This window comes from Streptomyces uncialis (genome assembly GCF_036250755.1).
Taxonomy (GTDB): domain Bacteria; phylum Actinomycetota; class Actinomycetes; order Streptomycetales; family Streptomycetaceae; genus Streptomyces; species Streptomyces uncialis.
Genome location: NZ_CP109583.1, coordinates 3,966,003 through 4,081,345 on the forward strand (window position 1 = coordinate 3,966,003; position 115,343 = coordinate 4,081,345).

The window sequence follows — 115,343 nt, forward strand, 5'->3', positions numbered from 1 at the left end:
GATGGCCAAGGATCGCGGCCATGTCTGCGCGCGCCCCCTCGGGTCACAGAAGTCCCTCCGGTTCCTCCCGCGGTTCCGGTCGTGCCGTGCTGACGTGGCTGGGGCGGGCGGCGATGGGGCTGGTGGCGCTGGTGCTGCTGGTGGCCGGGGTGTGGGGGTCGTGGGGGTCGGCGCAGCATGTGCTGTTCACGAAGGGCCGTGAGCGGGGCGAGATGACGGTGTCGCGGTGTGGTGGTGAGGAGTGCGTGGGGGCGTTCACGCCGTTGTCGCCGGGGGCGCGGGCGCGGGAGCGGGTGGTGCTGGACCAGTCGGTGGGGGCGGGTGCCGGGGACCGGTTGGCGGTGGTGGTGAAGCCGGACACGGACGAGGTGGTCCGGGCGGGGATGCCGGGGCTGGTGCGGTCGTGGGTGCCGCTGGGTGGTGCGTTGCTGCTGGCGGCGGTGGTGCTGGCGGGGGGTGTGCGGTTGTGGCGTACGGCATGGGCGACGGCCGCCGCGGGGTTGTTGTTGCTGGCGGCGGCCGTCGTCACGGTGTAGGGGATGCGGGGCGGGTGCCGGCCGTGAGGGCCGGCACCCGCCTTTGGTTTCGGCCGGTGTGAGGCCGGCACCCGCTCGGGGTTCCGGCCGTGTGGTGGCCGGAACCCGTCCCGGTGGTCAGCCGGTGTTGCGCAGTCCGGCGGCGACGCCGTTGACGGTGAGCAGGAGGGCTCGGGCGAGCAGGGGGTCCGGGTCCTCCCCGCGTTCGGCGGCGGCGCGCTGGCGGGCGAGGAGGGAGACCTGGAGGTAGGAGATGGGGTCGAGGTAGGCGTCGCGGATGGCGAAGGTCTGCTGGAGCACGGGGTGGGTGTCGAGGAGGCGTTCGCCGCCGGTGATGGTCATGACCTCACGGCAGGTGAGGGCGTGTTCGGCCTCGATGGCGGTGAAGACGTGCTTGAGGTGGTCGGGGACGAGGGTGTCGACGTAGTGGCGGGCGATCCGCAGGTCGGTCTTGGCGAGGGTCATCTCGACGTTGGACACGAAGTTGCGGAAGAAGTGCCAGTGTTCGTGCATCTCGGCGAGGACGGTGTCGAGTCCCGCTTCGCGCAGGGCCTTGAGTCCTGAGCCGACGCCGTACCAGCCGGGGACGATCTGGCGGGACTGGGTCCAGCCGAAGACCCAGGGGATGGCGCGCAGTCCGTCGAGTCCGGCGCCGGAGTCGGGGCGGCGGGACGGGCGGGAGCCGAGGTGGAGGTCGGCGAGCTGGTCGACGGGGGTGGCGGCGAAGAAGTACGACGGGAGGTCGGGGTCCTCGACGAGGGCGCGGTAGGCGCCGTGGGCGGCGTCGGAGACGACGTCCATGGCGGCGTCCCAGCGGGCGAGGGATTCGGAGGACTGGCGGGGCGCGGTGTGCAGGGCGGATGCCTGGAGGGTCGCGGCGACGGTCAGTTCGAGGTTCTCGCGGGCGAGGGAGGGGACGAGGTACTTGTCGGAGATGACCTCGCCCTGTTCGGTGACCTTGATCTCGCCTTCGAGGGTGCCCCAGGGCTGGGACAGGATCGCGTCGTGGGAGGGGCCGCCGCCGCGGCCGACGGTGCCGCCGCGGCCGTGGAAGAGGCGCAGCCGGACGCCGTAGCGGTGGGCAACGTCGCGCAGCCGCCGCTGGGCGCGGTGGATCTCCCACTGGCTGGTGGTGATGCCGCCGAACTTGGAGGAGTCGGAGTAGCCGAGCATGACCTCCTGGACGTCGCCGCGCAGGGCGACGAGGCGGCGGTAGGAGGGGTCGGCGAGCATGCCGTCGAGGATGATGTCGGCGGCGCGGAGTTCGTCGGTGGTCTCCAGCAGGGGGACGATGCCGATCTTGGCCCAGCCCGCGTGGAGGTCGAGGAGTCCGGCCTCGCGGGCGAGGACGGTCGCGGCGAACACGTCGTCGGCGCCCTGGCACATGGAGATGATGTAGGACTCGATGACCTCGGGTCCGAAGACCTCCAGGGCGCGCCTGACGGTTTCGAAGACGCCGAGGGTCTTGTGTCCGGCGGCGTCGAGGGGCGCGGGGGTGGGGGCCAGCGGGCGCCGGGAGCGGAGTTCCTTGGCGAGGAGCTTGGTGCGGTACTCGCGGGGCATGTCGGCGTAGCGCCAGGATTCCTCGCCGAGCCGGTCGAAGAGCTGGCCGAGGGCGTGGTGGTGGGCGTCGGCGTGTTCGCGGACGTCCATGGTGGCGAGTTGCAGGCCGAAGGCGGCGAGGGTGCGGATGGTGCGGTTCATCCGGCCGTCGGCGATGAGGGCGCCGCGGTGTTCGCGCAGCGAGGTCTGGACGAGGGTGAGGTCGCGCAGGAGTTCGGCGGTGCCGAGGTAGTCGCGGCCGTTCTCGTGGGGGGTGCCCGCGGCGAGGCGGGTCTTGGTGTTCTCCAGCTTCTGACGGATGCAGGTGGCCTTGAGCCGGTAGGGCTCCTCGGCGTTGAGCCGCTTGTAGCGGGGGCTGATCTCGGGGAGGCGTTCGAGGTCGGCCTGGAGGGAGGTGAGGAGTTCCTCGGTGGCTCCGGTGTAGCGGATGGAGTTGGAGAGGAAGCCGCGGAGTTCGTCGACGAGGTCGAGGGCGTCGTTGATGCCGTGTTCGTGCTGGAGGATCAGGACGTCCCAGGTGACCTGGGGGGTGACGTTGGGGTTGCCGTCGCGGTCGCCGCCGATCCAGGTGCCGAAGGTGAGGGGGCGGCTGTCGTCGGGGAGCCTGACGCCGACCCGTTCGAGTTCGGCGGTGAGGTCCTCCAGGACGTCGCCGACGGCTCCGGCGTGGAGTTCGTCGAGGTAGTAGATGGCGTTGCGGGCCTCGTCGGCGGGTTCGGGGCGCACGACGCGGAGTTCGTCGGTCTGCCAGACGAGGTCGATGTTCTCGGCGAGGCGGGTGTCGTGGCGGCGGCGGTCCGCCTCGATGACGGGGGTTTCGAGCAGGGTGGCGATCCGGCGGAGCTTGTTGAGGACGCTGCGCCGGGCGGCCTCGGTGGGGTGGGCGGTGAAGACCGGCCGGACGTTGAGGTTCTTGACGGTGTCGCGGAGGTGGTCGGGGTCGGCGTCCTTGAGGCGGTCGGCGGTGCGGGCGAGGAGGCTGCCCTCGGCGGCGCGCCTGGCGCGCAGTTCGCGGCCGCGGTGGACCTGCTCGGTGACGTTCGCGAGGTGGAAGTAGGTGGAGAAGGCGCGGACGAGCTTCGCCGCGGTCTCCAGTTCCGTGCCGCCGAGGAGTGCGGCGGCTGCTTCGCCGTCCTCGCGGGTGAGGCTGCGGACGCGTTCGACGAGTTCGAGGAGCTCGGGACCCTCCTGGCGGACCAGGGTCTCGCCGAGGAGGTCACCCAGTCGGCGGATGTCGGCGCGCAGTTCGGCGCTCGTGGTCGTGGTGCGGTCGTCGGCACTGCTCACAGGTGCGGCTCCTTGCAGTGTTGAGGCGCTTCTGGAGGGGAACCCGGGGGTAGGTGCGGCTGCTGGCGCCGCTCGGGGGCCCGGGGCGAACACAGAGCGGACGACGCTGTCCGACCGTGTCCAGGATAGGTGTCCGGGTGGACGCGCGGTCCAAGGGCCTCTTGCCGGGGGCCGCCGCACTGCCATACTTACGATGCCGTAGGTTACGGGACCGTAGGGTGCCGTGGCCGTACGTGCCTCCGCTCGTGACCCTCGATCCCCAGAGGACTCCCCATGACCACCCGCTCCGATGTGCTGGACGACGCCCAGGAGGCGCCGGAACAGCCTGATCAGCCGATTCCGCCAGCGACGCTGGGAGGGGAGAAGAAGGGCTCGGTCGAGCAGCTGGCGCTGATGCTGTTCATCGTGGTCCCGTTCCTGGCGCTCGCCGTCGCCGTCCCGCTGGCCTGGGGCTGGGGGGTGAGCTGGCTGGACGTGGGGCTGCTCGTCTTCTTCTACTTCCTGGGCTGTCACGGCATCACGATCGGTTTCCACCGGTACTTCACGCACGGTTCGTTCAAGGCGAGGCGTCCGCTGCGCATCGCGCTGGCGGTCATGGGTTCGCTGGCGGTGGAGGGGCCGCTGGTGCGCTGGGTGGCCGATCACCGCAAGCACCACAAGTTCTCCGACGCGGAGGGCGACCCGCACTCGCCGTGGCGGTTCGGTGAGACGGTCCCGGCGCTGATGAAGGGCCTGTGGTGGGCGCACATCGGATGGATGTTCGACGAGGAGCGGACCCCGCAGGAGAAGTACGCCCCTGACCTGGTGAAGGACCCGGCCATCCGGCGGATCTCGCGGATGTTCATCCCGCTCACGGTGGTGTCGCTGGCGCTGCCCCCGCTGATCGGCGGGCTGGCCACGATGTCGTGGTGGGGCGCGTTCACGGCGTTCTTCTGGGGCTCCCTGGTACGGGTGGGGCTGCTGCACCATGTGACCTGGTCGATCAACTCGATCTGCCACGCGGTCGGCAAGCGGCCGTTCAAGTCGCGGGACCGGTCGGGCAATGTGTGGTGGCTGGCGGTGCTGTCGTGCGGCGAGTCCTGGCACAACCTGCACCACGCGGACCCGACCTCGGCGCGGCACGGGGTGATGCGGGGGCAGGTCGACTCGTCCGCGCGGTTCATCCGCTGGTTCGAGATGCTGGGCTGGGCGTACGACGTGCGGTGGCCGTCCGCGTCACGGATCGACTCCCGGCGCAGGCAAGAAGCCACCGACCCGGCATGATGGACGACGTGGCGACCGACTCCAGCACATCGAGCAGCGAGAAGCCGCGGCGCACGCGCCGTACCCGGATGACCGGTGCCGAGCGCCGCCAGCAGTTGCTGGAGATCGGTCGCACCCTGTTCGCGGCGAAGGGGTTCGAGGGCACGTCGGTGGAGGAGATCGCGGCGAAGGCCGGGGTGTCCAAGCCGGTGGTGTACGAGCACTTCGGCGGCAAGGAGGGGCTGTACGCGGTGGTGGTCGACCGTGAGATGCGGCGGCTGCTGGACGGGGTGACGGGTTCGCTGACCGCGGGGCATCCGCGGGAACTGCTCGAACAGGCCGCGTTCGCGCTGCTCGACTACATCGAGGAGTACACCGACGGGTTCCGCATCCTGGTGCGGGACTCACCGGTCGCGCAGTCGACGGGTTCGTTCGCGTCGTTGATCTCGGACATCGCGACACAGGTCGAGGACATCCTGGCGGGCGAGTTCAAGAGCCGGGGGTTCGACCCGAAGCTGGCGCCGCTGTACGCGCAGGCGCTGGTGGGGATGGTCGCGCTGACGGGCCAGTGGTGGCTGGACGTGCGCAAGCCGAAGAAGTCCGAGGTGGCGGCGCATCTGGTGAATCTGGCGTGGCACGGGTTGGACGGGCTGGAGCCGCGTCCGGGCCTGATAGGCCGAAGGAAGTCCTGACGGGGTCCGTGGGTCCACCCCCTTGGCGTCCCGCACCTGTCCCCGTGCGGGGTGCATCGGGTTCTTCCACCTGGGCGCACCTGTCCCCGTGCGGGTCGCCGTCCGGCGGGGGGCGGGTTCTCTCAGCTGGGCCCGCTTGCCCCGGTGCGGGTCGCCGTCCGGCGGGGGCGGGTTCTCTCACCTGGGCCCGCTTGCCCCGGTGCGGGCGGTTCGGGGGTGCGCAGTTCCCCGCGCCCCTTCGGGCGCGACCCTGGATGTTGCTGTGCCCCTGCGGGTCGCGTCCGGCGGGGGCCGGGTTCCCGCACCTGAGCCCGCTTGCCCCGGTGCGGGCGGTTCGGGGGTGCGCAGTTCCCCGCGCCCCTTCGGGCGCGGTCCTGGATGTTGCTGTGCCCCTGCGGGTCGCGTCCGGCGGGGGCCAGGTTCCCGCACCTGGGCCCGCTTGCCCCCGTGCGGGGTGATCGGGCTACGGCTTGTGGGCGGTGGCGAAGATCCTGCGGAAGGGGAGGACCGTGCCGTGGGGGCCGGTGGGGTACGCGGTCCGCAGGGCCGCGCGGTACTCGTCCAGGAACGCCTCCCGGCCCTCCGGGTCGTCCGCGAGCGCGGTCAGCACGGGCCTCAGCCCCGTCCCCTTGACCCAGTCGAGCACGGGATCGTCCCCGTGCAGCACATGCAGATACGTGCTCTCCCACACATCCGTCTCGCACCCCAGCGAGGCAAGCGCGTCCAGGTACTCCGCAGGCTCCCGTACGGCCTCGGCGTGCCGCAGCACCCCGTCCAGCCGCTCCCGCCACCGCGCCCCCTCGGCGACCTCCCGCAGCAGCGTGTGGCTCGGCGCGCCGAAGTTCCCGGGCACCTGGAACGCGAACGTTCCCCCGGGGGCGAGCCCCGCGACCCAGCCGGGGAACCGGTCGAGGTGTCCGGGGACCCACTGGAGCAGCGCGTTGCTGATGATCACGTCGTACGGCTCCGCGGGGTCCGGGTCCCAGGTCGCGGCGTCGGCGTACGCGAAGCCGAGGTGTCCCCCGCCCCCGGTGGGTCCGGCGAGCGGCCGGGCCCGGTCGAGCATGTCGGTGGAGTTGTCGTAGCCGGTGATCCGCGCGGTGGGCCAGCGCCGGGCGAGCAGCGTGGTGACGTTGCCGGGTCCGCATCCGAGGTCCGCGATCCGGGGCGGGCGGCCCGTGGGCGGCTCGGGGACACGGGCCAGCAGGTCCGCGAAGGGGCGCCCGCGGTGGTCGGCGTGGCGCAGGTACTGGTGCGGGTCCCAGACGGGTACGGCTGCGGGCACGGCGGTCTCCTCCCGGAGCGGAGGACCGTCCTCCACCCCCACCATCTATCTTGACATCAAGAGACTTCACATCGACAGACCTACTACACTGATCGCCATGGAGGACGAGGTCGATCGGCTGGTCGCGGCATGGCGCCGGGAGCGCCCTGACCTCGACGTGGAGCCCCTTGAGGTGCTCAGTCGGGTCAGCAGGCTGGCGCGGCATCTCGACCGCGCGCGCCGGCTCGCGTTCTCCGAGCACCAGCTGGAGCCCTGGGAGTTCGACGTCCTGACCTCGCTGCGGCGGGCGGGGGCGCCCTATCAGCTCTCACCGGGTCAGTTGCTGACCCAGACACTGGTCACCTCGGGGACGATGACGAACCGGATCGACCGGCTGGCGAAGAAGGGCCTGGTCGAGCGGTTGCCCGATCCCACGGACCGGCGGGGTGTGCTGGTGCGGCTCACGCCGGAGGGGCGGGACCGGGCGGACCAGGCGCTGGCCGGGCTCCTGGACCAGGAGCGGGCCATCCTCTCCGAGCTGTCCTCGGCGCAGCGGGGCGCGCTGGCCGCGCTGCTCAGGCAGCTCACGGCACCGTTCGACAACATCCCCGGCTGATCGCCTTCGCTTGCGCTTCCGAGGTTTCCTGTGCTGGGCGTACTTGTCCCGGTGCGGGTCGCTCGTGGGGTGCGCAGTTCCCCGCGCCCCTGGATGCTGCCCCATTACGGTCGCTCGCCGGGTGCGGGTCGGTCCTCGTCTTCGCGCAGTTCCCCGCGCCCCTTTGGGGGCGCCCCCTGGGGCTGCCGTCCGTCTGCGGGCTGTCATCAGGCCGGGGCGGGGTTCAACCCCCCTCCTCGCGGACTCGCGCTGCTGCGGGAGGGGGTGGGCGGGAATCTCTGCCCGCAGACTCCGATGCTCTTCAGTCCGACCACAGGAACGTCCGACCGAGCGCGTTGGAGCGAGGACGGAGAATCCCGACCGGCCCCGACCCGAAGAACCAACCGGGAGCGCCCCGAAGGGGCGCGGGGAACTGCGCGAAAACGACGAGCGACAGCACAGGAACAGGTGGGCCCGGCACCGAAAACCTAGGGGCGCGGGGAACCGCGCGACAGCGGCCGACACCCGCACGGGGACGGGAGGTGCTCGGGTGAGTCGCTACGGACCGCCCCCGTCAGGACGCCGCCTCCAGGTCGACCGGGCCCACCCCCGCCCGCCGGGCCAGCGCCACCGCGGCCAGCGTGGAGTGGACGCCCAGCTTCCCGAGCACGTTCTGCATATGCGTCCGCACGGTATGCGGGGAGAGGAACAACCGCTCGGCGACCGCCTTGCGCCCCAGCCCCGCGACCATGCAGCGCAGCACCTCCCGCTCGCGCGGGGTGAGCGACTCCACGAGCCGCTCGCTCTCCGTCCGGTGCTTGCGCGCCGCGGTCAGCTCCCGCAGCACCCCGGTGAGCAGCGCCGGCGGGAGATGCGTCTCGTCCCGCAGCACCCCCCGGATCACGGTGAGCAGCCGCGACAGCGAGCAGTCCTTGGCCACCCACCCGGACGCCCCCGCCTGGAGGGCGAGTGCCGCCCGCCTCGGGTCGTCTTTCTCGGCGAGCACCACCGTCCGCACGGACGGCTGCGACTGCCGTACCGCGGAGACGAGCGAGATGCCGTCGACGACGCCGTCGCCCCCGTGCTCGGAGGCGACGGCGACGGCGGGCCGCGCGCCGGGCAGCACGCCCAGCGGCGCGCCGCCCAGATCGGCGTCGGCGAGCAGGACGTCGAACCTGCGGCCGTCGGCCGCCGCGCGGTCCAGGCAGCGCAGGGCCGCCGGGCCACTGCCTGCGGCCGACACGTCGACGTCGGGCTCGGCGGCGAGTGCCGCCGCGAGCGACTCGGCGAAGATGCGGTGGTCGTCGACGACCAGGACACGGATACGAACCACTGAAACCCCCTTTGGGGGACGACCTGAGCGGACACAGCGCCCTGCGTGGATTCCCGGACCAGGGAGGTCCGGGGACGGGCCGCCGCAGCCGCACGGCCGCCGCCGTGCTCGGACTGCTACCCCCACTACGGGTGCCGTACCCGGATGTCTCGCCCCCTGATCCACACCGGCCCCCACCGGCGCTGCCCCTCAGAGTAAGGCCGCTGGGCAGCGGCGGAAGCCGAATTGCAGAACTGTTCGGACCCGCCGTTTAGGGTGAGTCGTATGTTTCGTATGGAGACAGAAGTCGACAAACGCCGGGTTGGTCTGCTGCGTTCCCGGCTGAGGGACACCAATACGAGGGCGTCGCCGGCGCTCCGGGCGCTGCGGGAGACCGTCGCGGACCGGGAGATACCCGTGCAGGTCTGGGCGTTCGGCGAGGACGACGAGCTGGCGGGGGGCTGCGACGCGCACGCCTGGGGCGGCTGGCTGCATGTGAATCTGCTGTGGGTGGACGAGCGTCACCGCGGCACGGGGCTCGGTTCGCGGCTGCTCGCGGACACCGAGCGGCGGGCCCGCGAGGAGCACGGCTGTGCCCGTTCGCGGGTGTGGACCTGGGACTTCCAGGCGCCGGACTTCTACCGCCGGTACGGGTACGAGGTCATATGCGCCCTGCCGGACTATCCGCCGGGCATCACCGAGTACACCCTGGTCAAGACGCTGGTCTGAGGCGCCGGGCACCGGCCGACGGCCGCGCCCCGAACACCCGGGGCGCCGTGAACGCGGCGTCGGCGAAGGCGTCGTGCACCGCCGCGGCGATCCGCTCCGCGTCCGCGGCCTCCGTCAGGACGACGGCGGAGCCGCCGAAACCGCCGCCGGTCATCCGCGCCCCGTGCGCGCCCGCCGCGGTGGCCGCGCTGACGACGAGGTCCAGTTCCGGGCAGGAGATGCGCAGGTCGTCCCGCAGGGACGCGTGCCCTTCGGTGAGGACGGGGCCGATCGCGCGGAGGTCCCCGGGGGTACCGGAGGCCAGCAGGGCGACGACCCGTGCGACCCGGTGGTCGTCGGACACCACATGCCGTACATAGCGGCGCAGGCGCTCGTCGTCGAGGCGCGCGAGGGCGTGCGGGAGCGCGTTGTACGGAAGGTCGCGCAGATGGGGCACACCGAGCTGGCGCGCGCCCTCCTCGCACCCCGCGCGCCGTTCGGCGTACGCCCCGTCGCCGAGGGCGTGCTGGACCCGGGTGTCGACGACGAGCAGGGTGAGGCCGTGGGCGGTGAGGTCGAAGGGGATCTGCCGGACGGTCAGGTCGCGGCAGTCGAGGTGGAGGGCGTGGCCGGGGACGCAAACCGCCGACGCCATCTGGTCCATGATCCCGCAGGGCACACCGACGAAGTCGTTCTCGGCGCGCTGGGCGTACCGGGCGAGCGCGGGGCGGTCGAGCCCGAGGCCGTGGAGTTCGTCCAGGGCGACGGCGGTGACGACCTCCAGGGCGGCGGAGGACGAGAGTCCGGCGCCGGTGGGGACGGTCGAGGCGAGATGGAGGTCGGCGCCGCCGAGGACGGCGGTGTGCCCGGCGCGGGCCAGGGCCCACAGGACGCCCGCCGGGTAGGCGGCCCAGCCGCCGCCGGAGCGGGGTTCCAGCGCGGTGGCGTCCAGTTCGGCCACCGGGCCGGGGATGTCCGCCGAGTGCAGCCGCAGTACGCCGTCGGTGCGCCTGCGCACCGCGGCGACGACGGTGTGCGGCAGGGCGAGCGGCATCACGAAGCCCTCGTTGAAGTCGGTGTACTCACCGATGAGGTTGACCCGGCCGGGCGCCGCCCACACCCCTTCGGGCGGGGCCCCGTACAGCGCGGTGAAGTCCCGGGCCACGGTCCGCGCGGCACCGTCCAGGTCCGCGGGCTCCGGTTCCAGGGGGCGGGGTCCTCCGGTACGGCTCGCGGGGGCGTTCACGCGCTGTACCGGCGGGCGAACGCCCAGGCGTCCGCGACGATGTCGGTGAGGGCGGCGCGGGCGGGCCGCCAGCCGAGCCGGTCACGGGCGGTGGCGGCGGAGGCGACGAGGACGGCGGGGTCACCGGGGCGGCGGGGAGCGGGGCTCTCGGGCACGGGCAGACCGGTGACCTCGCGGACCGCGGCGACGACCTCCCGCACGGAGAAGCCGTTGCCGTTGCCGAGGTTGCAGATCAGATGCTCGCCGGGGGCGGCGGCGGTCAGCGCGAGGAGATGGGCGGCGGCGAGGTCCGCGACATGGATGTAGTCGCGTACGCAGGTGCCGTCGGGGGTGGGGTAGTCGTCGCCGTACACCTGGACGGCGTCCCGCCGGCCGAGCGCGGTCTGGAGGACGAGCGGGATCAGATGCGACTCGGGGTCGTGCCGCTCCCCGTACAGGGTGCCGTCGGGGGCCCGGTGGGCGCCCGCGACGTTGAAGTACCGCAGGGACACCGCCGCGAGGCCGTGGGCCGCCGCCTCGCCGCCGATCATATGGTCGACGGCGAGCTTCGACGCGCCGTACGGGCTGGTGGGCGCCGTCGGGTCGGTCTCCCGGACGGGGGTGCGCGACGGTTCGCCGTAGGTGGCGGCGGTGGAGGAGAAGACGAGCTTGCGCACCCCCGCGCCGCGCATCGCGGCGAGCAGCGCCATCGTGCCGCCGACGTTGTTGTCCCAGTACTTCTCGGGCCGTGCGACGGACTCGGCGACCTGTGAGGACGCGGCGAAGTGCAGTACGGCGTCGTAACCGCCGCCGAGGTGGCGGGCCGCGTCCTGGACCCGGCCCTCGATGAACCGGGCGCCGCGCGGGACACCCTCCCGGAAGCCCGTCGACAGGTCGTCGAGGACGGTCACCGCGTGGCCCGCCGCCAGCAGATGCGCCGCGACGACCCCGCCGACGTATCCGGCGCCCCCGGTGACCAGGTACGTACCGCTGGTCAACTCGCCACCTCCCGCAGTCTGCGCGCCGCGTCCTCCGGCGGCACGTCGTTGATGAACACGCTCATACCGGATTCCGAACCCGCGAGGAACTTCAGCTTGCCGGGGGTCCGCCGGACGGTGAAGAGTTCCAGATGCAGCCCGAACCCGGCGCGTTCGGCGGGCCGGGTGAACGGCGCCTGGTGCCAGGCGGAGATGTACGGGGTGGGGGGCGCGCCGGGGCCGAAGATCCGGTCGAAGCGGCGCAGCAGTTCCAGGTACACGGCCGGGAACCCGGCCCGCGCGGCGTCGTCGAGGGCGAGCAGATCGGGTACGCGGCGCTTGGGGTAAAGGTGCACCTCGTACGGCCAGTGGGCGGCGTAGGGGACGAACGCGGCCCAGTCGTCGGTCTCCAGGACGGTCCGCGTGCCGTCGCCGAGCTCGTCGGCGAGGACGTCGTCGAAGAGGTTGCGGCCGGTGGCCGTGTGGTGCCGGGCGACGGAGTCGAGCATCCGTGTGGTGCGCGGGGTGGTGAAGGGGAACGCGTAGATCTGGCCGTGGGGGTGGCCGAGGGTCACGCCGATCTCCACCCCCCGGTTCTCGAAGCAGTAGACCTGTTCCACGGACGGCAGATGGGACAGTTCCGCAGTCCGGTCGGTCCAGGCGTCGAGGACGAGGGCGGTGTGCTCCTCGGTGAGGTCGGCGAACGACGTGTCGTGGTCGGCGGTGAAGCAGACGACCTCGCAGCGGCCGGAGCCGCCCGCGAGGGACGGGAACCGGTTCTCGAACACGGCGACGTCGTACGAGGAGTCGGGGATCTCGGTGTGCCGGCCGTCCCGGGAGGGGCACAGGGGGCACTCGTCAGCCGGGGGCAGATAGGTACGGGCCTGCCGGTGCGAGGCGATGGCCACGTCGTCGCCGAGCAGGCGGTCGTGGCGGATCTCCGAGGTGGTGGCGACGGGCGGCAGGGGACGGGGGTCGGCCGCGGTGCGGACCGTGTCGTCGCGGATGTCGTAGTAGATGAGCTCGCGGCCGTCGGCCAGCCGGGTCGACGTCTTCTTCACTCCGGGGCTCCTCGTCAGATACGGGGCGGTTCCCGCAAGACCTCCAGGATTCCAACAGAATCGAACACAACAAACCATAGCCCGCCCCCACCGTCAATGGACCCCGGCCCCAACCCGGCCGACCAACAACGGACCGGGGCACCCCCCAGGGGCGCGGGGAACCGCGCACCCACCGAGCGACGGCACGGAACAAGCCCGCCCACCCGGACATACCCACGGACGCCCGGGCACCCCGCACCCGACCGGGGCGCAAAGGACGAAGGCGCCCCGCACCCGAAGAGCGACCGAAATTGGGCAGCATCCAGGGGCGCGAGGAACTGCGCACCCACCAAGCGACGGCACAGGAACAACCCCGCCCACCCGGACAGCCCCACGGACGCCCGGGCCGCCCACAGCCGACCAACGACGGTCAGAGGGCACCACCAGGGGCGCGGGGAACTGCGCACCCACGAACGCCCCGCACAGGAACAAGTACGCCCACCCGGACAGCCCCAGAAGCGCAAGCGAAGGCGAAACGCACAACAGCGCCGCACCGGCAAGGAACCCGGTACGGCGCTACAGGCCCGGCGAGGGGCGCGGCCTCAGGACGGCAGGGGCGACGGCGGAACGGGCCCCGCCCGGTCCAGCAGCCCCGTACGCGCGGCCAACGCGGCAGCCTCCAGCCGCGACCCCACCCCCAGCTTCATCAGCACCCGCTGCACATGCGTACGCGCCGTGGAGGGCGCGATACCCATCCCCGCGGCGATCAGCCGCGTGTCCTCCCCGTCCGCGACCCGCACCAGTACCTCGACCTCACGGGGCGTCAGCATCTGCAACAGCCGCTGCCCCTCGTCGTCGGGCTGGGCCGCGGGGTTCAGCAACTCCCCGAACGCCCCCTGGAGGAGCTGCGGGGCGACCGCCGCCTCCCCCGCGCGGGCCTTCATGATGGCCCGCTCCACCCCTTCGATCCGCTCGTCGTGCCGTACGTACCCGGAGGCCCCCGCGGCGAACGCCGCGGCGATCCCCCGCGGTGACGGCACCGGACCCAGCACCACGACCGCGACCTGCGGACGGTCCCGTTTGATCCGTACCACCGGGTCGAACGCGCCCGGCTCCGCCGGGGTCGCCGTACCCAGCAGACAGACTTCGGGCGCGCGTGTGATCACCAACTCCGCGGCGCCCGCGGCCGGAGCCGCCGCCGCGAGCACTCTGTGCCCGCGCAATTTCAGGGCCGAGGCCAATGCCTCGGCCAGCAACCTGTGATCGTCGACCACCATGAGCCGCACACCCATAGTGTCACCCCCCACTTTCCCGCCCGGCCCCCCACAGACCCGGACGCCCTGCCCTAGTCCCCCGGAAGTTACACGCTTGTTCGACGGGCCGCTGCCCTTACGGAAGAGAAGCCAACCGGAATACCGAAATCGTCGACCTTTCCGACCGATGGGGCGTATCCGTACGCGTCGCGCCCGGAAAGTGTGCGACGACCGGGAATCCCCCGGGGCGCGCCGCAACGCTCCTGCCCACACCGGCCGCCGGGGCGCGCTTCCACGCGCCCCCCGCCCGCGCTGATGAGCCGCTCCTCCGCGCCGCGCGGGAACACGGCGGCGCCCCCGTCCCCGGCACGGGACCGTACAACCGGAGGAAGGAGCCCGGAGGACGGTGCCGGTGAGGAGGCGGGGGCGCGGCGGACGCGGACCGGCCGGCGGGTGCCGGTCAGCCGGTGCCGGTCAGCCGGTGCCGAAGGCGACCGCCAGATACTCCTTGTCGCCGTCGCTCAGTGCCTTGGACGCGTAGATCTCGCTCATGAAGAGCCGCCCGTCGCCGTAGTCGTACTCCGAGTACTCCGGCATGAAGGCGGTCTCCATGTCCCGGGTGGACTCCGTCGACGGGGTCTCCAGCAGGACCGTCGCCTTCAGGGTGGCGCCGTCCAGACTGACGACCTGACCGCCCTTGTCGTACGGCGGGCGCTTGTAGGCGATGACGTTGGTGCCGTCCATCCGGATCGGGCTGATGGTGTAGCCGTCGCCCGCGTCGGCGCGGGCGCCCACCAGCTTGCCGGTGGCGAGGTCGAACGCGACGATCTCGTTGGTGTCGCTGAACTCCGCGGTGCCCGGGTGCTCCTCGGTCGGCAGATACAGCCGGTCGCCCCCGACGGCGAGGAGCTTGCACTGCTCGACCCGCGTCGCGTCGCACCTCGCCGCGTACTTGTCGCCCTCGGCGGTGAACTTGGAGCGCAGCTTGCCGGTCTTCTCGTCGATCGCGAAGAAGTCGGAGATCCCGCTGCCGTCCCCGGCGGAGTCACCGATGTCGGCGGCGACGACCAGCGGTGTGGTGGAGACGACGCTCGCGTAGTCCACTCCGGTCGCCATCTTGTACGTGGACAGCGGCTTGCCGGTCTTCGGGTCGAGGTTCTGGATCTCCAGGCGCCGGTTGTCGAGGTCGCCGCAGCGGCGGACCGCGACCAGCGCGCTGCCGCCCGCGTAGCCGGAGTCGTAGCAGGGCTCCCCCAGCTTCGGCTCCCACAGGGACGAGCCGTCGGCGGCGCTCCAGGCCGCGCCGCCCGCCGTACCGCCCGCGGCGACGGTACCGCCGCCGATGGTGACCTCGTCGAAGGAGACGAGCCGGTCACCGGACTTCGCGGTCTTGGTCCACAGCAGCTTGCCGGTGGTCAGGTCGAGCATGGAGACCTGGGTGCAGCCCTGGTACGGCTTGGCCTTGGTGGGCGTCGCGGGCTGGGCGATCAGCGCGGTCCGGTTGTCGGCGGTGACGTGCCGCGAGGCCGCGCACACCGGGCCGGTCAGCTTGGCCGTCCACAGCTCCGCGCCGGTCGCCGGGTCGTACCCGCCGACCACACCGATCCCGGCCTTGGCGTACACCTTGTCGGTCAGCCAGGAACCGGCGACCTGGGTGGTGTTGTCGTCCTTGATGACCGGTGAGGGCACCTGGAACAGCGGCTTCGCCTTGGTGTTGGCGGGCGCCTTCTCCTGGGGCGTGGTGGCCTCGGGAGCGACGCCGCCGGACGTGCCGCCGGTGTCGTTCCCGCCCGCGGTGCCCTCGCCGCCCTTCTCCTTGGTGTCCTTGCCGTCCTTGCCGCCGTCGGCGGAGCTGTTCTTGCTGTCGTCGTCCTTGCCCATGGACGAGTAGACGATCCCGCCGCCGACGATCAGCGCGATGACGAGGACCGCCGCGCCGATGATCAGCGCGATCGGGTTGCGCGAGCGGGACGGACCGCCGCCGGGCTGCTGCGGAGGCATCGCGACGGTCGGGACGGAGTACTGGGCGTACGGCTGCTGCTGGCCGGGGTAGCCGCCGGGCTGCTGGCCCTGCGGACCGGGGTAGCCGTACCCGGGCGCGGACTGCTGGCCCGGGGCGCCGGGATAGCCGTACCCCGGGGGCTGGGCCTGCGGCGGCTGTCCGGGCGGGCCGCCGGGGTAGCCGTACCCCGGGGCGGACTGCTGGGGCGGGGCCCCGTAACCACCGGCGGGCGGCGCCGCGTGGGGCGCGCCGTAACCGGGCGGCGGACCCTGCGGGGCGCCGTAACCGGGTGTCGGCGTCTGCGGGGCGCCGTAACCGCCCGGCGGGGGCGTCTGCGGGGCACCGAAGCCGCCGGGGGGCGGGTCCTGCGGGGCACCGAAGCCGCCGGGCGGCGGGTCCTGGGGCGCGCCGAAACCACCGGGCTGGGCGCCCGGCGGGTCCTGCTGCTTGCCGAAGCCGACGGGCGGCTGGGCGGGCGGCGGGCCCGCGGGTGCCGGGGGCGGACCCTGGGGCGGGACCTGGTCGGCGGGGACCCGGTCCGACGGGGGCTCGCCGGCGGGCGGCTCGGGGGGCTGGGGCGGCTGGCTCATGGCGTGTCTACCTCGGGGAAACGGTTCGGAGCCCGGCGTGGGGCCACGGGGGACCCGGGCACCTGGACAAGGGCCCGGGTCCGGGACGGACGGGGACGGCGGACGGACGTCGGCCTGGGACCGGGGTCGTCAGGGACCGAAGACCATCATCAGCTTCTGCTCCGAGTCGGCCTTCGTGTTCGTCAGCCGGGTGCTGGAGAGGTAGAAACGGCCACCGGCCCAGGCCATCTCCTTGGCGAAGAAGGTGTTCTCCAGCGCCGCGGCGCCCGCCGGGTTCTGGAGGAGCTTCTTCGGGGTCCCGCCGCCGACCGGGGTGGCGGTGATGGTACCGCCCGTGTCGTACGTGGGCTCCTCGTACGAGATGACGTTGCCGTCCTCGACCCGCAGCGGGAGCACGGAGCGGGCGCCGGTGGACTTGGCGCGCCATTTCTCCTTGCCGGTGTTCAGGTTGACGGCGATGAGTTCGTTGACGCCGTTCTTCGCCTTGGACGGCAGGTACAGGGTGTTGGCGTCGGTGGCGACCCCGTCACAGCTCTGGAGGGCTTCGCCGCCGAGGACCAGACCGCAGTCGGGTTCGGGCGCCTCCTCCATGGCGACCTGCGAACGGACCTCACCGGAGCCGTTCCTCAGGGTGCTGATGTTCCACTGCTTCTTGTCGTCGTTGGTGAGGTAGAGCACGACCGGGTCGAGGGAGTAGACCCGGCTGATGCGCCACTTCTTCGGGAACTTCTTCGTCCAGCGGACCTTGCCGGTGGCGGGGTCGAGTTCCCTGAGCTGCTCGTGCTGGTTCTCGCCGCCCGCGCCGCAGGAGGCGACCGTGAGCAGTTTGCTGCCGCTGGTGAAGCCGGACGGGTAGCAGTTGGTCCCGTACTTGTCCGCGGTGAAGAGTTCCTTGCCGGTGTTCGCCTGGTAGGCGACACCGGACATCGAGCGGCCCACCACCAGGGTGTCGCCGACGAGGTGGAGTTCGAGGCCGATGGTGCTGTCGAAGAGATCGCCGTCGGGGATCTTCTTGGTCCAGCCCTTCTTGCCGGTGGCCAGGTCGATCTGCTGGAGCTGGTTGCACTTGGCGCGGTCGCTGACGCCGCTCATATAGGCGACGACGACCTTCAGGCCGGGCGTCGGCTGCGGGGTCGCCGCGCAGACCGCCTGCGGCAGCTCCACCGGGTCCCACGCGGGCGCGCCGCTCTTCGCGTCGAAACCGAGTACCTGCTTGTACGCGGCCTTGGCGACCGTGGTGCCGGTGACCCACATCTCCGGGGCGTCCGCGCCGGAGCCGGGGACCTTCGGGGCCTGCTTGTACCAGAGGACCTTGGACTCACCGGGCTTGCGGTCCGCGTTCAGGTCCTCCTCGGCCGCGTCGCCGTCACCGCTGCCGTCGCCCTGGTCGACGGAGGGGGACGCGTCGGCGCTGGGCTTCGGGTCGGCCGTGGCGCTCGCGACGGGGTCCTTGGTGGCCTGCTCCTTCTTGTCGTCCTGACCGTCACGGTTCAGGGCGAAGACGGTGGCGCCCACGACGAGCACGACCGCGACGGCCGCGGCGATCACCATCGCGGGCCTCCCCTTGAACGGCCCCCGCCCGCCCCCGGACCCCGCCCCGCCGGACCCCTGCGGCCCCCCGGGATACCCCTGCTGCCCGAACCCCTGCCGGCCGTACGGCTGCTGCCCGTAGGGCGCCTGGCCGGGCTGCTGCCCGTACGGAGACTGGCCGTACGGCTGTTGCGGGGCATAGGGGCCGGGCTGGGCCGCGTACGGGCCCGGCTGACCGTACGGCCCCGGCTGCGGCGGGCCGTACGGGCCGGGCTGCTGCGGGGCGCTGTACGGTCCCGGCTGCGACTGGCCGTACGGTCCCGCCTGCGGGGCGTACGGGCCGGACTGCGGGGCGGTGTACGGGCCGGACTGCGCGTAAGGGTCGGCGTCACCGGACGGCGGACCCGGGGGGTGGGCCGGCTGGCCGGAATCCTGCGGTGCTCCGTCCCCGTCGCGGGGCGTACGGTCATCGGGCGGCTGACTCATCAGCGCTCCCCCTCTTCACTGATTCTCGGCGCCCGGGGTACGGGAAGGTGCGTACGCGAACTGGTCTCGGTCGCCCTTTCTATCACCACGGGGCAAGGGGGTTACGGGGCGCCCGAGTGCTGTGCCCAAGGCCGGACGCCCTTGTGATAGCTCTGTTACGCCCCCTTCACGCCCCCTCCCCAAGGGCCCCCGAGGTCAGCACCACAGTGGCTTGTTCCCGTCCCCCCGACCCACCCTGACAGGTCGCCTTCGCTTGCGCTTCCCAGGTCTGTCCGGCTGGACGTACGTGTCCCGGTACGGGCCGTTCGTGGGGTGCGCAGTTCCCCGCGCCCCTGGATGCTGCCCCCTTGCGGTCGCTCTTCGGGTGCGGGCCGGTCCTCGTCTTTTGCGCAGTTCCCCGCGCCCCTGAAGGGGCACTCCCCTCCTCGCGCGGTCGCAGGACTCACGTAAGGGGGTGGGCGGGAATCTCTGCCCGCAGACTCCGATGCTCTTCAGCAGGACACGAGGGACGTCCGACCGAGCGCGTTGGAGCGAGGACGGAGAATCCCGACCGGCACCGACCCGAAGAACCGGCCGGATGCGCCCCAAAGGGGCGCGGGGAACTGCGCGAAACCACCGAGCGACGGCACAGGAACGGAGTACGCCCAGCCGGACAGACCTGGGACGACCCGCACAGGAAAAATGCGCGTCCCGCCGGACAGACCTGGGAAGCGCAAGCGAAGGCGACCCGCGGACGAAGAGGCGACAGCAGGAGGCAGCACACCACGCGGCCCCCGAGGAATCACGCCTCGTCCGCCAGCTCCATCCACCGAAGCTCCAGCTCGTCCCGGTCCGCGACCAGCGCCCTCAGCTCCGCGTCCAGCGAGGCCACCTTCTCGAAGTCCGTCGCGTTCTCCGCGATCCGCGCGTGCAGCCCCGTCTCCCGGTCGGACAGCTTGTCCAGCTGCCGCTCGATCCGCTGGAGTTCCTTCTTCGCGGCCCGCGTCTCCGCCGAGGACGGCCCCTTCGCGACGGGCGCCGCGACGACCGGCGCCACCGACGCGACGGCCCGCGCGGCCATCCGCTCCCGCCGCTCCAGGTACTCGTCGATCCCCCGCGGCAGCATCCGCAGCGCGGAGTCGCCGAGCAGCGCGAACACCCGGTCGGTGGTCCGCTCCAGGAAGAACCGGTCGTGGGAGATCACGATCATCGACCCGGGCCACCCGTCCAGCAGGTCCTCCAGCTGGTTCAGCGTCTCGATGTCGAGGTCGTTCGTGGGCTCGTCGAGGAACAGGACGTTCGGCTCGTCCATCAGCAGCCGCAGCAGTTGCAGCCGGCGCCGCTCACCGCCGGACAGGTCCCCGACGGGGGTCCACTGCTTCTCCTTGCCGAAGCCGAACATCTCGCAGAGCTGTCCGGCGGTCATCTCCCGACCCTTGCCCAGGTCGACCCGCTCCCGTACCTGCTGCACCGCTTCCAGCACCCGCAGCCGCGGGGCGAGTTCGGACACCTCCTGGGAGAGGTACGCGAGCTTGACGGTGCGGCCCACGACGACCCGCCCGGCGGCGGGCTGCGTCTCGCCGCCGCTGCGCTGCGCGTCCGCGAGCGCCCGCAGCAGGGACGTCTTGCCCGCGCCGTTGACCCCGACGAGCCCGATCCGGTCGCCGGGACCCAGCTGCCAGGTCACATGCTGGAGGAGGGTCTTGGGACCGGCCGTGACGGTGATGTCCTCGACCTCGAACACGGTCTTGCCGAGCCGCGAGCTGGCGAACTTCATCAGCTCGGAGGTGTCCCGGGGCGGCGGTACGTCCTTGATCAGCTCATTGGCCGCCTCGACCCGGAACCGGGGCTTCGACGTACGCGCGGGGGCGCCGCGCCGCAGCCAGGCCAGCTCCTTGCGGACCAGGTTCTGCCGCTTGACCTCCTCGGTCGCGGCGATGCGCTCCCGCTCGGCGCGGGCGAAGACGTAGTCCGAGTAGCCGCCCTCGTACTCGTAGACCGTGCCCTTCTGCACATCCCACATGCGGGTGCAGACCTGGTCCAGGAACCACCGGTCGTGGGTCACGCAGACGAGCGCGGAGCGGCGGTTGCGCAGATGGGCGGCGAGCCAGGCGATGCCCTCGACGTCGAGGTGGTTCGTCGGCTCGTCGAGGACGACGAGGTCCTGGTCCTCGATGAGGAGCTTGGCGAGCGCGATCCGGCGGCGCTCACCGCCGGACAGCGGACCGATCACCGTGTCGAGTCCGTGCTCGAAGCCGGGCAGGTCCAGCCCGCCGAAGAGTCCGGTGAGGACATCGCGGATCCTGGCGTCACCGGCCCACTCGTGGTCGGCCATGTCGCGGATCACCTCGTGCCGCACGGTGGCCGTGGAGTCGAGGGAGTCGTGCTGGGTGAGGACCCCGAGCCGCAGCCCGCCGCTGTGGGTGACCCGGCCGGTGTCCGCGTCCTCCAGCTTCGCAAGCATCCGGATCAGGGTGGTCTTCCCGTCCCCGTTCCGGCCCACGACACCGATGCGGTCGCCCTCGGAGACGCCGAGCGACACCCCGTCGAGCAGGGCACGGGTGCCGTACACCTTGCCTACGGACTCGACATTGACGAGGTTGACTGCCATTTCGCTCCTGCCAGGGGGATGAACCGACTCTCCAGCGTAGTCGGCTCCCCGGAACCCGGACGCCGCCGTCCACAGGCGGTACCCACCGGGCGGCGGGCGGCCCCGCGGTGACCCCCGGCGCACGGAACGTGAGCGGCGGACCCTATGCGGTGGACCGTGGGCGCCGGGAGGTGTGCGGCGGGCCGGGTTCAGCGCAGCGCGCGCGGGCGGGCGGCCGGGGTGCGGGACCGGACGCCCGCGGAGGTGCCCGCGCGTTCCACCAGGTACCAGCCCGCGAGGGCCGTCACGACGGCCGCCGGGGCGGTGACGCGGACCGCGACGAGCAGGGCGCTGCGGCCTTCGAGGAGGTCGGCGAGGCCGACCGTCGACAGGCCGAGGACGCCGAACAGGGCGAGGGTGACGCCGATCGCGGCGAGCGGGCCCGTCCAGCGGCGGGGCGCGGCGGGTGCCGCCGGGGTGCCGGGGCGTTCGAAGCGGCGGAACAGCAGGGCGAGGAGCGCGGTCAGGGTCGCCGCGACGGCGAGCCGGAGCGGTACCTGGGCCCACCAGACGGCCGTGGCGGGTTCGGGCAGCGGGACGTCGAGGGCGAGCAGCGCCCCGTAGACGCCGAGCATGGCGGTGAGGTGCCACAGGAACGCGGTCATGGCGAAGCCGCTCGCGACGACGACCCCGCGCCAGACCCGGGGCCGGGCCAGCAGCCGGGTCGCGGGGGCGCGCAGGAGTTCCACCGCGCCGACGAGCCACAGGCCGTGGCACAGCAGGGCCAGGGTGGGCGGGGCCATGTTGGAGACCTTCTCGCCGGGCATCCCGACCATGGACAGCGGGTAGGGGCCGACGGCGACGAGCAGTGCCGCGCCGACGAGTCCGGCGCCCGCGAGCAGGCGGGGCGCGGTCAGCCGGCCGTCGGCGCGCAGGAAGCCGAGCTGGTGGACGGCGAGCCAGACGAAGGCGAAGTTGAGGAACTCGGCGTACGGGACGCCCAGCGCGAAGCGCAGTACGTCGACGGTGGCGGCGGCGCCCGCGAGCGTGGCGAAGGCGGCCCAGCCCCAGCGTTCGTGGGCGCGCAGCAGTGCCGGGGTGAGGGCGACCATCGCGAGGTAGACGCCGATGAACCACAGGGGCTGGGTGACGAGCCGCAGGGCCGCGTCGAGCAGCGCGCTGTCCACCCGCGCGAGTTGCAGGACGAGCGCGGCGGCACCCCAGACGAGGACGAAGGCCATGGTCGGACGCAGCAGCCGGTGCAGCCGGGTGCGCAGGAACACCGCGTAGACGGAGGGCGCGTCCGGGTTGCGGCGGGACAGGGAGCGGTACGAGAGGGCGTGCGCGAAGCCGCCGACGTAGAAGAAGACGGGCATCACCTGGAACAGCCAGGTCAGGGACTGGGCCTCGGGGAGATGGGTGAGGAGGTTGCCGATGTGCGCGGTGCCGTCGGGGCGCGGCGCGACGGCGGCCATGAGCCAGTGTCCGAGGATCACGGTCGCGAGCGAGGCGACCCGCAGGAGGTCCATGTACCGGTCCCGCCCGGACGGTGTCGCACCGGCCGGCCGTTCCGCTTCCCGAAGACTTGTTCCCATTCCGGTACGGTCTCCCGGCCGGGCGCCCGGGAGGGAGGGCGCCGGTACTCAGATCAGGTCTGAGTACGTGTACCTGTGAGGGGCTTGCGGTAGCGGAGCTCGGGCAGGACGGCGCCGCCGGTGGTCTCCTCGGCGGTGGCGCCGTCGAACCGCCAGCCCGCGGCCTCGTAGAAGCGGCGCGCGCGGGTGTTGTCCGCGAGGACCCAGAGCGTGCCGTCCCGGTACCCGGCCGCCGCGAGGGCGGTGGTCGTGGCCACCATCAGGGCACGGCCGACCCCGGTGCCCCAGTGGTCGGGGTGGGCGTACATGGTGTGGATCTCACCGTCCTCGGGGGCGTCCGCCGGTGCGGGCTCGGTGGTGGCCTCGGTGACGGGCTCGGCGGGCCGGAATCCGGCGAAGGCGACGATCCGGTCGGCGGAGTCGGCCACGGCCACCAGGATGCGGGCCCGTGGCGCTTCGCTCGCGGCGAGCCGTTCGGCCCAGACCTCGGCAGCCGCGACGGGGTCCAGCGCGTCGAGGTGTTCGCGCGGGACGATACCCGCGTAGGCGGCCTGCCAGGCCCGTACATGGACGAGTGCGATGCCTTCGGCGTCGGCGGGGTGTGCGGGGCGGATCTCCATCCCCGGATGGTCGCCCGCGCGCGGGGGCGACGGCCACCGGTTTTCCCCCTCCGCGGGTCGCCTTCGCTCGCGCTACCCGGGTTCCCCACCTGGACGTACCTGTTCCCGTGCGGGTACGTCCGTGGGTGCGCAGTTCCCCGCGCCCCTGGATGCTGCCCCTTCGGGCTTGTTCGCCGGGTGCGGGTCGCCCTCGTCTCTTGCGCAGTTCCCCGCGCCCCTGAGGTTGCGCCCCTTGCGGTTCCCGTTCGGGTGCGGGTGGCCCTTGGTTGCTCGCGCAGTTCCCCGCGCCCCTGGATGCTGCCCCGTTGCGGTCGTTCATCGGGTGCGGGGCCGACCTCGTTTTTGCGCAGTTCCCCGCGCCCCTTCGGGGGCGCCCAACTGGGGCTGCCGATCAGTCTGCGGGCTGTCAGCGACCGGGGCCGGGGTTGAACCACCCTCCTCGCGGACTCGCTCTGCTGCCGAAGGGGGTGGGCGGGAATCTCTGCCCGCAGACTCCGATGCTCTTCAGCAGGACAAGAGGGACGTCCGACCGAGCGCGTTGGAGCGAGGACGGAGAATCCCGACCGGCACCGACCCAAAGAACCGGCCGGACGCGCCCCAAAGGGGCGCGGGGAACTGCGCAAAGGACGAGAACCGGCCCGCACCCGAAGAGCACGAACAGGGGCAGCATCCAGGGGCGCGGGGAACTGCGCGAAACCACCGAGCGACGGCACAGAAACGAAGTACGCCCCGCCGGACAGACCTGGGAAGCGCAAGCGAAGGCGACCCGCGGGGAACTGCGCACCCACCGAGCGACGGCACAGGAACGAGTACGCCCCGCCGGACGGACCTCGGGGGCGCGAGCGAAGGCGGCCTGTCAGGACTCCGCGGGCCGGGGGAGGACGGTCGCGCCGGGGACGGGGGACGTCGCCGTACGGACGGTGCGGCAGCGGCCGGTCGCGCGCAGCGCCTCGGTCACCACCCCCGCGGACTCCTCGTCCTTGACGAGGAACGCCGTCGTGGGCCCGGACCCGGAGACGAGCGCGGCCAGCGCCCCCGCCTCCCGCCCCACCGCGAGCGTGTCCGCCAGCGACGGCATCAGCGACAGCGCCGCGGGCTGGAGATCGTTCTCCAGATGCGCCGCGAGAGCGACCGCGTCACCCGTGTACAGGGCGTCGAGGAGCTCGGGCACGGCATGCGGCAGCGGGATGTCCGTACCGGCGGTGAGCCGGTCGAACTCGCGGTACACGGCGGGCGTCGACAGCCCGCCGTCGGCCGCGGCGAACACCCAGGTGAACGTCCCGCCGACCTCCAGGTGGCGCAGCCGTTCGCCCCGGCCGGTGCCGAGCGCGGCCCCGCCGAGCAGACTGAACGGCACATCGCTGCCGAGCTCGGCGCACAGCGCGAGGAGTTCCGCGCGGCTCGCCCCCGTACCCCACAGGGTGTCGCAGGCGACGAGTGCCGCCGCCGCGTCCGCGCTGCCTCCGGCCATTCCCCCGGCGACGGGGATGTCCTTGGCGATATGGAGGTGGACGGCGGGTTCCCGGCCGTACCGCGCGGCGAGGAGTTCCGCGGCGCGGGCGGCGAGGTTGGTGCGGTCCAGGGGGACCTGGGCGGCGTCGGGTCCCTCGCAGGTGACGCGGAGCGCGTCGGCGGGGGTGGCGGTGACCTCGTCGTACAGGCCGACGGCGAGGAACACGTTGGCGAGGTCGTGGAAGCCGTCCGGGCGGACCTCTCCCACCGCGAGCTGGACGTTCACCTTGGCGGGGACGCGTACGGTCACCGCCGTGCGCGGGCTGGTCGCGGTCATCCTGCCGCTTCCTCCTCGTCGTGCCCGGTGGGCCGGGCCTGATCGGTTTACTGGTTCTCGGCGGTCTGCTGGTTCTCGGCGGTCTGCTGGTCGTCGGCGGCCGACGGGGGCCGCGCGGCCGGTCCGTCCGCCGCGGCGCCCTTGTTCTCGGCGATGCGGGCGAACTCCTCGACGGTGAGGGCCTCGCCGCGGGCCTGCGGGGAGATCCCGGCGGCGCGCAGGGCGGCCTCCGCCGCGGGGGCGGAACCGGCCCAGCCGGAGAGTGCGGCCCGCAGGGTCTTGCGGCGCTGGGCGAACGCCGCGTCGACGACCGTGAAGACCTCGCGGCGGGTCGCGGTCGTCCGCACGGGTTCGGTGCGGCGGACCAGGGCGACCAGTCCGCTGTCGACGTTCGGCGCGGGCCAGAAGACGGTGCGGCCGATGGACCCGGCGCGCTTGACCTCCGCGTACCAGTTGGCCTTCACCGACGGGACGCCGTACACCTTGGAGCCGGGCGGCGCGGCGAGCCGGTCGGCCACCTCCGCCTGGACCATCACCAGGGTGCGTTCGATGGTGGGGAACGTCTCCAGCATGTGCAGCAGCACGGGCACGGCGACGTTGTACGGGAGGTTCGCGACGAGGGCCGTCGGCGCGGGGCCCGGCAGTTCGGTGACCCGCATCGCGTCGCTGTGCACGAGGTCGAAGCGGGCGGCCCGCTCCGGCATCCGGGCGGCGATCGTCGCGGGGAGGGCCGCCGCGAGGGTGTCGTCGATCTCGACGGCGGTGACGTGCTCGGCGGCTTCCAGGAGCGCGAGGGTCAGGGAGCCGAGACCGGGTCCCACCTCGACCACCCGGTCCTCGGGACGCACGGCGGCGGTGCGGACGATCCGGCGCACGGTGTTGGCGTCGATGACGAAGTTCTGACCGCGCTGTTTGGTCGGCTTCACGCCGAGCGCGGCCGCGAGCTCGCGGATGTCTGCGGGGCCCAGGAGCGGGCCGGGGTCGGTGCTGCTCACCGGTCAAGGGTAAGGGCCGGTGACGGGGCCCCTGACCGTGTCCCGCCGCGCGGGGCGCCGCCCGGCCCTACAGCCGGGTGCCGCAGTGCGGCCAGGGGCTCGCGCCGCGGGCGATGTACAGCTTCTTCGCGCGGCGTGTCTGCTCGGCGGGCGGGGCGTCCTGGGGGCGGCCGGTGCCGCCGAGGCTGCGCCAGGTCTGGGTGTCGAACTGGTACAGCCCGCCGTAGGTGCCGGAGGGGTCGACCGCGCCCGCCCGGCCGCCGGACTCGCAGGCGGCGAGCGCGGACCAGTCGAGGCGGTCGGTGCCGCGCGCGGCCACGGGCCGGGGCTTCGTCCCGGTCCGGACGACCCGCTGGCGGGGGGCGCGCAGCACCTCGCTGCCGAGCTTGCGGGGCCGCTGCCGTACGCCGTTCACCGTCCGTACGGCGTAGGTGGTGCGCCGCAGGCCCGCGCGGCCCGGGTCGTCCACGACGGTGGTGCCGGTCAGCAGGTCCGGGTCGGAGACGGTGCGGGTGGTGAACGGCAGCGACCGGTCGCGGGTCTCCCGGCCGTCGGTGATCCGCAGCACGGTCACCGTCTGTCCGTCGCGGGGGAAACTGCCGGCGGGTACGGAGGTGGTGTCCTGGTCGCGCAGTTCCACCCCGGCCTGGTCGACGGCCTCGCGGACGGTCGCCGCGTTGGTGCGGATGACGCGTTCCCGGCCGTCGGCGAGGATCGTGACGGTCCGCTCGGTGCGCACGGCGAGGGCGAGTCCGGCGCGGTCGATGCGGCGGGAGCGCGAGGTGGACAGGAACGCGCCCTCCGCGCGGACGCCGAGCTGGTCGAGGGCGCCCGAGACGGTGTCGGCCGTGGTCCAGAACTCGCGCAGCTGTCCGTCGATGGTGAGCCGGACGGGCCGTCCGTAGTGGACGGTGATCTCGTCGCCGTGGGCGAGGGCGGCGGTGGGCGCGGGGGCGACGACGTCCCGGGTGCCGACCCTGACGCCCTCCTCGGCGAGGAGCTCCGCCACGTCGTCGGCGAAGGTGTGCAGGGTCCGGGGGCGGCCGTCGACGGTGAGCTCGACCGTCTTGTCGTCGGCGCAGTACGCGGCGGTGCCGCCCGCGAGGAACGCGACGACGAGGGCCTGCGGGAGCAGGCGGCGGCGCCGCGCGGCCTCGGAGGGGTCGGCGGGGCGGCGGCGCGAGCGGCGGGCGGACCGGCCGGGTCCGGTGGCGAGCGGGTCGGCGGGCGGGGCGGCGGGGGTCCATCCGGCCGCGCTGCCGGTCCCCGGTCCGTGTCCCGGCCCCGGTCCCGGGGCGGCGGGGGCGGCCGGGGGTGCGGGGGTCGCGGGGGTCGCGGGGTACGGCGCGGGGTGGTGGGCGGGCCCCACGCCGTAGGGCAGGGTCGGCGGGTCCTGGTAAGGGAGGCCCGCGGCGAGGGTGGGCGCCCCGTGCCAGGTGAAGGGCTCGTACGCGTCCTGCGCGTCGGACGCGTCGTCGCGCGGCGCTTCGTGCGGGGCTCGGCTCACTGCGGCTCCAGCGGGTGGCTTCCGGGGCGGGGCCCACAGAACCTAACCGAGCCGCCGTCACTCTCCAACGCGCCACCACTACCCAGGGTTATCGTTGCTGCCCATGGGTCCGGGTCAGTACCCGAAAGCGCGAGCCGTGTTCGCGGCGACGGCGGTCGCGAGGGTGTCCTCGTGCACGCCCTTGACCTCCGCCATCGCGCGGAGCGTGACCGGGATCAGATACGGGGCGTTCGGCCGGCCGCGGTAGGGGGCCGGGGTGAGGAACGGGGCGTCGGTCTCCACCAGGACCAGCTCCGGCGGGGCCACGGCGAGCGCGTCGCGCAGGGGCTGGGCGTTCTTGAACGTGACGTTCCCGGCGAACGACATGAACCAGCCGTGCCGGGCGCACACCTCGGCCATCTCCGCGTCACCGGAGTAGCAGTGGAAGACGGTGCGCTCCGGGGCGCCCTCCTCCTTCAGCACGCGCAGCACGTCGTCGTGGGCGTCGCGGTCGTGGATGACGAGCGCCTTGCCGTGGCGCTTGGCGATCTCGATGTGCGCGCGGAACGAGCGCTCCTGGGCGGCCCTGCCCTCCGGGCCGGTGCGGAAGTGGTCCAGGCCGGTCTCGCCGACGCCCTTCACCTGCGGCAGGGCGGCGAGCCGGTCGATCTCGGCCAGCGCGTCGTCCAGGGCGGTGTCACCGCCGGGGGTACGGGCGCCCTGGCGGGACCAGCCGTCCGGGTCGCCCAGGACGATACGGGGGGCCTCGTTGGGGTGCAGGGCCACGGTGGCGTGGACGGAGGGGTGGGCGGCGGCGGTGTCGGCGGCCCAGCGGGAGCCCGCCAGGTCGCAGCCGACCTGGACGACCGTGGTGACGCCCACGGAGGCCGCCTTCGCGAGGATCTCCTCGACGGGGGCGTGCTGCATGTCCAGGTGGGTGTGGGAGTCGGCGACCTCCACGGAGAGCCGCGGGGGCGGCGGGGGTGGGGTGTCCTTGTTGTTCTCGGGCATGGCCCGATCCTACGAACCGCCCGGCCCCCGCTCGCGGCCCCCAGGTCCGTCCGGGTGCGCGCACTCGTCCCTGTGCCGTCGCTCGTGGGTTTCGCGCGGTTCCCCGCGGGTCGCCTTCGCTTGCGCCTCCCAGGTCCGTCCGGCGGGGCGTACTCGTTCCTGTGCCGTCGCTCGTGGGGTGCGCAGTTCCCCGCGGGTCGCCTTTGCTTGCGCTTCCCAGGTCCGTCCGGCGGGGCGCGCTTGTTCCTGTGCCGTCGCGCGGTGGTTTCGCGCAGTTCCCCGCGCCCCTATCGGGGCGCCATCTGCCGGTTCTTCGGGTCGGTGCCGGTCGGGATTCTCCGTCCTCGATCCGACACGCTCGGTAAGACGTCCATCGGAGCTACTGAAGAGCATCGGAGTCTGCGGGCAGAGATTCCCGCCCACCCCCTCCCGCAGCCCCGCGACTGCGCGAGGAGGAGGGTGAACAACAACAGCAAGGGGCTGAGGCGCCCCCGAAGGGGCGCGGGGAACTGCGCGAAAGACGAGGGCGGACCCGCACCCGAAGAGCGACCGCAAGGGGGCAGCATCCAGGGGCGCGGGGAACTGCGCACCCCACGAGCGACGGCACGGGGACAAGTACGTCCACCCGGACGAACCTTGGAAGCCCAAGCGAAGGCGGCCCCGCGGGGGAACTGCGCACCCCACGAGCGACCTGTGCGGGGGCAAGTACGCCCGGCACAGGAAACCTCGGAGGCGCGAGCGAAGGCGACCCGCTACTTCGAAGGAGTGCGGTGGAAGGCGTGGAGGAGGTCCGAGAACCGCCAGTGGTGGTGGGGCCGCTGCTCGGGCGGCGGCGCGGCGTCACCCCCGGCCTCCTTGGGCGGCTTCACCGGCGGCCGCAGCAACCGCTGCACGGACGACACCTGCCCGGCCCGCATGATCCGCACCACATGCCCCCCGCACCGAAGGCACGTGGGCCTGCTCAGCGGCGACGGAACCCGCTGCCCGTCCGCCAGGTACGTGACGTACGCGTGCTCCTCCCCGTCCACATGGTGCTCGATCTCGTACGACTGCTCCCAGCCGTGCCCGCACCGCATGCACGCGAACGAGTACGACTCATGAACGACGGCGGTCGCCGATGCGCGGTGGCCGGTCCCGGTGATCTCACTCATGCCAGCTCCTCTTGCCCTGCGGGACAAGCGCCGCCGGAGGCGCCGAATGCGACCTCGGCGGCGGCAGGGGGACGATGCGTCCTCCTCACCCCAGTGGACGCCTCCGCCCGCGCCGACGCATCAAGCCTGTCGAGTGTTGGCGGCGATTTGGGGAAGTGCTGCCCGAAGCGGCCGGAGCACGGGTGCGGCTTTACCTTCCACGGTAGTCCTTTACCCGTCGTTGGTGCTCATCGAGCCGCGTTCTTTGCCGCCACGACCGCGTCGAACACCGCACGCTTGGGAACGCCCGCCTCCGCGGCGACCGCCGCGATCGCCTCCTTGCGCCGCTCGCCCGCCTCCTCCCGGACCTGGACCCTGCGCACCAGCTCCGCCGGGTCCAGCTCCGCGGCCCGCTCGGGCGCGCCCTCGACGACGACGGTGATCTCCCCGCGCACCCCCTCCGCGGCCCACGCCGCGAGGTCCGCGAGGGGGCCCCGCTTGATCTCCTCGTACGTCTTGGTCAGCTCGCGGCACACCGCGGCCCGGCGGTCCGCGCCGAAGACCTCCGCCATCGCCGTGAGGGTGTCCGCGAGGCGGTGCGGGGACTCGAAGTACACCAGGGTGCGGCGTTCCTCGGCGACGTCCCGCAGCCGGGACAGCCGCTCGCCCTGCTTGCGGGGCGGGAAACCCTCGAAGCAGAAGCGGTCCACCGGCAGCCCCGACAGGGCGAGGGCCGTCAGCACGGCGGACGGGCCGGGCACGGCGGTGACCCGGATGCCGTGCTCCACCGCGGCGGCGACCAGCCGGTAGCCCGGGTCGGAGACCGACGGCATGCCCGCGTCCGTCACCAGCAGGACCCGGGAGCCGCCCGTGAGCGCCTCCACGAGTTCCTTGGTGCGCGCGGACTCGTTGCCCTCGAAGTACGACACGACCCGCGCCGTCACGGGGGTGTCCAGGCCCTGCGCCAGTCTGCGCAGCCGCCGGGTGTCCTCCGCGGCGATCAGGTCCGCCGCGCGCAGCTCCGCCGCGAGGCGCGGCGGGGCGTCCGCGAGGTCCCCGATAGGGGTTCCGGCCAGTACGAGAGTCCCACCCACATCTGTCACGGTTCCATCCTCCCAGGGCGCGGCGGACCGTGTCGCCGAGGGCGGCGGGCAGCCCCGGGAGGGGGCCGCGCGGGTGTCCGGGGCCCGTACCGTACGGCGCCCGCGGGGGCGGGTGCGGGCACGTTCCCCAGGTCCGTTCCCTACGATGGCGCGGTGACGAGTACCGCGTCCTCGACGGACACCCGGCAGGACCAGCCCGCCGCACAGCACCCTCCGGCGTGGCGGCACCGCCTGCGCCGGTTCGGCTGGACGCCCCGCCCCGGAGCGGACGTCCGGACCCGGCTGGTGCCGCCGTACGCGGAGCCGAGCCCCCGGCTGGCGGTGGTCCTCGGACTGCCCGCGTCCGCCATGGACCGGCTGACCCGCTGGTCCGCCTGGCTGGGCCCGCTGGTGGTGGCGCTGTTCGCGGGAGTGCTGCGGTTCTGGCAGCTCGGCAGCCCGAAGGCGGTGATATTCGACGAGACGTACTACGCCAAGGACGCCTGGGCGCTCCTCCAGCGCGGCTACGAGCTGGAGTGGCCCAAGGACATCAACGACGACGTCCTGCGGGAGGGCTCGGCGATCGCCCTGCCGGAGGCCGCGTCGTACGTGGTGCATCCCCCGGTGGGCAAGTACCTCATCGGTCTCGGCGAGTGGATGTTCGGCTTCACGCCGTTCGGCTGGCGGTTCGTGACCGCGGTGCTGGGCACCCTGTCGGTGCTGATGCTGTGCCGGATCGGGCGGCGGCTGTTCCGCTCGACGTTCCTGGGCTGTCTCGCGGGCGCGCTGCTGGCGATCGACGGTCTGCACTTCGTGATGAGCCGCACCGCGCTGCTCGACCTGATCGTCATGTTCTTCGTGCTGGCCGCGTTCGGCTGTCTGCTGATCGACCGGGACCGGGCACGGGCCCGGCTGGCCGCCGCGCTGCCGGCCGGTCCGGACGGGGTGCCGCGTCCCGACGCGTCGATCGCGGACACACTGCGGCTCGGCTGGCGGCCCTGGCGGATCGCGGCCGGGGTGAGCCTCGGGCTGGCGTCGGCGACGAAGTGGAACGGCCTGTACTTCCTTGCGGCGTTCGCGCTGATGGCGGTCCTGTGGGACGTGGGCGCGCGCCGGGTCGCGGGGGCCCGGCTGCCGTATCTGTCGGTCCTGAAGCGGGATGTGTTCCCGGCGTTCCTGGCGACCGTGCCGGTGGCCCTCGTCACCTACGTCCTGACCTGGACGGGCTGGATCCTCTCGCCGTCGAACGGGAAGGGCGGGTACTTCCGCGACTGGGCCGCCACCAGCGGCCAGGGCGGCTCCTGGACCTGGCTGCCCGACTGGCTGCGCAGCATGTGGCACTACGAGGCGGTCGTCCTCAACTTCCACAAGGGCCTCAGCTCACCGCACCAGTACGAGTCGAACCCGTGGAGCTGGCTCGTCGCCGGGCGCCCCGTCTCGTACTTCTACGAGTCCCCCGCCCCCGGCAAGGACGGCTGCCCCGCGGACACCGTCGACAAGTGCGCCCGTGAGGTCCTCGCGCTGGGCACCCCGCTGCTGTGGTGGGCGGCCTGCTTCGCGATCCTGTACGCGCTGTGGCGCTGGCTGCTGCGCCGCGACTGGCGGGCGGGGGCGGTCCTGTGCGGGATCGCCGCCGGATATCTGCCGTGGTTCCTGTACCAGGAACGGACGATCTTCTACTTCTACGCCGTGGTCTTCGTGCCGTTCCTGTGCCTGGCGGTGGCGATGCTCGTCGGCGCGCTGCTGGGCCCGAAGGGTTCGTCGGAACTGCGCCGCACGGTCGGCGCGGCGGGCGCGGGTGTCCTGATCCTGCTGATCGCGTGGAACTTCGTCTACTTCTGGCCCATCTACACCGGCCAGGCCATCCCCATCGACTCCTGGCGAGCCCGCATGTGGCTCGACACCTGGATCTGACACCAGGAGCGCCCGCCCCAAACGGCCAAGGGGAACCGACCCGCACCCCAAGAACGACCGCAATGGGCAGCACCCAGGGGCGCGGGGAACCGCGCGAAACCGACCCGCACCCCAAGAACGACCGCAACGGGGCAGCACCCAGGGGCGCGGGGAACTGCGCGAAACCGACCCGCACCCCAAGAGCGACCGCAACGGGGCAGCACCCAGGGGCGCGGGGAACTGCGCACCCACGAGCGACGGCACAGGAACGGATTACGCCCACCCGGACAGACCTGGGAAGCCCAAGCGAAGGCGACCCGCGGGGAACTGCGCACCCACGAGCGACGGCACAGGAACAAGCGCGCCCAGCACAGGAACCCCAGGGCCGCGCGAGCCAACAGAGCGGCGGCGCAGGCGGGTTGACCGACATCCGCCACACCGTGGCTCCGCGCCCCCCACTAGGCTGACCGCACGGTCGGGGGTGGCGGTCCACGGGGAGGCGTCGTCATGCGAGGTGGAGCCAAGGCAGCCGTCATAGGCGGGATGTTCGCCGCCTTGGTCGGCGGCGCGGCCTACAGCGGGTACGCGTTCGTGGACGGCCTGCGGGGCGGCCACGGCCCGAAGGTGCTGGCCGAGCCGACCCGGACGGGCACACCCACCGCGTCCGAGGTCGCCGCGGTCGCGAAGGCGTTCTTCGACGGCTGGCAGAGCGGTGACACGCGTGCGGCGGCCCGGGCCACGAACGACGCGGTCGGCGCGGAGGAGATGCTCGTCGGGTACCGCGACGAGGCCGGGATATCCGGGGTGGAGATCACCGCCGGCACCCCGCGCGACACCCGTGTCGCGTACCAGGTGCGGGCGGTCGTCACCCACGGCGGCAAACGCGCCCGGCTGGCCTACGAGTCGGAGCTGCACGTCGTACGGGGACCGGCGAGCGGGCGGGCCCTGGTGGAGTGGAAGCCGTCGGTGCTGCATCCGGAGCTGCTGGACATCGGGGACGTCCTGGTCACCGGCGAGGCGTCGAAGCCGCAGGTGAAGGCCGTCGACCGGGACGGCGAGGCGCTCACCGCGCGGACGTACCCGTCGCTGGCGCCGGTCCTCGACCAGCTACGGGAGAAGTACGGCGACCGTACGGGCGGCACCCCCGGGATCGAACTGGCCGTACGGCACGCGAGCGGCGCGCCCGACACCCCGCTGCTCACCCTGAGCAAGGGCAGACCCGGGACCCTGCGGACGACACTGAGCGCGCGGGTGCAGCGCGCCGCCGAACGGGCCGTGCTGCGGTATCCGGAGTCGTCGGTGGTGGCGGTACGGCCGAGCACGGGTGAGGTGCTGGCGCTGGCGAACCGCCGGAACGACGGGTTCAACGCGGCGTTCCAGGGGCAGTTGGCGCCCGGTTCCACCATGAAGATCGTCACAGCGGCGACCCTGATCGAGAACGGCGTCGTCACCGCGGACGACCCGGCGCCCTGCCCCGACGAGGCGGTGTGGCAGGGCCAGGCGTTCGGCAACATCGCCGGCCTCGAACCGGACCTCACCGCCACCCTGCTGACCAGCTTCCAGCGGTCGTGCAACACCGCGTTCGTCAGGCTCGTCGACGAGAAACCGCTGACGGACGAGTCCCTCACCCAGGTGGCCCGGGACAGGTTCGGGCTGGGCCGGGACAACTGGACGACCGGGATCGCGTCGTTCGACGGCCGGGTGCCCCCGTCCACGGGACCCGACCGGGCGGCCGGCGCGATCGGCCAGGGGCTGGTGCAGATGAGTCCGCTGAACATGGCGTCGGTCACGGCCACGGCGATGACGGGGACGTTCCGTCAGCCGTTCCTGGTGCCACGGTCCCTGGACGACCGGAGGTTCGCGCGGGCGGAGGGCCTCTCGCCGGACACGGTCACGCAGTTGCGGCGGATGATGGAGGCGACCGCGCGGGTGGGCACCGGGGCCGGGGTGATGGCCGGGCTCGGCGGGGACATCGGGGCGAAGACCGGGTCGGCGGAGGTGGACGGGCAGTCCCGTTCCAACAGCTGGTTCACCGGGTACCGCGACGACATGGCCGCGGCGGCGATGACGCAGAGCGGCGGACGCGGCGGTGACGCGGCGGGCCCGATCGTGGCGGAGGTGCTCCGCGGCGGCCCCGCCGGAGGCTGAGGCGACGCCGTCCGGGGCGGTGGGACGTGTCCGCCGGAGGGGCGTGGCGGGTGGGAGGCAACCCCGGCGCGGTCCGCGGGCTCCTCGGTGGTGGGAGCGCGAAGTGAGGTTCCGGGCCCTCGCGTTCTAGGGTGGGCACGGGTCACGGCACCGGGAACGGCCGTCGGGTCCCGTGGGAACAACGGAGGATGTGTGGGCAAGAGAAGGCGCGGCGAGCGTCCGAGTGCGCGACCGGTACTGCTGGGCGGGACGATCGCGGTGGTCGTCGCCGGGGCGGGACTGACCGCCTGGGCGCTGTCCGGGGACGGCGGTCCGGGCGGTGCGGCCGGGGGCGGCAAGCCCGAGATCCCGAAGGGGCCGCCGTCCGCGGTGGAGGTGTCGAGGACGGCCGAGGGCTTCCTCACCGCGTGGCGGGGCGGCGATGTGGAAGCCGCCGCCGCCCTCACCGACGACGCCTCGGCGGCCCGCGCCGCCCTGACGGGTTTCCGCAAGGACGCGAAGGCCGGTGCGCCGGTGCTCACCCCGGGCACCAAGGCGGGCGCCACCCTGCCGTTCACCGTCAGGACGACGGTCACCGGCGGCGGGAACAGCGAGCCGCTGTCGTACGGTTCCGAACTGACCGTGGTCCGCCGCGCGTCGGACGGCAAGGTCCTCGTCGGCTGGAAGCCGTCCGTCGTCCACCCGGAGCTGAAGGCCGGTGACCGGCTGGTGACCGGCGACGCGGGCACCCCGCCGATCAAGGCGCTGGACCGGTCGGGCGGTGAGCTGACCGCGAAGAAGTACCCGTCGCTGGTGGGTGTCCTGGACGCGCTGCGCGAGCGGTACGGGGACAAGGCGGGCGGGAAGCCCGGTGTCGAGCTGCGGATCGTGCGGGCCGCGCCGGACAAGGACGCGAAGGGCCCGAAGGACGCGGCGGACGCCACGGGCACGGCGGGGAGCAAGGCGGAGAAGGTCCCGGACAAGACCCTCCTCACCCTCGCCGAGGGCACCCCCGGCACCGTACGGACCACGATCGACGCCGGTGCGCAGAGCGCCGCCGAGAAGGAGACCGCCAAGCGCAAGCAGGCCTCGGTGGTGCTCCTCAAGCCGAGCAGCGGGGAGATACTCGCGGTCGCCAACTCCCGTCCGGAGGGCTTCAACACCGCGTTCCAGGGGTCCCTCGCCCCCGGCTCCACCATGAAGATCGTCTCGGCGGCGCTGCTGCTGGAGAAGGATCTCGCGAAGTCGGACAAGAAGCACCCGTGTCCCAAGTACTCGTCTTACGGGGGCTGGAAGTTCCAGAACCTGGAGAAGTTCCAGATCAAGAACGGGACGTTCCGCGCGAGTTTCGCGTCGTCGTGCAACACGGCCTTCATCACGCAGTCCAAGAAGCTGAAGGACGACGACCTGACCAAGCTGGCCCAGGACGTCTTCGGGCTCGGCCGCGACAACTGGTCGATAGGGGTGCCGTCGTTCGACGGTTCGGTGCCCGTGCAGCAGGACGCGTCGAAGGCGGCGTCGCTGATCGGGCAGGGCGGGGTCCGGGCCAACCCGCTGAACATGGCGAGCGTCGCGGCGACCGCGAAGACGGGCACCTTCAAGCAGCCGTACCTCGTCGCCCCCGACGTGGACGACCGGACCCTGGCGCGCACACCGCGTGCGATGGACGGCGACGCGCAGCGCCAGCTGCGGGACCTGCTCCAGTACACGGCGACGTCCGGTTCCGCCGCGGAGGCGATGGCCGGGCTCGGCGCGGACATCGGGGCGAAGACCGGGTCCGCCGAGGTCGACGGCCAGAAGAAGCCGAACGGCTGGTTCACCGCCTGGCGCGGTGACGTGGCCGCGGCGGCCGTCGTCCAGGAGGGCGGCCGGGGCGGGAAGTCCGCGGGGCCGCTGGTCGCGAAGCTGCTGAAGTCTTCTTGAGCGGGTCGCCTTCGCTTGCGCCTCCGAGGTCCGTCCGGCTGGACGAACTTGTTTCCTGTGCCGTCGCTCGGTGGTTTCGCGCAGTTCCCCGCGCCCCTGGATGCTGCCCCTTCGGGATTGTTCGTCGGGTGCGGGTCTGCCCTCGTCTTCGCGCAGTTCCCCGCGCCCCTTTGGGGCGCGTCCTGTGGGTTCTTCGGGTCGGTGCCGGTCGGGATTCTCCGTCCTCGATCCGACACGCTCGGTACGACGTCCAGCGGATCTACTGAAGAGCATCGGAGTCTGCGGGCAGAGATTCCCGCCCACCCCCTCCCGCAGCAGCGCGACTCCGCGAGGAGGGGGTTTGAAACCCGACCCCGGTTGCTGCTCGCCCGCAGACGGACGGCAGCCCCCAGTTGGGGCGCCCCTTCAGGGGCGCGGGGAACTGCGCACCCCCGGAGTACCCGAACAGGAACAAGTACGCCCAGGTGGGGAACCCCAGGGGCGCGAGGAACTGCGCACCCCACGAACGACGGCACAGGAACGAAGTACGCCCAGCACAGGAAACCCAGGGGCGCGGGGAACTGCGCGAGAGCGACCCGCACCCCAAGAAGCGACCGCAACGGAGCAGCATCCAGGGGCGCGAGGAACTGCGCACCCACCGAGCGACGGCACAGGAACGAAGTACGCCCAGCCGGACGGACCTCGGTACTCGGCGGGCCCCGGGGCTCTACGCCTCGTCGAACGACACCGCCCTGAACGCCGTGTTGACGGCCAGCAGCCCGCCGTCCACGGGAAGCGACACCCCCGTGATCCACGCCGCGTCGGAGGACGCCAGGAACGCGACGGCCGCCGCGATGTCCTCCGGCTCCCCGACCCGCCCCAGCGGGTAGAGCCCCCCGACGCGGTCGACGTCGTTGCCCTGTTCGGACCACGCGGGCGTCCGCACCGTCCCCGGCGCGACGAGGTTGACCCGTACCCCCCGCCCGGCGGCATGCCCCGCGAGGGTCCGGGTCAGCGACATCAGTCCGGCCTTCGCCGCGCTGTAGGCGTGACAGCCGAAGTCCTGGATGCCGTTGACGGAGCCGACGTTGACGATCGCGCCCCGCCCGGACGACACGAGGGCGGGCAGCGCGGCCCGCGCACAGCGGTACGCGCCGGTGAGGGTCACCTCCAGATCGGTGTTCCACACCTCGTCGGACCCGTCCTCGAACAGCGGGGTGTCGGGATGGCAGGCGTACGCGTTGTTGACCAGCACGTCCAGCGATCCGAACGCCTCGACCGCGCGGGTGACCGCCGCGTCGACCTGCCCCCGGTCGGTCACATCGCAGCCGAACGCCTCCGCCGTGCCGCCCGCGTCCCGGATCTCCGCGACGACCCGCGCCGCGTTGTCCATGTCGATGTCCGTGACGAGGACCCCCGCGCCCTCCGCCGCGAACCGGCGGGCCGTGGCCGCCCCGATCCCCCGGCCCGCGCCGGTGATCATCACTCCGTGTCCTTCGAACCGCGCTGTACGAGTCATGACCGGAACGTACCCGCCATGATCGTGTCCCGACGAGCCCCGGGCGGCCCCCGGTTCAGCCGGCGAGCGCGCTCCGTACCGCGCGGACCAGTGCCTGGGCGCGGGCGTCGGACGTCACCGACTTGCGCAGCCCGTTGGTGACGTAGCCGAAGGCGGTGCCGCTCTGCGGGTCGGCGAAGCCGAGCGGGCCGCCGCGGCCGGGGTGGCCGAACGAGCCGGGGCCCAGCAGCGGTGACGCCGAGCCGTGCAGCATGAACCCGGCACCGAAGCGGGTGGTGATGACGAGGACCCGGTCGGGCCCGGCGGACGCCTCGGCCCGCGCGAGGTCCAGGGTCGCCGGGTCGAACAGCGGCGGGGCGCCGTCCACCGGACCGATCAGCGCGGCGTGGAAGCGGGACAGCGCGCGGGCCGTCATGATCCCGTTCGACGCGGGCAGCACGGCCGCCCGGTACGCGGGGTCGTTCTCGTCGGGCACGGGGCTGATCGCGGCGAACGCCCGCCGGGTGAGGGAGCCGGGGTCGGCGTACGCCTCGGACACCCCGCGCCGGGGCCGCAGCCGGGGACCGTCGGACGCGCTGACGGGTGCCTCGGTGGAACCGATGCGGCCCACCCGCCGCGCCCGCTCCGGCGGCAGTCCGACCCACAGGTCGAGGCCGAGGGGCCGGGCGATCTCCTGGTCGACCCAGGTCCCGAAGGGGACACCGGTGACCCGGCGGACGAGTTCGGCGGTCAGCCAGCCGTAGGTGTGGGCGTGGTAGCCGTGGTCGGTGCCGGGCTCCCAGAACGGCCGCTGCGCGGCGACCGCGGCGGCGGTGCGCTCCGGATCGGCGGCCTCGGCGGGGGTGAGCGGCCGGTCCAGGGCGGGTATCCCGGCGCGGTGGGCGAGCACATGCCGGACCAGGGTGCGTTCCTTGCCCTCGGCCTTGTACTCGGGCCAGTAGGCGGCGACGGGGGCGTCGAGGTCGAGTTGCCCGCGCTGGTGCAGCAGGAGCAGCGCGGCGGCGGCCACGCCCTTCGTCGCGGAGCGGACGATCTGCGCGGTGTCCTGCCGCCAGGGCTCGCCGCCGGGTGCCGCGTCCACGTCCCGGGTACCGGCCCACAGATCGGCCACGGGCCGTCCGTCGCGGTGGACGGTGAGCGCGGCGCCGCGCTCACCGCGTTCGGTGAAGTTGCGGGCGAACGCGTCCCGGACGCCCTCGAACCCTTCGGCGACCGTCCCGTGCACGACCGGCGGCGTACCGGTGTCCGCCGTCGTGGCCGTACCCGTGGCCGTACCCGTGTCCGTCGTCGCGCTCATGTCCTCGTCCCCCGTGTCGCGGTGGTGGCGTCCCGTGTAACCGCCACCGGGTCACCGGGATTCCCGGCGGGCCCGTCAGCCGCCCGGGACGGCCCGGGGGTCGAAGCCGAACGGCAGTTCCAGGCGGTGGCGCCGCATCAGTTCCGGGTCGCGGAGCAGGGTGCCCGTCGGTCCGTCGGCGGCGATCACGCCCTCGCTCAGGACCAGCGAGCGGGGGCAGAGTTCCGCGGCGTACGGGAGGTCGTGGGTGACCATCAGGACGGTGACGTCCAGCGCGCGCAGGATGTCGGCGAGTTCGCGGCGCGCGGCGGGGTCGAGGTTGGACGAGGGCTCGTCGAGGACCAGGATCTCGGGGCGCATCGCGAGGACCGTGGCGACGGCGACCCGGCGGCGCTGGCCGTAGGAGAGGTGGTGCGGGGGGCGGTCGGCGTACGCGCTCATCCCGACGAGGCCGAGGGCTTCGTCGACCCGTTCCGACAGCCGGGTGCCGCGCAGTCCGGCGGTGGCCGGGCCGAAGGCCACGTCCTCGCGGACGGTCGGCATGAACAGCTGGTCGTCGGGGTCCTGGAAGACGAGGCCGACCCGGCGGCGGATCTCCGGCATGGTGCCCGGGCCCACCGGCAGTCCGGCGACGGTCACGCTGCCCGCGCCGGGGGTGAGGATGCCGTTGAGATGGAGGACGAGGGTGGTCTTCCCGGCGCCGTTGGGGCCGAGGAGGGCGACGCGTTCGCCCCGGCCGATCCGCAGGTCCACCCCGTACAGGGCCTGGTGGCCGTCCGGGTAGGCGAAGGCGAGGCCCGCCACCACCAGCGAGTCCGGTTCCCGTGCCGTTCGTTCCCCGCCGTGCGGGAGCGCGCCCGTGTCCACCCGTCCGCCACCTCTTCCGTGAGTTCCCGCTGTGCCGGTGACGGGCCTGCCGTCGTGTTCCTCACCGGGTCCAGGCCAGGACGCACAAGGGCAGCGCCGAGGCCGGGAGGGCCAGGGCGCGTACCCACTCGGTGCGGCCCGTGGGCACCGGTTCGGTGACCCGGAGGGTTCCGGTGTAGCCGCGGCTGAGCATCGCCAGGTACACCCGCTCGCCCCGTTCGTAGGAGCGGATGAACAGCGTGGCGGCGGTCCGCGCCAGGACACCCCACTGCCGTATCCCCCTGGCCGTGTACCCCCGGGACTCCCGGGCGATCCGCATCCGCCGGGCCTCGTCGGTGACCACGTCCCCGTAGCGGATCATGAACATCGCGATCTGGACCAGCGGCTGCGGCAGCCGCAGCCGCTCCAGTCCGAGGAGCAGTCCGCGCAGTTCGGTGGTGGCGGCGAGCAGTACCGACGCGGCCACCCCCAGGGTGCCCTTGGCCAGGACGTTCCACGCGCCCCAGAGTCCGTCGACGCTCAGGGACGCTCCGAGGACGTCGGTGCGTTCCCCTTCGGCGACGAACGGCAGCGCCACCGCGAACACGACGAACGGCACCTCGATCAGCAGCCTCCGGCCCACCAGTCCGGCCGGGAGCCGGGCCGCGCAGGTGACGGCGCCGAGGAGCACGGCGTATCCGGCGAAGGCCCAAACGGCGGTGCGCGGTGTCGACACGACGACCAGGACGAAGCACAGGACGGCCGTCAGTTTGGTGTGCGGCGGCAGCCGGTGCACCGGGGTCCGGCCGGGGACGTACAGCTGGTGGGCGTGGCCCGCGCCCATGCCGTCAGCCGGCCTTCCCCTGGTCTCGCGGTGCGTCGGGGCCCCGGCGGCGGCGCACCGCCAGGAAGACCCCGGTACCGGCGGCGACCGTGACGCCCACCCCGATGATCCCGGCGAGTCCGCCGGAGATCCGGGCGTCGGTGAGGTCCCCGACGCCGTAGTCGGCGAGCGGCCAGCCGGCCGTGTCGTGTTCGCGGGCCTTCGCGTCGATGCCCCGGTCGGCGGCGACCTTCTCCAGTCCGTCGGGTTCGGCGGAGGCGTAGAAGCTGACGAACCCGGCCAGTACGAGCGACGCGGCGAGTCCGCCGAGCCAGACCTTCCGGTGCGAGGTCCGGGGAGCCGTCCGCGGCTGCGGGGCCTCGACCGGTTCGCCGCCGACCCGCAGCTTCAGCGGCCGGGCCAGGTCCCGGGCCCCGTACACGAGGTCGGGGCGCACGGCGAGGACCGCGCCGACGGTCAGCGCGGTGATCACCGCTTCCCCCATCCCGATGAGGACATGGACGCCGACCATCGCGGTGGCGACCTTCCCCAGCGGTACGTCGGTGGTGCCGCCGACCGCGTACACGAGGGTGAAGGCGAGCGCCGCGAGCGGTACGGAGACGAGGGCCGCGGCGAACGCGGAACCGGTGACCGCCCGGCGGCCCCGGGGCAGGATCTTCACCAGGACCCGGAACACCGCGTAGCCGCTCAGCGCGGTGACCACGCCCATGACGGTGATGTTGACGCCGAGCGCGGTGAGCCCGCCGTCGGCGAAGAGGACGCCTTGCAGCAGGAGGACCACGGACAGGCACAGGATCCCGGTCCAGGGGCCGACGAGGATCGCGGCGAGCGCCCCGCCCATCAGATGGCCGCTGGTCCCGGCGCCGACGGGGAAGTTCAGCATCTGCGCGGCGAAGACGAACGCGGCGACGAGTCCGGCGAGCGGCGCGAGCCGTTCGCCGGAGGTCCCGCTGCCGGGCGGCCCGGCCAGTTCCTCGCGGGCGCCCCGGAGGGCGACGGCGACGGCACCCGCCGCGACGGCTCCGGCGGCGAGGGAGACGGGGATGTCGATGAATCCGTCGGGCACATGCATGGGCGGCCTCGCTTCGTCACGTGCGGGCAGGAGCATGTGGTGGCCGCGGGGGCGCGTCGGGGCCGCCCACCGTGCGGGGGAGGCCGCCGGTCGAACCGTTCGATGATTGCCCCTCTTGCGAAGCCCTCGCAAGAGTGCGCGGGCCCCGGCGGTCGCGGGATTCCGGAAAACGCAAATCGTAAATCACGGAAATATGGGACATTGGATGACGAGCAGCGAATGAGCGTGAGGAGCCCGCTGATGACCGCCGTCGAGCAGCGCGCACGAGCCCGCGTCGTCACGGACTTCGCCGGGGAGCGCTCAGCGGTCCCCGTCGCCCTGTCCTACGACCCCGAGAGCGACCCGGGCGCCGTCCATATGACCCTTCCCCCCGGCCTGGGCGCCACCCCCGACGACTGGGTCTTCACCCGGGAGCTGCTGGAACGCGGGCTCAGGGGCCCCGTCGCCAACGGTCCCGTCAGCATCTGGCCGTGCGGACGCGCGCAGGCGATCGTGGAGCTGCACTCGCCCGGCGGGGTGTCCCTGGTCCAGTTCGACTCCCGCGCCCTGACCCGTTTCCTCGGCCGCACCTACGAGGCGGTGGCGACGGTCCGGGTCAACCGGCTGCGCTGAACCATGAGGCCGACCGCCCGTCACGGACGACCCCTCCCTACGGCAGGACGGTCACCCGACCCGGCCCTTCGTCCACCTCGGTGTGCAGCGAGTACGTGACGATGTTGCCGAGGTCGGTCGAGAGCCGCGCGACCAGCCTCTCCAGCGCGGCCACCCAGGCGGCGGGCGCGTCACCGGGCGCCACCACCGACAGATGCAGGGTGCCCGACGGACCCGTCGCCGTCCCGTCGGCCACCGCCCCACCGGCCGTGAGACCCGGGGGCGGCGGGTCGAGCTCCCGCAGCGCGCGTTCCCGCAGGTCGGCGAGGAGTGCCGGGCGCGGGTCGAGGAGCGGTTCCAGGGACCGCCACACGAGGTGACCGGTCACCAGCCGGACGTCCTCGCCGCGCGCCCGGGGCGCCAACACACCCAGCAGCCCCAGCCGGAACAGCACGGTCTCCAGCTGCGAGACGACGACCGACGAGGCCGCGCTCAGCTCCGCGAGGGTCAGCCGCTCCCCGCCCGCCCGCTGATGCCGGACGAGCGCGGTCACGATCCGCCCGGACGCGCCCGGGAACAGCGCGGAGATCGGCTCGGCGAAGTTCATGGCTCTCCCGGTCGTGACGGCACGGACAACACAGTCGTCCGTCCCCATGGGCATGACGGCACGGACACACGGCCGCCCGTCCCCCGTAGGCGGGCACCGACCAGGGAACGGACGACCACCCCCCACGCTAATCCCCCACCCCGCCCGTTCCCACCGCCCCCCGAACCACTCCCGCTCCACCCAAAGCACTAGTCCCAAGGTCCCGCCCGGGAGTGCCCCCAAAGGGGCGCGGGGAACTGCGCAAAGACGAGGACGGCCCGCACCCGAGAAGCGACCGCAAGGGGGCAGCATCCAGGGGCGCGGGGAACTGCGCACCCACGAACGACGGCACAGCAACGAAGTACGCCCAGCACAGGAAACCCAGAGGCGCAAGCGAAGGCGACCTGCGGGGAACTGCGCACCCCACGAACGACGGCACAAGAACGAAGTACGCCCAGCCGGACAGACCTAGGAAGCCCAAGCGAAGGCGACCCGCGAAGGCGAAGGGCGCCCCCACCGGCCGAAACCGGTGGGAACGCCCTTCGCAGGAGATGCAGGAGAGGTACGGGGACCCGAGGTCAGGGACCCGGAGCCCAGGTCAGGGACTCCAGGTCAAGGAGCCCAGGTCAGGGACCCGAGGTCAGGAACCCGGAGCCCAGGTCAGGGGCCAGGGATCAGACGCGGACCAGCTCCCGGTCCTCGTCCCCCTGACCGCCCCGGCCGCTTTCGGAGCCCGTCGAGTCGAGCTCACGCAGCCCCTCACCCTCGACGTCCACATTGGGCAGCGCCCGGTCCAGCCACTTGGGCAGCCACCACGCCTTCGCCCCGAGCAGCGCCAGGACGGCCGGCACGATGGCCATCCGCACCACGAACGCGTCGAAGAACACGGCGATGGCGAGACCGAAACCGATCATCTTGATCATCTGGTCGCTGGCCCCGATGAACCCGGCGAAGACGGCGATCATGATGACGGCCGCGGCCGACACCACCCGCGCCCCGTGCCGGAACCCGGTCACGATCGCCTGGCCGGGCCGCTCCCCGTGGACGTACGCCTCCCGCATCCGGGTCACGAGGAACACCTCGTAGTCCATCGCGAGACCGAACACCACACCCACCATGAAGATCGGCATCATCGACATGACGGGCCCGGTCTCCGCGACCCCGAAGAGCCCGGCGAGCCAGCCCCACTGGAAGACCGCGACGACGGCGCCCAGCGCGGCGAGCACCGACAGCAGGAACCCGAGGGCCGCCTTCAGCGGCACCAGCACCGACCGGAACACGATGATCAGCAGCAGGAACGCGAGGCCCACGACCAGCGCCAGATAGGGCAGCAGCGCGTCGTTCAGCTTCTCGGAGACGTCGATGTTCATGGCCGTCGCACCGGTGACGGTGACCTCCGCGCCATGGTCGGACTTCAGCCCCGCACCCGCGTCACGGATGGCGTGGACCAGGTCCTCGGTCTCCGTGCTGCTCGGCTTGAAGTTCGGGATGACACTGATGATCGCCGTGTCACCGGTCTTGTTGAACGTGGCCGGGGCGACGGAGACGACCCCGTCGATGCCTTCGATGGTCTTGCCGACCTCGGCGACCGCGCCCTTCGGGTCCTCGGCGTCCTGGACGTCCGTGACGATCATCAGCGGACCGTTGAAGCCCGGCCCGAATCCGTCGGACAGCAGGTCGTACGCCTTGCGCTGGGTGGTGTCCGTCGGCTGCACACCGTCGTCGGGCAGACCGAGCGCGAGCGATCCGGCGGGGATCGCGGCGGCGCCGAGTCCGACGACACCGATCAGCAGCACGGCGATCGGACGGCGGATGACGAAGCGGGCCCAGCGTGTACCGAGGTTGGACTTCTCCTCCTCGGCACCGGTCGCGGCGACCGGGGCGGCGGTGGCCGCCGCCTTGTCCTTGTGTGCGCCGCGCAGCCGTCCCTTGGCGCTGGTGGGACGGATCTTGCGGCCGGCGTAGCCGAGCAGCGCGGGGATCATGGTGAGGGCGATGAGCACCGCGATGGCGACGGTACCGGCGGCGGCGACACCCATCTTGGTGAGCATCGGGATGTTGACGACGGCGAGTCCGACGAGCGCGATGACGACGGTGAGTCCCGCGAAGACGACGGCGGAACCGGCGGTCCCGACCGCGCGTCCGGCGGCGTCCTCCCGCTCACGGCCCTCGTCCAGTTCCGCGCGGTAGCGGGAGACGATGAACAGCGCGTAGTCGATACCGACCGCGAGGCCGATCATCATCGCGAGGGTGGAGGTGGTCGTCCCCAGGTCGAGGACCTTCGCGAGGGCGGTGATGGAGGAGACGCCGATCCCTACGCCGATGAGGGCGGTCAGCAGCGGCAGTCCGGCGGCGACGAGGGAGCCGAGGGTGATCACGAGGACCACGGCCGCGAGGCCGATGCCGATGATCTCGGCGGTACCGGTGTGCGGCATGGCCTGGAGGGCGTCACCGCCGACCTCGACGGTCATCCCGGAACCCCGCGCGTCCTTGGCGGCGTTCTCCAGCGCGTCGCGGGAGCTGTCCTCCAGCTCCATGCCGTTGACCTTGTAGGTCACCTGGGCGTACGCGATCGTCTCGCCCTCGTTCAGCGACTTCGTCTGGAACGGGTCGGTGGCGCTGGCCACCTGCTTGTCCGCGGTGAGGTCCTTGACGGCGGTCTGGACGGCCGACTTGTGCTCGCCGTCGGTCATCCTCTCGCCCTCGGGGGCCTTGAAGACGACCCGCGCGGTCGCGCCGTCGGCGGCGGAACCGGGGAACCGCTCTTCGAGCAGGTCGAAGGCGCGCTGCGCCTCCGTCCCGGGTATGGAGAACGATCCGGCGCCGGGTGCGGGCGCGGTGGCGGCACCGACTCCGGCGAGGGTCAGGAGCGCCACCCATATCAGGGCGACGAAGTGGCGGCGGCGGAAGGCCAGCCGGCCGACTTTGTACAGGAACGTGGCCACGGAGAGGTACTCCCGGTCAGGTCGTTTGCTTACAGGGCAGGAGTCACCAGCCCGACGACGTGAGCGGTCGCGTCAGGTGGAGCAGGGTGGAACTGGGGAGTGGAGCAGAGGTCGGGCAGGGGTGAGGCAGGGGTGGGGCAGGGGTGGGGCAGGAAACCGCCGGGGGACGGGCCGGTGGCCGGTCCGGACGGTCAGACGTCGAGAGCGGGGAGGATCACGGCGTCGATGTAGTCACGCAGATAGGCCTGGTTGGGAGGCCGGTCGTCGATCAGGGTCCGGGCGACGAACGCGCCCAGCATCATGTGCAGGACGTAGTCCACCGCGGGGTTGTCCGCGCGGACCTCGCCACGGGCGACCGCCCGCTGCACCACCATGTCCAGCTCGGCCAGTTCCGGTTCGATGATCCGTTCCCGGAAGACCCGCAGCAGGTCGGGGTCCGCGTGGACCGCCGTGGCCATGCCCCGGATCAGCGCGGAGTCCTGTTCCATCTGGCAGTCGTCGCCGCGGTCGATCATGGCGTGGAAGTCACCACGGAGGGTGCCGGTGTCGATGACATCGAATCCCTCGCTCTTCTGGATCCGCAACGCCTCGACGACCAAGCGCGGTTTGCTCCCCCACTGACGGTAGAGCGTGGCCTTGCTGGACCGGGTGCGCGCCGCGACGGCGTCCATGGTCAGCCCGTCGTAGCCGACCTCGCGCAGGAGGTCGAGTACGGCGTCGTACAGCTCAGCCTCGCGCTCGGGGGTGATCCGGCTGCGGCGCGTCATCGTCACCTCGGCCATATGTGCTCATCCCCTCCCGGTCGCGCGGCAGTCTAGCGACTGCTGCCCGTCCGGTACCCGTTTCCGCGGGCACCACGAACAGCGGTCTCCTGATCGGTACGAAACCGTTTCGTACGCGTCTGACAGTACCCGAGCCCGCTAGCGAAACGAAACGGTTTCGTACGTGTCCTGGACCACACCGGGCACCCGGCCCGCCGGATGCGCGGTGCGAGCCGGACCACCCACCCGTCCCATCGGGGTGTACTACTGGTGCACCCTACCGGTGCGCTTTATCTGTACACCCTAGCGATGCACCCCGGCGGTCTGTACCGTCGCCCCATGACTCCGCCCCTCCCCCGCTTCCACCGTCAGCCCGCCGAACGGCAGGCCGCCATCCTCGCCGTGGCCCGTCGGCACTTCGCCGAGCAAGGGCCCGGAACCGCCTCGTACAACAAGATCATCGAGGCCACCGGCATCTCCAAGACCGCCGCGTACCACTACTTCGACGGACGCGAGGATCTGCTGGCGGCGGTCCTGGACGATGTCCTCGCCCGGCTGCTCGGCGCACTCGGCCCCTGGACACCCGCACAGGACGCCGCCGGGTTCTGGGCGCGCCTGGAATCCGGTACGGAGGCACTGCTCGGCCATCTGCGGACCCATCCGGACGATCTGGCCCTGGCCGGACCGGCCGTCTCCCGGGGCCAGGGCGCCCCGTGGCTCGACTGGTTCGAGGCACTGGTCGAGGACGGGCAGCGGATCGGGGTGATCCGTACGGATGTGGACCGCGGCCTGCTCGTCTCGGCCACCACTGCCGTCCTGGGCGCGGCCGACGAGTGGGCCCTGACCTCGCTCGCCGACGGCCGCGACCCCGCCCGGGACCAGGTGTGGGAACTGCTGCGCGGCCTGTGGGGCACGGGTACGGGTACGGGGGCTCCGGGGGCGGGTGCGGTTGGGGGGACCGTTGCGGGCGCGGGTGCCGGGGGCGGTGCGGACATCGATGTGGCCGGTACGGGGGCAGGTGCGGGCATCGATGTGGCCGGGGCAGGTGCGGGCATCGATGCGGCCGGCGCTCGGGGCGGCGGCGACCCGACGGACACCACGGAGGGGAGGTCCGCCGATGCGCACTGATCTGACGACCGACTGGGAGATACCCGCCACCCCCGGCGGGTTCACGGGCGGTCTCGAACGCTTCATGGGTCCGGGCAAGTCCCGTGCCGAGTCGGCGGTCGAGCTGGGGGGCGGCACGGTCTGCGCCGCGCTGCTGGCCGCCGGACTCTGGTCGACGGACCTGCGGCCCGACTGGTCCACCACCCAGCTCGTCGTGGTGGCGCTGATCGGCCTCGACCTCATCGGGGGCGTCCTCACCAACGCCACCAACGCCGCGAAGCGCTGGTACCACCGACAGGCGCCGGGCACCCGGCGCGCCCGGCTGACGTTCGTCGGCGCGCATCTGCTGCACCTCGGTGTGATGGGGCTGGTGATGCTGGAGGGCGACTGGACGTGGGCCCTGGCCAACGGCGCGCTGCTCCTGGCCGGAACGGCCGCGGTGGAGTTCGCCCCGCTGCCCGTCAAACGTCCGGTGTCCATGGCCTCCTGGACCGCGGCGGTCCTGACGAACCTCTTCTGGCTGGACGTACCCGCCGCCCTCCTCTGGTTCGCCCCCCTCTTCTTCCTGAAGCTGCTGGTGTGCCATCTCGTACCGGAAGCACCACTGAAGCGGAGCCACGATGCGTGACGAAAGCACGGGCACGGGTGCCGGGACGGGTACGGGTACGGGTACGGGTGACGTTGTGGGCGTCGGCGCGGGTGCGGGTGCCGGAGCGGGCGGGGGTGAGGGCAGGGGTGCGGGTGCGGACGCCGCGAAGGGTCAGTGGCGGGTGGACGAAGCCCCCGCGCCGGGCCTTTGCGCGGCCGTCCTCGCCGCCGCTTTCGCCACGGAACCGGTCAGCGGATGGATCTGCGGTGACTCCGAACGGGCACGGCGGCACTGGTTCGCCGCGACACTCGCCACGCACGCCACCGTGCCCGGCGCCCGGCGCCATCTCCTGACCGACGGTACGGGCCAACCGGTCGCCGCGGCGGTGCTCACCCCACCCGGCGCGGGACCAGGTGCCGGGGCCAAGGCCGCGTGGACGGTGCGCACCCTGCTGCGCTGCGGTCCCGGACCTCTGATCAGGACTCTGCGATACCTGGGCGGGACCGCGCCCGCCGCACCGGACGGGGCGTGGAACCTGGAGTTCATCGGCGTCCTGCCGCACCACACCGGACGAGGCGCGGGCCGCCGTCTCCTCGACCAGCTGCTGGCCACGGCACCGGCACCGGCACCGGGCGGCGTCCACCTCACGACCGCCGACCCGGACAACGTGACGATCTACGAACGCCTCGGGTTCACCACCCACGCGCGGCTGCGCATCGGCCCGATCACGACGACGGCCATGTGGCGACCCGCAGCACCTCAGGAGTAGCGGCCACACAGAGGCCATGGAGGACAGAGGGGCCATAGAGGCCACGCAGCGGACACAGGTCGGCCACCCAGCGGCCATCGAGGTCATAGAGGTCATAGAGGTCATAGAGGTCACCGGAAGGTCATACCGGCCACCGGCACCGCCCGCCGGGCCTCCGCACGACCGCACAGCACCACAGGAGCGCGCCAACAACACCGTGCCCCAGCACCCCAGCGCCGCGCCGCGTCACCGCACCACCGAGTTGCCGACGCCCCGCCCCGGGAAAAGCATGGACATGTGACCGACCCCGCCCGGCCGCCGAGGCCCCACGACACCGCCGTCGACTCCGGCACCGCCGCGCGCACCCCTGCCGACGGGGACGGGGCCTACCTCCGGTACCCCCACCTCCACGGTGACCTGCTCTGTTTCGTCGCCGAGGACGATCTATGGGTGGCGCCGCTGCCCGAGGAGGGCGGCCGGGCGGCCCGTGCCTGGCGGCTGACCGTCGACCGGACACGCATCAGCCACCCCCGCTTCTCACCGGACGGCGGGCACCTCGCGTACACGACCTGGCGGAGTCTGGACCCGGAGATCCATCTCGTACCCGTGGAGGGCGGGACCGCCCGGCGGCTGACCTATTGGGGCGCCCCGGACACCCGGGTGTGCGGATGGGCGCCGCCCGATCAGGACGGGCGGTGCGACATCCTGGCGGTGGCCTCGCACGAACAGCCGTTCTCGTACTTCGGATGGGCCTACCGGGTGCCCACGGACGGCTCCCCCGGCGGGCGGCTGCCCTGGGGGCCGGTCAGCGACATCGCCGTCGCGGATCTCGGCGGTGAGCCCAGGACGCTGCTGCTCACCGGCAAGCCCCCGCATGAACCCGCCTCCTGGAAGCGGTACCGGGGCGGGGCCATGGGACGGCTGTGGCTGCACGGCGAGCGCCTGCTCGAAGGGCTCGGCGGACATCTGGAGTCACCGATGATCGTCGGCGGCCGGGTGGCGTTCCTGTCCGACCACGAGGGCGTCGGGAACCTGTACTCGTGTCTCCCCGACGGCACGGATCTGCGGCGTCACACCGACCACGCCGAGTTCTACGCCCGCTGCGCGTCGACCGACGGCCACCGGGTCGTGTACCAGTGCGCGGGCGAACTGTGGCTGCTGGAAGGGCTGTCGGCGCGCTCCCTACCGCGCAGGCTCGACGTACGGCTGGGCGGGCCACGGGCCGGACGGCGGGCCTATCAGGTACCGGCCGCGCAGCATGTGGACGGGCTGTCCGTGGACGAGACGGGCCGGGCGAGCGCGGTGGTGGTCCGGGGCAGCCTGTACTGGCTGACCCATCGTGACGGTCCCGCGCGGACGATCGCGGACACCCCTGGGGTGCGGGTGCGGCTCCCGGTGATGCTCGGTTCGGGCGGCGGGGCGGTCGCGTACGTGACCGACGCGGGTGGCGCCGACGCCGTCGAGATCGCGTATCTGCCCCGGGCCTCCGGTGACCGGGCGCCGAGACGGCTGGCGTCCGGCGTGCTCGGTCACGTCCAGGAGCTCGTCTCCGACCCGGACGGCGAACGGCTCGCCATCGCGTCGAACGACGGACGGCTCCTGCTGCTGGACACCGCCGAGAACACCACGGACCCTGCGGACACCACAGCCGCAGCGGACACCCCGGTCACCGAAACGGCCACCGATGAGCAGGCCACCACGGCCACCCATGCGGACATGAACGAGGACATGAACGCGGTCACGAACGCGGACAGCAATGCGGACACCGTCGCGGACCCGGATGCGGACAGCAATGCGGACACCGTCGCGGACCCGGATGCAGACCCGGATGCGGACAGGAACCGGGGCGCGACGGACAAATCAGCGGCCGGGGCGACGACAGGCGTGACGGAGCTGATCCGGTCGTTGAACGGCCCGGTCGCCGACCTCGCGTTCTCCCCGGACGGGGCCTGGCTGACCTGGTCCCATCCGGGGATCGGCCGTTCGCTGCGTTCCATCAAGATGGCGCGGATCGAGGGACCCGGCGCGCGGACCGTCATCGATGTGACGAGCGGCCGGTTCGAGGACGAGAACCCGGTCTTCACCAGCGACGGCCGCTACCTCGCGTTCCTGTCCTGGCGCGGCTTCGACCCCGTGTACGACGTCCACACCGGCGATCTCTCGTTCCCCCTGGGCTGCCGCCCGTACCTGGTGCCGCTGTCGTCCGCGACCCCGTCCCCGTTCGCCCTGCTGCCGGACGGCCGTCCGGCGGCGGGCGGCATGGACCCGATGGACGACGACGAGGCGGACGGCACGGGAACGGTCACCGTCGAGGTAGAGGGCCTGGAGAGCCGGGTCACCCCGTTTCCGGTGGCAGCGTCGAAGTACTCGGCGCTGTGTCCGGTCGCCGGGGGCGGCCTGGTGTGGCTGCGGTGGCCTATTTCCGGCGCGCTCGGGGAGACGTTCGCCAACCCGTCGGACACCTCGGGCCGCCCGACCCTCGAACACTTCGGCATCCCGCGCGGCAAACGCACCGAACTCGTCACCGACCTCGACTGGTTCGACGTCAGCGGCGACGGCACCCGGCTCGTGGTGATGGACGAGGGCGAACTGCGCGCGGTCCCGTCCGGCGAGCCCGGCGACAGCGACTCGACGGTCTGGATCGACCTGCGCCGCATCCTGCACGACGTCGACCCGCCCGCCGAGTGGCGCCAGGCCTACGAAGAGGCCGGCCGCGTCATCCGCGCCTACTTCTGGGAGCCGGACATGTGCGGGATCGACTGGCCGGCGATCCTCGACCAGTACCGTCCGCTGGTCGACCGGGTCGCCTCCCCCGACGACTTCGCCGATCTGCTGCGCGAGGTCCTCGGCGAGCTCGGCACCTCCCACGCGTACGTCACCCCCGCCCGGCGCAACGAAGGCCCCCCGCACTACCAGCGCGCACAAGGTCTGCTCGGCGCGGACCTGGTGCCCAGGGACGAGGGCTGGCTGGTCGAACGCATCCTGCCCGGCGACTCCTCCGACTCCAAGGCCCGCTCCCCGCTCGCCGGTACGGGCATCCGCGAGGGCGCCGTCCTCACGCATGTGGACGGACGCCCGGTGGACCCGGTCAGCGGGCCGTTCCCACTGCTCGGCGCGGCGGGCGGGACGACGGTGGAGCTGACGTTCCGCCCGGCGGAGGGCGGCACCGGGCCCGCGCGGCGGGTCGCCGTGATCCCCCTCGTGGACGACCGTCCGCTGCGCTATCAGTACTGGGTCGTGAAACGCCGCGAGGTGGTGCGGCGGCTCAGCGGCGGCAAGTGCGGCTATCTGCACATCCCCGATCTCGGCGGCTCCGGCTGGGCGCAGTTCAACCGTGACCTGAGGATGGAGGTGTCCCGCCCGGCGCTCATCGTGGACGTGCGCGGCAACGCGGGCGGCCACATCAGCGAACTCGTCGTCGAGAAACTGACCCGCACCATCCTCGGCTGGGACCTCACCCGCAACGCCCAGCCCGTGTCCTACGCCTCCAACGCGCCACGCGGCCCGGTCGTCGCCCTCGCGGACGAGGCCACGTCGTCGGACGGCGACATGATCACGGCCGCCTTCAAGCTGCTCGGCCTGGGGCCCGTGGTCGGCCAGCGCACCTGGGGCGGGGTCGTCGGCATGACGGGCCGTCACCGACTGGGGGACGGAACGGTGATCACGGTGCCGATGAACGCGGCGTGGTTCGACGCGTACGGCTGGTCCGTCGAGAACCACGGGGTGGAGCCGGACCTGTCCGCGTTGCGCACCCCGCTGGACTGGGCCGAGGGCCGCTACGCGCAGCTCGACGACGCGGTGACGGTGGCCCTGAACCTTCTGGCCGAGCGCCCCCCGGCCTCCCCGCCGGACTACTCGGCCGTCCCCCTTCGCGTCCGCCCGCCCCTCCCCCCACGCCCCGAGTGACCAGTGACCGAGGGCCGATGGCGACGGCGATGAGATGGCCGCAACAGGCCCGACTCCGCCGCCACGCAGCATCACGTGACCTAGTTGACCTAGCAGTTGACCTACATGACCCCATTGACCTAGTTGGCCTAGTTGACCTACATAGCTCAGCTGGCCTAACTGACCTAGTTGACCTACATGACCTAATCGCCCCGCGGCCTGTATGACCTAAAGCGGGCCCCGTCGGTCTCCGCCGGACGACAACCGTCGGTCGAGCGCCAGCGAGACCTCCGCTTCGACGGCGCTCCGCGCCAAGGGCCGCAGCCGGGTGACGTCCCGCTCGGGCACATGGTCACGCACCAGCCCCTCGAACAACGCGGCCAGCGCCTCCGCGTGGACCCTGACCTCACGTCCGGCGGCCAGCACCGCGGCCAGCGGCACGCCCCGCGCGACCAGTTCGCTGGACACGTCCAGCAGCCTGCGGCTCACATGGACGATCTCGTCGCCGTCCGTACCGAGGTAGCCCAGTTCCAGTGCCGCCGCGAGGTTCTCAGGGGTGACCTGCCCGGCGAAGCGGTCGGCGAGCTCCTCGGGTGTGAGCCGTACCGGCTCCTCCTCGGTGGGCGCACCCACCCCCAGGACGTCGGCGACCCCGCGCCCCTGCTCGAAGGCCTCGGCGAGTTCGGCGATCCCGTTGAGGGTGTGTCCGCGTTCCAGCAGCGCGGAGATGGTCCGCAGCCGGGCAAGATGGCGGTCGTCGTACCAGGCGATGCGACCCTCCCGCCGGGGCGGCGCGAGCAGTTTGCGTTCCCGGTAGAACCGCAGGGTCCGCACCGTGATCCCGGCCTCGACGGCCAGCTCCTCGACCCGGTACTCCCGCGGGCCGTCGGCGCCGCGCGCGGCGTCGGACGCACGCCTGGGAGCGCTCTCGCGCACGCCCGCGCCCGCTCGCATCCGCCCGCCGCCACCTCGCTCCGCCACGCTCGCCACCCTAGGTCGTACCGCCGGTAACTTTAGTCGCCGGACCCCTACCCACGGGTAGCCCGGCTGCCCTACGCTCCACTATGCCCATCGCGCCAGTGAACGATGGCACAGTTGCGGACCAGGTTCAGGGAGGCAGCACGATGACCGAGCAGGAACACGTACCGCACGAGCACGTCCGCGTGGCCGTGATCGGCAGCGGCTTCGGCGGGCTCGGCGCGGCCGTCCGGCTGCGCAAGGAGGGCGTCACCGACTTCGTCGTCCTGGAACGCGCCGACTCCGTGGGCGGCACCTGGCGGGACAACAGCTATCCGGGCTGCGCCTGCGACGTTCCCTCGCACCTGTACTCGTTCTCGTTCGCCCCCAACCCCGACTGGCCGCGCGCCTTCTCCGGCCAGGAGCACATCCGCGCCTATCTGGAACACGTCACGGATGTGTTCGGGCTGCGCCCGCACCTCCGTTTCGGCGCCGAGGTCCACCGGACACGCTGGGACGGCGAGCGGCTGCGGTGGGAGGTGGAGACGTCCTGCGGCACCCTCACCGCCGATGTCGTCGTGTCCGCGACCGGCCCGCTCTCGGACCCGAAGATCCCGGCGGTCCCCGGCATCAAGGACTTCCCCGGGGAGATCTTCCATTCCGCGCGCTGGAACCACGACTACGACCTGCGCGGCAAGCGCGTCGCCGTGGTCGGCACCGGCGCCTCGGCCATCCAGATCGTCCCCGCCGTCCAGCCGGACGTGGCGCGGCTGACGCTCTTCCAGCGCACCCCGCCCTGGGTGCTGCCGCGCGCGGACCGCACGATCAGCGGCGCCGAACGCCGGCTGCACCGGCGGTTGCCGTTCACCACCCGGCTCCGCCGGGGCGCCTTGTGGGGCATCCGCGAACTCCAGGTGCAGGCGTTCACCAAACACCCCGGGCAACTAGGACTGATCGAACGGTTCGCCCGGCGGAACATGGCCAGGTCGGTGAAGGACCCCGCGCTGCGCGCGAAGCTCACCCCCGACTACCGCATCGGCTGCAAACGCATCCTGCTGTCCAATACGTACTATCCGGCTCTCGTGCGTCCTAATGTCGAGGTCGTCGCCTCCGGGCTCAGCGAAGTACGCGGCTCCACCCTGGTCGCCGCCGACGGCACCACGGCCGAGGCCGACGCGATCGTCTTCGGCACCGGTTTCCACGTCACCGACCTGCCCATCGCGAACCGTGTCGTCGGCGCCGACGGCCGCACCCTCGCCGAGAGCTGGAAGGACGGAATGCGGTCACTGCGCGGCGCGACCGCCAGCGGCTTCCCCAACTGGATGACGATCATCGGTCCTAATACCGGCCTCGGTAACTCGTCGATGATCCTCATGATCGAGTCCCAGCTGAACTACCTCGCCGACTACCTCCGCAAGCTCGACGCCCTCGGCGGCCGGGTCGCGCTCGACCCCCGCGCCGACGCCGTGGACGCCTGGAACACCAAGGTCCAGGAACGTATGAAGCGCACCGTGTGGAACACCGGCGGCTGCGACAGCTGGTACCTCGACGCCAACGGCCGCAACACGACCGTCTGGCCCGGCACCACCTCCGAGTTCCGCGCCGCGACCCGCCGCGTGGACCTCGGCGAGTACGAGGTCCTGCGCGCGCCCCGGCCCACCGCGCACCCGCTCACGGACACCGCGGCCACCGCGGCCACCGGGGTGCCCGCGCCCGGCACGGCCGGCACGGAGGTGGAGGCATGAGCCGTCCGACGCACGTCACCTCGGGCCCGTACGCCCCGCCCACGCCCGCGCGGGAGCTGACCGCCGTCTCGGCGGACGGCGCCCATGTGCACGTCGAGATCCATGGACCCGAGGGCGCTCCCACCGTCGTCCTCGCCCATGGCTGGACCTGCTCCACCGCCTTCTGGGCCCACCAGGTGCGCGACCTCCGCGCGGACCACCGGGTCGTCGTCTACGACCAGCGGGGCCATGGCCGCAGCCCCGCGCCCGTGACCGGCGACGGCTACAGCACCCGCGCGCTCGCCGACGACCTCACCGCCGTCCTGGAGGCCGCCCTCGCCCCCGGCGAACAGGCCCTCCTCGTCGGCCACTCGATGGGCGGCATGACGATCATCGCGGCGGCCGGGCGCCCGGCGGTCCGGGCCCGGACCGCCGCCGCCCTGCTGCTCAGCACCGGCAGCGGTGACCTCGCCGCCCGCGCGCGGGTGCTGCCGCTGCGCGCGGGACGGCTGCGCACCCGTCTCACCCGGGCCGTCCTCGGCTCGAAGGCCCCTCTGGGACCGGTCACGCCCCTCGGCGCCCGGCTCCTGCGCTACGGGACGATGAGCCCCGGCACCGCGCCGGACCGGGTCGAGGTGTGCGCCCGGATCGTGCACGCCTGCCCGCGCGCGGTGCGTCACGGCTGGTCACAGGTCCTCGACTCGCTCGCGCTCGGCGCCGGGGTAGGGAAGCTCACCGTGCCCACCGCCGTGGTCGTCGGCACCGCCGACCGGCTCACCCCGAGGGTGCACGCCCACGACCTGGTGACCTCGCTCCCGCACTGCGTGGGCCTCGCCGAACTGACCGGTGTCGGCCATATGACCCCCGTCGAGGCACCGGAAGCGGTCAGCGACCGGATCCGGGACATGGTGGCCGCGTACGTGGACCACCGCCCCACCGACGACGACCCGGTCCCCACGGCTCCCACGGTCCCCACGGCCCACCCTGTGCACACGACCCAGCCGACCCGGACGACCCAGCAGGCACAGCCGACCCACCCGGTCCCCGAACAGCCCGCGTCCCCCGAGGGGGCCACCACCCCTCAAGCGGACACCAACAGGTCAGCGGACACAAATAGGTCAGCGGACATCAAGAGGACAGGCGACGGGGACGATCCCGCCGACGAAGCCACCCACGACCCCATCGACGGCCGCGACACGAACGGAGCGTCCAGCACATGACCAGCCCCCGTACGTCCCCTCTGGAAGGCAGGGTCGCCGTCGTCACGGGCGCCGCGCGCGGCATCGGTGAACTGCTCGCCCGCAAGCTGTCCGCGCGCGGTGCCCGTATCGCATTGGTGGGCCTGGAACCGGACGCCTTGGAACAGGTCGCCGGGCGGCTGCGCACCGACAGCGACCACTGGTACGCCGATGTCACCGACCACACGGCCATGGCCCGCGTGGCCCAGGAGGTCCGTGACCGCTTCGGGCGGGTCGACATCGTCGTCGCCAACGCGGGTGTGGCCTCCGGCGGTCTCTTCCTGGACTCGGACCCGGACGCCTGGCGACGGGTCGTCGAGGTGAACCTCATCGGCTCGGCGGTCACGGCCCGCGCGTTCCTGCCGCATCTGATCGCGACACGGGGCTACCTCCTCCAGATCGCCTCGCTCGCGGCGATCGCCCCCGCGCCGATGATGACCGCGTACTGCGCGTCGAAGTCGGGCGTCGAGGCGTTCGCGCACAGCCTGCGCGCCGAGGTCGGGCACAAGGGCGTACGGGTCGGGGTCGGCTATCTGTCGTGGACCGACACCGACATGGTCCGGGGCGCCGACGAGGACGACGTGATGCGTGAGCTGCGGGAACGTCTGCCGTGGCCGTCGAACCGCACCAACCCGCCGGGCCCCGCCGTCGACCGGCTCGTCGCGGGCATCGAACGCCGCTCCGGCCATGTCTACGCGCAGTGGTGGCTGCGCGGTATGCAGTCGGTACGGAGCTGTCTGCCCACACTGATCGGCGCGGTCGGACAGCGCGAGATGCGGCGCGTCGAACCCCGGCTCGGCACCGTGGGACGGGGTCTGGTCGGAGCGGGCGGCGCCGCCGACGAGGCCGCGCGGGGTACGGGCGGCTCCGACGGCCGCTCCACCACCTGACCCCGCAGCGTCATCAGTCGCTGCACCCTCGTAGTCACCGTCGTCCGATCCCGCAGCGTCACCGTCAAGGCTCCGTTCACCGGTCGACATGCACCGAGGGTCGGCCGGTGAAAGGCTGGGACATGTCCCGGGAGAGCCTGACCTCGATACGGGAGTGACCCACCATGGGCCTCAAGGACCAGTTCGACGACAAGAGTGAACGCATCGCCAAGGACGCGCGCAAGGCGAAGGCACGACGAGCCCGCACAGCGCCCCGGCCGTCCCGCACGTCCCACAAGGTCGACGACCCGGAGACCGAGCGCGCCGTCCAGGAGGCGGAGGACCACGTCGACCAGAACTACGACATCTGACCCGTCCCCGCGCGTGGGACGGCCTTCCGGCCCAGGCCCGGCCTGGCGTCCCCGCAAGCCACACGCGGGCCAAGGCCTGGGGTGACCTGCGTGACAAGACCCAGAGGTGAGTGGACCCGCCCGGCTCAGGCGCCGTACACGACGGTGACAGGTGCGTGGTCCGACCAGCGCAGGTCGTAGCTGGCGGCGCGCTCCACAGTTGCCTTGAGCGCGCGTTCCGCGAGTGCGGGGGTCGCCATGTGGTAGTCGATACGCCAGCCGCTGTCGTTGTCGAACGCCTTCCCCCGGTACGACCACCAGGAGTAGGGCCCTTCGACCTCGGGGTGCAGCCGCCGGAAGACGTCCACGTAGCCGCCGTCCTGGGCGTCGAGGACACGGTCGACCCAGGCGCGTTCCTCGGGCAGGAAGCCGGAGTTCTTCTTGTTGCTGCGCCAGTTCTTGAGGTCGGCCTCACGGTGGGCGATGTTCCAGTCACCGCAGACAAGGACCTCCCTGCCGTCCGCCGCCGCCCGCTCCCTGAGCTCCTTCACATAGGACAGGAACGCGTCCATGAAGCGCACCTTCTCGTCCTGCCGTTCGGTGCCGACCTCACCTGAGGGCAGATACAGGCTGGCGACGGTGACCCCGGGCAGGTCCGCCTCCACATAGCGGCCACTGCCGTCGAACTCCGTCGAGCCGAAGCCGACACGCACCGCGTCGGGCTCCCTGCGGGTCATCAGGGACACCCCGGCACGTCCCTTGGCCGCGGCGGGGGCGTGCACGGTGTGCCAGCCGTCCGGTGCCCGGACCGTGTCCGGCAGCTGCTCCGGCTCGGCCCGGACCTCCTGGAGGCAGAGCACATCGGCGGACGTGTCCGCGAGCCACTCGACGAAGCCCTTCTTCGCCGCGGCCCGCAGACCGTTCACGTTCACAGAGGTCACAGTCAGCAAAACGATCTCCTCGACATCACACGCGACCCGAGGCGTCGAACAGGTTGTCCGAGGTCACAGTGAGCTTTCCGGCAGGCTACCGGCACACTGGCAGAGGTCCCGCCCCACCCATGGCGGGCGTCCGCCACCGGCCACCGGTCACCCAGACTTCCGTGACCCTGCATAGAAGTACGATAACTCGCATGAATATACGAACCGTCTCCTTCGGTCACACGGACGCCGTGAAGCTCAACGGCCGCGTGCAGCGCGAGTACGCGGAGCGCTACGGCGACGAAGGCGACATCACCCCGCTGGACCCCACGATGTTCGATCCACCGGTCGGTATCTACCTGATCGCGTACGACGAGAACGGTACCGCCCTGGCCACGGGCGGCTGGCGCCGCCAGGAGGCGAACGGTCACGGCTACGCGGACGGCGACGCCGAGATCAAGCGCATGTACGTGACGCCCGAGGCCCGTGGTCTCGGGCTGGCCCGCCGCATCCTCGCCTCGCTGGAGTCCGATGCACGCGCGGCCGGCCGTACCCGCATGGTCCTGGAGACGGGCACCGAGCAGCCGGAGGCCATCGCCCTGTACGAGTCCAGCGGCTATGCGCCCTGCGACAAGTTCGGCTACTACCGCGACAGCGATCTCAGCCGCTGCTACGCCAAGACGCTGGTCCCGTAGCGGGTCGCCTTCGCTTGCGCTTCCGAGGTCTGCCCGGGTGGGCGTACTTCGTTGCTGTGCCGTCGTTCGGTGGTTTCGCGGTTTTCTGCGGGTCGCCTTCGCTTGCGCTTCTGAGGTCCGTCCGGCTGGACGCACCTGTCCCTGTGCCGTCGCTCGTCGTTTTCGCGCAGTTCCCCGCGCCCCTTTGGGGCGCGTCCGGCTTGTTCTTCGGGTCGGTGCCGGTCGGGATTCTCCGTCCTCGATCCGACACGCTCGGCACGACGTCCCCCTTGCCCGACTGAAGAGCATCGGAGTCTGCGGGCAGAGATTCCCGCCCACCCCCTCCCGCAGCAGCGCGCCCGCACGAGGAGGATGGTTCAACCCCGGCCCCGGTTGCTGACAGCCCGCAGACTGATCGGCAGCCCCAGTTGGGCGCCCCCGAAGGGGCGCGGGGAACTGCGCAAAAGACGAGGGCGGACCCGCACCCGAGAAGCGGCCGCAAGGGGGCAGCATCCAGGGGCGCGGGGAACTGCGCACCCCCGTCCGACCCGCACAGGAAACAACTACGTCCAGCACAGGAAACCCGGCGGCGCGAGCGAAGGCGACCCGCACAGGGAACCCCGCGCGGCGGGGCGGTCCCAACGGGCCGCCCCGCCCCTCCCCCTGGTCAGGGCCCGGGTGTGCCCGGACCCGTCACTCCTCCCACTCGCCCGCCTTCTCCTTGCCCTCCGCCGTGTAGAGCAGCAGGAAGGAGAAGAGGCCGGCCAGTCCGGCCAGGACGCAGACGATGTCGGCGACGTCGGAGCCGAAGCTCGTCATCATGGCCGCGGAGCCGACGGCCATGGCCACCGTCTGGCCCACGACCACCACGATTCCGCCGATCAGGAAGAGCGCGACGAGGGCACGGGAGACGTTCAGGCAGATCGTGTACATCCTGGTACTCCTCATCCGGGTATCCATATCGCTCCCACCACCATCAGCACGCCCATGAGGTAGGAGGGCACGAGGTAGTAGAGCGTGACCGGGACGAAGATCCGCACCGGGTTGATGGAGGCGATGCCCGCGGCCACGTACAGCGGTGCGGCGCCCGGTGGCGAGCAGCCCTCGGACGAGGCCCACACGATGATGGCGGCGAAGGCGATGTACGGCGGAACGTCGGCCGCCAGCAGGGCGGCGAAGGCGACGGGCCCGACGGCCGCGAGGGTGGAGGTCGTGTTGAGGGGGCCCGCGACGATCACCACGACGAGTCCGACGACGAGTGCCGCGACGATCTGCGGCACGCCCTCCAGTCGCTCCATATAGGGGGCGAGCTGTTCGCCGATGCCCAGGGTGTTCAGCACATTGGAGGCGGCGAAGGCCGACACCATCGTGACGCCGATCAGCCCGAGTTTAGGACTGATCTCCGCCAGCAGTGTCCACCACTCCCCGCCGCCGCGCGGCAGCGACCGCCGCTCGACCACCAGTCCGGCGAGCAGCATCACCACCGGCAGCCACACCAGCAGCGGCACGGCGTCGGAGACGTCCAGTCCGCCCAGCCGGTCGCCGATGAGATCGCTGGTCGGGGACGCGGTCAGGACGATCGGCACCGCGATGGCGGCCAGGACGATCAGCGAGGTCCAGCCGGCCGCGAAGGACCGCCGGAGCGGATGGATGTCCTCCGGCGCCATCGCGCCCACGCCCCGCCGTTTGACGATGACGTAGGCGATGACCAGCCGCATCGCGACCATCCAGGCGCCCACGACGAAGATCGTGCCGACGACGTCCTGCGCCTTGAGGACCGGCAGTACGGTCGGCGCCGCCAGCAGGATGAAGAAGGCCCCGCTGAACGGGAAGGTGGCGCCGACGCCCGCGTTCCCGGCGAGGACCAGTGCCGCGGTCTCACCGCTCGCCTTGGAGCGCTTCATCCAGGGGATGGTGATGGAACCGATGGTGGCCACGATCGCCGCGCCGTTGTGCGCGACGGCGCCGAAGAGACCGGCCGAGACCGTCGCCGCGTAGGCGGAGCCGCCCTCGCGGCGGCCGAGCATCGAGCTGAGGATGTCGATCATCCGCTGCACGAGCCCTGTCCTCGTCAGCAGTTCGCTGACGAAGACGAAGGCCAGGGCGGCGAAGGTGATCTCCGACTTCAGCCCCTCGACGAGGCTCTCCCAGATCACGCGCGGCGCGTCCGTGCCGGCGAACGCGGCACTGACGAGGAAGCCGATGACCATGGCTTCGCCGATGTTGCGCTTGACCCCTACGTTCCACACGATGATGGCCCCGATGAAGGCGACCAGTGCGAATATCGCGTTCATCGGCGTCTCCTCCTACAGCCGGCACAGGGAGGGGAGGGCGTGCCCCCGGCCGTGTACGGCGGGATCGCCGTGTACGGCTGGACGGCCGAGGACGACGGGATGCACGTGTGCGGCTCAGTCCAGTGGCAGCGCTTCCAGTCCGGCTCTTCGGTAGGCATCTCCCGCCTCCTTCCCGGTGAGGAAAGTGTGCAGGGCGCGGGCCACGGCCCGGTCGACGGCCGCGGTGCCCAGTGCCGCCGAGAGCTCGGTGAAGTGCTGGGCTCCGTCCGGCAGCGGCCCCACCACCCGGGCCTCGGGCACGAACAGCAGCTCGCTCATCTGCTGCACGGCCAGATCGGCCCGGCCGTCGACCACCGCGAGCGCGGTGAAACCTTTCTCCACGACGGTGGCCCGCGCGTTGACCTCGTCCGCTATGCCGAGCCGTTCCAGCAGCCCGGCGAAGTGGACCCCGCTGGCCCCGGTGCGGGAGTAGGCCACCGAACGGGCCGAGCGGAGCGCCGTGATCAGCGCGTCGACCGTGTCGATGACGGGCGGCTCGCCGCCGGGCGGCATGGCCAGGCCGATCCCGACCCGGGCGATGCTCCGCACCGAGGACGGGTCGATGACCCCCGCCTCGCACAGCGCCGGGAACGCCCCGGTCACCCCGACCATGACCTCCGGCCGGGCGCCTTCCTCGATCCTGCGCAGCAGTACGTTCGTCGGATCGTAGACGATGTCGACGGCGGCTTCGGTCTGCCGGCCGAACGCCGGGAGTACGGCGTCGTCGAGGGCCTTCTTCACCGCCAGCGCGCTGAAGAGCGACACCGTGTGCGGTATGTCCGCGGACATCTTTGTCCTTTCACAAGGGTGGGGGAACGGGTGCTTCCGGGCTGTCCCGGGGTGTCCGCTCGGTCCCCACGGTGTTCGGGGGGGTGGTTCAGTGGGAGGCGGGGCGCAGCGCGGCTCGCTGGGCCCGTGTCAGCGGACGGGTCGGAGCGCCGCGCAGCAGCAGGAAGAGCTTCGCCGTCTCCTCGATCTCCTCGGCCGTCTCCAGCGCGCGCTCCGGGTCGGCCGCGGCGGCGACCGGTCCGTGGTTGCTCAGGAGGAGCGCGGGATGCTCCCGGGCCGACGCCTCGACGGCGGCGGCCATCCGGCTGTCGCCGGGGGCGAAGTACGGCAGCATCGGGAGGGTGCCGACGCGCATCGCGTAGTAGGCGGTCAGCGGCGGCAGGACGTCCCGCCGGTCGAGCCGGGCCAGGCACGAGACGGCCGCCGCGTGGGTGGAGTGGGTGTGCACCACGGCGCCGGCGTCCGGCCTGGCGCGGAGCATCGCGGCATGCAGGAACGCCTCCTTGGAGGGCCTGGGACCGCGGACGTGGGCTCCGCCCGCGTCGATGACGGACAGTTCCCCGGCGCGCACGGTGGCCAGGCTCGACCCCGTGGGTGTCACCAGGATGTGCTCACCGGCGCGCACCGAGACATTGCCCGTGCTCCCATGCGTCAGCGAACGGTCGGCGACGGCCCGCGCGGTGGCGATGAGGCGGTCACGCTCGTCCGCGTGATCCAGCCCGCTCATATGCCGTCCGTCCGTTCCGCGCGGGAGGCGGAGGCGTCGGTGAGCAGGCCGGGTCCGCCGAAGTTGCCGGACTTGAGCAGCAGCGCCAAGGGGCGCTCGCCCAGCGGGTGGATCCAGGGCACCCCGCGCGCGGCCTCGGCGCCGACCCGCGCGCCGGTGACCCCGAGCGCGGCGACGACGGCTCCGGACGTCTCACCCCCGGCGGCGACCAGCCTGCGCACCCCGCGCTCGACCAGTCCGGCCGCGACGAGCCCTGTCGCCTTCTCCAGCAGGGCCGCCGACCGCTCCACGCCCAGCACCCGCTGTGTCTCGCGGAGCCTTTCGGGGGCGGCCGAGGAGTAGAGGACGGGCGCGCCGCCACCCGCGGGCAGCGCGTCGTACCAGGCGAGCGCGGCGTCGGCGAGCGCCACGGGATCGGATACGGCCACCGGGTCGAGGCGGTACGCGGGCCTCCCCTCGTCGAGGAGCGCCGCGAGCTGCTCCAGGGTGCGGCGGGAACAGCTCCCGCTCAGCACGGCGGCCGGTCCGTCCGGCGGCCCGGAGATGTCCACGGCGTGCGGGCTGTCCGGGGCGTCGGCGGCATCCGGGGCGTCGGCGATGTGGCTCCCGTCGGCGGCGTTCCTCCCGTCGGCGGCCTCGCCCTGACCGGCACCCGACGGACGTTCAGCACCCGGCGCACGTTCAGCACCCGGCGCGGGTCCAGCACCCGAAGGCCGTCCAGCGCCCGGAACCCGCCCCGCGCCCGGCGAACGCCCCGCGCGCTCCTCCGCGTACGCGTGCGCCAGACCTGCGGCCAGTCCGGCGGCGCCCGCGACGAGCGGTGAGCCGAGGGCGGCCCGGCCGAGCGTGCGCAGATCGCTCTCGTCGATACCGTCGGCCAGTACGTAGCGCGCGCCGCGCGCCCCGGCGCCCGCCAGCGCGTCACGCACCGCCGCCGCGCCCTCCCGTACCGTCCCGAGCCCGATGAGGGCCACCCGTTCGCGGGTCTGGGCCCGCAGCAGCCTGGGCAGGTTCGAGTCCGTCATGGGGGTCACCGGGTGGTCGCGCATATGCGACTCACCGAGCAGGACGCCGTCCACGAAGAGACAGCCCTGGTACTGGGTCCGCAGATGCTCCGGCGAACTCGGGGTCAGCGGCACGGTGTCGGCGCCCGTCGCCTCGGCCAGCCGGTCCAGGACCGGGCCGATGTTGCCGCGCGGGGTGGAGTCGAAGGTCGAGCAGAACTTGAAGTAGATCTGCCCGGCGCCCTGTCCGCGCAGCCATTCCAGCGCGTCCAGGGACGAGGCGACCGCGTCGGCCGCGGGCACCATCCGGCTCTTCAGCGCGACGACCAGCGCGTCGTGCTCGGGCAACGGGTCCGCGTCGGCCCCGTGCGCCCCCTCCCCCGTACGACCCGGCGCACCCGTACCGTCCGCCCCACCCGTACGGCCTGGCACCTCCGTACCGTCCGGCACACCCGTACCGTCCGGCACGCCGAAGAACAACAGGGTGCGGAGTCCGGCGCGGCGCAGCGCCACGGCGACGTCCGTCGCACCGGTGAAGTCGTCCGCGATGACCCCGAGCGGCGCGTCGGCGCGGGTGCCGTCCGCCTGGTGGTGACTGTTTCGGCGCTGGGTCATAGGGGACTCCCGGTGAGGGCGGAGCGCAGGGCGGCGGCCGCGGCCTGCGGGCCGGAGACGACGGGCACACCGAGCGCGGTGGACAGCGACGCGGCGGCGGGTGCGAGCGAGTACTGGGCGAGCAGTACGACGTCGGCGCCGGTGAGGTGCGGCAGGCATGCGTCGCGCAGCGCGTCGCGGAGCGCGGGAAGGTTCCCCTCGCGAGCCGCGTCGAAGGCGTCGGGCGCGACCACACCGACCACTTCCGCCCCCGAACCGGACGCCGCAGAGCCGACCCCCGCCGAGGCAGCCGCCACCGAAGCGGCCGAAGCAGCCGATGCCTCCGATGCGGCCGATGCCGCCGAGAAGCGAGCCACCGAGTCCCGCATCGCGGTCTCGAAGGAGGCGAGCACCAGCACCCGGCCTGTCCCGGAGGACAGCGCCAGCGCCCGCTCGAAGGCGGCGGTGTCGGGCGCCAGCAACGGGACCGGGGTGTCGACCGTTTCGGTGACCGACCCGTACAACGAGCAGGTCAGCAGCACTCCGTCGGCCCCACCGGCCAGGGCATGGCCGATCAGCCGCCGCATCCGGTCCACGAGGGCCGGGGGCAGCGGACCGTCCTGCGGCGCGTCGGCCAGCAGCCGGTCGTCCAGCAGGCTCCAGGGCTCGGCCGCCGGGAACTCCTCGGCCAGTCCCGCGACGGCCGGGGCCATGGCGGTGGGAGTGGCGCTGATCAACGCGATCCTCGGTGCGCGAACGGGATCGTCCGCCGACGCGTGGGCGTTGTCCGCCGGTGCGCGGGTGGGGTCCGCGGGCGCGTGAGCGCGGTCCGCCGCGGTGCCGCTCATCGGACCCCCTCGGCGGAGGCCGTGGAGACCGTCGAGGCCGCTGATGCCACTGACGCCACTGACGCCGCCGAGGTCGACGCCGTCCCGGCGTGCTCGGTGACCCAGGAGAGACCGTTCACCGTGCCGTTCGCCGGGCGGTACTCGCAGCCGATCCAGCCCGGGTACGAGGCGTCCAGCAGTGTGCCGAAGATCCGCGGCCAGGCGATCTCGCCGCTGCCCGGCTCCGTGCGTTCCGGCGGGTCGGCGATCTGGATGTGCCGGACCAGGGGCAGTCGCTCGCGCAGCGTCGAGACGAGGTCGCCCTCCTGGACCTGTACGTGGTAGAGGTCCAGGAGCAGCCCGATCCCGTCCCCGCCGAGCGCTTCCACGACCGCGGCGGCCCGTGCCTGGGTGTCCAGCAGGAATCCGGGCACGTCACGGCTGTTCTGTGCCTCCAGGACGAGGCACACCCCCGTGCCCCGTGCCCGTTCGACGGCCCAGGCGAGGTTGGCGACGAACGTGGCGAAGGCGCGGTCGTGGCCGACACCGGCCGGACGTATGCCGCCCAGCACATGCAGGAAGTCGCTGCCCAGCTCGACCGCGTAGTCGAGACCGCGCTCCAGGTCGGCGCGGAACCGGTCGGAGTGGCCGGGCAGACAGGCCACGCCCGCCCGCTCCGGCGAACCGGGCTCGCCCATCGGCGCGTTGATCAGCACCTGGCTCAGCCCCGCGTCGGCGAGCCGCCGGCGCAGCCGGGCGGCCGGGTACGGGTAGGGGTCGGCGTACTCGACGGCGGTGAACCCGGCGGTGGCCGCGGCGTCGAACCGCTCCTCGAAGGGGACCTCGGTGAACAGCCACTTGAGGTTGGCGTCGAAGCGCAGCCCGTTCGGCGCGCGCATCAGCGTGCTCCGGCGGTGGCGGGGCTCACGCTGTCGGGGTTGACCAGGTGTTCCGGGGTGCGCCCGGCGAGCAGTTCGACCACGTGCCGGGCGGCCATGGCACCGGACCTGGCGCGGGCCTCGACCGTGGCGGCGGCGATGTGCGCGGTCACGATGACGCTGTCGAGCGCGCGGAGCCTGCTGTCGGCGGGCAGCGGTTCCCGCTCGGTCACGTCCAGCGCGGCGCCCGCCAGCCGGCCCGCCTCCACCGCGTCGGCGAGCGCGTCCTCGTCCACGACCCCGCCCCGGGCGGTGTTGATCAGATACGCGTCGGGCTTCATCCGGCGCAGCGCGGCGGCGTCGATCAGATGCCGGGTCGTCTCGTCCAGGGAGATGTGCAGGGTCAGGAAGTCGGCCGCCGCCAGTACGTCGTCGAGGGGCAGCGCCTCGACGCCGGTCTCCGTCAGGAAGTCCTCGTCCAGCCAGGGGTCGTGGGCGACGACGCGCATACCGAGGGCGAGTGCCGCGCGGGCGACGGTCCTGCCGATGGAGCCGAGGCCGACGACGCCGAGCGTGGCGCCGCGCAGTTCCCGGCCGCTCTCCTGCGTCCAGGCGCCACCGCGCACGGCGGCGAGGTTCTGCGGGATACGGCGGGCGCCGTTCAGCATCAGCGCCAGGACGTGTTCGGCGACGGAGACCCGGTTGGTCCCCGGGGTGATGGCGACCGCGACCCCGTGCCGGGTCGCCGCCTCGACGTCGATGTTGTCGTAGCCGACGCCGCAGCGGCTGAGGATCCTCAGTGCGGGAGCCGCTTCGATGACCTCGGCGGAGAAGGCGTCGGTGCCGGCGACGACACCCGCCACATCCGCGACGCATTCCGCCAGCGTGGTCCCGGCGGCCTCCCGGTCGGCGCGCCGGGCGAAGACCGGGTCCAGGCCGGCGTCCCGCAGGATGCGGTCGACCGCGCCACCGGGCTCCAGATACGGCGTTGTCACGAGTACACGAAGCGCACGTTCCTTGGGGGGCTGGGTCATGAGGGTCCTCTGCGTTCTGCGGGGGCACGGCCAGTGAGCGTCTGGACTATAGTATAGGATTTCATAAAAGACTATAGGGCTCATGCGTACGCGTGATCGAGAAGGAGGGGCCGCGCTACCATCGGGCGACAAAGGAGACTCGCATGGCTACGCGCCCGTCCGATCGGCAACCGTTGGCCGATCAGATGTACGAAGTGCTGCTCGGGCAGTTCATGGACGGACTGTGGTCACCGGGCCGGCCGCTCAACATCGGCGCCCTCTCCCGCGAACTGAACGTCAGCCAGACGCCCCTGCGTGAGGCGCTCGCCCGGCTCGAACACACCGGCCTGGTACGCCGCGAGGCGCTCAAGGGCTACCGCGTGGCCCCGCTCTTCAGCGAGACCGAGCTGATCAAGCTGATGGACGCGCGACTGGTGCTCGAACCGACCCTCACCTACGAGGCGGGCCGCCGGACCACCCCCGAGTTCCTCCAGGACGTCGCCGACAGCATCGAGGAGTTGCGGCGCTGCGCGACCGGGGACGGCCCGCCGTCGGTACGCGCCTATCTGTCGGCCGACGAGCGCTTCCACTTCCTGATCGCCAAGCAGTCGGCCAACCCCTTCCTGGAGTCGGCGTACCGTTCGCTGAGCGGCCATGTGCAGCGCTTCCGCCTCTTCACCGAACTCGGCTCCTCCGACGCGGAGTCACCCGCGCGCGAGCACACCGCCGTCCACGAGGCGCTGACCGCGGGGGACGCCGAGGGCGCGGCCGACCGGATGCGGCAGCACATCGAGAACGCGAAGGCCCGCGCGTTGAAGGACCGTCAGGCCGTGTCGAGCGGCTGACGGCCCCGCCGCGCGCCGGAATCCGCCGCACCTGGGTCGCTTCGCCGGGGTCCCGGTGCGCCGGGTTGGGCCGGCCCGGCGGAAGGGCTGGACGGTCGGGGCGGCGCTGGATGAACTGCTGGAGGCCATCGCCCGGCGGTTGGGCCGGAGCTGGCGACGGCGCCGCAGGACCGCAGGCACGTCGGCCGGCCAGATCGGTGCGACCTTCACTGAGGAAGATCCCCGGAAACGACGAAATCCCGCCCGATCAAAAGACCGGACGGGACCCCGTCAACCATTCCCGAGCTGACTCAGGAACAGCCATGTGCGTGGACCTGTGGGGATTTGAACCCCAGACCCCCTCGATGCGAACGAGGTGCGCTACCAGACTGCGCCACAGGCCCTTGCAACGAGTGAAACTCTAGCATCCCCGTCGCGGTGCTCGGAAATCCGCTCCCGCACCCTCCCCGGCCTGGTCAGAGGCGGGCGCCCCGCACCCGCACGAGGCCCCGGGGAGACCCCCGGCACCACGCGCCCGACACCGGCAGGCGGCAGGCGGCAGGCGGCAGGCGGCAGGCGGCAGGCGGCAGGCGGCAGGCGGCAGGCGGCAGGCGGCAGGCGGCAGGCGGCAGGCGGCAGGCGGCAGGCGGCAGGCGGCAGGCGGCAGGCGGCAGGCGGCAGGCGAGGATGCTCTCCCCCGCCGCTACTCGTTGGCCGCGCGCGGGCGGCCCTTCTCCTCGTACTGGTCGAAGAGCGGCGTGCGTCCCCGTTCGCGGGACCGGCGCGCGGAGGCGGCGCGGCGGGCGTCGCTGCGCTCGTCGCCGTCCTCCAGGTCGTCGTCGAGGCCGGGGTCGATGTCCGCGTCATGGCCGGGGGAGACCTGCGGGTCCGTCCCCGAGGCCGTCGGCTCGGCGGTACTTGAGCGTGCGGAGCTCCACGCGTCCGGCGCGCCGAGGTCCACTCCCGACGTGGCCCGCGGGGCGACGGGGGCGGTCACATAGGTGGGCAGCGGCACGGGGACCGGGTCCCAGCTCTCCCCCTGCGCCGGGCCCTGCTGGCGCTCCCGCTGCTGGTCGACCCACTCGGCGTGGTCGGTCTGCTCGACGAGCGCGCGCCGGTCGGCGGCGAGAGCCGAGAGACCGGGGTCGGTCGATACGCCCACCGCCTCGCCCTCCGGTTCGTCCACGACGGACGTCTCGGGCTGCGGGCGCCGCCTGGGCTGACGCGCCCGGAGTCGCTGCGCGGCGATCTCCGCCTGGCGGCGGTCCATGACGTAGGCGAACCGCCGGCGCTCCTGGCCGCGCAGATACGCGATGTACGAGCTGAGCAGGACGGCGGGCAGCGCGGGCGCCCACAGGAAGGTGAGGCCGCCGACCGCCGCGACGACGGCGCCACAGGTGAACGTCAGGAACAGGATCACGGTCGTCCGGCGCCGTCGCGCGAGCACCTTGGAGCGCCGCGCGCGTGCGGCGGCCTCCGCGGTCGGGCGCCCGCGCGCGGGCGCCTGCTTGCCCGACCGCCTCGCGGCCTCCGCCGACGGCTGGTCGGACGGGACGCCGTCCCTCCGGGACCGCCGACGCGACATCGGCACCTCCGCGCGCGCGGAGGCGGCGCTCCCCTGTGCGCCGATACGCGCGGCGGGGTCCTGCGTGCGTGCGCCGTTGCCGTCGCGCACGTCCGCGTGCACCTCACCGCGGCGGGACACGCGCGCGGCCTCGTGCCGGGCGGCTTCCTGCCGGGCCGTGGCGTCACGTTCCTGCCGGGCGGCTTCCTGCCGCGCGGACGCCTCACGTTCCTGGCGGGCCGACGCCTCACGTTCCTGCCTGGCGGACGCGTCCCGCTCGGCCTCCAGCCGCCCCGCCTCCTGGCGGGCCGCTTCCCTGCGGGCGGCGTCCTTGCGGACGGCCTCCAGCCGGGCGGCTTCCTTCCGGGCCGCGGCGGCCTCCTGCCGTGCGGCGGCGGCTTCCTCGCGTGAGGGTCCCGGAGGCATGGCGAAGGCCCGGACGTCCACCGAGTCGGTGACGTCGTCCGGGTCGGCGCCGGGTCCGGCGGACGGCTCGTCCTCCTCGGTCGAGCGCGCCCGCAGGTCCTTGGCGTAACGGCGCTCCATACCCGCGCGTCCGGAAAGGAACCGGATGGCGGTACTGAAGCGTTCCGTCGGACGGGCTTCGTTCAGCTCGTCCTGCCTACGGAGCCACATCGGCACCAAGTAGGCGGCCCAGGCCCCGACGATGACTGCGTAGATGAGGCCGCTGCTGCTCACGTCTCACACCGTAGAGGGGTTCACGTAGGGCCATCCGCCAATTGGGGCGGTGTGTCGCACGATCTGGCTGATATTCCGAACTTTTTTTGCGACTGATGCGATCAGCGGCCCGGTCCGGGGTGAGGAATTAGGCCGCCTGGCGCCCGGAGATGACCTCTTCGAGGCCAATATCGAACATACATTTCATTTCCAGGGAGGGCCCGGTGGCTCCGGTCCTGTGCGGGGGCCGGTCCGGGAACGCGCCTGGTGCCAGCGGCGCAGCAGCCCTTCCGGGGCCTCTTCGGAGGTCAGCGCGTAGACCAGATGGTCACGCCACGCACCGTCGATATGGAGGTACCGGGGACGCATCCCCTCCTCCCGGAATCCGAGTTTCTCCACGACCCTGCGGCTGGGAGCGTTCTCGGGACGAATACAGACCTCGATACGGTGCAGCCCGACCGTGCGGAAGCAGTGGTCGACGGCCAGTGCCACCGCGGTCGGCATCACCCCGCGTCCGGCGACTCCCTCGTCGACCCAGTAGCCGACGTGCGCCGAGCACATCGACCCCCAGGTGATGCCCGCGACCGTGAGCTGCCCCACCAGACGCCCCTGGTACTCGATGACGAAGGGCAGCATCCGCCCGGCGTTGGCCTCGGCCCGCAGATGGCGGACCATCTGCCGGTACGTGGGCCGGTGCGTGACCGGGCCGCTGGGGGTGGGCGGCGGGATGGTCGCCTCCCAGGGCCGCAGCCAGTCCCGGTTGCGGCGGTTGACCTCACGCCAGGCGCGCTGGTCACGCAGCTTTATGGGGCGGAGGGCGATGTCACCGTCCGTCAGCTCCACCGGCCATGTGGGGGTGTTCAGCTTCGGCTCCCGGTCGGTCCTGGGCCGCCCTCGGCCGTTCCCCCCGGCGGCCGGGGGCGCTCCGCGGCGTGGGCGGTGTTCCCGTCGGGGGGCTGCGGGTGATCGCCCCCGCGCAGCTGGTCGACCGCGTGCCTCAGCAGGGGCTCCAGTACGACGAGTCCGTCCCGGACGCCGCCGGTGGAGCCGGGCAGGTTCACGATGAGGGTGCGCTCCGCGACACCGGCGAGTCCGCGGGACAGGGCGGCGGTGGGCACCTTCGGGCCGCCGTGGGCGCGGATGGCCTCCGGGATGCCGGGGACCGACCGGTCGATCACCCGTCCGGTCGCCTCCGGGGTCCGGTCGGTGGGCGAGATACCGGTGCCGCCCGTGGTGAGGATCACGTCGTAACGGGCCGCCACGCCCTGCCTGAGGGCCTCTTCGACCGGATCGCCGTCCGGGACCACCCGGGGGCCGTCCACGGCGAAGCCGAGGGCGCTGAGCGCTTCGGCGATCACCGGCCCGCCCTTGTCGGGGTAGACCCCGGCGGCGGCGCGGTTGGACGCCGTCACGACCAGGGCCCGGTAGGGCGCCGCCGCGCGGTCCGCGTCCCCGGCGCCGGGCGCGCCGCTCATGTGCGGCTCCAGTCGCCCGACCGTCCGCCGGTCTTCTGCTCGACCCGCACATCCGTGACGACGGCCGCCTTGTCGACGGCCTTCACCATGTCGACGACGGTGAGCGCGGCGACCGCGACCGCGGTCAGCGCCTCCATCTCGACACCGGTACGGTCGGTGGTGCGGACCGTGGCGACGATCTCGACGGCGTCGTCCGCGACGGAGAGGTCCACGGTCACCCCGGACACGGCCAGCGGATGGCACAGCGGGATCAGGTCAGGGGTGCGCTTGGCGCCCATGATTCCGGCGATGCGCGCGGTGGCGAGGGCGTCGCCCTTGGGCACACCGTCGCCCCGCAGCAGGGCGACCACTTCGGGGTTCACCACGACCCGGCCGCTCGCGCGCGCGGTGCGCGCGGTGACCCTCTTGCCGGACACATCGACCATACGGGCCGCGCCGGCCGCGTCGATATGGGTGAGACGGCCCTCTTCAGGGGTGCCGGGGGTGTCCCCCCGGGGATTCGCGGTCATGTGCTGTGACGCTCCCGGTCCGGGCCCCCTCACGTGCGGCGCGCGGAGCCTGTGTGCGCGCTACCGTACCGCGCGCGGGGGCCCCGTCTCCCGCTGGACCACCCGGGAAGCGGGACACGGCAGCGGTACGGGTCCGGCAGGAGCCCGGGTCCGGCACGGGTCCGGGTTCGGCACGGGTCCGGGTCCGGGTTCGGCACGGGTCCGGGTCCGGGTCCGGCACGGGCACCGGTCGGGCCCCCGGGTCCGGCACGGTGGCGCCATGCCGCGCGGTGGGGCGCCGACACGGGATGCGGTGCGGCCGCCGGGTGCTGTGCCGCGCGGTGGGGCCGTGCGGCGTGGGGCCGCGCGGTCCTTCAGTCAGTCCAGCACCACGACGTCGACCTCGGTACCGGGCTCCACGGACACCGTGCGCTCGGGCACCACGATCAGCGCGTCGGCATGTGCCAGCGCGGCCACCAGATGGGAGCCCGCGCCGCCCACCGGCGTCACCTCGCCCGCGTCGGCGTCGTACCGGCCACGCAGGAACTGCCTGCGCCCGTCGGGCGACGTGAGGGCCTTGTCGGCACGCAGCACCGCGCGCGCGGAGGGACGGTGGATGTCCCGCACGCCCATGAGGGTCCGGATAGCGGGCCGCGCGAACAGCTCGAAGGACACGTACGACGACACCGGGTTGCCGGGCAGCGCCAGCAGCGGTGTGTGGTCGGGGCCGATGGAACCGAAGCCCTGGGGCTTGCCCGGCTGCATGGCGAGGGTGCGGAAGTCGACCCCGCCGCCTTCCTCGTCCTCGTCGCCCACATGCGCGAGGGCTTCCTTCACGACGTCGTACGCGCCCACGCTGACACCACCCGTGGTGACGACGAGGTCCGCGCGGATGAGCTGGTCCTCGATGGTGGCGCGCAGCGTCTCCGCGTCATCGTCGACGGCGCCCACCCGGTAGGCGAGGGCGCCCGCCTCACGCGCGGCGGCGGTGAGGGCGAAGCTGTTGGCGTCGTAGACCTGGCCCTCACCCAACGGCTCCCCCGGCTGGACGAGTTCACTGCCGGTGGACAGGACGACCACGCGCGGGCGCGGGCGCACCCGTACGGTGCCGCGGCCGATCGCGGCGAGCAGCGCGATCTGCGGGGCGCGCAGGACCGTCCCCGCCTCCAGCGCGCGGTCCCCGGCCCTGACATCGCTGCCCCGCGCGCGGACGTACGCGCGTGGTTGCGCGGCCCGGTGGATCCGCACCTGCCCGGACGCGCCCTCGGGGGCGGTGCTGTGCGCCCGCATACCGGACACCGCTCCGCCGCCGAGGCCACCGTCGGTCCACTCCACGGGAACGACCGCCTCGGCGCCGGGCGGCAGCGGCGCGCCAGTCATGATGCGCGCCGTCTGGCCAGGACCCACCGTGAGCGGGCCGCCCCGGCCCGCGGCCACGTCACCGATGACCGTCAGGACGGCCGGGAACTCCTCGCTCGCGCCCGCGACATCGGCGGCCCGGACGGCGTACCCGTCCATGGAGCTGTTGTCGAAGGGCGGCAGCGACACGGGCACGGTGACGTCGTCGACGAGGACACAGCCCTGGGCGTCGAGGAGCTGGAGCTCGATGGGCTCCAGGGGGCGGACGGTGCCGAGGATGTCCGCCAGATGCTCGGTCACCGACCACATGCGGTCCTGGGTGGTGGCGTCGGTGGTCGTCCTGCTCAAGTCGCTACATCTCCTCGGTGACGTAACTGCGGAGCCAGGTCCGGAACTCCGGGCCCAGGTCCTCACGTTCGCACGCGAGTCTGACAATGGCACGCAGGTAGTCGCTGCGGTCGCCGGTGTCGTAGCGGCGTCCCTTGAAGACGACGCCGTGCACGGGGCCGCCGACCTTCTCGTCCAGGGCGAGCTGCTGGAGGGCGTCGGTGAGCTGGATCTCACCTCCCCGGCCCGGCTCGGTGCTGCGCAGTATGTCGAAGATGTGCGGGTCGAGCACATAGCGGCCGATGACGGCGAAGTTGCTGGGCGCGTCGGCCGGGTCGGGCTTCTCCACCAGACCGGTGACCCGGACGATGTCCGACTCGCCCGTGGCCTCCACCGCGGCGCAGCCGTAGAGGTGCACCTGCTCGGGCGCGACCTCCATGAGCGCGACGACACTGCCGCCGTGCTGCTCCTGGATGTCGACCATGCGGGCGAGCAGCGGGTCACGGGGGTCGATGAGGTCGTCACCGAGCAGGACGGCGAACGGTTCGTCGCCGACGTGCGGGGCCGCGCACAGGACCGCGTGCCCGAGGCCCTTCGGGTCGCCCTGGCGCACATAGTGCATGGTGGCCAGGTCGCTGGACTCCTGCACCTTCGCGAGACGAGCGCGGTCGCCCTTCTTGGTGAGGGCTTCCTCCAGCTCGTAGTTGCGGTCGAAGTGGTCCTCCAGGGGACGCTTGTTGCGCCCGGTGACCATCAGGACGTCATCGAGTCCGGCAGCGACCGCTTCTTCGACCACGTACTGGATCGCCGGCTTGTCGACGACCGGCAGCATTTCCTTGGGCGTGGCCTTGGTCGCGGGCAGGAAGCGGGTGCCGAGGCCCGCGGCGGGGATGACGGCCTTGGTGATCCTGGAGTTCGACTGAGTCATGAACGTCACCCTAACCGGTGACAATGTAGAGAATCTGCGGGTCCGCAGAATTGATCCATATATGGGACGACATCGAGAGGTTTGCGCACTTATCATGAATCAGCCCCCCGGTGGAGCCGAGTCTGACAAGCGCGGGTTGCGCAAGGAGATCCTCGGGGCGAGGAAAAGGTTGCATCAGGATGACGTGCACAGGACGTCATCGGTTCTCGTCTCCCGCGCGCGGGAGCTCCCGGAGCTCTCCGAGGCGCGCACCGTCGCCGCGTACGTCTCCGTCGGCGGCGAACCGGGCACCCTGCCGCTGCTCGACGATCTGCACGCGCGCGGGGTGCGGGTCCTGCTGCCCGTGCTCCTCGACGACAACGACCTCGACTGGGGCCGCTACGAAGGTCCGGAGTCGCTCGCCGCAGTGCGGCACGCGGGCCGGATGACCCTCCTGGAGCCGCGCGGGCCCCGGCTCGGCCCGGACGCGGTGCTGACGGCGGACGCCGTTCTGCTGCCCGGACTCGCGGTCGACCACCGCGGGATGCGGCTGGGGCGGGGCGGCGGCTCGTACGACCGGGTGCTCGCCCGGCTGGAGCGTTCGGACGCCGATCCCGCGCTGGTGGTCCTGCTGTACGACGCGGAGGTCCTCGCGCGGGTCCCCTCCGAGGCGCACGACCGGCCGGTGCACGCGGTGGTGACACCGTCGGGCATCCGTCGCTTCCCCGGTGGCGGCAAGGCACGGCGCGACACCTGACCGGCCGCGCACGACCCCGACCCCGCGCACGGCCTCGCCCCGGCCCCGCGTCGGCCACCCACCGGCCCCATGCCGGTCGCCCACAGGGTCCCGCACGTCTCCCCACCGGCCTCCACCGCACCACTGGAGCCCCTGGAGCCGCTGGACGGCCACAGGGCGGCGCAACCCACCGCCCGGGGAGGGAAACGCCGTTCAGGGATCCCGCGGCCGCCAGAGGGCCACGCAGGCCCCGGCGGCACCCCCGTGGCCGGAGCGGGCCGCCCCGGCCGTCACGGGTCGGGCCACCGGGTTGACCGGCCCCGCCCGGACGGATGAGATCGCGTGCCCCCGGCCGCCCTCGGACGGTTGGCCCGGCATGACGAACACGTTCCGCTCGCTCTCCACCGTCGCCGTCCTCGCCGTCGGCGTACTGCTCCCCGGCGCGCACGCCGCCGTGGCCGACAGCGCGGTCGGCGCCGGGCCTGTCACCTCGGACGGCGTCGCGACCGCCGCGCAGACCGGTCTGGAGGTGGCCAGGACCTGCGGGCTGCCCACCCTGGCCGAACCCGGCGCCTTGGTCCAGAACTGCACCGACGGCTCCCTCGCCCGCTAGCGCCCACCCGTCGGCCGCCTCCGGCGAACCACCCCGTGCACGTACCGCCGGCCGACTTCCCCGGCGAACGCCGAGTGGCCCCGCACACGCTGGTGCGGGGCCACTCGGCTGTGCTCTGGACCGCGACCGGGGCCCGGACGATGCCGATCGGTGAGCCGTCGGACTCCACCGGCCGGGTCACGGCCGACGGGCCGCCGATGACGTTCGGCGGCGGCCCGTGCGGGTCAGGGACGCAGCGACAGGGTGTCCGTCGTGGCGTCGGCCACGGCCTTCTCCGAGAAGGCCCAGTCGAGGAGCTCGCCCTTGACCCACTTGTCGGTCTGATCCGTGTAGTGCGCGTTGTACGCGTGACCGGAGGCCCCGGTGAGGTTGATCCACTTGGACTTGTCGAGATCGTCGAGGTTGACGACCATCCGCATCGACGGCACCCAGACGACCTCGTAGCCGCCCGCCGCGTTCCAGCCGGTGGCGTCCACCGCGCCCTCGCCGCCGCCCAGGTTCCACGGACCGCGGTTGAGCGCGTACTTCAGGAAGCCGGGGCCCTCCGTACCAAGGGTCTGGTTCTCCAGGGTGAGCTGGTGCAGACGGCCCCAGCTCCAGCTGTCGATGTCCTTGCCGAGTTCGGCGGTGAGCTCCCACCGCGCGTCCTCCATGGCCCGCGCGAACAGCTGGTCACGGGTCGTCGTCTCACCGTCCGTGCGGGTCTTCGGGGCCTTCCACCAGTCGTTGTCCTCGTCCTTGACGATCTTGCGGACGACCTCGAACCAGCGGTCACCACCGTCGGGCTGCGCGGAGTCCGCGTCCCGTTCACCGCACTCGCGCACCAGCCGGTCCTCGTCGGCGGGGCCGGTGTTCTCGGCCGGCTCCACGTTCAGGCACTGACCCTCGACACGCAGTTCCTTGGGCAGCTTGTCGCCGAACGACAGCTTCAGGATGTTGCGCCACACCGCGTTGAAGTACGCGGCGGCCGCGGAGTCCGGGGTCTGCGTGTAGTTCCAGCCCTCAAGGAGCTGCTGCGCCTCACGCACGTACTTGTCGGACACGTCGATCTTGAGCAGCATCGGTGTCAGCAGCTCGGCGATCTCGCTGCTGTTGTCCGTCTGCATCTGGCGCATGTCCTCGGTGGAGATCTTGCCGCCACCCTTGGTCTTCGCCACGATCAGGTCGGTGATGCGCTGGCTGCGCGCGCCGTAACCCCAGTCGGTGGTGAGCGTGTACGGGTACTTGTCCGGGTCGATGACGGCCTGGTTGGCGGTCACGATGTAGCCGCGGTCCGGGTTGTACTCGTAGGGCAGCTCGTCCTGGTCGATGGTCCCGGTCCAGGCGTACTCGGAGTCCCAGCCGGGCGCGGGCAGCGACCCGTCGTGGCGCTCCGCGCGCGTGGGGATCTTTCCGGGGGCCTGGTAGCCGATGCTGCCCTTAGTGTCCGCGTAGACGAGGTTCTGCGACGGCACCTCGAAGTCGGCGGCGCCCGCGCGGAACTCGTCCCAGTTCTTCGCGCGGTTGATCGCGAAGACGGCGTCCATCGACTTGCCGGGGGTCAGCGCCGTCCAGCGCAGGGACACCCCGTATCCGTCACCGCGGTCGGGCGCGGCACTGTCGACGGTGGCCTTCTTGCCGACCGTGACGAGTTCGTCGCTGCGGTCGGACAGCAGCGGCCCGTTCCTGGTCTCGCGGATGGTGATCGGCTTGGAGCCGCCACCGGCGACCCGGATGGTCTCCTTGCGCGTCTTGAAGGGCAGCACCTTGCCGTCGTACTGGTAGCCGTCCGCGGTGAACTTCTCCAGGTACAGGTCGGTGACGTCGGCGCCCAGGTTGGTCATGCCCCAGGAGATGTCCTGGTTGTGGCCGATGATCACACCGGGCATCCCGGAGAAGGTGAAGCCGGAGACGTCGTACTGGCAGCTCTCGGAGAGGTTCCTGCAGTGCAGACCCATCTGGTACCAGAGCGACGGCAGCTGGGGCGCGAGGTGGGGGTCGTTGGCGAGGAGCGGCTTGCCGGTGATGGTGTGCTTGCCCGCGACGACCCAGGAGTTGGAGCCGATGCCGTTGCCGTTGGGCCCGAACACCGCCGGGATGCCGTCCAGCGCCTCGGAGAGGCCCGCGAGCTGGCTCTGGAGGCCGTCAGGGGCCTCGGCGCCCCCCGCGAGGCCCGTGCCCGGCGTGCCGCCCGCCTGGCCCTGTGTGGCGCCTTCGGGGCTGAACTGGCGCGTGGCGTCGTCGTAGGCGCCTTCCTGGACGATCGCCTTGTTGCGGTCGAACGGGTACTCCGGGTACAGGTCCTTGATCTGCGCGGGGCCCAGACGGCTGGTCATCAGGGACCGGTCGATCTCGTCCTGCATGTTGCCGCGCAGGTCCCACGCCATCGCCTTGAGCCAGGCCATCGAGTCGACGGGGGTCCACGGCTGCGGCTTGTAGTCGTTGGTGAAGCCCAGGGCCGCGTACTCCAGGGAGATGTCCTTGCCCTCCTTGCCCGCGAGGTAGGAGTTGACGCCCTTCGCGTACGACTGGAGGTACTTCTTCGTCTGCGGCGAGACCTTGGAGTCGTACTCCTCCTGCGCGACGCGGTGCCAGCCGAGGGTGCGCAGGAACTCGTCGGTCTTGATCTGGCTCTTGCCGAACATCTCCGAGAGGCGTCCGGAGGTCGTGTGCCGACGGACGTCCATCTCCCAGAAGCGGTCCTGTGCCTGCACATAGCCCTGTGCCATGAACAGGTCGTCGTCGGAGGACGCGTAGATCTGCGGGATGCCGTTGCCGTCCCGCTTCACGTCGACCGGACCGGCGAGCCCGTCGAGCTTGATGGAGCCCTTGGTCTGCGGGAAGGAGGCACGCACCGTGCTGACGCTCCAGTACGCGCCGTAGCCCACGCCGGCCACGATGGCCAGCACCAGCACGATGACGAACAGACGGCCTTTGCGGCCCTTCTTCCGGGCGGCCCTGCCGGCCTGCTGGCCGGAGGAGGCTGTGGTGTTGGCGGGCATCGCTGTCCTTGCTGTCCTTCGCGAGCGGCAGGGCGGTTTTCGGGCGGTGCGGGTCTCAGGAGCGGTCATGGGAGCGCTGGAGCAACCATAGGCGCAGCGCACATGGGCGCTGGACGCGGAGTCAGGAAGGCACACCGTACGGACATTCGAGCGCGTCAAGGAAGTGTTAACGATTAGGTAAGGTAACGAAGTACCTCGATGTGCGCGCAGGAAGGATTCGCCCCCTGACCGTCCATGACCTCAACCAGCTTCTGCTCGTCTGCTCACTGGTTCTCCTGATCGCGGTCGCCGCGGTCCGGATCTCCTCGCGCAGCGGGCTGCCAAGCCTGCTCGTCTACCTCGGCATCGGCGTGGCCATCGGCCAGGACGGCATCGGCAACGTCTCCTTCAACAACGCCGAACTGACCCAGGTCATCGGCTACGCGGCCCTGGTCGTGATCCTCGCCGAGGGCGGCCTGGGGACGAAGTGGAAGGAGATCAAACCCGCGCTGCCCTCGGCCGCCGTGCTGTCCACCGTCGGCGTGGCCGTCAGTGTCGGCATCACCGCCGCCGCGGCGCACTACCTCATCGGCCTGGAGTGGCGTCAGGCCCTCATCATCGGCGCGGTGGTGTCCTCGACGGACGCCGCGGCGGTCTTCTCGGTGCTCCGCAAGGTGCCGCTCCCCTCGCGCGTGAACGGCATCCTGGAAGCCGAGTCCGGGTTCAACGACGCCCCTGTGGTGATCCTGGTGGTCGCCTTCTCCACCGCGGGTCCCATCGAGCACTGGTACGTGCTCATCGGCGAGATCGCACTGGAACTCGCCATCGGCGCGACGATCGGTGTGGCGGTCGGCGTCATCGGCGCGTACACGCTGCGACACGTCGCGCTGCCCGCGTCCGGCCTGTACCCGATCGCAGTCATGGCCATCGCCGTCACCGCGTACGCGGCCGGCGCGCTCGCGCACGGCAGTGGGTTCCTCGCCGTCTACCTCGCCTCCATGGTCCTCGGCAACGCGCGGCTCCCGCACTGGCCCGCCACCCGGGGGTTCGCCGAAGGGCTCGGCTGGCTCGCGCAGATCGGGATGTTCGTCCTGCTCGGCCTGCTGGTCACCCCGCACGACCTCGCCGACGACATCGTGCCCGCGATCATCATCGGACTGGTGCTGACCGCTGTCGCCCGTCCGCTGGAGGTCTTCGTCAGCCTGCTGCCCTTCCGTATGTCGTGGCAGGAGAAAGCGCTGATGTCCTGGGCGGGACTCAGGGGCGCGGTGCCCATCATCCTGGCCACCATCCCCATGGTGAACGGGGTGGAGGACAGCCGCCGGATCTTCAACATCGTCTTCGTCCTGGTGGTCGTCTACACCCTCGTCCAAGGGCCCACACTCCCCTGGCTGGCGCGCAAGCTGCGGCTGGGTGAGGACGCGGAGGCCGCCGACCTCGGCATCGAGTCGGCACCCCTGGAGCAGCTTCGGGGCCACCTGCTGTCCCTGACGATCCTCAAGGGCTCACGAATGCACGGTGTGGAGGTCGCGGAACTACGGCTCCCGGCCGGTTCCGCCGTCACCCTTGTCGTACGCGACGGCAAATCCTTCGTCCCCCTGCCGACGACCGTGCTGAGACGCGGCGACGACCTGCTCGTCGTGGCGACCGACCCGGTTCGCGACGCGGCGGAGGCCCGCCTGCGGGCGGTCGGCCAGGGCGGCAAGCTGGCGGGCTGGCTCGGCACGGGGCGCTGAGACGGCGCCGGGCGGTGCGTAGACGGCGTCCAGCGGCGCTCACGCCCCGGGGGCAGCGTTGAGGCTCCTGGAGCGGGGTCGGCATCCCCGGGGACGGCGCCGGCGTCCTCGGGGGCGGCACTAGCGTCCTCGGGGGCGCCCTGAGCGGCGCTGAGCCGGGCCCTGGAGCGGCGCTGAGGGGCCGCCTGCGGCCCGCTGACGGTCACCGGGGGCCGAAAGGCCCGACCGGGCGGACGGGGGGTGACAAGCGCCTCACCTCGCGCTTTCACCGCGTCGGCCGCCCGGCGCCCCTGTAGGATGCGTGGATACTTCTGATCGAACCAACTCTGCCTGACGCAGAGCTGGCGTGACCGTATGGCGGCCGGCCGCCGTGATGCCCTCGATGCGGGCGGCCCGGTATCTACCGCAGTTCCGCGCAATGAGGACAGCTCTCGGCACCCCGCCCTACGGGTGTGTCACCAGGTGGCAGAAAGGCACGGGCCGTGGCATCCACGGTCACCTCGAAGCCCTCCCGGCCGGGCTACGGACAACTTCTTCGCACACCCGGCGCATGGGCCTTCCTGCTCCCCGGCTTCGCCGCGCGCCTGCCGTTCGCCATGCTGATCATCTCGATCGTCCTGCTGGTGGAACACACCACGGGTTCGTACGGCATCGCGGGAGCCGTCTCCGCCGCCACCGGTGTGTCCATGGCGGTCTTCGCACCGTTGAACGGCAAGTACGCCGACCGCTTCGGCCAGCGCGCGGTACTGCTCCCGGGTGTGCTGCTGCACACCGCGTCGGGCCTCACCCTGACCGTGCTGGCGCTGACGGACGCCCCCCTGTGGGCACTGTTCGTGGCCGCCGTGCCCACTGGCGCGTCCGTTCCCCAGGCCGGCCCCATGGTGCGGGCCCGGTGGGGCGTGAAGCTGCAGGGGTCACCACTGATGACCACGGCGACCGCCTTCGAATCGGTCACCGACGAGCTGACCTTCGTACTGGGCCCCCTGTTCGCGACCGCACTGTGCACATCGGTGGACCCCGCCGCGGGTCTTCTCACCGAGGCGGGCCTCACCCTGGTCGGCGGTCTCCTGTTCGCCGCCCAGAAGGCGACACAGCCCGTCCCGTCCCGTCGGCACGCACACACGCGCGTGGATCTCTCCTCGGACTCCGGCGCGAACGCGGCCCACGCGCGCGTGGAGCCCGTCTCCCCGCTGCGGGTACCCGGTGTACGCGTGCTGATCGTGGCGTTCCTCGGTATCGGCTCCGTCTTCGGCGGCATGCAGGTGTCCCTCGCGGCGTTCACCGAGTCGATCGGTCAGCCGGGACTGAACGGTGTCCTCTACGGCGTCTTCGCGGCCGGCAACATGCTGGCCGGTGTGGCCTGCGGCGCCATCGTGTGGAAGGCCGCCCCGCAGAAGCGTCTGCTCGTCGGATACATCGCGCTGGCCATCACGGCCTCGGGTCTGTGGGCCGCGCAGTCGCCCGCACTGCTCGCCGGTATCGGTCTTCTCGTCGGCATGAGCATCGCACCCGGCCTGATCACCGGCTACACACTGGTCGAGCGTCTGGTCCCGCCGACCGGTCGCACGGAAGCGTTCACCCTGCTGACCGGAGCGGTCGCTCTCGGCCAGGCGGCCGCGGTCACGGTCGCCGGTCAGCTGGAGGACCGGGCCTGGGACGGCGCCGGATTCCTGGTTCCCCTGGGAGGCACCGCACTGGCTCTGCTGACCCTGGTGACCCTCCGTTCACGGCTCGCGCCACCGGCCGCCTCACGGACGGTCGCACGTGGCGTCGGTCACCGCCCGCCGGTGTCGGTGGACTGATTCAACGGAATACGTCACTATGGACCGTCGTTAGCACTCATCGAGTGAGAGTGCCAGGAGGAAGCAAGTGCCGACCTATCAGTACCAGTGCACCGAGTGCGGCGAGGGCCTTGAAGCGGTGCAGAAGTTCACCGATGACGCCCTGACCGAGTGCCCCAGCTGCGGTAGCCGCCTCAAGAAGGTGTTCTCCGCGGTCGGCATCGTCTTCAAGGGCTCCGGTTTCTACCGCAACGACAGCCGTGGCTCCTCGTCGAGCAGCTCGCCCGCACCGGCGACGAAGTCGGCGGCCTCCACCGGGTCGAGCGACTCGTCGTCCTCGACGACGTCCTCCTCGTCGGGTTCGTCGTCCGGCTCCTCGTCGGCATCGTCGTCGAGCTCGTCCGGTACGAGCAGCACCTCCGCCGCCTGACCACCACGGTCACGTCGGACATCGCACCCTCCAGGACCCCGCGTCACCGACGCGGGGTCCTCGGCGTGGGCGCGCACGGCTAGGGTGCCGACCATGGCAGACAAGGCGAACGTGACACAGTCGGCCGGCGAGACCCGGCCGTGGAGCGCTGGAGCGGACGGCGACGCGGTGCCCCGTGCGGAGATCGGGGTGATCGGAGGCTCAGGCTTCTACTCGTTCCTCGACAACGTGACCGAGGTCCAGGTCGACACCCCCTACGGGGCACCCAGCGACTCCCTCTTCCTCGGTGACATCGCGGGCCGCAAGGTCGCCTTCCTCCCCCGGCACGGCCGAGATCACCACTTGCCACCGCATCGCATCAACTACCGCGCCAATCTCTGGGCCTTGCGGTCCGTGGGCGTACGGCAGGTTCTCGGACCCTGCGCGGTCGGCGGACTGCGGGCCGAGTACGGTCCCGGCACCCTTCTGGTGCCCGATCAGCTCGTGGACCGTACGAAGTCCCGTACCCAGACCTTCTTCGACGGAGTGCCGCGCCCTGACGGTGCCGTACCCGATGTCGTCCATATGACGTTCGCCGATCCGTACTGCCCCGCCGGGCGCCGCGTCGCGGTGAAGGCGGCGCGGAGCCGTGACTGGGAACCTGTGGACGGCGGCACACTCGTCGTGATCGAAGGACCCCGTTTCTCCACGCGGGCCGAGTCGCTGTGGCACGCGGCTCAGGGCTGGTCCGTGGTCGGGATGACGGGCCACCCCGAAGCCGTCCTCGCACGTGAGCTCGAACTCTGTTACACCTCGCTGACCCTGGTGACCGATCTCGACGCGGGAGCCGAGGCGGGCGAAGGGGTCTCCCATGAGGAGGTGCTGAGGGTCTTCGCCTCCAATGTCGACCGGTTGCGCACGGTTCTCTTCGACACGGTGGCCGAACTGCCGGTGAACGGGGAGCGGCACTGTCCGTGCGCGGGCGCGCTGGGCGGCGCGAAGACGGGCATCGAGCTTCCGTAGGCGGCACTCGGGACAGCGCGGGTGGCGGGGCTTACGTTCGACGTGCCTGCCATCCGCGCCCAGTGGTCGGGAGGAGCGGGCGCAGCGGAAGCCCTCGTTCGGGTGTCGGAGTTTTCCACAACCGGCCGGTAGCCCACACGCTTCAGCGCGACTCGGGGAAAAGGCTCAAGGTGAGGAGGCAATCCGTCTTCTCGTCGCAGGTGGTGACCTCCGTGCCGCAGTCCGTCCCCTCCCCCGCTCGGCCCGACTCCCGGGCCCGCTCCCCGTACCGCGCCCCCTCCGCCGCCTCGTGGCCCGGCTCGACGGCCGGCCCATGGCCCGACGACGACGCGTTCCTCGACCCCGGCGGCACCGACCCTCCGCCGGGCGGCCTCGGTGCGGGCGACGTCGGCTCGGGTCGGGTCATCGCGAGCGGCCTCGGTGCGGGAGGCGCCATCGCGGGCGGTGCCATCGGCGCCGAGGCGCCTTCCCCACCGATGTACGGCGAGGTTCCGCCGACGAGCGGGGTGCCGCAGTTCCCGCCCCTGAGGGTGCGGGGCCGATTCACAGCGGTGCGCCGGGTCGCCCGGCAGGGGCGGCGGGCGGGAGCCGCGTGTCTGGCCGCCGTCGTGACCGGCCTGCTCGTGGCCGATCTGACGCAGCGGCCGACGGAACCCCATCGGCCCGCCAAACAGGCGGGCCGCGTTTCGGCGGAGGACCAGCACAGGCCCGTTGCCCCCTGGGCGCGCGCACCGGTCAGGATCGCCGACGTAGCAGCCGCGGGGCTTCTGAGGCCCGGCGATCGCGTGGACATCGTGACCGCGGGCGGTCCGGCACGGAACGGGGCGGGCCGGGTCGTAGCGGCCGGTGTACGGGTCGCGGAGGTGCCGAAGGCGGCAGCCGCTTCCCTGGAGGGTGGTGCCTTGGTGGTGCTTTCCGCACCCCGCCGCACAGCGGGGCGGCTGGCCGCGGCGGGCGCTGTTTCACCGCTGGCGGTGGTCCTGTGCCGGTGATCACCATCCGGTTCGCGCGATGGGCCTTCAGCGCGCAGCTCACACGGGGTCCGCTGTCAAGTCGCTCGATCGCGTCACCGGATTGGACAGGCCCACAGAGCCCTGCCGTAGGTTGCGGAGTTGATTACTCCACATGCTGTACTTGCGAAGAAGGGCCTCGTGGTGAGCGAGAACAAGAAGCCGAACGTGTGGGAGGGCTTCAAGGCGTTCCTGTTGCGGGGGAACGTCATCGACCTGGCGGTCGCGGTGGTCATCGGCGCCGCGTTCACAAACGTCGTGAACTCCGTGGTGAAGGGCGTGATCAACCCGCTCGTCGGGGCGTTCGGCACGAAGAACCTGGACGCCTACAGCTCCTGTCTGAAGGGCCCCTGCAGCTTCGACGCGAAGACGGGCACGGCCACCAGCGGCATTCCGATCATGTGGGGAACGGTGCTGAGCGCCACCCTCACCTTTCTGATCACCGCGGCCGTCGTGTACTTCCTGATGGTGATGCCGATGTCGAAGTACCTGGCGCGGCAGGCCGACCGCAAGGCGGCCAAGGAAGGCGCGCAGGAGGTCATCGAGGTGTCCGAGCTGGAGGTTCTCAAGGAGATCCGCGACGCTCTGGTGGCACAGCGCGGTCCGGGAACGGGATCGCGGGCCGAACGGGAGTAGCCACTCAGCGGGAAGGGGCCCCGCGCGGCTCGGTCGGCGTCGTCGCCCGCCTCGTCACGTGGGGCTCTCGCATGTGGGCAGGGGGCTCTCGCATGTACGGAGGCCTATACCGGCAGGCCCTCCGCGCCAGCTCCGTCCCGGCATCGGCCACACAGGAAGAGCGTGCGCATCGTGCCGCTGCGCCGCTCTCGGGAGCGTCCCGCCCTGCGCGGGAGCGCGGTAGGCAGCCGTCTGAACAGCTGACTCAGAGGTGGTGGGGCGGCTTCTCGTCAAGGAATCGTGCCAGGTCAGCGGCACTGTCACCGGAAGCGGCCGAACGCTCGCCCCAGCCCGCGTCCGAGTCGTCGGACGACTGCTGCGACAACGGGTCGTCGAAGTTCAGCGCTTCTTTGGGATCGCGCGGCTCGGCGGGGGGTGTGGTGCTCATGCCTCCAGCGTACGCATCCGTCGACCCGCCCCCCGACGGCATCGACAGCAGCCGGCCCGCGGTGGACGGGGCGGTGGGGCCGCCGGACGGCGAGTCGGTCGCCGTCCAGGCGGGTGGTGCGCAGGGCACGGAACACGAGCCGCCCTGGGTCCGAGCCGACGGCGAGTCCCTGGAAGGGCTCCCGCAGCGGGAACCCGCGAGGGTGGCCGCCTCCGCGCCCGATGATGCAGAAGCCTCGGCCGGGAGCCACACAAAGCGGCATCGGGGCCGACACACGGCCCGCACGACCCAGGGTGACGGCTCGCCTCTGCTGTGCTGTCCGCATGGCCTCCACCCCTTCGTCAGCGCCGAGAGCGCTGCTTCGTCCCATGGTCGCCCGCGGGCGGGACGAGTCCCATCGCGCGGCGTCACCGTTGGAGCTGTTCTTCGATCTGTGCTTCGTCGTGGCCGTGGCACAGGCGGGGATGTCGCTGGTGCACGCGGTGGCGGAGAACCATGCCGGGCAGGGCGTGCTGAACTACGCGATGGCGTTCTTCGCGATCTATTGGGCGTGGGTGAACTTCAGCTGGTTCTCTTCGGCCTACGACAACGACGACGCGTTGTTCCGCGTGGTCACGCTGGTGCAGATGGCGGGTGTCCTGGTACTCGCGGCCGGGGTGTCGGAGGCGTTCGACCACCACTTCTTCGTCCTGTGGCTGGGCTACCTGATCATGCGGTTCGCGATGGTGACCCAGTGGCTGCGGGCCGCGACCGGGTGCACCGGGGGCGAGCGCGGCATGGCGCTGCGGTACGCGACCGGCATCGCGCTGTGCCAGGTCGGATGGCTGTCCCTGCTCCTCCTACCCGAGGAGGGGCGCCCGTGGGCGTTCCTCGTGATGGTGATTGCCGAGCTGTGCGTACCGGCGGTCGCGGAGCACAGGCATTCGACAACGTGGCACCCGCACCACATCTCCGAGAGGTACGGGCTGTTCACGATCATCGTGCTGGGCGAGTCGATCTCGGCGGCCACCGTCGCCGTGAAGTCGGCCGTCGACGAGCACAACGAATTGGGCCGATTGATCCCCATCTCGATCGGCGGTCTGCTGATCGTGTTCGCCGCGTGGTGGATCTACTTTGTGGTCCCGGTCCAGGGACGGCTGAGGAGCAACCGACAGGCGTTCCTGTGGGGGTACGGCCACTATCTGATCCTGGGCTCGGCGGCGGCGATCGGCTCGGGCATCGAGATCTGCGTCGAGCACACGGTGGGGAAGACACATATCTCCCAGCTCGCGGCCAACGCGTCGGTGACGGTCCCGACGGCGGTGTACCTGGTGATCGTGTGGTGGCTGCTCGCCCGCTACTACAAGGCCGGGACGGCTCAGCAGCTGGTTCTGCCGGTGACGACGCTGCTGATTCTGGCATGCACCTTCGCGGGCGAGTGGGCGGTTCTCGCGGCGGGCCTGGTCCTGACCGCGACGATCACGGTGGGAGTGACCCTGGCTGCCCGGCCCCCGTCGCGAAGGCGGGGCGGCCAGGCGGTGGGCTGACTGCTTCGGCGCGGACGGTCCCTTCATCGGAGGCCGACAGCCCCGCGCGTGCGCCGGAGACCGGGCCAGGCGAGCAGGTGGGCAAGCGCCGCGCTGCTGAGGGTCGGGCGCCGACCGGGCCCCGAGCAGGCCGAAGTGCGCACCGCGACGGCCTGAAATGTTGTGGTCGGCCCGCCGGGTCGGCGGGTGCTCGGGTGCGACGTGGCACCGGCCCGAGCGAGGGCACGATCGGTCCGTCCGGTCGCCGGGTGGACGGTGTGGAGGGGGCCGACGAGTCGCATCGCTCCGCTTCGACTGCTGATCCGCTCGACGGGCGTGCTGTGTCGCGACGGCTGCTGCGGGGACTGGCGATTCTGCTGGGCGCTGCCGTCCTGTCATGTGTGCGCCGGGCACGCGGCCGATGCCGCCGAGCCCCCGCGCGGGACGTCGAACACCGCTGGGGAGCGTGATACGCAGGACGGTATGACGGAGCAGACTCCTGGCACCACCCCGGATACGTCCGATTCGCCCGCGCTGATCGACGCGCTCACCGACGTGCTGGGGTTGCGTGTCGGGCACGCGACGCTGGTCGATGACGGCTACTTGACCGGTACGACAGTCGTACTCGCGCCGGAAGGCGGGATGACGGCCGCCGTCGACGTACGCGGCGGAGGGCCGGGTACGAAGGAGACGGACGCGCTCGATCCACGCAACATCGTGCAACGGATCGATGCCGTCGTACTGACCGGGGGCAGCGCGTACGGCCTGGACGCGGCGACCGGGGTGATGGCCTGGCTGGAGGATCAACGGCGTGGTGTACGGGTCGGCGTGGACCCGGCACACGTCGTGCCTGTCGTCCCGGCGGCCTGCGTCTTCGATCTGGGGCGCGGTGGCGACTTCCGGGCGAGGCCGGACGCCTCCACCGGTCGGATCGCCGTGGAGGCGGCGGCGGCGACAGGGTTGCGGGCGCCCGTGGCGGTGGGATGCGTGGGCGCCGGGACCGGCGGTGTCGTCGGCCGATTGAAGGGCGGGGTCGGCACGGCCGGCGTCCGGTTGCCGTCAGGCGTGACGGTCGCAGCCCTGGTGGTGGCGAACGCGGCCGGTTCCGTGGTGGACACGACGACAGGCGCGCTGTTCGGGGAGTACTTCGAGGGACGGGTGACGTATCCGGCTCCCGCCGTGCACGAGCGGGCCCAGCGACTGCTGGACGATGCCGACCGGATGAACTCCCGGGCCACAGGCAACACAGCCGCCGCCGAACTGACCGGAACGCCCCTGAACACGACCCTGGCAGTGGTGGCGACCGACGCCGACCTGTCCCGCGCGCAGGCGCACAAGCTGGCGGGTACGGCGCACGACGGGATCGCGCGCGCCGTGCGACCGGTGCATCTGCTCAACGACGGCGACACCGTGTTCGCGCTGGCGTCTGGGAAGCATGAGCTGCCTTCGGACAGTCCACTGGCGCTGAACGAGATCCTGGCCGCGGGGGCGGATCTGGTGACGCGGGCGATCGTGAGGGCTGTCCGATCCGCGGAATCGGTGGACGGCGAAGGTGGTCTCTATCCGTCGTACACAGAGCTGTACGACGGATGAACGAGCACCGGCGATGAGCGGTGGTCCGGCCGGGAAGCCGCCGGTCGCGGGGTGGGCGCGCTGGCCGGGCGCGGGTGCGTGCCGGACATCCTGAGGGTTCCCGGCGGGTCGGACGGCCGGCTGAGGTGTGCGTGCGGAACCCCGGGTGCACCGCACCGACTGCGTCTTTCGTAGTTGGCGGCGTTCGGCCAAGACGATGACCGATGCTCGTCCGGAACCGGCGGCTCCGGAGGGCGCGAGCGGGCCGCGCATCAGCGACTGCTCCGTGGCCCGTGGGTCATGAACGGCGTGTTACCCGCGGTTGGCGGTCTCGTGGAGTTCCTCGCGGCGGACGGTCGCAGTGGTAAAGAATCCCCCTGACGGGACGAACGCCCCCGGCGACGCTCTCGATGGGTGGAACATGTCCTGGAGCGCTTGGCAGTCCGGGAGCGCTTGGCAGTCCGGGAGCGTTCTCTGAATGATTGTCGTGCAGACCTGTCCTTCTCGGGATACACCCTTCGAACCGCAGGCCGCCCACTCCGACCTCCGACTCCCCGGCCGAACGCCGCCGGACGACGGAACGTGTCCTATATCTGTCCTTGCGCCAGAAACCCTGACAGGTACAGGTGTTGGCATCAGTGGCTTGTGGGAATCAGAGGTTGCGGGATGCGAGAGTGTCGCGTGATCGCGGATCATGTTGCACGTCGCGCGGGAACTTCCTGTGTGGCTCGTACGTTTTCCCGGTTCCTGGACACGATGTCCCGTCGAGGGGCTACGGTATGCACCCACGAAGTGACTAGCAGCTAACACGGGGAGGTGCCTTGAGCGTTCCGCCTGACGCAGCGCACGAGCCACCCGAGTCGTCCGGGTCTCCTGAGGAGCACCTCGTTCGGCTCCTCGGGCGCGCTCTCAACTCCTTCGAGCTGCCGGACGAGACCATACGGCGCCTCGACCGCGCTCTCGCGCATGACAGTTCACTGCACTCCGCGCATCACAGCAGGGGACTGCACCGCGAGACGTACCGGCATACCTGGCTGCTCGCCGACGGCAGCGCACTCACCCTGTGGGAACTGGTGCACAACACGAGCCCCGGTGGACGCGGGCGGCTGCTGCACGAGGTGTACACGGGCGAGGAGGACCTGCGGACGGCCACAGCCCGGCTGCCGCTGCCGACCGTGACGCCCGACTTCGAGCTGCCGGTGCTGATCCAGTTGCCACCCATGCCCAGACCCAGACACTCGTACATGCCGGACGACTCGGCTGATCACGCGCGCCGTTTACTGCGTCGCGCCGAGAACACGGACGCGCCGGGCGCCGATATGGCGCAGCTGCTCCGGGAGGCGTGCGCACACCAGATCACGCAGGCGTTCGGGAGACCGTTGCCCAGCGGCGAAGGGGCCGCGACGTTCGCCTTCTCGCTGTACGAGCACGCGTTCCTGCTGGGTGACGGGCGCGAGGTCAGCCTGTGGGAGGTCGAGCACACGGCGACACCCGACGGACGCCATATGTGCGAGGTCTACGTGTCCGAGGCCGCGGCACGCGAGGCCATGGAACGACGGGCGTCCAGGGCGCCTGGAGCTTAGCCGCAGGGAGGGCAGGGGGCACTTCTCCCCTCTCCTACCCTCCCCTGTAGCTCGGTGAACGGTTCGCACCGTCCGGATTCGTTCAACTGCCACGACCACCCGCCTCAGGTATGACGCGGGTGGTCGTCGTCGAACTGACGGACCAGGGCCGCGAACGCCGCTCGCTCCGCAGCGGTGAGGGCGACCGATTCGGTTGCCGGGATGTGCTGGTGGGGCATGGCCCGCAGGGTCACCCTCGCGCTTCGGGCATGCGGAGCCCGAGGCCGACGCTGCTGGGGCCGAGGAAGGCCGGCCGGGCGGGGCCACGTCTCGCGATCAGGCGGAGTCACCGTGTCCGGGGTCGTGGCGTCGGGTATGGATGCTTCGGGGGCGGTGAGCGGCTCAGTGGTGTCCGGTCGGGGCGCGACGGTACCTGGGTCGGGCTCTCGGCGCAGTGCGCGTATCAGGACCACCGTCCACAGGACGGTGGCCAGCGCGAGGGCGGCGATGCCCAGTTGCTGGATGGATGACATGTGCGCTGGCATGACGCCAGTAGACCTCAGGGGCGGGCGTCTCCAACAGGGGGCGAAGAGGATTAAGTAACGCATGGTGCGTCATGTCCTGTGCATATGTCAGCTTGTGATGAAGCATCACTCGTGGGAGTGACGCCCGATGCGCTTGAAGGCGCGGAATCAAGCCGAAGCTGTGGACGGTACCGGGTCCGTCGAAAGAGCAGCCGACGCCGTTCCCCTCGGGTGCGCGGCGGGGCGCTCCTGTCCGGTCGTACCGGGCCAGGCGTTCGGCCGACGGAGGTTATCCACAGGCCCAGCGGGATGTCGGTGCTCCCGGCTACCGTTTTTGCGGGAGTCCACGATCACGGCACGGGGGAGATCGGCATGACGGGCACGTTCATCGCTTCCATCACCAACCGAATGTTCGGCTGGGCATGTGTGGGTCTGTCGCGGAGGCGCGGCGGGACTGCGGAGCCAAAGCCTCATGAGACGCCCAGGCCTCATGAGACGCCCAGGCCGGAAGGGACGCCCAGGCATCGCGGGGCGCAGGGCGGGATGGCGCGCCGTTTGACGGAGACGGCTGCCCGGTGGACGCGGAATGCGCGTCCACCGGGCAGCCGAAGCGGAAGCTGTCGCCCGCGGGGCCCTGGCGCGGGGTCAGTGCACGAGAACCCTCCCGCCCCTCGTGTCGTCGTCGGCAGCGTTCGTGGCGTCCGTGCCGTCGGATGTCGCTGCCGTGGACGGACCCGCGAGGGACGGGTGTCCCTCCGTTCCGTCTCCGCCTTCCAGGCCCGTCCCCGGCTTGCGCGGCAGCAGGAACATCAGCCCGAAGATGGCCACCATGACCGCGACGACGTACTTGAGCGCGTGCTGGAAGCCGTTCACGAACTCCGCGCCCAGCGCGCTGGGCGCCACATGTTCGTCGATGACCCCGAAGAAGACGACGGACACGAGGCCCAGCCCGAGGGCGTTGCCCATCTGCTGAACGGTGTTGAGCAGACCGGACGCCGACCCGGCGTGCTCACGCGGCACCTCGGACAGGATGGCGTCGGTGAGCGGGGCGACGATCAGCCCCATGCCGATCCCCATGACCACGAGCGGCAGGACCATCTGCCAGAAAGTGATGTCCATCCCGTACCGGTCGGCCACCCAGAGGTAGAGCAGGACGCCGGCGGCCATGGTCAGCGCGCCGGTCTGGAGCACCTTGCGTCCGAAGCGCGGGACGAGCAGTTGGACGGACGTCCCGGCCGCCAACGACACGGCGATCGAGAAGGGCACCCCGGTCAGTCCGGCGCGCAGAATGCTCCAGCCGAGCCCGAGCTGCATGTAGAGGGTCGAGACGAGGAAGTACACACCGAGCCCGATGCCGAACACGGTCTGGACGGCGATGCCCGCCGCGAAGCTCTTCACCTTGAACAGCGACAGCTCGATCAACGGCGATCCGTCCTTGTTCGCCTTGTGCCGCTCGTACGCCAGCAGTGCCGCGAAGACGACGAACGCACCCGCCATCGACGCGTACCCCCACAGCGGCCAGCCCAACTCCCTTCCCTGTGTGAGCGGGTAGAGCAGCATCAGCAGGCCGAGGGTCACCAGGGCGACGCCGACCAGGTCCAGCTTGAGCGCGCGCGGCGCCTTCGACTCACTGATGAACTTGCTGCCGAGGACGAGGCCCACGATCCCGATCGGCAGGTTGATCAGGAAGATCGGGCGCCATTCCAGGCCGAAGAGGTTCCACTGGGTGAGCAGTGCGCCCAGCAGCGGGCCGGAGACGGCGCCGAGGCCCACGACCGCGCCGAACAGACCGAAGACCTTGCCCCTCTCGTGCGCGGGAAACGTCGCGTGGACGATGGACAGCACCTGGGGCACCATCAGCGCGGCCATCGCGCCCTGGAGTATGCGGGAGGCGACGAGCATGTCCGGGTTGACGGCGAAGCCGCACAGCGCGGACGCGACCGTGAAGCCGGTCATTCCGATCAGGAAGATCCGCTTGCGGCCGTGGATGTCCCCCAGACGTCCCCCGGTGACCAGTCCGGCGGCGAACGCCAGGGCGTAGCCGGCGGTGATCCACTGGATATGGCTGAAGCTGGCGCCCTCGTCGCGCTGGATCGCCGGGACGGCGATGTTGACGATCGTCACGTCGACAAGGTCCATGAACGCGGCGGTCATCACGATCGCCAGCGCGAACCAGCGGCGGCGGTCCGAGGCAGGGTCTCCGGTTCCGGACGCGTCACCCGCGGGTCCGGGGCCGGTCGTCGCGGGGCTGGTTCCGGTGGCGACGCGGGCCGCGCCGGTACCGGGAATCGGAACGGGCACCCGCTCGGAAGGGGATGTGGAAGAGGTCATGGGCAGCACGCTAGGGTTCAATTAGGCCAGAAAGTGTCCGCTATGCAGGGCAAGCTGGGAAGCATGACGACGGACACACCAGGCCGACTGCTTCAGCTGCTGTCCCTGCTCCAGACACCCCGGGAATGGCCGGGCGGGGAGCTCTCCGACCGTTTGGGAGTCTCACGGCGGACCGTACGCCGGGACATCGACCGACTTCGCGAGCTCGGCTATCCGGTGCGCGCGGCGCGGGGCGCGGAAGGCGGATATCGGCTGGTCGCCGGCAAGGCACTGCCGCCACTGGTCCTGGACGACGAGGAGGCGGTGGCCATCGCGGTGGGCCTGCGCGCCGGGGCCGGACACGCGGTCGAGGGTATCGAGGAGGCGTCCGTCCGCGCGCTGGCGAAGCTGGAGCAGGTACTCCCGGGGCGCCTTCGGCATCGGGTGAACGTGCTCCAGGCAGCCACCGTGCCCTTGACCAGCGGGGACGGCCCCACCATCGCGACGGAGACACTGACCGTGATGGCCTCGGCGGTCGCGGGCAGCGAGCGGCTGCGTTTCGGGTACCGCTCCGGGGACGGCTCCGAGTCGCGGCGGCTGACGGAGCCGTACCGGTTGGTGTCGACGGGACGCCGCTGGTACCTCGTGGCCTTCGACATGGAGCGGGATGACTGGCGGACGTTCCGGGTCGACCGGGTGATCGGCACGCCGTTGGCCACCGGCGCGCGCTTCCCCCCGCGGGAACTGCCGTCAGGGAGCGCGGCGGAGTTCCTGAGGAAGCGGATGCGCCGCCAGCAGCGGACGTACGAGTTCACGGTGACGTTCGCGGCCTCCGCGGAGTCGGTCGCGGCACGGCTGCCAAGCTTGTACGGCACACCTGAGCCGTTGGACGACGGGAACTGTGTCCTGCGCGGCGCCACCGGTGACGCCCCTGAGTGGTTGGCGTTCCGGCTGGCCGGGGCGGACTGCGACTTCACCGTTGGTGGTCCGCCCGAGCTGGTGGCGACGGTGGCGGAGATGGGCGCGCGGTTCACCCGGGCGGCGAGCCCGGTCGCGGACCCACCCGACGAGGGGGACGAAGGGGCGCGGGCAGCCCGATGAGCCCTGCTGGGGGTACGAGGGAGCCCCGGCGCCGGGGGGGGGTGGGCGCCGGGGCTCGTCTTGGGGGGCGTGTCGAGCCGCTGTTCGCGATGCTCGACTGCCCGAGGTGGGTACCAGGTCTTGCTTACCCACTGGTCGCGAACGTACCCCATGTCCGCGCCCTTCGTGGGCGGGATGCGCGCGATTCGCGCGCCCTTCGCCCGATGTTCCGTGTCCCGTCCCCCGAACGGACTGCTCCGGTTCCGGTTCGAGGGTTCAGCGACCTCGGTCCGGTGGTGGCGAGGGGCGGCGCGGCCAGGGTCCGGATGGATCAGGCCGCCGCGTCGAAGCCGGTGTCCCGGGCCAGCCGCTTCAGCTCCAGCAGGGCGTGCTTCTCGATCTGCCGAATCCGTTCGCGAGTGAGGCCGTGCTCCTTGCCGACCTCGGTGAGCGTGCGCTCGCGCCCGTCGTCGATGCCGTAACGCATCTTGATGATCGACGCCGTGCGCTGGTCGAGGCGGCCGATGAGACCGTCCAGCTCCTCGCTGCGCAGCAGTGTGAGGACGGACTGCTCCGGAGACACCGCGGAGGTGTCTTCAAGGAGGTCACCGAACTGGGTGTCGCCCTGGTCGTCCACGGACATGTTCAGCGAGACCGGATCACGGGCCCAGTCGAGGACATCGACCACGCGTTCGGGGGTGGAACCCAGCTCCGCGGCGATCTCCTGCGGCTCCGGCTCACGGCCCTTCTCGCGGTTGAACTCGCGCTGGACACGGCGGATGCGCCCCAGTTCCTCGACGAGATGGACGGGCAGCCGGATCGTGCGCGACTGGTCCGCTATCGAGCGGGTGATCGCCTGGCGGATCCACCAGGTCGCGTACGTGGAGAACTTGAAGCCCTTGCGGTAGTCGAACTTCTCGACCGCGCGGACGAGTCCGGCGTTGCCCTCCTGGATCAGGTCCAGCAAGGGCAGGCCGCTGCGCGGGTAGCGACGGGCAACGGCGACGACCAGGCGCAGGTTGGACCGGATGAAGACATCCTTGGCGGCCTCACCAGCGGCGATCAGTGCCTCCAGCTCCTCGCGGGAGGCGCCGTCCTTCTTCACGGCCTCGCTCTCGACATCGCCGTCGAGGATCTGCTGGGCGTAGACGCCAGCCTCGATGGTCTGCGACAGCTCGACTTCCTTGGCTGCGTCCAGCAGCGGCGTGCGCGCGATCTCGTCGAGGTACATGCCGACCAGGTCGCGATCGGCGATCTCGCCGCCTACGGCGCGAACACTGCTGGCCGTGTCGGCACCGCCAGTGGCGGACCGACGACGGGCGACGGCACGGGTTGCCATGCGTGCTCCCTTGCTAGCGAGTGGTTCAGCTGATCCTTTGTGGCCATCTGCTCACCCTTCCGGGTGCCCAGCTTCCGAAGGAAACAACGACTGGAATCCGGACAGAATTCCCAACCGGCTCGTCCATTTCTGTGATCATGCAGTACCCTGCACCACCACATGAGCACGGTAGGTCGCCGCTCCTCTGGATCCGCAGGTCAGGACCGGTCACCGAAGGCCCGCTCCCGTCGGGAAGGCCTTCTCGACCGCACCGCGAGACCGCTCTCACAGCCGTCGGGCCGCCTGCGCCCGGGAGGCTGTCATCTTTGTCCGGCCTCCCACCTGTCAAGACGAACCAGGTCACGAATTAGTTGCCTCTTCGACCGTCCACCCGTCAGCGGGTTGATGCGTCGTGCGACCTAGGTCATGCCGCCGACGGACTACGTCCTCGGTCCGTTACGTTGCGCGACGGTCGCCGCCTACGGTGCCGGGCATGACTTCACTCCCCCACCTGCCAGGCAGTCCCGATCTCCCGGATCCCCTCGATGACCCCACAGCATCCGCCGCCCCCGTTCCCGACCTGTCCGGCACCCTGGACGAGGCGTTGGAGCGCCTGCACGCCTTTGGGCCCGAACGGCTCGGCTGGCTCAGCAACCACGCCCCAATGGCGGTGGAGGCCCTGGTACGGGGCGGCCAGGCGACGGGTGTCCACCGCTGGCTGGATCGCTACCGCCACAAGCTTGAGGACATGCCCGACCGTCACGCGCGCGTGACGGTCGACAACTGGCACACGGCGCTGGGCGACCCACGCCGCATAGCGGACTGGACCGATCACTTCGTACGGGAGACCGCGGAGCGGCCCTGGCGGGACGTGCTCAGCGAGTGGTGGCCGCGCCTGCTGCCCGGGATCGCGGGTGGGGCGACTCATCCGGTGATCCGGGTGGGGCACGCCGTACGCAGCTTGCTGGTGGACGAGTCGACCCAAGGCCGGGCCTCGCGGTCCGGCCCCAGGGTGGCGGAGCTGGCACACGGGCTCGGCTACTGGGCAGCACGACACCAGACCCTGCCGCCGCTCGGGACCCTCCCGGGCGCCCGGACGGCCGCGGCCGTGCTTGACGCCGTCCCGGCGATCGATGTGCAGGAGGGCGGCATCCAGGAGCGACTGGGTCGGCTCACCGCTGTCCCGGGCTGGCCTGCGGCGGCGACCAACGATCCGGACACCGCACGCGCCGCGCTGACCCAATTGGTCACCGCCGCCGTCCACCGGTACGCCGCTCATGGACACGGCCAGCCGGTGATGCTGGTGCACGCCGCGACCGCCCCGAACGCGGTCCTGCGAGCACTGCCGGCGCTTTCCCGTGACCTGTGGCCGCCCTCGCTGGCCGCCGCGTGGGCCGCCAGTGCGGCGGTGACCGCCGCCTACACGGCCCCGACCCCGGCCGCGTACCCCTCCGCGGGAGGGGCGACCCCGCAGGAGATGTTCGAGCGGGCCGCCGCTCATGGGGACGACCACACCATCAAGTTCACCGACACCGCCCTCGATGTGGGCGATCCGCAGGCTCTGGCCGCTGCGCGCCGCGCGATCGACCTCAATGAACCGATCTTCTGACCGGTGGCCGCTTCAACCGCGATCGAAGCGGCCACCTGGGCACAGCGGGTGGCCGCTTCGATGTGACGCGCGGACCGCCGGAAGAGCATCGGAGAGCAGCCCCACCCTCTACGCCCCGCCCGCGCACTGCTGACGGTTCAGCCGAACTGCACCGACCGCTTCGCCAGCCCCATCCAGAAGCCGTCGATCACGCTGCGCTGCGTATCGAGGTCACCGGCCGCGTCGGCGGCGCCCATCGCGACGAACAGCGGGGCGAAGTGTTCGGTACGGGGGTGGGCCAGTGCGCCCGCCGGGGACTTGACCGTGAAGTCAAGGAGGCCGTCGACATCGCCCGAGTCCAGCGCACGGTGTCCCCAGTCGTCGAACTCGACGGACCACCCGGGCACCCCTCCCGGGTGGCGCAGCGCGGCGAGGTTGTGCGTGAAGAAACCACTGCCGACGATCAGAACGCCCTCGTCCCGCAGAGGCGCCAGCTTCCGGCCGATCTCCAGCAGCTTGCGGGGATCGAGGGTCGGCATGGAGACCTGGAGGACGGGGATGTCGGCGTCCGGGTACATCTCGACCAGGGGCACGTAAGCGCCATGGTCGAGGCCACGGTCCGGGATGTCCTGCACAGGCATGCCGGGAGCGCGCAGCAGCCGTCGTACCGACTCCGCGAGCGCGGGGGCGCCTGGAGCGTCGTACCGGACCTGGTAGTAGCGGTCCGGGAAGCCCCAGAAGTCGTAGACGAGCGGGGTGGGCTCCACGGCGCCGAGCGCCAGTGGCGCCTCCTCCCAGTGGGCGGACACCATCAGGACAGCTTTGGGGCGCGGCAGCCCGGACGACCAGGCGGCGAGCTGGCCCGGCCATAGAACGTCGTCGGCGAGCGGGGGCGCCCCGTGGCTGAGGTAGAGGGCAGGCATGCGGTCAGCCGAACGGTTCTCCTGATGGCCGATGAGGGTGTTCATGGCGGCGACTCCGGCGCGGGTGAGGGGGTACGGCTTGCGATGTACTTGAAGTCTCAATCTTTCCGTTCCAGGGAAGACTACGTCGACTTTGTTTAAGATTCAAGAAGAAGCTCGTAGAGTGGGTGGTATGACGACGGCACCCTCATCAGTAACCACACCGTCCGCTCCTCCCGCGCCCGCATCGCCCCTCGCCGAGCAGCCGCCCGACGCACCGACTGCCACCGAGCCGCCCCAGACGGGCGACGACGCCACCCCGGCCGTGCAACCCCGGTGGCTCGATGCGGACGAACAGCGGGTCTGGCAGGCCTACCTCAGTGCGACGACGCTCCTGGACGACCACCTCGACCGGCAGCTCCAGCGCGACGCGGGCATGCCTCACGTCTACTACGGCTTCCTCGTGCAGCTCTCGGAGGCACCTCGGCGGCGGCTGCGGATGACCGAGATGGCAAGGGCAGCCAAGATCACGAGATCGCGGCTCTCCCACGCCATCGCCCGCCTGGAGAGGAACGGATGGGTCACCCGTGAGGACTGTCCGTCGGACCGGCGCGGACAGTTCGCGGTGCTGACCGATCAGGGGTACGAGGTGTTGAGGCGTACGGCGCCGGGCCACGTCGAGGCGGTCCGGCAGGCCCTGTTCGACCGGCTCACCCCCGCACAGCAGAAGACCCTCGGCGAGATCATGGAGATCGTCGCCGAGGGACTCCAGCCCTTGGACGCGGGGGCGGACCTGCCCTGGCTGCGCTGACCCCATCGACCAACCGGGGCACCCGGGACTCGCCGATAGTTGTTGTACCCGCGAACGCGACAGCACGTGTGTCGACACGTCGACAGAGCACGGCAGCCGCCTCCGACGGGCCGGGCACCAGGAAAGTCGGCGCCCCAGGTCCGTCGAACCGGTGTCGACGCGTACGACGAGCCCGGCGTCCCCATGGGATGTCGCGTGTCCGCGATGGTCCTCTTGATGTCCTCCTCTGTCCTCTGTCCTCTGTCCTCTTACTCGGGTAACTAGGACACGCAGAGGACACGTACCGAAGTAGGTGGAGCGGCAGGGATTCCGGGCGGCAGCAGGAAACACGTCGGCTGCCTCACGCCGGAGGGTGGCGGTCCGAGACGGACCGCCACCCTCACCGCCACTCCCGTAGACGGACCCCGGCGGCCACGCGGGGCCGACCGAAGGGCCGCCACCCGCGCTGGGAACCAGGTCACGCGCAGCCCGGGGCACCGCACGTGACCTGTACGGTCAGTGCGCGATCACCGGCACCTTCACGGCGTCCTCGGCGCCGTCCGTCCCGGAACCGTCGTCGCTGTCGGACGCACCGGTCGCGTCGGGGCTGCCCGCGTTCACCATCGTCAGCGCGATGAGCGCGGCGGCGACCAGGATGCCGACGGCGAACCAGATCGCACTCGTGTAGCCCTCGACCATGGAACGCAGCTGGACGAGGCGCATGGCCGACTCCGAGGTGGCGGAGCCCGCGTGGTCCGTGAGGTACGCGGTCGTGGCGGAAGCGGCCACGGTGTTCAGGAGCGCCGTGCCGACGGCCCCGCCGACCTGCTGCGAGGTGTTCACCATCGCGGAGGCGACACCCGCGTCACGCGGCTCGACGCCGTAGGTCGCGAGGGACATGGCGGGCATGAACGCCGTACCCATACCGAGGCCGAGGAGCAGCATCGCGGGCAGCAGCAGTGCCGTGTAGGACGAGCCGATCTCCATCTGGGTCAGAAGCAGCATGCCGACGGCCGCGACCAGGAACCCGGGGCCCATCAGCAGTCGCGCCGGGACCCGGTTCATCAGCCGGGCGCCGATCTGGGTGGAACCGGTGATCATGCCGACGACCATCGGCAGGAAGGCGAAGCCGGTGCGGACCGGCGAGTAGCCCTTCACGATCTGGAGGTAATAGGTCAGGAAGAGGAACAGGCCGAACATCGAGATCACGGCGAGTCCCAGCGAGAGGTACACCCCGCCGCGGTTGCGTTCGGTCAGCACGCGCAGCGGCAGCAGCGGCGCCTTGACCCGTGCCTCGACGGCCACGAACGCGGCCAGCAGGACGGCCGAGGCGACGAACATGACCACGGTCAGCGTGTCCGACCAGCCCTCGGACTCGGCGCGGGTGAAGCCGTACACCAGCGCCACCAGGCCCAGGGTCGACAGCACGACGCCGGGGATGTCGAGCGCGGAGCGGTTGCGGGCGTTCGCGGGCTCGTGGATCACGAAGTACGCGCCGATCGCGGCGGCCACCGCGAAGGGGATGTTGACGTAGAACGTCCAGCGCCAGTCGAGGTACTCGGTGAGGAAGCCGCCGAGGATCAGTCCGACGGCGCCACCGCCACCGGCGATCGCACCGTAGATGCCGAACGCCTTGGCGCGCTCCTTGGCGTCGGTGAACATGACCGCGAGCAACGACAGAGCGGCGGGTGCGAGCAGCGCGCCGAACACGCCCTGGAGGGCGCGGGCCCCGAGCAGCAGCGCCTCGCTCTGCGCGGCACCACCGAGCGCGGAAGCGATGGCGAATCCGACGAGGCCGGTGACGAAGGTGCGCTTGCGTCCCCAGATGTCGGAGATGCGGCCGCCGAAGAGCAGTAGGCCACCGAAGGCCAGCGCGTAGGCCGTGATGACCCATTGGCGGTTGCCGTCGGATATGCCGAGGTCCTCCTGGGCGGACGGCAGGGCGATGTTCACGATGGTCGCGTCGAGGACGACCATGAGCTGCGCCAGGGCGATGAAGACGAGGGCCTTCCAGCGCAGTGGATCAGCGGCCGGTCGGCCGGCGGCCGACGCGGCGGCCGCAGATGGAGTCGGAACGGTTTCAGGCATGGAGGTACCCACCTCGGGACTTCTCAAGAACGAACGGCTGGAAAAAGGAATCGGGTGATGAATGCGGGGAGGACAGCGGAGCGCAGCGCGGTGACACCTGCTCCGCGCACGGGACGGGCCGGTACCGCCGGGTCGTCACCGACCGGTGGTCATGGCGGTTCGATCGGGGCGGCCGGGCCCGCCGGTCATCTTCGGCCGGGACGGTCCAGGGCGCGCCCATGCGGTCACAAGAGGTCGGCGCATGACCTCATGAGGTCGACCAGATCGGCCAGATCGACGGGGTCGGACGCTCGGCCAAGAGGACAGAAGCGGTCAGTGGCACCGAGGCGGCCCGATCCGTTCGGGCCCCGTCCGGTGGGCCGCTATGGGACAGCGGCCGCTCCCCGCTCAGGTCGGGCAGGAGTCAGATCGGATCACTCCTCGCCGGTCGTGGAGGTCGGCGACCCACCGGTCACCAGGCACGCGGTCACCGCGGCGCCGGTACCGCCCCTGGCCGGACGCCCCGTCGCCGGGGAGTGACGCGCGCAGGACTGCTGGCGCAGATCCTCCAAGCTGGGCGGATCTCCGGGCAGCACCGAGCGGGCCGGCGCCCGGAGGCCGTCGAGGAACACCTGAAGGTGCCGGTGCGCGAACCGGCCGGTTCCCGTGCCGCTCCTGCCGGGCAGCGGACGGGTGAGCTGGGAGACGGCGAGCAGCAGGTCGTTGGCCGAGACGTCGGTGCGGAGCTGACCGGCGTTCACGGCCCGGTCGAGGACCTCGGCGAGGAGCCGTTCAATGCGGACACGGACCTCCACCAGGCTCGGATGGTCGCTGTCGAAGTCGTCGGCGAGCATCGGGCACAGGGCACTGGTGCGTTCGTCGGCCGCCGCGTGCACGAAGTCGCACAGCGCGTCGTAGGGGTCCGTGTCGCCGTCGAGCGCGGTCTCGGCGAGCCGGGACACGTTCTCGAAGACATGGCACACGACGCCCCGCACCAAGGCCCTGCGGTCGGGGAAGTGCCGGTACACAGTGGCGTTGCCGACTCCCGCGCGGCGGGCGATCTCGTCGAACGGGACCTCCGGTCCGTGTGCGACGAACATCTCCCGGGCGGCGACGACGATGCGCTCCCGGTTGCGCAGGGCGTCGGCACGGGGACGGGGCATGGCGCTGCGCGCGGTGGTCGCGGTGTCCACGGCGTACTCCTCATGCTCTCGGTGACTGGTACGGCGATCGTCCCACTGGATGCCGGGGAGCAGGCCCCGCCGACCGGTGGGCCGGCGGGCGTCGGCCTCCGTTCGACCGGTCCTTGTCGACCTGTCGCACCGCTCCGGGGTCCGATGCCCTGACTCGCCCTGCCATGAAGCGGGGACTCCATCCCCGCTTCATGAGGACACTAGCGCAAACGGGGAAGTCTTCCCCGGTTATTTCCCACCCCACCGTGACCTGCGTCACGTGGCCCGCGGCCGGTCGCCCGACATGCCCCTCCGCGCCCCACGTCACACCCTCCCCATGAAGAAACCCACGATCGGTCCCGCCCAGCGCGCGCGTCCGGATGCCCCGGAAGAGGCTGGGCAGCAGGGCGCAGCCAGAACGGCGGCTGCCGCGCAGGGGAAGGCCCATGTATGCAGCCGTCCAGCCGTCGGATACGCGGCCCGCGCCGGGCAGCGGTGCTCGCGTCGATGACTGCGCTCACCCTCGCGGTCGCCACGTCCGCGGGCACGGGGCGGCTGTCGCACGGCACACCACACACCGCCGGACCGGCGGCACAGCCCACGCGCGGCGCGACGGTCGGGCCCTGCATGATCAGCGGCACACTCGGCGTGCAGATGTCGGAGGGCATGCCGACCCCGCCGGGGTACACGCGGTCGACCGGCACCGTCCGGGCCCTGAACCTGATGATCGACTTCCCGGACGCGCCGGGCGAGGGAACGGCCGCCGAGCGGCTCGCGGAGTTCTTCCCGCAGACCGAGAAGTGGTTCAGCACCAGCTCGTACGGGCGGCTGGACTACCGCCCCGAGGCCCCGATAGCGGACTGGCTGCGGATGCCGAGAACGTTCAAGGAGTACGGGATAGAACGCGGCGCCCCGTTCGACCCCGGGTACCGGCAGCTCGTCGAGGACATCGTGACAGCCGCGGATCCGGAGGTGGACTTCGGCGCGTACGACCTGGTGAACGTGCTGACGACGCCGAACGCCGGTCCCTCGGCGCTCGACACGGTGCTGTCGGTGACCTTCGCGGGGAACCACGAGGCACCCGTGGCGGACGGGGTGCCGGTGTCCAACGCCTCGTTCGTCTACAGCCGTCAGGACGACGGCTCGGGCTCGTACGAGGAGACCGGCTACCGCGTGCTGCCCCACGAGAACGGCCATGTCTTCGGGCTGCCTGACCTGTATACCCACGAGGGCGGAGGTGCGGTCGGGCATTGGGACATCATGAGCGAGGACTGGGGCGCCAACAACGACTTCCTCGGCTGGCACAAGTGGAAGCTCGGCTGGCTGGACGACAACCAGGTCAGCTGTGTGACGGGCAGCGGCACGGTCGAGTACACGCTGACCCCGCTGGCCCGGGAGGGCGGCCCCAAGCTGGTGTTCGTGCCGCTGGACGGCAGGACAGGCATCGCCGTCGAGGTACGGACCGGCGAGGGCAACGACGAGGCCGTGTGCAAGGCCGGCGTGCTGGTCTACCGGATCGACGCCGAGGTGGACACGGGACGAGGGCCGGTGACCGTGTACGACTCGGGGGACGACAGCGGCGGCTGCACCCGGCGTCCTAATGTGCACGCCGAACTGTCGGACGCGCCGTTCACCGCCGGTGAGACGTTCAAGGATCAGGAGTCGGGCGTCCAGGTGACCGTGGACAGGGTGGATCTGTCAGGGAAGTACACGGTTCGCGTGACACGCTCCTGACCTTTCCGAGGCCCCTGTTGCCAGCTGGCGCCCCCGGTCTGAGAACATCTGTCGCATATTCAGGTGCGCGATCCGCGCGTGCCACCGGAGCACGCCCTGGGGGGGGGACTGCCCGGTCCGGGCCCGTGAGCTGTCTCCGGGCGCGGCCCGAGATCCGTGACCTCCCGCGCCTTCCGGGACCATCCGCCGTCCTCACCGGGGGAACAACTTGAGATCGCAACGCAAACTGTGGATCACCGCCGCCGTGGCCACCGCGACCGTGGCCGGAGTGCTGACCGTCCAAGGACTGGAGGACACCTCCGGCCAGGGGGGTGACCCTGTCGACGCGAAAGCGGAGCCCGTCGAGACCGATGTGCACCGGGCGGCGCTGAAGCGGTCGGGGGACGGCCGTTCCGCGTCGCTCGGTCAGCGCAAGACCGACCCGTTCAGCATGCTCGGCGTGACATGGACCGACCCCGACACCAAGGTCGAGGGAACGATCGAGGTCCGGACCCGGGCCGCGGCGAGCGGCGCGTGGACTCCTTGGGTCCCTGTCGACACCGAGGCCGAGTCCCGCAACGAGAGCGGTCAGCGCGCCGGGCTGCGTGGCGCGAGCGAGCCGCGCTGGGTCGGCGCCTCCGACGGCGTCGAGGTACGGGTGGCCGCGGCGGACTCCGCCCGCGCGGGGCTGCCCGAGGGGCTGCGGCTCGACATGATCGACCCCGGGGAAGGCGCCGGGGACCGGGCGTCCGTCAACACCGCTGGCGGGCCGGCCAAGGACAAGACCGCCGGGAGTCAGGCTGCCGGTGCCGGTTCCTCCGTGGACAGGGCCGCGGCGGGCGTGTCCGCATCGGACGGCCACAATGAGGACACGTCCCGCGCAGACGAGGACACGGCCACCACGGCTCTGACGGCCATGGAACCCGCCGCGTTCTCCGTCGCCGGCGAGGCGGAGGGGCAGGTCTCCACCGAGAGCCCCACCACTCCGGTCGCCGAGCCTTCCACTCCGGCGGTCCCCTCGGAGGCCACGCCGTCCACCCTGGAGCCGACACCCGCGCAGTCCTCACCGTCGGCGCCCGCCCCGGGGACCAGCGAACCGGGGACCAGTTCCCCGTCGCCCTCCTCGGACCCGAGTACCGCGCCCGCCTCCACCCCGACCTCACCCGTCTCCCCTTCGCAGACCGCCTCACCCACCCCCTCCGTCCCCAGTTCGCCGGGAACGCCGACGAGCTCCGGCCCGACCACCCCGCCGGCGCCGGCCTCCACCGCGCCGAAGCCGCCGATCACCTCCAGGGTCGGCTGGCAGGCCGATGAGTCGCTGAGCAGCGAGGGCCCTGAGTACAACCCGGACGTGAAAGCGGTCTTCGTCCACCACACCGCGCAGACCAGCAACTACTCCTGCGTCGACTCCGCCAAGATCATGCGGGGGCTGCACACGTACCACGTGCAGAGCGAGGGCTGGAAGGACCTCGGCTACAACTTCGTGGTCGACAAGTGCGGCACCGTCTTCGAAGGCCGCAAGGGCGGCACGGACCTGCCGGTCCTCGGCGCGCACACCTACGGCTTCAACCGTGAGTCGGCGGGCATCGCCGTCATCGGCTCCTACGACACGGCCGCCGCTCCCAGCGCGGCGCTCACCTCCGTCGCCCGGGTCGCCGCGTGGAAGCTCGGCCAGTACCAGGCCGACCCGAACGGCACGGTCAAGCTGAAGGCCGGGGCGAACGGCGGCAACTTCGCGGGTGTGAAGTTCACTTCGGGCTCTTCGTACACCTTCGACCGGATCTCCGGACACCGCGACGGCTTCAACACCATCTGCCCCGGCGGCCAGTTGTACGGCCAGCTCCCCACCATCCGCAGTTACGCGGGCGGCACGGTGGGCGGCCTCGCGATCAAGTCGGTCGCGGGGGCGGGCAAGTCGGGTTCGACGTACTACGCGAAGGACGCGGTGACGGTCGCCTGGACGGCGACGACGCCGTCGGCGTTCGTGAAGGGGTACGAGCTCCTCGTCGACGGCCGGGCCGTGGCGACGGCGTCCGGAACGGCGAGCTCCGCGAAGGCCACCCTCCCGGTCGGCACCCGCAAGGTACAGGTGCGGGCCACCCATATCTCGGGCAGGACAACGGTGACATCGGCGGCGTCGGTCACCGTCGAGAAGACGGTTCCCACCTTCTCCACCAAGCCGAAGCTCGCCCTGCGCGGCGGGACCGTGAACACGGCCGCGGTTCCGGTGACCCTGTCCTGGAAGGCAGCGGACACAGCGGCGCTCAAGGAGGTCCGCCTCACGGCCCCCACCGCGAAGACCTATGGGCCGACGACGACCAGCGCCTCGCACACCGCGAAGTCCGGCTCGGCGACCACATGGGCAATGACCGCTCACGACCAGGCGGGCAACACCGCTTCCGCGTCGGTCTCCGGGACCCCCGTCATCCTGCAGGAGACCTCGGCGAAGAAGACGGGCACCTGGTCCGCCAAGTCGTCGTCGAGCTACCTGGGCGGCAAGTCGTCCTCTTCGTCCGCGAAGAACGCCTCCCTGACCTGGACATTCACCGGCCGCTCGGCCGCATTGGTGGTCTCCCGCGCGGCCACCTCCGGTCAGATGGACGTGTTCGTCGACGGCCGCCTGGCCAAGACTGTCGACCTGAAGTCGTCCACCACGAAGTACCGCGACGCCATCTGGACCCAGTCGTGGTCGTCCAGCACCAAGCACACGGTCAAGATCGTGGTGAAGGGCACCAGCGGCCGCCCGGCGATCACCACGGACGGGCTCGTCTATCTGAAGTAGGACAGCGAGCGGCCGGCCGCAGAGGACGCCCGTGACCTCTTGCCGCGCCGCCCGCTGAAGAGGACAGCAAGCGGACACCGCGGCCACTGCGAGCGTCCGAGAGCCTGTCCGGCGATCACGCCGGACAGGCTCAGTCCTTTCTGGCAATGACCACCTGGGTGACCGCCGTCCCCACCACAAGAGCCGTCAGGGCGGCGGTCAGCGGCGCGATCGTGGCGCCCAGAAGATCCGCTGACTCCTTCCCGTCCAACAGGTCGGTGAACAGAAGATTGACCGGCGGCAGCCCCTTCGCCAGCGTCACGGTGAACAGCAGCGCGAGCGCCAGCACCAGCCCGTATCCCTGGCGGCGGAAGACCGGACGGGAGCAGACAAGGCCGACGGCGACGCCTGTGAGAGCACAGATGAGCTGCGCCAACGCCCCCAGCAACAGGTCTGCGGCAACCGGATCATGCCTCCCGATCAGCAACGGCAGTACCACGCCGACCCCGGTGAGCGGCAGGCAAGAGAGCAGCGCGGTGCAGACCAGGGCGACAAGCACCTTGAGAGATCCGCCCGCGCCGACCACCACGACGGACCGGTGCGTCCGGTCCTCAAGCCCGGCCAGCGTCATGGTCAACCAGGTGGAGCACAGCAGCATCGCGCCCGCGCACGAGCTGTACGTGGCCGCGAGGGGCCCGGAGTCGCTGCTCGTCAGTACGACAATCAGGCTGACGAACAGCAGCACGGGGGCAAGGTAGCGCTGCGAGAGCAGCAGCACCGAGCAGTGATAGCGGACCAACGCGGTCACGTCGTTGTCCTCTCGGTCCGGTCTGTCGACAGCTGGGGCGTCTGAATGCCCGTTGCCCGGGGGCGCCCTGGACGGAGGTCCGGTGATGCGGGGTCGGACGGCCGACGCGGGCCGCCTTCTGCGGGGCTGACCGCGTCCACGGACCAGTGGTGACGCAAGGCCAGCATGAGGACAGCGTCCGAGTGCTCCCTGGCCACTCGCAGCGCCAGCGCGTCGTCCCTGCGGGACACGGCCACCACACCGGGCACCGTGTCCCATCGCACGTCGTCGGGACTCGGGCCGCTCGGGCGTGCGGTCAGGGCCAGGGTCAGGTCGCCCAGCGTCGCGCTGTGCGCCGTGTCCTGATGGCCGGACGCGGTGACACGTCCTGCGGCGATGGCATAGGAACCGGTGGCGTGAGCTCCGGCGATGGCCTCGCGGTGATCGGTGAACACCACCGCACCGCCACGCGCGGCCACCTCCTCGACGAGTTCCCCGAGCACCCCGTGCGCCGACGCGTCCAGGCCCGACCACGGCTCGTCGAGCACCAGCAGGTCGGGGTCGACCAGCAGGGCCTGAGCCAACGCGACCTTCTGCGCGTTGCCCTTGGACAGGGTGCGCAGCGAGGCGTCGACCCCGCCGACCAGGTCGAGCCGATCGGTCAACCGGTGTGCCCTGGCACGGGCCGTGGCCGTCGACAGCCCTCGGACACGTCCCATATGGGTCAGGTAGGAGGCCGCGGAGAGCCGCTCGGGGGCGGTGAAGCGGTCCGGCACATAGCCGATGCAGGACGGACGGCCGGACACGGAGCCGGTCGTGGGCCGGGTCAGTCCGGCGAGGATTCTCAGCAGCGTCGACTTCCCGGAGCCATTGCCGCCGATGACGGCAAGGACATCACCGGCGGCGACGTTCAGATCGACTTCACGGAGTACCCAGCCCCCCGTTCCGTAGCGCTTCCCCACCGCTTCACAACGCAACAACTCGACTCCTCGGCACGAACAGGAGAGACCGGCGCACCTACGCTCACACGTACCGTCCACGGCCCCGTCACGGCAACGAACACATCCGGCCACCAAGAGGACAACCTGCGGTGTGACGTTGCTCCCGCGCTCCCTCGCCCGCGAGCACGACGAGATGTCCCGACGGGTTCGAGGCCACCGCGGTGGCCATGGAACGAGGACAGGCCGGTCCACCGCCGCAGACCACAAGCTGGGGCGCCAGGACCCGAGCCGGGAGACCAGAGGCCGACAACCGTGGAGACGCCGGCCACTCCCGAGCCCCCGACCGGCCTCGCGACCCACCACCCCGCCCCGATCCGCTAACCTGTCAGGGACCGCCCTACCGGTGGTCCACCCTCGTGGGGACTGGACGAACGCTCACCCAGAGTGCTTACCCGTGTCCTCAACGAAACCCCGCCTTCGTAGCTCAGGGGATAGAGCACCGCTCTCCTAAAGCGGGTGTCGCAGGTTCGAATCCTGCCGGGGGCACGCTAAAGCAGCAGGTCAGAGGCCCTGTCGTCCGTTAGGGCGACAGGGCCTCCGGCGTGCGGCACACATTCAGCACACATCCGCGTGTGCTCCTGGTGTGGGGGGCTGTGCCCGATGCCCGCGAAAGACGAACTGGCCAAGCGCCGCCACGACAATCTGGTCGATCGCCTGGAGAGCCTGATGGCGTCCTCGCTGAAGCCCCGCTACCAGGGCTACCACGGGCAGCTGACCCTGGGCGGCGGTGATCTCGAAGAAATGGGCGACCTCAAGGACGTACGGCGTGCCGCCCGCGAGGCGGGCCGCCGCCTCGGTTGGCATCCCAAGACCCACCTCGTGGACGGTCGGCTGTTCGTCTACGACAACCGTGAGGTCCCCGAGGAGATCAGCCGGATGGCGATGCGCGACTCTGCCGAGGCCATGGATGCCTTCATGCGCCCGTACAGGAACCAGGCGCCGCAGAACAGCTGAGCGATGCCCTGATGCCGGGTGCCGGTTCGCCTGTCCCGGTGGAGCAGCACCCGGCGCACCCGCACGGATCAGACACACATCACGCGACGATGCCCTCCAGAGAAGCCGCAGCCTCGGCCGCCTCATGTGCCCTTCTCTCCGCCTTCTCCAGCTTGGCCTTCGCCTTGGCCAACTGCTTGGCCCGGCGTTTGTGCAGCTTCTTCGACACCTCGTCCAGCCGGTCGGGAAAGAGGTGACCATAGGTGTCCAGGGTCAGCGTCGCCGACTTGTGGCCGAGCATGGTCTGGACGACGTTGACGTCCGCGCCGCTGGCGATGGCGAGCGAGGCCGCCGTGTGTCGAAGCTTGTGCGGCGTGAGCCTGAGGTGGCCGAGGCCCGCCTTGGTGACGGCCGGGGCGAAGAACCGCTGTCGGAAGTTCCGGGCCCGCAGCGGTCCGCGCTGTGGGGCGGTGAACAGCAGATCGGCCTCGTCCCGCCCCTCGACGTGGGGCTTCAGCTCCTCGGCGAGGAAGCGGGGAATCGGGACGGAGCGGCGCTCGTGGTTCTTGGGCGTGTCGAGGTACAGCTTGCCGTTGTCCTCGACGTACGCCTCGACGATGTGCGCCCGGCAGGCGTCGAGGTCGACCCGCCCCACCTTCAGCGCCGATGCCTCGCCCCAGCGCAGACCGGTGTAGGCCAGCAGCAGGATGAACACCCGGTAATCGCCGGCCGCGTCGGCCAGCACCTCGGTCTGCATGTCGTCGAGGTACACATGGTCAGCCGGTGCGGGTTTGGGCAGGGGTACCCCGATCGCAGGGTTGAACGCCAGGCGGCGGGACTTCACCGCGAAGCCCAGGACCTGGCTGAGGATGACGTACGCCTTGCGCACCGAACGCGCGCTGAGCTTCCTGCCGCCGGTCGCCTCGCCCGACAGCATGGCCGAGAGCCATTCGGCCACGTCCTCGAACCGGACACGGTCGAGCGGTGTGGTCCCCCACCGAGGGATCACATGAACGTCAAGAACGCCTTTGTACCGTGCGCGGGTTGACCGCTTGAGATGGATCTGGGCCGCCAGCCAGGAGTCCGCCACCTCGGCGAACTTCACTCGCGCGGCGGCGGGGTCGCGGTACGAGCCGTCCGAGAGGCGGGCTTCCACCTTCGTCCGCTCATTCTCGGCGTCGATCTTCCGGGCCAGCGTCTTCATCTTCGGTTTGCCGTCGGGGTCGTACCAGCGCACGCGGTAGCGGCCGGGAGGGGTTCGACCGGCCTGCTTGGCCCGCGCGACCGCATGGGTGTATGCGGCGTGCCCGATGCGGTCCTCGATCCATACGCGGGCCATCAGCCCTCCTTTCGCGGAGCAACAGGAACAGCGTGTGCAGGGTCGACCGACAGAAGAGCTGTGCGGAGCCGGGTATCCGCTGAGCGAGCAGCGCATTTCGCTGCCGCCAAAAATGTACGCGAGTTGATAGGCATGACAGATAGCTGTAACTCGAACCCGCCCGCGAACGCAAGGTTTAGCTCTCAAACTTGTTAATGCCGTCGCGCACATCCCTCGCGTTCCACCGCCATGAAAGGCAGCCAGACGAGCCGGTCTCCACACATGCCGATCGGGCGCTTTGACGCTCCTCGTGGAGGGGCCCGCAGGTCAAGTCGATTCGACCCACGCGCCCCAGGTGCTCAGAACGACCTACACCTACCGCCCTTCGGACTGGCACGCACACCTTGGCAGTCACGGCCGACAGAGTCCGCACCGGGCTGGCATTCGGGGCACTCCCCTTGTCGTCCCAGACAACTATTTCGCCAACCGGGGATCCGCACTTACTGTTATTGAACTCCACCCACCCAAGCTCATTGGGAGCGTGCGAGCACTTCGCGCCTTGGCATCCACGTCACACCATTGCGCTATTCCCCCCTGCTCCGAACCGGAAATGAGAAGCCCTTTGCCCAAGAATTCTTCCAACTCTCGCACTGTCGACGAGCGGACCCGACTCGCCACCCCCGCCGATGTGGCAGCCCATCTGGGGGTGCCGGTGAAGACGCTGTACCAGTGGAAGTACCGGGGCATGGGCCCGAACGTCCACAAGGTCGGCCGCCACCTCCGCTACCGCTGGTCGGAGGTGGACATGTGGCTCTCCGCCCAGTCCGCCTTGGATCTCACAGCCTGACGCGCATCGAAGCGCTGCGGCCTGGGCGCTCGCGTGCCGGAGCGTGCAGACCCCTCAGCTGATCTGCTCCCCCTGAACGAACGAGCCGGTGAAGGGGTTGACCTTGCCCGTACCACCCCTTCACCCGAGAGGAACGCCTATGGCGGACACGTCCCCCGAATCTCCCAGCCCATCCCGGAAAGTGGTGTGGCCCGTCGCCACGGTGCCTGGACAGGGAGTCCCTCGGCGACACGCGGACCGGACCGACGCGCGGTCCGCTGAGGTGCGGACCGCGGACCAACCGCATGACGTTGTTGGTCCGCAGGCGCCCACACGTGCGGACCAACCCGTCGGCAAGGAGCAGACCACTCAATCAGCTGCGGACCAGACATCCGAAGACGCCGAGAACACACAGGTCAACGGCGTACGGACCAGACCACAGCCAGCGGACCATACGAGGACCGGTGGACCGGAGACCCTTCCTCCTGCGGACCAGACGGCCAGTCCTGGTCCGCAGGCCATCAACGCCGGGACCGGTCCCCGGCACGCAGATGGTCCCGGGGACCATGGTCCCCACCGTTCCATGGAGACCGACGGTCCCGTGGACGGGACCACACGGTCCGGGACCGTGTGGTCCCGGACCAGTCGGGGACCCGGGACCATGACGGCAATACCGTCGGGGCAGTTGGGGACGGGGCCGCGCTGCTGGACGAGCTGCGGCAGGCGATCGGCCGCTATGTGGTGCTGCCGAGCCCGGAGGCTCTGACGGCGGTCACGCTGTGGGTGGCGGCCTCGCACATACAGCCGGCCCTCCAGCACGCGCCCCGGCTGGCGGTGGTGGGGCCGACCAAGGGGTGCGGCAAGTCGCGCCTCCTGGACGTGCTCCACGAGACAGTGCATCAGCCGATGATGACCGTGAACACCTCTCCGGCGGTGGTCTTCCGCGTCATCGGCAAATACCCTCCGACGCTCCTCGTGGACGAGGCCGACACCATCTTCGGCCCCAAAGCGGGTGAGAAGGAGGACCTGCGCGGCCTGCTGAACGCCGGCCACCAGCGCAACCGACCGGCCTGGCGGATATCCGGGCCGGAGCACAAGCCGACCGCGTTCCCCACCTTCGCCATGGCCGCGCTGGCCGGAATCGGAGACCTGCCGGACACGATCATGGACCGGGCGATCGTGATCCGTATGCAGAAGCGGAAACCGGGCGAGCGCATCGTCCCATTCCGCTCCCGGTATTCAGTACCGGAGCTGAACGCACTGCGCACCCGGCTGGCCGCCTGGCTGACTCCGCTGCGGGGCACCGCCTCAGCCCTGGTGCCGAGGATGCCGGTCGAGGACCGGGCGGCGGACACCTGGGAACCGCTGGTCATCGTCGCCGACCTGGCCGGTGGCCACTGGCCGACGAGCGCCCGTGCGGCCTGCTTGGCGATGACGCGCAATGAGGTGGTCCAGGACGAGCAGACGACCCTGAAGACACGGCTGCTGCGGGATATTCGACGCGCCTTCGAGCAGTCCGGCGATCCGGAGGCCCTGCGCACCCAGGATCTGCTCGCCGCCCTCCTTCAGGACGCCGAGGCACCATGGGCCGAGTACGGGACCAAGGGGCTGAACGCGTACCACTTGGCGAACATGCTGCGGGACTTCGCCATCAGTCCAGCGAACCATCGCTTCGAACAGGGCAGGCAGGCCAAGGCATACGCCCGCAACCAGTTCGTCGACGCCTGGGCCCGCTACTGCCCAGAACCAGCCTCGGCGCCTCCCGAACCCTCGCACGAGGTCGCGCCCACACGCCCGGCCCGGGGCAGGCCACCGGCTCCTCCGTCCGGAACGCTGCCGGTCGGGATGCCGGGTGGTACCACCGGCCCCCAGCGCTCGCGCTGACCGCCCCCTGAGACCGTCACAGTCCGTCGCATCCGTCCCCGCGCAGGTCAGCGCGGGGACGGATGCCCGCGCCGATACGGATCGCTCCGTACCTGTGCGCGTATCCGTACCTGCTCTGAACAGCCATGGGACGGATGCGACGGACGTGGCGAGACCTTCCTGCCACGAGACCTTGGAGCACCACCATGGCCGACCGGTCTACCAGCCACACCCCGTCCCAGCACCGTAAGAGGCTGTTCGGACTGGGCCGACGAACAGCAGCAAGCTGGAGCGAACGAGCCTCTGACGAGGCTTCGTCCGCGCTTGCCCCCGCCCCAGGGGTGGCGGAGGAGCAAGCCGTGCGCCGGCGGGCGCCCGAGCCAACGAGGGAGGGGGACACCGAGCCGAGCACCATCACGGTCCCGAGCACCTCATGTGCCCTTCAGCGCGCCGATACTCCTTCGTACCCCGAACAGCCGTCGTGGCGCGAACCCGACGATCCCGTGCTGCCGACGTTGATGAATCGCAAGCGCACCACCGAGAAGCGCGACCAGGTCAGGAACATTCGCTTCACAGCCACCGCCGTACGCATCATCAACGCCGAAGCCGA

91 protein-coding genes, 2 tRNA genes and 1 pseudogene (1 of these 94 only partly in view) are annotated in these 115,343 nt (G+C 71.7%); 41 read left to right on the forward strand and 53 right to left on the reverse strand.

Annotated elements, in window-relative coordinates:
- Window positions 1–20: 20 nt before the first annotated feature.
- A complete protein-coding gene (locus tag OG711_RS16305) occupies window positions 21–536 on the forward strand; it encodes a hypothetical protein (protein WP_073783804.1) in 516 nt (171 codons plus the stop codon).
- 117 nt (window positions 537–653) lie between these two features.
- On the opposite strand, the gene ppc is transcribed toward OG711_RS16305, so the two are convergent.
- Window positions 654–3,386: a phosphoenolpyruvate carboxylase gene (gene ppc, locus OG711_RS16310; protein ID WP_073783802.1), complete on the reverse strand. Its 2,733-nt coding sequence runs from the start codon at window positions 3,384–3,386 to the stop codon at window positions 654–656.
- A gap of 273 nt (window positions 3,387–3,659) precedes the next feature.
- Here ppc and OG711_RS16315 point away from each other — a divergent pair, with 273 nt between their 5' ends.
- Window positions 3,660–4,649, forward strand: a complete 990-nt coding sequence (locus OG711_RS16315) for an acyl-CoA desaturase (protein WP_329559575.1) — start codon at window positions 3,660–3,662, stop codon at window positions 4,647–4,649.
- Window positions 4,646–5,320, forward strand: coding sequence for a TetR/AcrR family transcriptional regulator (locus OG711_RS16320; RefSeq protein WP_073783798.1), 675 nt, complete (start codon window positions 4,646–4,648; stop codon window positions 5,318–5,320). Before OG711_RS16315 ends, OG711_RS16320 begins: the two co-directional genes overlap by 4 nt.
- A 463-nt stretch (window positions 5,321–5,783) precedes the next feature.
- On the opposite strand, the gene OG711_RS16325 is transcribed toward OG711_RS16320, so the two are convergent.
- The gene (locus OG711_RS16325; protein ID WP_329559576.1) at window positions 5,784–6,605 is read right to left on the reverse strand and encodes a trans-aconitate 2-methyltransferase; all 822 of its coding nucleotides are present in this window, start codon (window positions 6,603–6,605) and stop codon (window positions 5,784–5,786) included.
- A gap of 97 nt (window positions 6,606–6,702) precedes the next feature.
- On the opposite strand from OG711_RS16325, the gene OG711_RS16330 reads away from it, so the two are divergent.
- Window positions 6,703–7,200 (forward strand): MarR family winged helix-turn-helix transcriptional regulator, encoded by a 498-nt coding sequence (locus OG711_RS16330; protein ID WP_073783796.1) that lies wholly within the window; start codon window positions 6,703–6,705, stop codon window positions 7,198–7,200.
- Window positions 7,201–7,753: 553 nt separating this feature from the next.
- Here OG711_RS16330 and OG711_RS16335 read toward each other — a convergent pair.
- Window positions 7,754–8,512 (reverse strand): LuxR C-terminal-related transcriptional regulator, encoded by a 759-nt coding sequence (locus tag OG711_RS16335; RefSeq protein ID WP_073783794.1) that lies wholly within the window; start codon window positions 8,510–8,512, stop codon window positions 7,754–7,756.
- A gap of 264 nt (window positions 8,513–8,776) precedes the next feature.
- On the opposite strand from OG711_RS16335, the gene OG711_RS16340 reads away from it, so the two are divergent.
- Entirely contained in the window at window positions 8,777–9,220 is a 444-nt protein-coding gene (locus OG711_RS16340; protein ID WP_073783792.1) for a GNAT family N-acetyltransferase, read from the forward strand.
- Here the strand turns inward: OG711_RS16340 and galK are convergent.
- From galK to rsmI, 15 genes are all read right to left on the reverse strand, one after another.
- The gene (gene galK / locus OG711_RS16345) at window positions 9,204–10,406 is read right to left on the reverse strand and encodes a galactokinase (protein ID WP_405674889.1); all 1,203 of its coding nucleotides are present in this window, start codon (window positions 10,404–10,406) and stop codon (window positions 9,204–9,206) included. The genes OG711_RS16340 and galK overlap by 17 nt on opposite strands.
- A gap of 35 nt (window positions 10,407–10,441) precedes the next feature.
- Window positions 10,442–11,422: a UDP-glucose 4-epimerase GalE gene (galE, locus tag OG711_RS16350; RefSeq protein ID WP_329559577.1), complete on the reverse strand. Its 981-nt coding sequence runs from the start codon at window positions 11,420–11,422 to the stop codon at window positions 10,442–10,444.
- Window positions 11,419–12,462: a galactose-1-phosphate uridylyltransferase gene (galT, locus tag OG711_RS16355; RefSeq protein ID WP_073783787.1), complete on the reverse strand. Its 1,044-nt coding sequence runs from the start codon at window positions 12,460–12,462 to the stop codon at window positions 11,419–11,421. Before galT ends, galE begins: the two co-directional genes overlap by 4 nt.
- Before the next feature lie 581 nt (window positions 12,463–13,043).
- Complete coding sequence (locus OG711_RS16360) at window positions 13,044–13,733, reverse strand: helix-turn-helix transcriptional regulator (protein WP_073783785.1); 690 nt, start codon at window positions 13,731–13,733, stop codon at window positions 13,044–13,046.
- Window positions 13,734–14,168: 435 nt separating this feature from the next.
- Window positions 14,169–16,286, reverse strand: a complete 2,118-nt coding sequence (locus tag OG711_RS16365) for an outer membrane protein assembly factor BamB family protein (RefSeq protein ID WP_329559578.1) — start codon at window positions 16,284–16,286, stop codon at window positions 14,169–14,171.
- Between the two features lie 129 nt (window positions 16,287–16,415).
- Entirely contained in the window at window positions 16,416–18,302 is a 1,887-nt protein-coding gene (locus OG711_RS16370) for an outer membrane protein assembly factor BamB family protein (protein WP_329559579.1), read from the reverse strand.
- A 781-nt stretch (window positions 18,303–19,083) separates the two neighbouring features.
- Complete coding sequence (locus tag OG711_RS16375; RefSeq protein ID WP_266508861.1) at window positions 19,084–20,892, reverse strand: ABC-F family ATP-binding cassette domain-containing protein; 1,809 nt, start codon at window positions 20,890–20,892, stop codon at window positions 19,084–19,086.
- A gap of 188 nt (window positions 20,893–21,080) precedes the next feature.
- Complete coding sequence (locus OG711_RS16380) at window positions 21,081–22,466, reverse strand: acyltransferase family protein (RefSeq protein WP_329559580.1); 1,386 nt, start codon at window positions 22,464–22,466, stop codon at window positions 21,081–21,083.
- A 53-nt stretch (window positions 22,467–22,519) separates the two neighbouring features.
- Entirely contained in the window at window positions 22,520–23,086 is a 567-nt protein-coding gene (locus OG711_RS16385; RefSeq protein ID WP_329559581.1) for a GNAT family N-acetyltransferase, read from the reverse strand.
- An 856-nt stretch (window positions 23,087–23,942) separates the two neighbouring features.
- The gene (locus tag OG711_RS16390; RefSeq protein ID WP_329559582.1) at window positions 23,943–24,875 is read right to left on the reverse strand and encodes a 4-(cytidine 5'-diphospho)-2-C-methyl-D-erythritol kinase; all 933 of its coding nucleotides are present in this window, start codon (window positions 24,873–24,875) and stop codon (window positions 23,943–23,945) included.
- 47 nt (window positions 24,876–24,922) lie between these two features.
- Window positions 24,923–25,870: a 16S rRNA (adenine(1518)-N(6)/adenine(1519)-N(6))-dimethyltransferase RsmA gene (gene rsmA / locus OG711_RS16395; RefSeq protein ID WP_329559583.1), complete on the reverse strand. Its 948-nt coding sequence runs from the start codon at window positions 25,868–25,870 to the stop codon at window positions 24,923–24,925.
- A gap of 67 nt (window positions 25,871–25,937) precedes the next feature.
- A complete protein-coding gene (locus tag OG711_RS16400) occupies window positions 25,938–27,377 on the reverse strand; it encodes a ubiquitin-like domain-containing protein (RefSeq protein WP_329559584.1) in 1,440 nt (479 codons plus the stop codon).
- A gap of 114 nt (window positions 27,378–27,491) precedes the next feature.
- Window positions 27,492–28,367: a TatD family hydrolase gene (locus tag OG711_RS16405; RefSeq protein WP_073783764.1), complete on the reverse strand. Its 876-nt coding sequence runs from the start codon at window positions 28,365–28,367 to the stop codon at window positions 27,492–27,494.
- A gap of 752 nt (window positions 28,368–29,119) precedes the next feature.
- Complete coding sequence (locus tag OG711_RS16410; RefSeq protein WP_329559585.1) at window positions 29,120–29,518, reverse strand: hypothetical protein; 399 nt, start codon at window positions 29,516–29,518, stop codon at window positions 29,120–29,122.
- A gap of 227 nt (window positions 29,519–29,745) precedes the next feature.
- Window positions 29,746–30,591: a 16S rRNA (cytidine(1402)-2'-O)-methyltransferase gene (rsmI, locus tag OG711_RS16415; protein WP_073783760.1), complete on the reverse strand. Its 846-nt coding sequence runs from the start codon at window positions 30,589–30,591 to the stop codon at window positions 29,746–29,748.
- Between the two features lie 162 nt (window positions 30,592–30,753).
- On the opposite strand from rsmI, the gene OG711_RS16420 reads away from it, so the two are divergent.
- The 3 genes from OG711_RS16420 (at window position 30,754) to OG711_RS16430 (ending at window position 36,522) form a co-directional block, all read left to right on the forward strand.
- Complete coding sequence (locus tag OG711_RS16420) at window positions 30,754–32,493, forward strand: dolichyl-phosphate-mannose--protein mannosyltransferase (protein ID WP_073783758.1); 1,740 nt, start codon at window positions 30,754–30,756, stop codon at window positions 32,491–32,493.
- A gap of 486 nt (window positions 32,494–32,979) precedes the next feature.
- Window positions 32,980–34,620 carry a penicillin-binding transpeptidase domain-containing protein gene (locus OG711_RS16425; protein ID WP_329559586.1) on the forward strand — a complete coding sequence of 547 codons (1,641 nt, stop codon included), beginning with the start codon at window positions 32,980–32,982 and terminating at the stop codon, window positions 34,618–34,620.
- A gap of 192 nt (window positions 34,621–34,812) precedes the next feature.
- Window positions 34,813–36,522 (forward strand): penicillin-binding transpeptidase domain-containing protein, encoded by a 1,710-nt coding sequence (locus tag OG711_RS16430; RefSeq protein WP_329559587.1) that lies wholly within the window; start codon window positions 34,813–34,815, stop codon window positions 36,520–36,522.
- 706 nt (window positions 36,523–37,228) lie between these two features.
- On the opposite strand, the gene OG711_RS16435 is transcribed toward OG711_RS16430, so the two are convergent.
- From OG711_RS16435 to OG711_RS16455, 5 genes are all read right to left on the reverse strand, one after another.
- On the reverse strand, window positions 37,229–38,020 hold the full coding sequence (locus OG711_RS16435; RefSeq protein ID WP_073783752.1) for an SDR family NAD(P)-dependent oxidoreductase: 792 nt from the start codon (window positions 38,018–38,020) through the stop codon (window positions 37,229–37,231).
- A 55-nt stretch (window positions 38,021–38,075) separates the two neighbouring features.
- On the reverse strand, window positions 38,076–39,317 hold the full coding sequence (locus OG711_RS16440) for a serine hydrolase domain-containing protein (protein ID WP_329559588.1): 1,242 nt from the start codon (window positions 39,315–39,317) through the stop codon (window positions 38,076–38,078).
- A 75-nt stretch (window positions 39,318–39,392) separates the two neighbouring features.
- Entirely contained in the window at window positions 39,393–40,184 is a 792-nt protein-coding gene (locus OG711_RS16445; protein ID WP_266508883.1) for an energy-coupling factor ABC transporter ATP-binding protein, read from the reverse strand.
- A 61-nt stretch (window positions 40,185–40,245) separates the two neighbouring features.
- Entirely contained in the window at window positions 40,246–41,007 is a 762-nt protein-coding gene (gene cbiQ, locus OG711_RS16450; RefSeq protein WP_329559589.1) for a cobalt ECF transporter T component CbiQ, read from the reverse strand.
- Between the two features lie 4 nt (window positions 41,008–41,011).
- Window positions 41,012–42,079: an energy-coupling factor ABC transporter permease gene (locus tag OG711_RS16455; RefSeq protein ID WP_329559590.1), complete on the reverse strand. Its 1,068-nt coding sequence runs from the start codon at window positions 42,077–42,079 to the stop codon at window positions 41,012–41,014.
- 240 nt (window positions 42,080–42,319) lie between these two features.
- Between OG711_RS16455 and OG711_RS16460 the strand changes: the two genes are divergently transcribed.
- A complete protein-coding gene (locus OG711_RS16460) occupies window positions 42,320–42,691 on the forward strand; it encodes an SsgA family sporulation/cell division regulator (protein ID WP_329559591.1) in 372 nt (123 codons plus the stop codon).
- 37 nt (window positions 42,692–42,728) lie between these two features.
- Here OG711_RS16460 and OG711_RS16465 read toward each other — a convergent pair whose 3' ends face one another.
- From OG711_RS16465 to OG711_RS16475, 3 genes are all read right to left on the reverse strand, one after another.
- Window positions 42,729–43,277, reverse strand: coding sequence for a hypothetical protein (locus tag OG711_RS16465; RefSeq protein ID WP_329559592.1), 549 nt, complete (start codon window positions 43,275–43,277; stop codon window positions 42,729–42,731).
- Between the two features lie 653 nt (window positions 43,278–43,930).
- The gene (locus OG711_RS16470) at window positions 43,931–46,201 is read right to left on the reverse strand and encodes an MMPL family transporter (protein ID WP_329559593.1); all 2,271 of its coding nucleotides are present in this window, start codon (window positions 46,199–46,201) and stop codon (window positions 43,931–43,933) included.
- 191 nt (window positions 46,202–46,392) lie between these two features.
- A complete protein-coding gene (locus OG711_RS16475) occupies window positions 46,393–46,983 on the reverse strand; it encodes a TetR/AcrR family transcriptional regulator (protein WP_073783738.1) in 591 nt (196 codons plus the stop codon).
- Window positions 46,984–47,301: 318 nt separating this feature from the next.
- Here OG711_RS16475 and OG711_RS16480 point away from each other — a divergent pair, with 318 nt between their 5' ends.
- From OG711_RS16480 to OG711_RS16500, 5 genes are all read left to right on the forward strand, one after another.
- Window positions 47,302–48,090, forward strand: coding sequence for a TetR/AcrR family transcriptional regulator (locus tag OG711_RS16480; RefSeq protein WP_329559594.1), 789 nt, complete (start codon window positions 47,302–47,304; stop codon window positions 48,088–48,090).
- Window positions 48,080–48,697, forward strand: coding sequence for a hypothetical protein (locus tag OG711_RS16485; RefSeq protein WP_329559595.1), 618 nt, complete (start codon window positions 48,080–48,082; stop codon window positions 48,695–48,697). The genes OG711_RS16480 and OG711_RS16485 overlap by 11 nt, the downstream gene beginning before the upstream one ends.
- A complete protein-coding gene (locus OG711_RS16490) occupies window positions 48,690–49,427 on the forward strand; it encodes a GNAT family N-acetyltransferase (protein ID WP_329559596.1) in 738 nt (245 codons plus the stop codon). Before OG711_RS16485 ends, OG711_RS16490 begins: the two co-directional genes overlap by 8 nt.
- A gap of 16 nt (window positions 49,428–49,443) precedes the next feature.
- Window positions 49,444–49,707, forward strand: coding sequence for a hypothetical protein (locus OG711_RS16495; protein ID WP_329559597.1), 264 nt, complete (start codon window positions 49,444–49,446; stop codon window positions 49,705–49,707).
- Between the two features lie 116 nt (window positions 49,708–49,823).
- Window positions 49,824–53,312: a S41 family peptidase gene (locus tag OG711_RS16500; RefSeq protein WP_329563845.1), complete on the forward strand. Its 3,489-nt coding sequence runs from the start codon at window positions 49,824–49,826 to the stop codon at window positions 53,310–53,312.
- A gap of 207 nt (window positions 53,313–53,519) precedes the next feature.
- Here OG711_RS16500 and OG711_RS16505 read toward each other — a convergent pair whose 3' ends face one another.
- Window positions 53,520–54,272: a MerR family transcriptional regulator gene (locus tag OG711_RS16505; RefSeq protein WP_245876605.1), complete on the reverse strand. Its 753-nt coding sequence runs from the start codon at window positions 54,270–54,272 to the stop codon at window positions 53,520–53,522.
- Window positions 54,273–54,415: 143 nt separating this feature from the next.
- On the opposite strand from OG711_RS16505, the gene OG711_RS16510 reads away from it, so the two are divergent.
- From OG711_RS16510 to OG711_RS16525, 4 genes and pseudogenes are all read left to right on the forward strand, one after another.
- Entirely contained in the window at window positions 54,416–55,993 is a 1,578-nt protein-coding gene (locus OG711_RS16510; RefSeq protein WP_329559598.1) for a flavin-containing monooxygenase, read from the forward strand.
- A pseudogene (locus tag OG711_RS16515) lies at window positions 55,990–56,895 on the forward strand (alpha/beta fold hydrolase); the annotation flags it as partial. The gene OG711_RS16510 and the pseudogene OG711_RS16515, both read left to right, overlap by 4 nt.
- 293 nt (window positions 56,896–57,188) lie before the next feature.
- Complete coding sequence (locus OG711_RS16520) at window positions 57,189–58,100, forward strand: SDR family oxidoreductase (RefSeq protein ID WP_329559599.1); 912 nt, start codon at window positions 57,189–57,191, stop codon at window positions 58,098–58,100.
- A gap of 164 nt (window positions 58,101–58,264) precedes the next feature.
- The gene (locus tag OG711_RS16525; protein ID WP_073783730.1) at window positions 58,265–58,450 is read left to right on the forward strand and encodes a hypothetical protein; all 186 of its coding nucleotides are present in this window, start codon (window positions 58,265–58,267) and stop codon (window positions 58,448–58,450) included.
- A gap of 125 nt (window positions 58,451–58,575) precedes the next feature.
- Here OG711_RS16525 and OG711_RS16530 read toward each other — a convergent pair whose 3' ends face one another.
- On the reverse strand, window positions 58,576–59,379 hold the full coding sequence (locus OG711_RS16530; RefSeq protein ID WP_329559600.1) for an exodeoxyribonuclease III: 804 nt from the start codon (window positions 59,377–59,379) through the stop codon (window positions 58,576–58,578).
- 182 nt (window positions 59,380–59,561) lie between these two features.
- Between OG711_RS16530 and OG711_RS16535 the strand changes: the two genes are divergently transcribed.
- The gene (locus OG711_RS16535) at window positions 59,562–60,044 is read left to right on the forward strand and encodes a GNAT family N-acetyltransferase (RefSeq protein WP_329559601.1); all 483 of its coding nucleotides are present in this window, start codon (window positions 59,562–59,564) and stop codon (window positions 60,042–60,044) included.
- Between the two features lie 672 nt (window positions 60,045–60,716).
- Here the strand turns inward: OG711_RS16535 and OG711_RS16540 are convergent.
- The 8 genes from OG711_RS16540 to OG711_RS16575 all read right to left on the reverse strand — a co-directional run bounded on the left by OG711_RS16540 (window position 60,717) and on the right by OG711_RS16575 (window position 68,209).
- Window positions 60,717–60,971 (reverse strand): hypothetical protein, encoded by a 255-nt coding sequence (locus OG711_RS16540; protein WP_218623229.1) that lies wholly within the window; start codon window positions 60,969–60,971, stop codon window positions 60,717–60,719.
- Window positions 60,968–62,317 (reverse strand): TRAP transporter large permease subunit, encoded by a 1,350-nt coding sequence (locus OG711_RS16545; RefSeq protein ID WP_073783722.1) that lies wholly within the window; start codon window positions 62,315–62,317, stop codon window positions 60,968–60,970. The genes OG711_RS16540 and OG711_RS16545 overlap by 4 nt, the downstream gene beginning before the upstream one ends.
- A 114-nt stretch (window positions 62,318–62,431) precedes the next feature.
- On the reverse strand, window positions 62,432–63,145 hold the full coding sequence (locus tag OG711_RS16550) for a substrate-binding domain-containing protein (RefSeq protein WP_329559602.1): 714 nt from the start codon (window positions 63,143–63,145) through the stop codon (window positions 62,432–62,434).
- Between the two features lie 88 nt (window positions 63,146–63,233).
- Complete coding sequence (locus OG711_RS16555; RefSeq protein ID WP_073783718.1) at window positions 63,234–63,872, reverse strand: class II aldolase/adducin family protein; 639 nt, start codon at window positions 63,870–63,872, stop codon at window positions 63,234–63,236.
- A complete protein-coding gene (locus OG711_RS16560) occupies window positions 63,869–65,491 on the reverse strand; it encodes a four-carbon acid sugar kinase family protein (protein WP_329559603.1) in 1,623 nt (540 codons plus the stop codon). The genes OG711_RS16555 and OG711_RS16560 overlap by 4 nt, the downstream gene beginning before the upstream one ends.
- Window positions 65,488–66,318: a hypothetical protein gene (locus OG711_RS16565; protein WP_329559604.1), complete on the reverse strand. Its 831-nt coding sequence runs from the start codon at window positions 66,316–66,318 to the stop codon at window positions 65,488–65,490. The genes OG711_RS16560 and OG711_RS16565 overlap by 4 nt, the downstream gene beginning before the upstream one ends.
- Window positions 66,315–67,196 carry a hydroxypyruvate isomerase family protein gene (locus tag OG711_RS16570; protein WP_329559605.1) on the reverse strand — a complete coding sequence of 294 codons (882 nt, stop codon included), beginning with the start codon at window positions 67,194–67,196 and terminating at the stop codon, window positions 66,315–66,317. Before OG711_RS16570 ends, OG711_RS16565 begins: the two co-directional genes overlap by 4 nt.
- Entirely contained in the window at window positions 67,196–68,209 is a 1,014-nt protein-coding gene (locus OG711_RS16575) for a phosphoglycerate dehydrogenase (protein WP_329559606.1), read from the reverse strand. The genes OG711_RS16570 and OG711_RS16575 overlap by 1 nt, the downstream gene beginning before the upstream one ends.
- Before the next feature lie 143 nt (window positions 68,210–68,352).
- Between OG711_RS16575 and OG711_RS16580 the strand changes: the two genes are divergently transcribed.
- Window positions 68,353–69,033 carry a GntR family transcriptional regulator gene (locus tag OG711_RS16580; RefSeq protein ID WP_329559607.1) on the forward strand — a complete coding sequence of 227 codons (681 nt, stop codon included), beginning with the start codon at window positions 68,353–68,355 and terminating at the stop codon, window positions 69,031–69,033.
- A gap of 309 nt (window positions 69,034–69,342) precedes the next feature.
- On the opposite strand, the gene OG711_RS16585 is transcribed toward OG711_RS16580, so the two are convergent.
- The 7 genes from OG711_RS16585 to galU all read right to left on the reverse strand — a co-directional run bounded on the left by OG711_RS16585 (window position 69,343) and on the right by galU (window position 75,831).
- Window positions 69,343–69,416: transfer RNA gene (locus OG711_RS16585), tRNA-Ala, on the reverse strand.
- 299 nt (window positions 69,417–69,715) lie between these two features.
- Window positions 69,716–71,275, reverse strand: coding sequence for a hypothetical protein (locus tag OG711_RS16590; RefSeq protein ID WP_329559608.1), 1,560 nt, complete (start codon window positions 71,273–71,275; stop codon window positions 69,716–69,718).
- A gap of 183 nt (window positions 71,276–71,458) precedes the next feature.
- On the reverse strand, window positions 71,459–72,091 hold the full coding sequence (locus OG711_RS16595) for a GNAT family N-acetyltransferase (protein WP_405674892.1): 633 nt from the start codon (window positions 72,089–72,091) through the stop codon (window positions 71,459–71,461).
- Between the two features lie 23 nt (window positions 72,092–72,114).
- Window positions 72,115–72,729 (reverse strand): MogA/MoaB family molybdenum cofactor biosynthesis protein, encoded by a 615-nt coding sequence (locus tag OG711_RS16600; protein ID WP_329559609.1) that lies wholly within the window; start codon window positions 72,727–72,729, stop codon window positions 72,115–72,117.
- Entirely contained in the window at window positions 72,726–73,238 is a 513-nt protein-coding gene (gene moaC / locus OG711_RS16605) for a cyclic pyranopterin monophosphate synthase MoaC (RefSeq protein WP_329559610.1), read from the reverse strand. Before moaC ends, OG711_RS16600 begins: the two co-directional genes overlap by 4 nt.
- Before the next feature lie 357 nt (window positions 73,239–73,595).
- On the reverse strand, window positions 73,596–74,885 hold the full coding sequence (glp, locus tag OG711_RS16610; protein WP_329563849.1) for a molybdotransferase-like divisome protein Glp: 1,290 nt from the start codon (window positions 74,883–74,885) through the stop codon (window positions 73,596–73,598).
- Between the two features lie 43 nt (window positions 74,886–74,928).
- Window positions 74,929–75,831, reverse strand: coding sequence for a UTP--glucose-1-phosphate uridylyltransferase GalU (galU, locus tag OG711_RS16615; RefSeq protein ID WP_073783705.1), 903 nt, complete (start codon window positions 75,829–75,831; stop codon window positions 74,929–74,931).
- A gap of 94 nt (window positions 75,832–75,925) precedes the next feature.
- On the opposite strand from galU, the gene OG711_RS16620 reads away from it, so the two are divergent.
- Both OG711_RS16620 and OG711_RS16625 read left to right on the forward strand, forming a co-directional pair.
- The gene (locus OG711_RS16620; protein ID WP_266508952.1) at window positions 75,926–76,567 is read left to right on the forward strand and encodes a 5-formyltetrahydrofolate cyclo-ligase; all 642 of its coding nucleotides are present in this window, start codon (window positions 75,926–75,928) and stop codon (window positions 76,565–76,567) included.
- Between the two features lie 355 nt (window positions 76,568–76,922).
- Window positions 76,923–77,159: a hypothetical protein gene (locus OG711_RS16625; RefSeq protein WP_073783700.1), complete on the forward strand. Its 237-nt coding sequence runs from the start codon at window positions 76,923–76,925 to the stop codon at window positions 77,157–77,159.
- Between the two features lie 224 nt (window positions 77,160–77,383).
- Here OG711_RS16625 and OG711_RS16630 read toward each other — a convergent pair whose 3' ends face one another.
- Window positions 77,384–80,140, reverse strand: coding sequence for a penicillin acylase family protein (locus OG711_RS16630; RefSeq protein WP_073783698.1), 2,757 nt, complete (start codon window positions 80,138–80,140; stop codon window positions 77,384–77,386).
- A 200-nt stretch (window positions 80,141–80,340) separates the two neighbouring features.
- Between OG711_RS16630 and OG711_RS16635 the strand changes: the two genes are divergently transcribed.
- The 6 genes from OG711_RS16635 (at window position 80,341) to OG711_RS16660 (ending at window position 86,714) form a co-directional block, all read left to right on the forward strand.
- Entirely contained in the window at window positions 80,341–81,855 is a 1,515-nt protein-coding gene (locus OG711_RS16635) for a potassium/proton antiporter (protein ID WP_073783696.1), read from the forward strand.
- Window positions 81,856–82,337: 482 nt separating this feature from the next.
- A complete protein-coding gene (locus tag OG711_RS16640) occupies window positions 82,338–83,657 on the forward strand; it encodes an MFS transporter (protein ID WP_329559611.1) in 1,320 nt (439 codons plus the stop codon).
- Window positions 83,658–83,724: 67 nt separating this feature from the next.
- Complete coding sequence (locus OG711_RS16645) at window positions 83,725–84,066, forward strand: FmdB family zinc ribbon protein (RefSeq protein ID WP_073783692.1); 342 nt, start codon at window positions 83,725–83,727, stop codon at window positions 84,064–84,066.
- 93 nt (window positions 84,067–84,159) lie between these two features.
- On the forward strand, window positions 84,160–85,068 hold the full coding sequence (locus tag OG711_RS16650) for an S-methyl-5'-thioadenosine phosphorylase (protein WP_405673615.1): 909 nt from the start codon (window positions 84,160–84,162) through the stop codon (window positions 85,066–85,068).
- 170 nt (window positions 85,069–85,238) lie between these two features.
- On the forward strand, window positions 85,239–86,060 hold the full coding sequence (locus OG711_RS16655; protein ID WP_329559612.1) for a hypothetical protein: 822 nt from the start codon (window positions 85,239–85,241) through the stop codon (window positions 86,058–86,060).
- Window positions 86,061–86,222: 162 nt separating this feature from the next.
- A complete protein-coding gene (locus tag OG711_RS16660; RefSeq protein ID WP_329559613.1) occupies window positions 86,223–86,714 on the forward strand; it encodes a large conductance mechanosensitive channel protein MscL in 492 nt (163 codons plus the stop codon).
- 244 nt (window positions 86,715–86,958) lie between these two features.
- On the opposite strand, the gene OG711_RS16665 is transcribed toward OG711_RS16660, so the two are convergent.
- Entirely contained in the window at window positions 86,959–87,141 is a 183-nt protein-coding gene (locus OG711_RS16665; protein ID WP_073783689.1) for a hypothetical protein, read from the reverse strand.
- A 323-nt stretch (window positions 87,142–87,464) separates the two neighbouring features.
- Here OG711_RS16665 and OG711_RS16670 point away from each other — a divergent pair, with 323 nt between their 5' ends.
- The 3 genes from OG711_RS16670 (at window position 87,465) to OG711_RS16680 (ending at window position 91,801) form a co-directional block, all read left to right on the forward strand.
- Window positions 87,465–88,667 (forward strand): low temperature requirement protein A, encoded by a 1,203-nt coding sequence (locus OG711_RS16670; RefSeq protein ID WP_329559614.1) that lies wholly within the window; start codon window positions 87,465–87,467, stop codon window positions 88,665–88,667.
- A 462-nt stretch (window positions 88,668–89,129) separates the two neighbouring features.
- Window positions 89,130–90,239, forward strand: coding sequence for a P1 family peptidase (locus OG711_RS16675; RefSeq protein ID WP_329559615.1), 1,110 nt, complete (start codon window positions 89,130–89,132; stop codon window positions 90,237–90,239).
- An 800-nt stretch (window positions 90,240–91,039) separates the two neighbouring features.
- A complete protein-coding gene (locus OG711_RS16680; RefSeq protein WP_073783685.1) occupies window positions 91,040–91,801 on the forward strand; it encodes a DUF6227 family protein in 762 nt (253 codons plus the stop codon).
- Between the two features lie 1,148 nt (window positions 91,802–92,949).
- Here OG711_RS16680 and OG711_RS16685 read toward each other — a convergent pair.
- Window positions 92,950–94,635, reverse strand: a complete 1,686-nt coding sequence (locus OG711_RS16685) for an MFS transporter (protein ID WP_399546869.1) — start codon at window positions 94,633–94,635, stop codon at window positions 92,950–92,952.
- Between the two features lie 63 nt (window positions 94,636–94,698).
- Between OG711_RS16685 and OG711_RS16690 the strand changes: the two genes are divergently transcribed.
- The gene (locus OG711_RS16690) at window positions 94,699–95,715 is read left to right on the forward strand and encodes a helix-turn-helix transcriptional regulator (RefSeq protein WP_329559616.1); all 1,017 of its coding nucleotides are present in this window, start codon (window positions 94,699–94,701) and stop codon (window positions 95,713–95,715) included.
- 310 nt (window positions 95,716–96,025) lie between these two features.
- On the opposite strand, the gene OG711_RS16695 is transcribed toward OG711_RS16690, so the two are convergent.
- The gene (locus OG711_RS16695) at window positions 96,026–97,033 is read right to left on the reverse strand and encodes a sigma-70 family RNA polymerase sigma factor (RefSeq protein ID WP_073783681.1); all 1,008 of its coding nucleotides are present in this window, start codon (window positions 97,031–97,033) and stop codon (window positions 96,026–96,028) included.
- 472 nt (window positions 97,034–97,505) lie between these two features.
- On the opposite strand from OG711_RS16695, the gene OG711_RS16700 reads away from it, so the two are divergent.
- Window positions 97,506–98,621 carry a questin oxidase family protein gene (locus tag OG711_RS16700; RefSeq protein WP_329559617.1) on the forward strand — a complete coding sequence of 372 codons (1,116 nt, stop codon included), beginning with the start codon at window positions 97,506–97,508 and terminating at the stop codon, window positions 98,619–98,621.
- 137 nt (window positions 98,622–98,758) lie between these two features.
- Here the strand turns inward: OG711_RS16700 and OG711_RS16705 are convergent, their stop codons facing one another.
- Window positions 98,759–99,523: a dioxygenase family protein gene (locus OG711_RS16705; protein ID WP_329563855.1), complete on the reverse strand. Its 765-nt coding sequence runs from the start codon at window positions 99,521–99,523 to the stop codon at window positions 98,759–98,761.
- A 172-nt stretch (window positions 99,524–99,695) separates the two neighbouring features.
- Between OG711_RS16705 and OG711_RS16710 the strand changes: the two genes are divergently transcribed.
- Window positions 99,696–100,313: a MarR family winged helix-turn-helix transcriptional regulator gene (locus OG711_RS16710; protein WP_405673621.1), complete on the forward strand. Its 618-nt coding sequence runs from the start codon at window positions 99,696–99,698 to the stop codon at window positions 100,311–100,313.
- Between the two features lie 495 nt (window positions 100,314–100,808).
- Here the strand turns inward: OG711_RS16710 and OG711_RS16715 are convergent, their stop codons facing one another.
- Complete coding sequence (locus tag OG711_RS16715; RefSeq protein WP_073783677.1) at window positions 100,809–102,380, reverse strand: MFS transporter; 1,572 nt, start codon at window positions 102,378–102,380, stop codon at window positions 100,809–100,811.
- Window positions 102,381–102,793: 413 nt separating this feature from the next.
- Window positions 102,794–103,552: a TetR/AcrR family transcriptional regulator gene (locus tag OG711_RS16720; RefSeq protein ID WP_329559618.1), complete on the reverse strand. Its 759-nt coding sequence runs from the start codon at window positions 103,550–103,552 to the stop codon at window positions 102,794–102,796.
- Window positions 103,553–103,981: 429 nt separating this feature from the next.
- Here OG711_RS16720 and OG711_RS16725 point away from each other — a divergent pair, with 429 nt between their 5' ends.
- Window positions 103,982–105,265: a M6 family metalloprotease domain-containing protein gene (locus OG711_RS16725; RefSeq protein ID WP_266508985.1), complete on the forward strand. Its 1,284-nt coding sequence runs from the start codon at window positions 103,982–103,984 to the stop codon at window positions 105,263–105,265.
- 208 nt (window positions 105,266–105,473) lie between these two features.
- The gene (locus OG711_RS16730; protein ID WP_329559619.1) at window positions 105,474–108,026 is read left to right on the forward strand and encodes an N-acetylmuramoyl-L-alanine amidase; all 2,553 of its coding nucleotides are present in this window, start codon (window positions 105,474–105,476) and stop codon (window positions 108,024–108,026) included.
- 130 nt (window positions 108,027–108,156) lie between these two features.
- Here the strand turns inward: OG711_RS16730 and OG711_RS16735 are convergent, their stop codons facing one another.
- Together OG711_RS16735 and OG711_RS16740 are read right to left on the reverse strand one after the other, a co-directional pair.
- On the reverse strand, window positions 108,157–108,813 hold the full coding sequence (locus tag OG711_RS16735; RefSeq protein ID WP_329559620.1) for a hypothetical protein: 657 nt from the start codon (window positions 108,811–108,813) through the stop codon (window positions 108,157–108,159).
- On the reverse strand, window positions 108,810–109,769 hold the full coding sequence (locus OG711_RS16740; protein ID WP_329563857.1) for an ATP-binding cassette domain-containing protein: 960 nt from the start codon (window positions 109,767–109,769) through the stop codon (window positions 108,810–108,812). The genes OG711_RS16735 and OG711_RS16740 overlap by 4 nt, the downstream gene beginning before the upstream one ends.
- 437 nt (window positions 109,770–110,206) lie before the next feature.
- On the opposite strand from OG711_RS16740, the gene OG711_RS16745 reads away from it, so the two are divergent.
- Together OG711_RS16745 and OG711_RS16750 are read left to right on the forward strand one after the other, a co-directional pair.
- Window positions 110,207–110,279 (forward strand) — tRNA-Arg (locus OG711_RS16745).
- A gap of 114 nt (window positions 110,280–110,393) precedes the next feature.
- Window positions 110,394–110,747, forward strand: a complete 354-nt coding sequence (locus tag OG711_RS16750; protein WP_329559621.1) for a hypothetical protein — start codon at window positions 110,394–110,396, stop codon at window positions 110,745–110,747.
- Between the two features lie 79 nt (window positions 110,748–110,826).
- On the opposite strand, the gene OG711_RS16755 is transcribed toward OG711_RS16750, so the two are convergent.
- On the reverse strand, window positions 110,827–112,065 hold the full coding sequence (locus OG711_RS16755; RefSeq protein ID WP_329559622.1) for a tyrosine-type recombinase/integrase: 1,239 nt from the start codon (window positions 112,063–112,065) through the stop codon (window positions 110,827–110,829).
- Between the two features lie 589 nt (window positions 112,066–112,654).
- On the opposite strand from OG711_RS16755, the gene OG711_RS16760 reads away from it, so the two are divergent.
- The 3 genes from OG711_RS16760 to OG711_RS16770 all read left to right on the forward strand — a co-directional run.
- The gene (locus OG711_RS16760) at window positions 112,655–112,891 is read left to right on the forward strand and encodes a helix-turn-helix transcriptional regulator (protein ID WP_329559623.1); all 237 of its coding nucleotides are present in this window, start codon (window positions 112,655–112,657) and stop codon (window positions 112,889–112,891) included.
- A gap of 609 nt (window positions 112,892–113,500) precedes the next feature.
- On the forward strand, window positions 113,501–114,754 hold the full coding sequence (locus OG711_RS16765; protein ID WP_329559624.1) for a DUF3631 domain-containing protein: 1,254 nt from the start codon (window positions 113,501–113,503) through the stop codon (window positions 114,752–114,754).
- A 320-nt stretch (window positions 114,755–115,074) separates the two neighbouring features.
- Window positions 115,075–115,343: the beginning of a MobC family plasmid mobilization relaxosome protein gene (locus OG711_RS16770; protein WP_329559625.1), read on the forward strand. The gene runs 304 nt beyond the window's last position; only the first 269 of its 573 coding nucleotides appear in the window; its start codon is at window positions 115,075–115,077; its stop codon lies beyond the right edge, outside the window.

Coding starts and splice junctions, on each gene's coding strand:
- OG711_RS16305 (WP_073783804.1), top strand. CDS start 21: ATGTCTGCGCGCGCCCCCTCGGGTCACAGAAGTCCCTCCGGTTCCTCC.
- OG711_RS16315 (WP_329559575.1), top strand. CDS start 3,660: ATGACCACCCGCTCCGATGTGCTGGACGACGCCCAGGAGGCGCCGGAA.
- OG711_RS16320 (WP_073783798.1), top strand. CDS start 4,646: ATGATGGACGACGTGGCGACCGACTCCAGCACATCGAGCAGCGAGAAG.
- OG711_RS16330 (WP_073783796.1), top strand. CDS start 6,703: ATGGAGGACGAGGTCGATCGGCTGGTCGCGGCATGGCGCCGGGAGCGC.
- OG711_RS16340 (WP_073783792.1), top strand. CDS start 8,777: ATGTTTCGTATGGAGACAGAAGTCGACAAACGCCGGGTTGGTCTGCTG.
- OG711_RS16360 (WP_073783785.1), bottom strand. CDS start 13,733: ATGGGTGTGCGGCTCATGGTGGTCGACGATCACAGGTTGCTGGCCGAG.
- OG711_RS16365 (WP_329559578.1), bottom strand. CDS start 16,286: ATGAGCCAGCCGCCCCAGCCCCCCGAGCCGCCCGCCGGCGAGCCCCCG.
- OG711_RS16370 (WP_329559579.1), bottom strand. CDS start 18,302: ATGAGTCAGCCGCCCGATGACCGTACGCCCCGCGACGGGGACGGAGCA.
- OG711_RS16375 (WP_266508861.1), bottom strand. CDS start 20,892: ATGGCAGTCAACCTCGTCAATGTCGAGTCCGTAGGCAAGGTGTACGGC.
- OG711_RS16380 (WP_329559580.1), bottom strand. CDS start 22,466: ATGGGAACAAGTCTTCGGGAAGCGGAACGGCCGGCCGGTGCGACACCG.
- OG711_RS16385 (WP_329559581.1), bottom strand. CDS start 23,086: ATGGAGATCCGCCCCGCACACCCCGCCGACGCCGAAGGCATCGCACTC.
- OG711_RS16390 (WP_329559582.1), bottom strand. CDS start 24,875: ATGACCGCGACCAGCCCGCGCACGGCGGTGACCGTACGCGTCCCCGCC.
- OG711_RS16405 (WP_073783764.1), bottom strand. CDS start 28,367: ATGCCCGAGAACAACAAGGACACCCCACCCCCGCCGCCCCCGCGGCTC.
- OG711_RS16410 (WP_329559585.1), bottom strand. CDS start 29,518: ATGAGTGAGATCACCGGGACCGGCCACCGCGCATCGGCGACCGCCGTC.
- OG711_RS16425 (WP_329559586.1), top strand. CDS start 32,980: ATGCGAGGTGGAGCCAAGGCAGCCGTCATAGGCGGGATGTTCGCCGCC.
- OG711_RS16435 (WP_073783752.1), bottom strand. CDS start 38,020: ATGACTCGTACAGCGCGGTTCGAAGGACACGGAGTGATGATCACCGGC.
- OG711_RS16440 (WP_329559588.1), bottom strand. CDS start 39,317: ATGAGCGCGACGACGGACACGGGTACGGCCACGGGTACGGCCACGACG.
- cbiQ (WP_329559589.1), bottom strand. CDS start 41,007: ATGGGCGCGGGCCACGCCCACCAGCTGTACGTCCCCGGCCGGACCCCG.
- OG711_RS16455 (WP_329559590.1), bottom strand. CDS start 42,079: ATGCATGTGCCCGACGGATTCATCGACATCCCCGTCTCCCTCGCCGCC.
- OG711_RS16460 (WP_329559591.1), top strand. CDS start 42,320: ATGACCGCCGTCGAGCAGCGCGCACGAGCCCGCGTCGTCACGGACTTC.
- OG711_RS16465 (WP_329559592.1), bottom strand. CDS start 43,277: ATGAACTTCGCCGAGCCGATCTCCGCGCTGTTCCCGGGCGCGTCCGGG.
- OG711_RS16475 (WP_073783738.1), bottom strand. CDS start 46,983: ATGGCCGAGGTGACGATGACGCGCCGCAGCCGGATCACCCCCGAGCGC.
- OG711_RS16480 (WP_329559594.1), top strand. CDS start 47,302: ATGACTCCGCCCCTCCCCCGCTTCCACCGTCAGCCCGCCGAACGGCAG.
- OG711_RS16485 (WP_329559595.1), top strand. CDS start 48,080: ATGCGCACTGATCTGACGACCGACTGGGAGATACCCGCCACCCCCGGC.
- OG711_RS16490 (WP_329559596.1), top strand. CDS start 48,690: ATGCGTGACGAAAGCACGGGCACGGGTGCCGGGACGGGTACGGGTACG.
- OG711_RS16495 (WP_329559597.1), top strand. CDS start 49,444: ATGGAGGACAGAGGGGCCATAGAGGCCACGCAGCGGACACAGGTCGGC.
- OG711_RS16510 (WP_329559598.1), top strand. CDS start 54,416: ATGACCGAGCAGGAACACGTACCGCACGAGCACGTCCGCGTGGCCGTG.
- OG711_RS16520 (WP_329559599.1), top strand. CDS start 57,189: ATGACCAGCCCCCGTACGTCCCCTCTGGAAGGCAGGGTCGCCGTCGTC.
- OG711_RS16525 (WP_073783730.1), top strand. CDS start 58,265: ATGGGCCTCAAGGACCAGTTCGACGACAAGAGTGAACGCATCGCCAAG.
- OG711_RS16535 (WP_329559601.1), top strand. CDS start 59,562: ATGAATATACGAACCGTCTCCTTCGGTCACACGGACGCCGTGAAGCTC.
- OG711_RS16540 (WP_218623229.1), bottom strand. CDS start 60,971: ATGAGGAGTACCAGGATGTACACGATCTGCCTGAACGTCTCCCGTGCC.
- OG711_RS16545 (WP_073783722.1), bottom strand. CDS start 62,317: ATGAACGCGATATTCGCACTGGTCGCCTTCATCGGGGCCATCATCGTG.
- OG711_RS16550 (WP_329559602.1), bottom strand. CDS start 63,145: ATGTCCGCGGACATACCGCACACGGTGTCGCTCTTCAGCGCGCTGGCG.
- OG711_RS16555 (WP_073783718.1), bottom strand. CDS start 63,872: ATGAGCGGGCTGGATCACGCGGACGAGCGTGACCGCCTCATCGCCACC.
- OG711_RS16560 (WP_329559603.1), bottom strand. CDS start 65,491: ATGACCCAGCGCCGAAACAGTCACCACCAGGCGGACGGCACCCGCGCC.
- OG711_RS16565 (WP_329559604.1), bottom strand. CDS start 66,318: ATGAGCGGCACCGCGGCGGACCGCGCTCACGCGCCCGCGGACCCCACC.
- OG711_RS16570 (WP_329559605.1), bottom strand. CDS start 67,196: ATGCGCGCGCCGAACGGGCTGCGCTTCGACGCCAACCTCAAGTGGCTG.
- OG711_RS16575 (WP_329559606.1), bottom strand. CDS start 68,209: ATGACCCAGCCCCCCAAGGAACGTGCGCTTCGTGTACTCGTGACAACG.
- OG711_RS16580 (WP_329559607.1), top strand. CDS start 68,353: ATGGCTACGCGCCCGTCCGATCGGCAACCGTTGGCCGATCAGATGTAC.
- OG711_RS16600 (WP_329559609.1), bottom strand. CDS start 72,729: ATGAGCGGCGCGCCCGGCGCCGGGGACGCGGACCGCGCGGCGGCGCCC.
- moaC (WP_329559610.1), bottom strand. CDS start 73,238: ATGACCGCGAATCCCCGGGGGGACACCCCCGGCACCCCTGAAGAGGGC.
- glp (WP_329563849.1), bottom strand. CDS start 74,885: ATGTGGTCGGTGACCGAGCATCTGGCGGACATCCTCGGCACCGTCCGC.
- galU (WP_073783705.1), bottom strand. CDS start 75,831: ATGACTCAGTCGAACTCCAGGATCACCAAGGCCGTCATCCCCGCCGCG.
- OG711_RS16620 (WP_266508952.1), top strand. CDS start 75,926: ATGAATCAGCCCCCCGGTGGAGCCGAGTCTGACAAGCGCGGGTTGCGC.
- OG711_RS16625 (WP_073783700.1), top strand. CDS start 76,923: ATGACGAACACGTTCCGCTCGCTCTCCACCGTCGCCGTCCTCGCCGTC.
- OG711_RS16630 (WP_073783698.1), bottom strand. CDS start 80,140: ATGCCCGCCAACACCACAGCCTCCTCCGGCCAGCAGGCCGGCAGGGCC.
- OG711_RS16650 (WP_405673615.1), top strand. CDS start 84,160: ATGGCAGACAAGGCGAACGTGACACAGTCGGCCGGCGAGACCCGGCCG.
- OG711_RS16665 (WP_073783689.1), bottom strand. CDS start 87,141: ATGAGCACCACACCCCCCGCCGAGCCGCGCGATCCCAAAGAAGCGCTG.
- OG711_RS16670 (WP_329559614.1), top strand. CDS start 87,465: ATGGCCTCCACCCCTTCGTCAGCGCCGAGAGCGCTGCTTCGTCCCATG.
- OG711_RS16675 (WP_329559615.1), top strand. CDS start 89,130: ATGACGGAGCAGACTCCTGGCACCACCCCGGATACGTCCGATTCGCCC.
- OG711_RS16685 (WP_399546869.1), bottom strand. CDS start 94,635: ATGACCTCTTCCACATCCCCTTCCGAGCGGGTGCCCGTTCCGATTCCC.
- OG711_RS16690 (WP_329559616.1), top strand. CDS start 94,699: ATGACGACGGACACACCAGGCCGACTGCTTCAGCTGCTGTCCCTGCTC.
- OG711_RS16695 (WP_073783681.1), bottom strand. CDS start 97,033: ATGGCAACCCGTGCCGTCGCCCGTCGTCGGTCCGCCACTGGCGGTGCC.
- OG711_RS16700 (WP_329559617.1), top strand. CDS start 97,506: ATGACTTCACTCCCCCACCTGCCAGGCAGTCCCGATCTCCCGGATCCC.
- OG711_RS16705 (WP_329563855.1), bottom strand. CDS start 99,523: ATGCCTGCCCTCTACCTCAGCCACGGGGCGCCCCCGCTCGCCGACGAC.
- OG711_RS16710 (WP_405673621.1), top strand. CDS start 99,696: ATGACGACGGCACCCTCATCAGTAACCACACCGTCCGCTCCTCCCGCG.
- OG711_RS16715 (WP_073783677.1), bottom strand. CDS start 102,380: ATGCCTGAAACCGTTCCGACTCCATCTGCGGCCGCCGCGTCGGCCGCC.
- OG711_RS16725 (WP_266508985.1), top strand. CDS start 103,982: ATGCAGCCGTCCAGCCGTCGGATACGCGGCCCGCGCCGGGCAGCGGTG.
- OG711_RS16750 (WP_329559621.1), top strand. CDS start 110,394: ATGCCCGCGAAAGACGAACTGGCCAAGCGCCGCCACGACAATCTGGTC.
- OG711_RS16755 (WP_329559622.1), bottom strand. CDS start 112,065: ATGGCCCGCGTATGGATCGAGGACCGCATCGGGCACGCCGCATACACC.
- OG711_RS16760 (WP_329559623.1), top strand. CDS start 112,655: ATGAGAAGCCCTTTGCCCAAGAATTCTTCCAACTCTCGCACTGTCGAC.